Genomic DNA, 115,343 nt, shown 5'->3' with positions numbered 1-115,343 from the left:
TTGATAGTGAACTTAAAACATAAGAGAAAGGTTTAAGTGTAAAAGTAAAAATGATGAATATATATTCAAATTGAGTACCTAATGAAATTCCAGGGACTAATGGTATTTTAAGATTTTATCCGCTTTTTATTCTTTTAGGAATAATTGTTTCGATTTTAGCTTCTTGGATTAAATTAAAACGCCGCGAGATTCCAACTGAACCATTTGAATGAAGTATTTTTTTAACTGTTCCGAGTGCAATTTTTGGTTCTTCAATTATTGGGAAAATTAATAGTCCTATTATTGATCAGTATGGGTTTTGAGGTTATTTTATGATTTGAGAACCGGGATTAGCAGTTCATGGTGGTGTTATTGCTGGTGTTATTGTTGGTTATTTTTGATTTCGGCATTATTCTAAAAAATATGAAATATCGTTATGAATATTTGCTGATGCCATTATTCCAAATATTTTATTAGGGCAAGTTATTGGTCGTTGAGGTAATTTTTTTAATCATGAACTTTTAGGACAGATAACGACTTCATTAGATTGATTACCTGATTGATTATTAGAAAATTTAAGAAAAGCTAATGCGGATGGTAGTCCAGCTGAAGGAATTGGAATTGTTCGTCACCCTTTGTTTTTGTATGAATCATTAATTAATTTATTTTCTTGGGTACTAATTACTTTTGTTATTCCTAAAATTGGTATGTGAAATAGTGTTAAACCTTGAAAGAAATATCCTAAAAAATTTATTCCGCTTTGAGAAAAAGATGTGGAATTATTGGAAAGTGAAAAAAATTGGGCAACACCGTTTAAAAAAATTTATTATCGTCGTCTTTGAAAGTTAAATTGTTGAAATCAAGCTTATTTTGAACAAACTCCGAGTAAAACAAAAAAGTTAACGGTAGTAAGAAAATATCCAGAACCGCATTTAAAAGCTAATAATCCATTTTTTAGACTTATGGAACGATGATTTAAAAATCAATGAATAAGAATTAAACAATTATGAACTCAAGATGCTAAACCTTTAGAAAAAAATGCTAATCCGGATAAATATTGAATGACGCGAGTTGGTGTTCAAACTGGAAGTTATGTAGTTATGTATAGTATGGTGCGAATTATTTTGGAAATGTTTCGTGATGAAAGTGATATTTTATTTCCTTATGATTATGTGGGTACTTATATATTTTTAGGGCTAGGTGTTATTACTGGAATTATTTTGATAATTTTTGCACAAGTTATTAGCGTTCGTAAATGAAGACAAATTAGGTGATTATATGAAAAACAATATTAATACTGATTATGATTTAATTATTATTGGTGCGGGTCCGGGTGGATTTACTAGTGCGATTTATGCGTGTCGGGCGGAGTTGAAAGTACTTCTTATTAACGAAGGTCCTCCCGGAGGGAAAATGGTAAAAACTTATGATATTGAAAATTATCCGGGTTTTGATAAAATATTAGGACCTGACTTGTCATTAGCAATGGATGGGCAAGTTAGAAAATTAGGCGCTGAATATGAAGCTACTAAGGTAATGAATATTGAAATTGCAACCGACGGTAATAATAAGATTATTACTGGTGAAAATGGTAAAATATGGCTTACTAAAGCGGTTATTATTGCTACGGGAACGGTTGAAAATGAGTTATTGGTGGATGGTGCTAAGAGATTATATGGTCACGGAGTTTCTTACTGTGCGGTTTGTGATGGGGCATTTTTTCGTAATAAGGATATTGTTGTTGTTGGTGGGGGTGATTCTGCTATTGAAGAAGCGGTATATTTAACTAAGTTTGCTAGAAAGTTATATTTAGTGCATCGTCGAAATGAATTTCGGGCTTCGAAAGGAGCATTAACAATTGCTCAAAATAATAATAAAATTGAATGATTGTTAAATTATGTTGTTAAGGAAGTTATTGGTAAAAATTCTCTTGAACAAGTTGTTATTGAACATACTGCGACAAAAGAGCAACAAGTAATTGATGCTAGTGCAATTTTTCCTTATATTGGTTCAACACCAATTTCTAATTTTGTTAAAGACTTGAAAATTTGTGATGAAAATGGTTATATTATTACTAATGAAATAATGCATACTAGTGTTTTGGGAATATTTGCGATTGGGGATGTTCGTCAGACAGTTTTAAGACAAATTGCTACTGCTGTTGGTGATGGTGCGATTGCTGCTCAAGAAGCAATAAAATATTTAGATCAATTGAAATTGTAATTGATGCTTAATTAATAGCAGTTTTATGAATGGAGTGATTAATAGTGATGTCTTTTTCTAAAATTGTTAAGCAAGAAATTATGAAAAAGGAATTTAGTCATCCAGCAAAGCAAGCTATTTTATTGGGAATAATAAAATCGTTAGCAATATTTAATAGTAAGCAATTAATTTTTGAATGTTCTAATAAAACTGTTGCTATTTTTGTTAAAAAATTAATTGCTGAAATTTATAATTATTATCCAGAAATTTTGACAATGGGAATTAAAACTATTGTATATAAGTTAGATCTTTCACATATTGTTTCTTTAATCATTAATGATAAAGATATTAGTTATGATATTAAACGAAATGAATTAGTTGTTAATTTTGAAAGATTAACGAGTGAAATATCAAAAAGAGCATTTATTGCGGGAGCATTTATTGCTACTGGTAGTGTTAATTCGCCAAGGATTAGTAATTATCATTTAGAAATTCAAGGAATTGATATTTTATTTATTCGGAAGTTACAATTACTAATAAATAGTTTTGGTTTTAAATTTAAACGCATTTATCGTCGTAAAAAACCTTTAATTTATTTAAAAAAATCAACTGAAATTGCTGATTTTTTGAAATTAATTGATGCAAGTCTTTCACTATTATCGTTTGAAAATGAACGGATTTCACGCGATATGTATAATAGTATTAATCGTTTAACAAATATTGAGATTTCTAATCAGCAAAAAACTAATAAAGCGGCTATTGAACAAATTAAGATGATTAATTTTTTAAAAGCGAATGATTATTTTTTAAAGTTATCATTAAAAACTCAACAAATTGCTAATTTACGGTTAGATAATCCTGAAGCTTCGTTGAGTGAGCTTTGCAATTTATATGAAAATATTTATCATGGTATGATTTCTAAATCAGGAATAAATCATATGATGCGCGAAATTAAAAATAGTTATTTATTGTTTAAAAGTATTTCTTCTGATGACAATTAAATATTTTATAAAATGTTTTGTATTAATATATATAAATTTGTGATATAAAGAAATTGTTATTAATTTAGTAGTAAAATTTGTTTTGCTATTAATTTTTTATATTTTAAGTGTTAATTAAGAAAATATTGTAATTGGGTGGAACTAATGAAATTAAAAATTAATTGAAAACAATATTGAGATTGAGAATTTAATAAAAAAGTTTTACGGATGATGTTACCTTTGATTTTGCAAAGTTTGATTGTTGCTTTTATTAATGTTTTAGATACAATTTTTATTTCAATTTTTAATCCTGAACAATTAACTGGTTTAGGTTTAACGAATGATATGTTTATTTTATTAATTTATAGTTTTTGAGCGATTTCGGGTGCTGGGGGTATTTATACAACACAATATTTAGGGAAAAAGAATTATGCTAAAGTTGCGGAAACCACAAGAATAAAATTAATTTTAGCACTTATTTTGGCAGTAGTTTATTTTACCTTAATATCGACATTAAGAACATCATTAATTAATATTATTGTGAATTTAGATAATCATTTGCCGGAAGATAAGAAAAATTTGATTTCTCAATCTGCAAATGATTATTTGCAGATTATTAATTATACAACTTGGTTTTTAGGTATTTCGTTAATTTTTTATAATACAATGTATGAGTGTGGCGATGCTTGAACACCGTTGTATATTAACTTTTTGCCTTTAACAATTAATGCGATTTTAAATCCAATTTTTATTAAACTTTGTGGTTGAGGTGTTGTTGGTGCTGCGTGGTCAACATTTATTGCTCGGGTTTGTGAATTTATTGTTGTCATTGCTTTTATAGTTTGAAAGAAGCCAGTTAATTGTTCAGGATGAAAAATTTGAAAAACAACATTAGATTTGTGAAAAAAAATTATGAAAAACTTTGTGTTTATTTTTATGGCGAATGCCTTGTTTGCGCTTTCATCGTTTGTGCAAAAGATGATTTTTTTAAAAGAAGGATTTTTAGATAATTCTTATCAAGCGGCAATTTTAACATTTAGCATTATTGGCGTGTTTTATTCATTTTTTAATGGTTATTATGTGGCTGTTCCATATTTTGTTGGTCGGGAGTTAGGAGCTAATCATATTGTTAAAGCAAAAGTTAATTTTTATAAAATTTTAGGTTTTGGTTTAATTTTAAATGCGACAATTGCTTTATTAATCATATTTAGTTCGCCATTTATTCTTAATTTCTTTACGGGAAGTCCAGCAGTTATTTATGTTGCTAAGTGGTACTTAGCTTTTCAAGGGATAGCGTTCTTTTTCTTATCAACATCAATTATTTTCTTTAATATTTTAAGGATCGGTGGTAAAAATTTGTTATCAAGTTTAATTGATATTCTTTGCACTTGGGTTTTTATTGTGGGGTTAACTTGATTTGCATTTACAATTTTTAAATCCAATGATTATGAAGTGTTTTCTGAGAATTGAGTAATGGTGACAATAATTGTATTTTTAATTGTTTCTTTAGCTGAAATTATTCAATTTTCAATATTAATTATTACTGTGCGAAAAGTTAGTTGAGCTAATAATTTAGTAAAACAATAAAATAAAGGGATGTTTAAAAATGATTAAGGATGTTATGAATGTTAAAATTAAGTTTGGTCAACAAATTAGACGATTACGAATAAATTTGCATTTGTCACAAGAAGAATTAGCATATGAATGTGATTTAAATAAAAATTATGTTTCTGATATTGAACGCGGTGAAAGAAACATTTCTTTACAAAGTATTGCTAAACTTGCTAAGGGTTTGCAAGTATCGTTATCGGAATTATTTGATTTTGACTATCAAATTTAAATACTATGATACTTTTAAATAGGGGGTGGAATTATTTCACAGTGATTATTTGGTTGAACAAAACCGGAATATTTATGGGTATTTTTTGTTATTTTTGCGAGTATTAATTTTTTTGCTTCTAGACGGATGATTAAATATTTGTCAGCATTAAAAATGCGAACAAAAATCTCAACGGCGGTTGCGGGAGTATTATTATTATCAATTATAACTTCATTGCCAGAACTTGTATCAGCGATAACAGCCGGTGCTTTGGGGAGTCCTGAAGTTAGTATGGGTGATGTTATGGGGGCAAATTTATTTTCAGGAGCGATGTTAGCTGTTGCTGATATTATTTTTATTCGTTATTTATTTTTTAAAAAAATAAATAACTCTAATCGCTTTATTATTTATTTAATGATCGGAATTAATATAATTTTAGTATTAGCTTTAATGCCAATTAAAGCATTTGATTTTATGCGGTTAACGATTCCTTATATCAATGTTTCTTGACCATTTTTAGTTTTATTATTAGTTTATGGGGGATTTTTAATAATGATGTTTAAAGGATTTCATGATGAGGAAAAAGAACCTAAAACTAATAAAGATGTTGGTTTAAAAAAATTATCATTAAAGATGATTATAATTTTTTTCGTTATTTCGGCTATTGGTTTAGTTCTTTCTTCAATAATATTAGTTGCGGTTATTGATAACTTTGATAATGTTTATGGGATTAAAAAAGAATCGGCAGGAGCAATTTTTTTAGGAATGACAACGGCCTTACCAGAAGTAGTATCACTATTTTCTTTAGCAAGGATTGGTTATGGTAATGTTGCCATTGCTGGAATTGTTGGTAGCCATCTTTTTAATTCAATTATTTACTTTGTTGCTGATATTATTAATCATCCTGTTGGAAGTTTAGAATATTTAGCAAATGGTAATATGATGAATTTAATGCCATTATTTGTTATTGCGATTTTGCTATTGTTAACAATTATTATTTTTACTGTTAAAACAATTTCGCGTTGAAGTAGTAGTAAAATTTTTACAGTAATAACTTCTGGAGTAATTATAATATTTTATGGTTTTAATATTATTTTTCAAATTTTACAAAGTCAATATCATTTTTTCTAATTTAAGTTGTAAAATAATTGTCATAAAACATATATGATAGATTATGATATAATTTACAAGGTAATTATTAAAATTTATAAAAGTAGAGGTTTAATATATGAGTAAACAAAATATTTTATTAATCTTTGAGATTATTCTTTTAATTGTTGGTTTTGCAATGATTGTTATTGGACTATTACAGCCAAAGAAAACGCAAGCAGGGTTAGGAGCATTAAGTGGTGGTAATCAAGAGCTTTTTGCACAAACTAAAGAGCGAGGACTTTCACGAACTTTATCATTTATGATGTTAGGTTGTGGATCTTGTTTATTTGTTCTTTCAATGATTATTAGAATTTTAGAAAATTCTTTATAATTTTTATTTAAACTATTAGTTCTTGAAAGTTCTAATAGTTTAATGACTGATGGAGAGTATATGAAGCAAAAAATTTTAAATATTTTAAAAAATGAAAAGCGAACCCTTTCAAAGTTAGAAATTAGTAATTATCTTGAAATTACTAATAAAAAACAATATGAATTAATGGTGTTGGAACTTAAGGAATTAGTAATTAATGATGTTTTAAAAGTTAATAGTAATAATGAATATTCCTTAAATTTACAAAATCAATTACTTACTGGTATTATTCAACTGCATTCTAAGGGTTTTGGTTTTATTAAAACTAAAGATAATCAAGAGTATTTTGTTAAATCACAAGACTTAAATGGTTGTTTAGATATGGATGAGGTTTTATTTGCTACTAAAAATATTAAGCAAAATGATGCCCGACATTTTGAGGCTCGAGTAATTGAAGTATTAAAAAGGCCTTTAACGACGATTGTCGCTACTGTTTGTTTTAATGAAGTAAATAAAACAAAATTTTTAAAAATTAATAATATTAAATTGCAACATTTAGTCCTTGTAGTTACTAATTTAAATATGGCAATTATTGATACAATTGTTATTGCTAAAATAGTGTCTGTTAGTAAAAATCAATTGGTCTCATTAGAAATTCAGGATATTATTGGTAATATTAATACTCCGGGAATTGATGTCATCGCTGTTGTTCACGAGTTTTTTGTTAAGACAAAATTTGTTGATGCGACATTAAATGAAGTAAAAAAAATCTCGCCATTGGTAATGGCTGAAGAATTAATTGGTCGGAGAGATTTACAAAATAATTTATTTATTACTATTGATGGTAGTGATGCTAAAGATTTAGATGATGCTATTAGTGTTGTTAAGTTGGATAATGGAAATTATAAATTATTTGTTGCGATTGCTGATGTGGCACATTATGTTGCTGAGAATAGTGCTTTAGATAAAGAAGCTTTTATTCGTGGGACTTCTGTTTATTTAGTTGATCGTGTTATTGCGATGTTACCACCACAATTATCAAATGGTATTTGTTCTTTAAATGAAAATGAGATGCGGTTAGCGATAGTTTGTGAAATGGAAATTAATGCTGTTGGTGAAACTATTAGTAATGAAATATATCCAGCAGTTATTAAAACTAAGCGAAGAATGTCGTATGATGAAGTAAATTTAGCTTTTAGTAATCAAAATCCAGATTTTATTAAAACTCATCCTGAAATTTATCAAATGCTTTTAATTGCTCGTGATTTACATCATATTTTAAGAAAATATAAAGAGCAAGCGGGGGTTATTGATTTTAATTTAAATGAAGCTAAATTAATTATTAATCAAAATGGTAAAATTAGTGATATTACTTTGAGAAATCGGGCAACAGCAGAAATGTTAATTGAAGATTTTATGATTCGTGCTAATGAAACTGTTGCTAGCACTATTTATTGAATGAATTTGCCATTTATTTATCGCATTCATGATAAACCAAAAATTAAAAAATTAAGAGAAGTGTATAATGTATTAAAAATAATGGGTTATTACATTAAGGGTAAAGTTGAGAATGTTTATGTTAAAGATTTACAATTAACTTTGGAAAATATTAAAGATAAACCTTGATTTCAAGTTGTTGCTACTTTGTTTTTACGAAGTATGGAAAAAGCGCGTTATGATATTAATAATATTGGGCATTTTGGTTTAGCAAGTGACTGTTATACTCATTTTACATCACCAATTCGTCGCTATCCAGATTTAATTGTTCATCGGATGTTAAGAAAATATCTTTTTGAAAAACAAATTAATAATGTTATTGTTGATAAGTATACAGCGATTTTACAAAATCAAGCCGAACAGTCTAGTATTTCTGAGATGAAAGCATTAGAGTGTGAAAGAGCAGTAGAACAAATGAAAAAAGCTGAGTATATGGAAACACAAATTGGAAAAAGATTTTCGGGAATTGTTAGTTCAGTTACTAATTTTGGGATTTTTGTAGAATTAGAAAATACTATTGAAGGATTGGTTCGTGTTAGTGATATGCGAAATGATTATTATAACTATAATGAAAAAACAATGCGCTTAGTTGGTGAAAGAACAAGAAAAGAATATTATCTTGGACAAATTGTTAATATTGAGGTTAAGCACGCTAGTAAGTTAGAAAGAAAAATTGATTTTATCCTTAAAGATCCTAAAAATGGTAATGGTAGGGTTAAACAATGAAAATAATTGCTTCAAATCGTAAAGCACGATTTAATTATGAATTAATAGATAGTTATGAAGCTGGAATTGCATTGCAAGGTTCTGAGGTTAAATCTTTAAGGGAATCTAATGTATCATTACAAGAAAGTTATGTTTTGATTAGAAATCAAGAAGCACTAATTTTAAATTTACATATTAGTACTTATGCTTATGCATCAAGTGCTAAACTGGATCCTAATCGTTCAAGAAAGTTATTATTACACAAAAAAGAGATTTTAAAGTTGGAAGCGAAAATAAAATTGCAAAATTTACAATTAGTTCCTACTAAAATATATTTTAATAGTAAGGGTTTAGTTAAAATTGAAATTGCGTTAGTAAAAGCTAAGAAACTTTATGATAAAAGAGAGACTATTAAAAAACGCGATATGGAACGAAAAATTCAAAAGATTTCATAAATTTGATATAATATACTTATGGGGGTGCACTGGATTCGACAGAAATAACAAACAATTAACTGCAGTGGTGTGGTAAACCTTATCTACTTCGAGGTGTTATAACCGGAAATAAAAAAGAACATCAAGCTATTCCAACATATATGTTAAATCATAACTTTGTTGGGGCAACATTAGTTGCTTAATTCAACCTTTTAAAGGATATAAATAGCACATTATTTTAGCGTAAGTTTATCTAGGCTAGTTTAATGTTGATACTTGATAAACTAGATATTGTGATGTTAATAAGCAATGTTGAAATTCTATTAACTAGTTAGAGATATTACTTGTTTATTCATATTTTTCTTTAATGAACTTTTCTTGAATAAAATAAACTGTAGATGTTAATTGGGACTTATTTTTGGACGTGGGTTCAATTCCCACCATCTCCACCATAAATGTAAATATAAAATAAAAAGTAAACAATAAGTTTACTTTTTATTTTATTGTTAAATAACAAAAGACTTTTATTGTTAAGCTGAATTATACTTGTAAGTGCAAGTAAATAAAATTGCAAAAGATTTCATATAAAAATTTCATGATGCTAAGTTTATTTTAGAAAAAGTAAATTTAAGGAGTTTTTATATGGGATACAAACATCTTGGCATAGATGAAAGAATTTATATTGAGAATCAATTGAAATTTAAAGTAAAAATTAGTGAAATAGCTAAAAATCTTAATCGAAGTATTAGTACTATTAATCGAGAAGTTAATAGAAATAAAGATAATAATCATTATTTTTCATTAATTGCACAAAATAAAGCAGAAAATAGAAAACAATTACATGTTTATTTTCATAAATTTAAAAATAGAGAATTAGTAAAATATGTACAACAAAAATTATTATTAGGTTGATCGCCTGAACAAATTTATGGCAGAATTAAAAATTTTCATTAAGAATGAATTATTAGTTTTAAAACAATTTACAATTGAATTTATTCTGGATTACTTGAAAAGGTTACTAGTAAAAATTTAAGAAGAAAAGGTAAGAAACGAAAATCTCAAGAAAATCGGGGTAAATTTAATGGTAAATCCATTAAAGAACGAAATGTTAATAATCGCATAACTCTTGGCCATTGAGAAGGTGATACTGTAGTATCATCACGAGGTAAAAGTAAATCATGTTTAATAACTTTAGTTGAAAGAACATCAAGATTTACTTTAGCAATATTAGTTGAAAATAGAACTACTAAAGTTATTAACAAGCCAAATTGTAAAGTTAAGTGCAACTAAATTATTTTTCTAACCAAATATTCGATTGGCGAAAGATAATTTAGTATTTTTCTTGGTCTTTGGTTTAAAGACAATATAAATTTATGAACTGCATTTTTAGTAGTGTTTGAAAAATTAAATTTTTTAGGAAATTTTTCTCTAATTAAACCATTAGTATTTTCATTAGTACCTCTTTGTCAAGGTGAATATGCATCAGCAAAATAAATTTTCACATTTAAATTTTTTTCAAGTTGTTGTCAATTAGCAAATTCTTTACCCCTATCAAATGTTATAGTCTTAACAAGATTATTTGGAAGAATTGATAAATAATGACTAATATTTTTGTTAATAACTTTAGTAGTTCTATTTTCAACTAATATTGCTAAAGTAAATCTTGATGTTCTTTCAACTAAAGTTATTAAACATGATTTACTTTTACCTCGTGATGATACTACAGTATCACCTTCTCAATGGCCAAGAGTTATGCGATTATTAACATTTCGTTCTTTAATGGATTTACCATTAAATTTACCCCGATTTTCTTGAGATTTTCGTTTCTTACCTTTTCTTCTTAAATTTTTACTAGTAACCTTTTCAAGTAATCCAGAATAAATTCAATTGTAAATTGTTTTAAAACTAATAATTCATTCTTGATGAAAATTTTTAATTCTGCCATAAATTTGTTCAGGCGATCAACCTAATAATAATTTTTGTTGTACATATTTTACTAATTCTCTATTTTTAAATTTATGAAAATAAACATGTAATTGTTTTCTATTTTCTGCTTTATTTTGTGCAATTAATGAAAAATAATGATTATTATCTTTATTTCTATTAACTTCGCGATTAATAGTACTAATACTTCGATTAAGATTTTTAGCTATTTCACTAATTTTTACTTTAAATTTCAATTGATTCTCAATATAAATTCTTTCATCTATGCCAAGATGTTTGTATCCCATATAAAAACTCCTTAAATTTACTTTTTCTAAAATAAACTTAGCATCATGAAATTTTTATATGAAATCTTTTGCAATTTTATTTACTTGCACTTACAAGTATAATTCAGCACAAAAATATTAGTCATTATTTATCAATTCTTCCAAATAATCTTGTTAAGACTATAACATTTGATAGGGGTAAAGAATTTGCTAATTGACAACAACTTGAAAAAAATTTAAATGTGAAAATTTATTTTGCTGATGCATATTCACCTTGACAAAGAGGTACTAATGAAAATACTAATGGTTTAATTAGAGAAAAATTGCCTAAAAAATTTAATTTTTCAAACACTACTAAAAATGCAGTTCATAAATTTATATTGTCTTTAAACCAAAGACCAAGAAAAATACTAAATTATTTTTCGCCAATCGAATATTTGGTTAGAAAAATAATTTAGTTGCATACGAGTAAAATTATACTATAGTTTAATTAAAATAATTATTATTGGGCGCATAAAGTTTTGTTAGGTGGGTAAAGATTTGAATAATTTTGAAAGAAAAGCAACTAAAAATTTATTACCTTTTTACTTGAAAAATAATTAATAAAACAAAATATTTAATATTAACAAACATATTCTTAATAAAAGGTTATAAAAACTAAGTAAAATGCTTATAAAAACAACATTAAAATAATTTTTTACAACAAAAATCATACATAAGAAATATATACTTAATTTGCATATTGAAATAATTTATAGTAAATGACTATTTTTTCTTTTTTTAAAAAATACCTAAGAAAACTAAACGCGACCTTTAGTTGCACTTAACTTTACAATTTGGCTTAAACAAGATATAATTAATATTACATAAATAGTAAAATAACATTGTTGTGAGGTAAAATGCTAGTGTCTATTAATAATAAGTCGTTATTGCAAATAAATATTAGCAATTTGCAAAAATTAGTTAATATTAATGATAAGAAAAGCTTAGAAAAAATTTTAAAAAATTTGCATAGTGCTGATTTAGCTGATGTAATTAATAAAATGGAAAATCTTAGTGAAGTTTTATATTTAGTACGGTTGTTAGATTCAAAAATAGCTAGTGAAGTTTTTATTAATCTTGATACGGAAATAAAAATAATGTTATTAAATGAGTTAAATAATACGGAAATAACGCAAATTGTTAATCAATTATATGCTGATGATATTGTTGAATTATTGGAACAAATACCTGAAGAAGTTGTGAAAAAGCTTATTATCAATGCATCGCGTGATAAAAGAAAAGAAATTAATATTTTATTAAATTATGAAGAAAATAGTGCTGGTTCAATTATGTCAGTTGATTTTGTGCAGTTGCTTCAACATGAGAAAGTTGGTCAAGCATTGGAAAAAGTGAAACAACTGGATGAAAGAGCAGAAAATAGTGATAAGTATTATGTTACTGATAGTAAGAATAAGTTATTAGGAGTTATTAGTTTAAGAAATTTAGTTTTTGCTAATAGCAAAGAAGAAGTTAATAGTGTAATGGAAACTAATGTTGTTAGTGTTGATGCTCATAGTGATCAAGAATTAGTTGCTAATATTGTTCAAAAATATGATTTAAATGAAGTTGCTGTTGTTAATAAGCAAAATGTGTTAATTGGAATTATTACTGTTGATGATATTTTAGATGTTATGGAAGAAGAAGCAACAGAAGATATTGAAAAGTTAGCTGCGATTAAACCAACTGAGATGTTATATTTAAAAACTCCAGTTTGAAGAATTGTTCGTTCGCGAATATTTTGATTGTTATTTTTATTAGTATCAGCTACTTTTTCAGAATTAGTTATTGATGCTTTTTTACCTTTATTTGGTGCTAATAAAAATAGTAGTGATTTATCTAATAAGTTTTTAACTTTATTAGTACCGTTATTACCAATTATTGCTGATACGGGAGGAAATTCTGGAAGTCAAGCATCAACGACTATTGTGCGTGCATTATCATTAGGTGATGTTACAGTTAAAGATTATGGGCAAGTTGTTTGGAAAGAATTAAGAATATCTTTTTTTGTTGGTTTAATTTTAATTTGCTTTAACTTTATTAGAATGATTATTATTAATCTTATTAAATATGATGGTGTTTTACATTGAGATCAGTGAGCTTCAATGATTACAATTTCATTATCTTTATGAATCGTTATTATTATTTCTAAAGTAGCGGGAGGAATTTTACCAATTGTTGCAAAATTATTAAGAATGGATCCAGCTGTTATGGCTGCTCCTTTGGTAACAACAATTATTGACTGTGTATCAACAACAATCTTTTTTTCTATCGCTTTACTATTTTTTGTTACTTAATAGATAGGAGAATAATATGAGATTACGAAATAATCCGCAAGCAAAAATATTTTTAAAAAATAATTATCAAATTGTTATTCAAGAGCCCCAAACTTATCAAGGTAATTGAGCATCAAAAATTTTTAATAATACTCAACCTTGTCATTTAGAAATTGGATGTGGTAAAGGAGACTTTATTATTGCTATGGCACATAAATATCCAATGATAAATTTTATTGCCATTGAAAAATCGGAAGTAGTATTAATGGTAGCAGTAAAGAAAGTGGTAGCATTAGAAAAAATTCCTAATAACTTAAAATTTGTTCAAATTGATGCTAATAATATTTTAAATATATTTGCTATTAATGAAATTACCGAAATATATCTTAATTTTTCTGATCCATGACCAAAGAAAAAACATTATAAAAGAAGGTTAACGCAGCCTAAATTTTTATTAGCATATAAAAATATCCTTGTTGATGCTGGTAAAATTTTAATTCGTACTGATAATGCGATATTATTTGACTTTACTATTAATAGTTTGAGGAGTGATTCTCATTGAAAATTATTAGTTCAAGAGCAAGATAGTTTATCTAGTATGTTTTTAACAGAGTATGAGAAGAAATTTATTAAACAAAATAAAGTAATATATTATTTAAAAGTAGTAAAAAATTCGTTTTAATAAAATTATTTGATATGCTGAATTATACTTGTAAGTGCAAGTAAATAAAATTGCAAAAGATTTCATATAAAAATTTCATGATGCTAAGTTTATTTTAGAAAAAGTAAATTTAAGGAGTTTTTATATGGGATACAAACATCTTGGCATAGATGAAAGAATTTATATTGAGAATCAATTGAAATTTAAAGTAAAAATTAGTGAAATAGCTAAAAATCTTAATCGAAGTATTAGTACTATTAATCGAGAAGTTAATAGAAATAAAGATAATAATCATTATTTTTCATTAATTGCACAAAATAAAGCAGAAAATAGAAAACAATTACATGTTTATTTTCATAAATTTAAAAATAGAGAATTAGTAAAATATGTACAACAAAAATTATTATTAGGTTGATCGCCTGAACAAATTTATGGCAGAATTAAAAATTTTCATCAAGAATGAATTATTAGTTTTAAAACAATTTACAATTGAATTTATTCTGGATTACTTGAAAAGGTTACTAGTAAAAATTTAAGAAGAAAAGGTAAGAAACGAAAATCTCAAGAAAATCGGGGTAAATTTAATGGTAAATCCATTAAAGAACGAAATGTTAATAATCGCATAACTCTTGGCCATTGAGAAGGTGATACTGTAGTATCATCACGAGGTAAAAGTAAATCATGTTTAATAACTTTAGTTGAAAGAACATCAAGATTTACTTTAGCAATATTAGTTGAAAATAGAACTACTAAAGTTATTAACAAAAATATTAGTCATTATTTATCAATTCTTCCAAATAATCTTGTTAAGACTATAACATTTGATAGGGGTAAAGAATTTGCTAATTGACAACAACTTGAAAAAAATTTAAATGTGAAAATTTATTTTGCTGATGCATATTCACCTTGACAAAGAGGTACTAATGAAAATACTAATGGTTTAATTAGAGAAAAATTTCCTAAAAAATTTAATTTTTCAAATACTACTAAAAATGCAGTTCATAAATTTATATTGTCTTTAAACCAAAGACCAAGAAAAATACTAAATTATCTTTCGCCAATCGAATATTTGGTTAGAAAAATAATTTAGTTGCACTTAACTTTACAATTTGGCATATAATAAATAATAATAAATGTTAAAATAAGATAAAAGTTAAGAGGTGGCTTTAATGATTAAAATTAAGTTAAATGATTTACCAAGTAAATATGGTACTATTAAGCAAATTTTAGTTGAACAAGGGAGTCATGTTAAAGCCTTTCAAAATATTTTGCTTGTTGACTGTGAGGGTCAAGAGATTCCCGTTAGTACTTTATTTGATGGTGATATTGAAAAATTATTTGTTGCTGAGGGTGATAGTGTTAAACGCGGTGATGTTGTTGTTAAAATGAAGATTATGTTGAAAGAAATTGTCTCTGAAAAATCAGTAAAACCAATAAAATCGTCATCAAAAAAGCTGTTTTCTAATTGAGAAGAACTAGAAGAACGAGAGCAAGAATTAAAATTTAATTTATCAGAAAATCAATCACATTTAGAAAATGGTTTTACAGCAGAATTTGAAAAAAAAGTTATTAATGAAAAATTATCGCCAACGCCAAAACCTAAATCGTTAAATCAAGTAATTGAAAAAAAACAAAGTATTATTAATTCTAATAGTGTTATTAGTGATATGCAAGAAAAAAATGAATCTGGTATTTCTAAATTTCGTCAAAGAATTTTAAATAAATTAAGTGATATTCAAGAAAAAACTCCATTGCCTGAAAATAATTTAAGTTCAAAAACAACTTCAGAAGAGTTAATAAAGAAAAATGAAAAACCGTTATCATTTCGGGAAATAATTATGAAGCGAATGAATAATTTGCAAGAACAAGTTGCTACAGTTAAAGAAAGTAAAACGCAATCAAGTGATGCAAATGCTTCTTTTGTTGATAATGCTCGGAATACTATTTATAAAAAAATTGATTTAATTCAAAAAGGTAAAATTAATAACGATAGTAATATTGAAGAAATTAATAAAATAATTTCTGAAGAAGTAGATGATAAACTAGAAACTAATGAAATTAAAGAAACTATTAAAAGTCAATATCAACCATTAGGGTATCAAGAAAAGAATACTGAGCAAGACAAAGTTGCTGTTTCTCAGTCAGAAGTAAATTTAAAAGAATTAATTGATGAAGTAACTGATGAAAATATAAATACTCAACAAAGTAATCAAGGAATAAATAATATGTTGGAAAATTCAGGTCATCAATATGTACCTAGTTATTTTCAGCAACCAGTATTTATTCCACCAAAATATGTTCCAATTGTTAATCCACAATTAATGGCTTTTTATCATACTGATATGCAACAATCTTTTAATTCATTATCTCAAGAACAGTTAGAAAAGATTGCTAAACAAAATTTAATTACCCCATTAGAAAATAATTTAAGGAATGAAAATTTAACTAATGATAATGGTGTTAATATTGAAATTAATCATTCTGCTGAACAAAAGAGTGGTCATTTAGAAACTAGAAAAATGCTTTCAAAAGCAAGAAATAGTGCTGTGGAAGCATTGATATTAAGTAATAAATATGTTCCACATTTAACATTAAATTGTGAAGTTGATATGAATAATGTTATTGCTCTTTGTGAAAGGATGTCTTTGCATAGTAATAATAGTAAGACACGGTTGAATTCAATGGTATTTATAATTAAAGCAATATCTTTAAGTTTAGAAGAATATCCAAAACTTAATGCTAGCTATGATGCTGATACTAATGAATTAGTTATTAAGAGATATCATAATATTGCTATTGCTCGACAATATGCTGATGGTTTACAAACTCCAGTTATTAGATTAGTTGATAAGTTATCAATAGCACAGTTAGCAACTGATATGGAGCAATCTGATCAAAGGATTCGGGCAAGGAAAACAAATGACCTTGAATTTGTTGGTAGTACCATTACTATTACTAATTTTGGAATGGTTGGTGCAAATTCAGGTATTTCACCAATTTTTTATCCTAATGTTGCGGTTATGGGGATTGGTAAGATTTTAAGAAAACCTGTTGTTTATGGTCAAAGTGTGACTATTAGGCATATGATGAATATAACATTAACAGTTGATCAACGAGCTATTGATATTTATGATGCGGGACAATTTTTAGAAACTTTAAAAAATAATTTAGAAAAACCATATATTTTATCACTAAGTTAATCTTAGTTTTAGGGCGCATAAAGTTTTGTTAGGTGGGTAAAGATTTGAATAATTTTGAAAGAAAAGCAACTAAAAATTTATTACCTTTTTACTTGAAAAATAATTAATAAAACAAAATATTTAATATTAACAAACATATTCTTAATAAAAGGTTATAAAAACTAAGTAAAATGCTTATAAAAACAACATTAAAATAATTTTTTACAACAAAAATCATACATAAGAAATATATACTTAATTTGCATATTGAAATAATTTATAGTAAATGACTATTTTTTCTTTTTTAAAAAATACCTAAGAAAACTAAACGCGACCTTTTTTTACGAATAAGTTTACATTCTTTTAAAATAGTTATATAATTTTATCGGTTAATAAAAACCATTATATATGGCGACTGTGGCGTAATGGTTATCGCATTGGTTTGTGGAACCAACATTCGTGGGTTCAATTCCCATCAGTCGCCCCATTTTTATTTAAATTAAAATATTCTCATAAATGTACTTTCCTTTATAGGTCGTATAAAGTTTTCAGGGGTCTAGATATAATCTAGATCTCTTTTTTCTTTAACTAAAAATATGTTTCTAAAAGTATCTTTCATTAGAAATTCTTAATGAAATTTGCTGAATTATACTTGTAAGTGCAAGTAAATAAAATTGCAAAAGATTTCATATAAAAATTTCATGATACTAAGTTTATTTTAGAAAAAGTAAATTTAAGGAGTTTTTATATGGGATACAAACATCTTGGCATAGATGAAAGAATTTATATTGAGAATCAATTGAAATTTAAAGTAAAAATTAGTGAAATAGCTAAAAATCTTAATCGAAGTATTAGTACTATTAATCGAGAAGTTAATAGAAATAAAGATAATAATCATTATTTTTCATTAATTGCACAAAATAAAGCAGAAAATAGAAAACAATTACATGTTTATTTTCATAAATTTAAAAATAGAGAATTAGTAAAATATGTACAACAAAAATTATTATTAGGTTGATCGCCTGAACAAATTTATGGCAGAATTAAAAATTTTCATCAAGAATGAATTATTAGTTTTAAAACAATTTACAATTGAATTTATTCTGGATTACTTGAAAAGGTTACTAGTAAAAATTTAAGAAGAAAAGGTAAGAAACGAAAATCTCAAGAAAATCGGGGTAAATTTAATGGTAAATCCATTAAAGAACGAAATGTTAATAATCGCATAACTCTTGGCCATTGAGAAGGGGATACTGTAGTATCATCACGAGGTAAAAGTAAATCATGTTTAATAACTTTAGTTGAAAGAACATCAAGATTTACTTTAGCAATATTAGTTGAAAATAGAACTACTAAAGTTATTAACAAAAATATTAGTCATTATTTATCAATTCTTCCAAATAATCTTGTTAAGACTATAACATTTGATAGGGGTAAAGAATTTGCTAATTGACAACAATTTGAAAAAAATTTAAATGTGAAAATTTATTTTGCTGATGCATATTCACCTTGACAAAGAGGTACTAATGAAAATACTAATGGTTTAATTAGAGAAAAATTTCCTAAAAAATTTAATTTTTCAAACACTACTAAAAATGCAGTTCATAAATTTATATTGTCTTTAAACCAAAGACCAAGAAAAATACTAAATTATCTTTCGCCAATCGAATATTTGGTTAGAAAAATAATTTAGTTGCACTTAACTTTACAATTTGGCAATTAAAAAGAGCAATTGCTCTTTTTATTAATTTTCTTTTTGATTTTTAATCATAATTTTTTTAGTTTTTGTTTCTTCTTGTTTTGAAATTTTGATATTTAAAATTCCATTGTCAAATGAAGCACAAATTTTGTTTTCATTAATATTATTTGGTAATCCTATTGAACGGTAGAATGAACCAAAATATCTTTCTTGAATATGATAATTGTTTTTTGTTTCTTCTTTCTTTTCTTCAGTTTTAGTTTGAATTGTTAAAATGTTATTATTGATTTTTAAATCAATATTTTCCTGCAATATACCTGGTAATTCAGCATTTAAACAATACTCGGTATCGGTTTCATAAAAATCTATTTTTGGCGAAACTGATTTATTTTCATAAATTGGATGTGTTAATTTATTAAAATCTTCAAAGAAATTAGAAAAAACATCATCAATACTATTTAATCTACGATTAACATTTTTATCATAATTTGTTAAATTGCTTTTTATTTTCATATATAGTCACTCCTTATAATAATTTTATAAAATAAATTATTTAAAAAAATTAAATTAATGTTTTAATTTTACAATTTGTAATTGCATTTAGGTATTCCACCGGCCTTGGTAGTAATTATTTCTTTAATTAAATTTGACATTTTTCTATAACCCTCCTTATAACAAAAATATAATAAAATTAATTATAGGTTGTTTGTATCAACCTATTTAAATTATAAAACTATAATAAAATTTTGTCAATGAACACCTTAGAGTGCTAAAATATTTTTAGTAATTTATAGGAGTTGATATTATAGTGTATGATTTATTAAGAATAAATTAAATGAATTAATTATATTTATGTATTTTTTTATATTTATGTATTTATTTAAATATTTTTTTATGTATTTGCTGAATTATACTTGTAAGTGCAAGTAAATAAAATTGCAAAAGATTTCATATAAAAATTTCATGATGCTAAGTTTATTTTAGAAAAAGTAAATTTAAGGAGTTTTTATATGGGATACAAACATCTTGGCATAGATGAAAGAATTTATATTGAGAATCAATTGAAATTTAAAGTAAAAATTAGTGAAATAGCTAAAAATCTTAATCGAAGTATTAGTACTATTAATCGAGAAGTTAATAGAAATAAAGATAATAATCATTATTTTTCATTAATTGCACAAAATAAAGCAGAAAATAGAAAACAATTACATGTTTATTTTCATAAATTTAAAAATAGAGAATTAGTAAAATATGTACAACAAAAATTATTATTAGGTTGATCGCCTGAACAAATTTATGGCAGAATTAAAAATTTTCATCAAGAATGAATTATTAGTTTTAAAACAATTTACAATTGAATTTATTCTGGATTACTTGAAAAGGTTACTAGTAAAAATTTAAGAAGAAAAGGTAAGAAACGAAAATCTCAAGAAAATCGGGGTAAATTTAATGGTAAATCCATTAAAGAACGAAATGTTAATAATCGCATAACTCTTGGCCATTGAGAAGGGGATACTGTAGTATCATCACGAGGTAAAAGTAAATCATGTTTAATAACTTTAGTTGAAAGAACATCAAGATTTACTTTAGCAATATTAGTTGAAAATAGAACTACTAAAGTTATTAACAAAAATATTAGTCATTATTTATCAATTCTTCCAAATAATCTTGTTAAGACTATAACATTTGATAGGGGTAAAGAATTTACTAATTGACAACAACTTGAAAAAAATTTAAATGTGAAAATTTATTTTGCTGATGCATATTCACCTTGACAAAGAGGTACTAATGAAAATACTAATGGTTTAATTAGAGAAAAATTTCCTAAAAAATTTAATTTTTCAAACACTACTAAAAATGCAGTTCATAAATTTATATTGTCTTTAAACCAAAGACCAAGAAAAATACTAAATTATCTTTCGCCAATCGAATATTTGGTTAGAAAAATAATTTAGTTGCACTTAACTTTACAATTTGGCAGAAAAGATAATAATCATTATTTTTCATTAATTGCACAAAATAAAGCAGAAAATAGAAAACAATTACATGTTTATTTTCATAAATTTAAAAATAGAGAATTAGTAAAATATGTACAACAAAAATTATTATTAGGTTGATCGCCTGAACAAATTTATGGCAGAATTAAAAATTTTCATCAAGAATGAATTATTAGTTTTAAAACAATTTACAATTGAATTTATTCTGGATTACTTGAAAAGGTTACTAGTAAAAATTTAAGAAGAAAAGGTAAGAAACGAAAATCTCAAGAAAATCGGGATAAATTTAATGGTAAATCCATTAAAGAACGAAATGTTAATAATCGCATAACTCTTGGCCATTGAGAAGGTGATACTGTAGTATCATCACGAGGTAAAAGTAAATCATGTTTAATAACTTTAGTTGAAAGAACATCAAGATTTACTTTAGCAATATTAGTTGAAAATAGAACTACTAAAGTTATTAACAAAAATATTAGTCATTATTTATCAATTCTTCCAAATAATCTTGTTAAGACTATAACATTTGATAGGGGTAAAGAATTTGCTAATTGACAACAACTTGAAAAAAATTTAAATGTGAAAATTTATTTTGCTGATGCATATTCACCTTGACAAAGAGGTACTAATGAAAATACTAATGGTTTAATTAGAGAAAAATTTCCTAAAAAATTTAATTTTTCAAACACTACTAAAAATGCAGTTCATAAATTTATATTGTCTTTAAACCAAAGACCAAGAAAAATACTAAATTATCTTTCGCCAATCGAATATTTGGTTAGAAAAATAATTTAGTTGCACTTAACTTTACAATTTGGCATTTATAAAAATAATGTAAAATTAATTTTATAGAGGTGATAAAGTGAAAATAATAACTATTTGTAATTTTAAAGGTGGGGTTGGCAAAACAACATTGTTAACTGGTTTTGCCAGAACCCTTGCTCAAAATAATTTTAGTATTTTGTTGATTGATCTTGACCCGCAAGCTAATTTAACAAGTGTTTTTAAAAAAGATAATAATGAAAATATAGGTTCAGAGCAGTGATTTAAATCGCCAAACAAAATAAAAACAGAGGATTTAATTAACACTATTGAAATTTCAAAAGAAACAAATATTAGTTTAATTCCAACAAATTCTAAATTTGATGATATTAATAGATATTTATCTTCCACTAGTGGAAGAGAATTTATATTTCAAAAGAATATAAATAAAGTCAGAGATTTTTTACAAAATAAATATGATTATGTGTTGATTGACACAAACCCAAGCTTAAATGACACTAATATTTGTGCCTTAGTTGTTGCTGATGAAATTTTATTAGTAACAGAGCCTCATAGGTTTTCAAACAGTGGAGCAATTAAGGTAAAGGAAATTTGAGAAGAAATATGTGATAATTTAGAAATTAAAAATAATTTAAAAACCATTATTTTAAATAAGGTAAATAAGTCAGTGGCAAGAGAACAAGTAAAAGATATTTTATATAAAAAATACGAAAACTTACTATGTAAAAATTTTATTCCTTTTACGGCTAATGTAGATAAATCTACAATGTTAAATAATATTAATATTACTCAAAAAAATCCTTTTGTGAGTTTAACAAATGAGTTAATAAAAAGAAATATATTTAATATAAAACCAAAAGAAGGGGTTTTATATCATGAAGAATAAAAATTTATTAAATTTTGGTTTTGATGATGAAAATTTAACAAAAGGCGTTAAACCAAACGAACCTAATATTGCTGTAAAAATAATTGAAAAAAAAAAGAAAATATCAAAGTAATTTTATTTCTTTACCTAAAAATGAAAAAAATGATTAGACTTAATATTATTTCTTCTAAACAAACAGAAAATATGTTAAATGAATTAAAACAATTCAATTATAAAATTAATCGTAGTAAAATATACAGAGATGCTGTTCAGAAAATATACGAAGAAGTAATCAAGGAAATCAAATAACACAGTTAATTTGATAATATACTAATTAGAATAGAAAAACAACATTTTTTAAATAAAAAGTATATAATAATTTTGTAATTAAATAAATAAAAAAATGGAAACACAAATCATTTTGATGCGACGGACGCATAAAGTTTTGTTAGGTAGGTAAAGATTTGAATAAGTATTAAGACAGTCAGCAATGATTGTCTTTTTATTTTATAAGGTGTTAAAAATTTGTTCTTTGAAAATTAAATACAAGTGAATTAATGATGTTGGTATGTATTAAGACACGATAAATTGTGGGTGGTCGCCATAACCAAAAGAAGTTTACCAGTTAATAGATAGCACCCTATTAGCTATAGCAATTTGTTTCGTTTTGCAATAAAAAAATGAATGGGTGGATTTCCTAAAAATATACACGCTATTAAATTAGTTCCAAGGGTAGGATGCGGATATTAAAGTGTAGAAATTTCTATATAGGGGTATGCTAAGTTTAAAATTATTAAAATCTTTATCTAATTAAAAAACAAAATTTACTAACAAAGCTTGTTAAACACTTAAATCTGCGATATATAAGTGTTTAAAAAACTAAGTTAACTAACAACTTAGTTAATATAACTTAGTTTATTTATAAGAAAGGTAATTTATTATGAAAAACATTGAAAACATTTTCTTAAATACTAAAAAATATCTCTTAAAAGAAACACAAAATGCAATGTTTATTAAAGCACCTAAAATTCCCTGATTTAATGAACAAATCGGCATTTGGTTTCCAAAAAGATTTGTTTATAAAGGAAAATACGAAAATTCAATTTGTATTGGAATAATAAAAGATAGTAAATATCAAATAATTTCAATTAATCAAAAAGAAAATGAAACCAAATTAATTAAGGGACAAGAATTATTAAGCTTCTTCATTGCCGAAAAAGAAAACAACAAAAAAGATATAAATTATAACTATTTTAAAGGAGTTTAAAAATGAATATTGCGATTGGAATAATATTTATTATCATTTGCATAATGCTATTGGCATATTTTGCTTATAAAATTTATGCCAAAATAAAAATTAGAATTAAATATAAAAATGCCATTAAAAATAATACTGGTAATTTTACAAAAGACGAAAAAGTATTTATTGCTCGCTTTGAAGAATGAGTTAAAGCTCCTAATTCAAAAGAAATTAATGAGAATAAAAAATAATGTTTTGAGAAATTATTATGGAATTCTTAAAACTGTTTGTTCCGATAGAAAAAATGCCTGCACAAGTTGCATTTATTGCCGGATTAATTATTATCATTACTTTTCTTTTCGCATTAATTTCAATTATGTATTTACCAATAAAAATAATTTTTGGGAGATAAAAAATGACAGTAAATTTAAAAGAATTTAATTGAGAACAAATTAAACAAACTTTCTGAGATTTATTTATTCAAATTACAACTATTCCGGCTCATATTACTAGTGGCGAAGAAATTAATTTAACGGAAAAACCACTTTGACTTTTAATAACAAACATTGCCTTTTGGTTACTAACGGCGATTATGATGTGATTTATTCTAATGCTACTTTGAAAAACTATATCAGTATTTAGATAGAAGCAAAATTAATGTCAAGAATTTACATTGTGATGCATTCCCAAAGAAATTCAAAATTAATTAGGAAAAAATACAATCGTGTTAAGGTTAACCGTGGTTTTAACAAATTTAAGAAAAACTTTGAATATAAATGATGAATGTTTTAAAAAGAAAGGGGGTGATTATATGTTTGGAACTTTCTTAGCCGACGCACCAGCAACAGTAGAAAAAATAACAGCTAGTGATGCGATGACTAAATTGTGAAATGCAATTATAACAGCGTTTACTAAAATGTGAGAAATTATTGCTGTTAATATGCCACAAGTCGGTAACTTCTTTGCTGACTACTGAATATTCATTTTTCCATTTATTTTGGCAATATTCTTTATTTGCTTTAAAATGTTTGAAAAATTACTTGGAGCAGTACGCTAATAAAAAAATAAAGTGAGGTGCAAGATGAAATTTTGCAAATGAATAATAGAAAAAAATAACCATTTTATTGAATTAAATCGCACCTCATTTTTAATTTTATGACATTGAGGAGCAATTTGATACATTTACAACGGTTATTTTAAAAACATTGTAAGCTATTTATTTTTAGCAGGTTGTATTTTAATTTTCATTTTTAAAATCAGTAATTTAACACAAATTAACAAAGTTATTAATTTCTTAAAAAATTCACCATTAAATATTGTGATTGGTTCATTAGGAACTGGCAAAACGGCTTTTCTAGTGTACGCATCAAAATTATTAAAAAAGAAGAAATATCACATCGCCTCAACCTTTCCATTACTAGAAACCCAAAAATTAAGTTTAGGGCATATGGGATTATTAGACTTTGATTATCCAGTATTGCCAGACAAAACCTTACTTTTGTGAGATGAAACCAACTTATTTTTAGAAGGAACTGATGAGGCCAAATTGTAAAGTTAAGTGCAACTAAATTATTTTTCTAACCAAATATTCGATTGGTGAAAGATAATTTAGTATTTTTCTTGGTCTTTGGTTTAAAGACAATATAAATTTATGAACTGCATTTTTAGTAGTATTTGAAAAATTAAATTTTTTAGGAAATTTTTCTCTAATTAAACCATTAGTATTTTCATTAGTACCTCTTTGTCAAGGCGAATATGCATTAGCAAAATAAATTTTCACATTTAAATTTTTTTCAAGTTGTTGTCAATTAGAAAATTCTTTACCCCTATCAAATGTTATAGTCTTAACAAGATTATTTGGAAGAATTGATAAATAATGGCTAATGTTTTCGTTAATAACTTTAGTAGTTCTATTTTCAACTAACATTGCTAAAGTAAATCTTGATGTTCTTTCAACTAAAGTTATTAAACATGATTTACTTTTACCTCGTGATGATACTACAGTATCACCTTCTCAATGGCCAACAGTTATACGATTATTAACATTAACATTTCGTTGTTTAATTGATTTACCATTAAATTTACTGCGATTTTCTTGAGATTTTCGTTTCTTACCTTTTCTTCTTAAATTTTTATTAGTAATTTTTTCAAGTAATCCAGAATAAATTCAATTGTAAATTGTTTTAAAACTAATAATTCATTCTTTATGAAAATTTTTAATTCTGCCATAAATTTGTTCAGGCGATCAACCTAATAGTAATTTTTGTTGTACATATTTTACTAATTCTCTATTTTTAAACTTATGAAAATAAACATGTGATTGTTTTCTATTTTCTGCTTTATTTTGTGCAATTAATGAAAAATAATGATTATTATCTTTATTTCTATTAACTTCTCGAATAATAGTACTAATACTTCGATTAAGATTTTTAGCTATTTCACTAATTTTTACTTTAAACTTCAATTGATTCTCAATATAAATTCTTTCATATATGCCAAGATGTTTATATCCCATATAAAAACTCCTTGCTTTGCTTTTTCTAAAATAAACTTAGCATCATGAAATTTTTATATGAGATTTTTTGCAATTTTATTTACTTGCACTTACAAGTATAATTCAGCGTTATCTTTCTTTGCTTTTTGCGTGCTTGCTTGTTCTAAAATACTATCTTTAACTTTATTGTTTTTTCATTGTTCTTTGAATGTTTGATAATCACTTATATTTGTCATAACTTTATCTTTTGTTTTCATTGTTTGATCCGCAAATGCACCCGCAATTCCCCCTGTATTGGGATTAAAGCCACCAAATAAAGTTCCTGCTGTTGCCTCTTTAAATGGTGCCCCACTTTTCATTGCACTAGTTATTACCTCGTGTTACACCGATTGGTTTACCAACAGCATTGCGAGCAGCAAATTTACCTGATTTTCATGCGAATTTACCACCAATTTTGGCGAGATTAGTTGCCATGCTAAATGACATTAAATTACCGATACTGTCACTCATTGCTGTATTACCACCAATTAAACTCGTGATAATTTGTGGTGATTTTGCAACCGCAAAACCAAAGGCAAAGATACCAAGTAAAATAAAGATTGGTTGTGATAAAGCGTTCGGCATAAATGTTGCCACTTGCCCTAACACCGCAATACCCATAATAAAAATATTGTAAGTGATAAACATAAAGGCATAACTAATAAACCGCCCTAAAACCATATCTTTTCAATTACGAAACTGTTGGCCTTGGTCGGCAACACTCATAACCACCACTACGGGTGAGTAACACAATAAGATAAATAACTCAATTACCCGTCAAAATAAGAACATGCAAACAGTAAACATAATATAAACCAGAAACCCCTCCGATATCAAGCAAATAATATAACTAAAATTGTCACTATCTGCAAATGTTCACGCCACTGGAATATAATCTAAATTATGAACCCCATTCATAAAACTACTATTAAAAATTGCTAAGGCAATATTATTAGTATCAATGGGGGCGTTTTGCAAAAATAATTTAACACTCATTGTCATAATTGTATTTACCATAATAAATAATGTTGGGATTAATGAAATGGCAATAATGATAATCAACATATTTGTAATTGCTTGTTTCATTTCGTGGCGGCGATTATTATACATCCACGCAATCGCTTTGGTGCCAATAATGACAATCAACATAGCCATGGCGATCCCGAACAGCAATCAATATATTGTGCTAATATTATCAATACTAAATAATCGCTCGCTTAATGCTCCCCCGCCAATAAAATACACAACATCTTGCATCCCACCTAACAACCAAACAATGGGGGTTATAAAAACAAGATACAAAATAGCACAAAAACTATTTATCGCTCACCCGATAATATCACCCATTATGTTTGAACCACCAGTTGGTTGCACTGTCTCAACATTCAAAGTATTAGAAAAAAATGTTTGAATGTTATTTGATGCTCCAGTATTAGGTAAAAACCACAAAATCGCCGATAATATCGCAATGATAATACAAAAAATAATTAGCAGTGGTACCATCGCTATCACCATTATTGTAAATATTTTTTAAAATAAATTGCCATAAATCGCTCTAAACTTTGTTTTAATATTGGTTTTTTAGATTTTACAACCGCTAAATTATCTTGTTTTCGTTTTCGCAACAACATAATTTCACCCCCTAACTTGTAATTGGGGCAATAGTATCTTTAAATGCCAAGACAATCGCACTAGCAAGGATAACAATCAATAAACAGATTAAAAACCCACATCACTTTTTTAATTGTTTCCTTACGGTTATTACTATCAGCATTAAACTTACCACCAATGGCATAAACCCCAATCATAATAATTGCCGCAACCACCGCGCCGGCAATTAACACAGGCATTGTTATATCTAAAATTTTGTTAAGTAAATCATTGATGCCACTTGCTGCAAACAAATTAACCATTATTCATCTCCTTCTTGATTGTTATCATTTTGTTTGTTTTGTTTCTTTTGGCGTTCGGTTTGTTTGTGTGCTAGTTCTTCGGCTTCTTCGCGGTCGTCACGTTTTCACTGTTCAACTACTTTTTGCTGACGACGCGCATAAATTTTTGGCAAGATATATTTATTAAACACAAATCTTTTGAATAACAAATATGCTGTTCAAAACCCCGCCAAGACACCAACGACAACGCCAATAATTCACAGTTTACTATCGCCATCGTTATTATCAGATGCCGGGGTTTGTCCTGTGTTTGGTCCTGGTTGTCCTATGTGGTCTTTTGCTTGTATCGGAATTGTTGCGACAATAAAACTCAACAGTTTGGTGCTACCTTTAACCGCTTGAACTATGACATTTTTGCTAGTAGTTCAATCACCAGCAACAAGGTTATCAGCAAGAATTTTATAGTCGGTATTTTCTGCAACATCAGGGACATATTTTTCAACTTGTGTTTTTATCCTAGCTAGTAGTTTGGTTTTATAGGTATTAATTTCATCTTGAGTAACATTTTTAATATCAACAACAACAAAGTTATCTAATTGCAGTTTTAAATGTTTTAAACTTTGTTTTCAGGTCTTAGATAACAAAAACAAATTATTTAGTTGACCAGCACTAGAACCACGGATATTTTTATATCCGTTATCTTCTGCTCACTGTTCAAAATGTTTGCCATTATCAGTATTTCAATACTGTTTTATCTCTTTATCTGCTGCAATTTGTAAATAAATGTTGTTAGTGTGTCCTAATTCGTTTTTTAACTCAATTAAATATTTCCCCTGAGCCGCACCAAGTTGACTCCCGTCAAGTTTAATGCCATTGGTTATATCAATGTTGTCTTGTTGCCCGTTTTTTTCTCACTTGTCATCGCAGCCATATACCACCCCACTTATCACACTGCTTAGAATTGGTTTTATCATTGTGATGGTACTTTCACTACTTGCATAGTAGAATGTATTAACTGGGCTTGTGATGTTACTTTTATCAAGTTGCGCTAAATAATCGCTATCAACATTTGCGTCGCTTGTCGTTGATTGTAAATCAATCTTTGAATCAACGACTGTTGACGGGACAACATTGTAATTAACTACGATCGAACCCTGGTAACTTTTACTATCTTCTTTCGCGATTAAAGTTGCTTCAGTATCTATTTTTTTCGCTATTTTCAGTTGCGTAAAATCATCAATAATATTATTATTTGTTTTGTTTGCTGCCAAGAAAATAGTGTCGTCGTTGTTATCAATGATATTTCCTAAATCAGGCCTTTTAATTAAAGCGCTTAACTGTTTTTTTATTGGCGTTGTCGTTGGTTCTATTTTTGCCAACATTGAAACAGTAATTTCACTCGTATATTGTTTACCATTCAAAGTAAAAAACACTTGTAAGTGGTGGTCTTTTTCACTAGTTTCAGGTTTAACATTAATTTTTCATTGTTTATTTGTTTGGCCTTGTAGGACATTATCAAAAACAACCTTATCAATGTTCGGATTAGTAATGACAATATTTAACTCCCCGTCAACAACAACCAAGTCAGGACGAGTTCAAATTTTTGTCTTGCTAGTATCAACTAGATTAAACTGACTTTGTTGTTTTGTTCAATCTAACGATGGAAAGGGAGGCATTTCCGCCGAGAAGGAAGTTATATAATGCTTAGAATCATGTAATTTATCCACTAATCCAATTGTAATTTTTACATTAACAATTTCTAATATAGTATAAATATCTGCTTTAAATCCCCTACCAGGAGTATTAAAAGAGTGTAATGTTCCGTTGTCTTTATAAAAATTAAATGCAGAAGTTCAGTTTTTATAACCAAACAAAAGAAATCTATTAGGATATTCAAGTTTAATATCACTAGGTCAGGTAAAACCACTTTCGCTTATATCTAATCAATAATCACCATGATGAATTAATTTAGTGTTTTTTAAACTAGAAAATACTAAATTACAACTTTCACCACATTGACTGGGGTTTTTTGTAGCTCGTTTAACTCTTTCTAGTGTTGTGTTGGCAAGCAATGGAACCGGAATACTTGTGGTTAAGATTGATATTGATAATAAACTGAGTATTTTTTTCATCTCTTTATGTTTCCCTTCTGATAAATAAAAAGAGAATATCACAATGCTGATATTCCCATAGGTAATTATGTTAAAAAACCAGATAAATATAATAAATCATTATTTTTAAGTTAGGTTTTTTGGTATAATTTTTTATGGAAACACAGTCGCATCAGGTCGCGTTTAGTTTTCTTAGGTATTGCTTTGAAGAAGTAAAACAATCAGCTAATTATATTATTTAATTACTAAACTAACCCTGCCTTCCCTTATTATTGTCATTTTTATTCATTACCATTTTATCATATTATTGAATTTTTACACAATAAAAATTATTAATATTAGCTGAATTATACTTGTAAGTGCAAGTAAATAAAATTGCAAAAGATTTCATATAAAAATTTCATGATGCTAAGTTTATTTTAGAAAAAGTAAATTTAAGGAGTTTTTATATGGGATACAAACATCTTGGCATAGATGAAAGAATTTATATTGAGAATCAATTGAAATTTAAAGTAAAAATTAGTGAAATAGCTAAAAATCTTAATCGAAGTATTAGTACTATTAATCGAGAAGTTAATAGAAATAAAGATAATAATCATTATTTTTCATTAATTGCACAAAATAAAGCAGAAAATAGAAAACAATTACATGTTTATTTTCATAAATTTAAAAATAGAGAATTAGTAAAATATGTACAACAAAAATTATTATTAGGTTGATCGCCTGAACAAATTTATGGCAGAATTAAAAATTTTCATCAAGAATGAATTATTAGTTTTAAAACAATTTACAATTGAATTTATTCTGGATTACTTGAAAAGGTTACTAGTAAAAATTTAAGAAGAAAAGGTAAGAAACGAAAATCTCAAGAAAATCGGGGTAAATTTAATGGTAAATCCATTAAAGAACGAAATGTTAATAATCGTATAACTCTTGGCCATTGAGAAGGTGATACTGTAGTATCATCACGAGGTAAAAGTAAATTATGTTTAATAACTTTAGTTGAAAGAACATCAAGATTTACTTTAGCAATATTAGTTGAAAATAGAACTACTAAAGTTATTAACAAAAATATTAGTCATTATTTATCAATTCTTCCAAATAATCTTGTTAAGACTATAACATTTGATAGGGGTAAAGAATTTGCTAATTGACAACAACTTGAAAAAAATTTAAATGTGAAAATTTATTTTGCTGATGCATATTCACCTTGACAAAGAGGTACTAATGAAAATACTAATGGTTTAATTAGAGAAAAATTTCCTAAAAAATTTAATTTTTCAAACACTAATAAAAATGCAGTTCATAAATTTATATTGTCTTTAAACCAAAGACCAAGAAAAATACTAAATTATCTTTCGCCAATCGAATATTTGGTTAGAAAAATAATTTAGTTGCACTTAACTTTACAATTTGGCAAGTATTATTAAAATTTAATTATTAAAGGAGGAAATGAGTAATGTTTTTAGTAACAGGTGATTTACAAAATGGACAAACTACTTGGGTAATGTTAGGTTTAATTATTATTATTGTAGTTGTAATGATAGTTTCTTCAATTCGTAAACGAAAACAAGATAAAATTGAAAAAGAAAAGCGTCAAAAAGAAGTTAGAGATAAAATTAAGCAGTATTTAAAGATTAATGATAATATTGCTCATAAAAGAATTGAATATGATAAAGTAATTGCTAGAGCAGGTAAAGATTATAAATATCGTGATGTTTTTGATGTTGTTATCAAATTATATGACTCAAAATCAAATGCGTTATATGCTACTAAAGCTTTTGAAGTTGAAGGTTTAACAAAACAATTAAGTAAAAAAGAATATGAAACAACTTGAAAAGTTAATCATGAATTAGAATTAGAAGCTACTTTAATTCGTTTGCAAAAAGAACAAAAGAAAAGTTATTGAAAAATGACTAAGGCTGAGCGAGCACAAGTTAGATTAGAACGCAAGGAAGCAAAAATAATAGAAAAAGCAGAAATTAAAAAAATTAAGCAAGAGAAAAAAATCAAAGCAACTAAAAAAGTTGTTCAAAATAAAAATGAGGTTCTTATTAAGCGACAACCTAATGAGAAGTTTGGTGCTAAAAAATAAATAGTTTAATTAATTCATAATCTGAGGAAATGATAAAATGCTTCATAAAATATATAAAGAAGATTATAAAAATTATCGGGAATGTGCTAAATTATCATTTCTTTTACGAAAAGAAAATCATCAAAAGACAATTCAATGGCACGATAGGGAGTTAACTTATTTTTTTAGTTTGCCTGAATTTGGTGATGAAAAGCAAAAAGATGACTTGACGAATATTTCTGCGCCTAGTTTAGAATTATTAGCGAATGATGATTATAGTTTTAGCGATTTAGAGGTAATTGATAGTGAAACTATTCTTGATGGTTTAGAAGTAGGTTATCATGCTAAGCAATATTTTTTACGAAATTATCGTTGTTTTGATTTAGATACTTATGAAAAACATCTTGTGGCAAATAAAACGGTAGAAAAAATTCTTGATGCTAATCTTGAAGTGTTGTTTGAACCACGATTTGAATATAATGGTTGTGTTACAAAGGTTGATGTTTTAAAACGAAATGGTACAGGTTGAGACTTAATTGAAGTTAAGGCAACAACTAAGGTTCATCGCGAACATTTATATGATGTTCTTTATCAATATTATATTTTGACTAATTGCAATATTGAGATTAAAAATATTTATTTAATGCATTTAAATGGTTTTTATTTTCATCAAGGTGATTTAGAATATGATAATTTGTTTATTTTAGCAAGTAAATATAATTTAACAACTACTGGTTCAAAGCAAGAAAATATTATGGTTGGTGTAAAAAAAGATTTAGCAAAGCGAGATTTTAATCAAGATATTCAGCGCATTAAAGATATTTTTCAAATGCCAGTTGCTGAAGCATTAGCGTGGTTAAAGACTAGACAATGTCATAATCGGGGTAAATATGATTATTGTATTCATGTTTATGCTAAATTACCCAAAGAGCATACAATATTTAATCTTTATCGGTTAGTAAAAACTAAAAAAGCAAGATTATATTATGAAAATAATTTTTTGTCGCTTTATACATCTAATTTTTTTGATCTTAATTTAACAGCTAATCAATATCGCCAAATTAAAGTTGTTCAAAATTTAGAAGGTGTTGTTGCATTGTCAGAACGAAGATATTTACAAAGTATATATAAGGAATATATGTATCCGATTTATATGTATGATTTTGAAACTGTTAAAAGTGCCATTCCGAAATATGAAAATAGTACACCATATGAGCAAATTCCGTTTCAGTATTCAATTCATGTTTTATTGGATAATAAGTTTAATGAAGAGAAACATAATATTAAACATTATCGTTATTTAAGTGATGGTGTTGGTGATCATCGTTTAGTTTTAATTGAAAATTTAATTAAGGATTTAACACGATATGGGATAGGTACTTATGTTGCATATAATAAAAGTTTTGAGAAGCAAGTTTTAAAAAAAATGGCATTATTATATCCGATTTATGAAGAAATATTAATGCAAATTTCTGATCGGACTGTTGATTTAATGGATTTCTTTAAAAATTTTGCAATTTATAAAGCAGAATTTAATGGTAGTCTTTCAATTAAGAAAACATTGCCGGCTTTTAATTCGGAATTTTCTTATGATGATTTGGAAGTGCAAAAGGGAACCGATGCTTCCAGTTTATTTCGTAAACGGTTGTATAATGAATTACAAAAAGATAATAATCATTTGTTTTTCTTGAAATTAAATAATGCTTGAAAAACTATTAGTTGGCAACAATGACAAGACAATTATGTTAAAAATTTGTTATTATATTGTGAACGCGATACTTATGGAATGGTAGTTTTATTTACTAAAATTTCTGAATTATTGCGAGAACAGGGGTGAATTGAATGGTAACGAAAATTATTTTTATGGGGACACCGATTTTTGCTAAAGAAGTATTATTAAAATTATTAACAATGGATTTTATTGAAGTTGTAGCTGTTGTTTGTCAACCTGATCGTAAAGTTGGGAGAAAGCAAGAAATGAGGATTGGTGGTGTTAAACAAGTAGCATTAGCATCAAAATTAAAGATTTTTCAACCAGATAATATTAACGATATTGTTTTAGAACTAGATAATTTAAATGCTGATTTAATAATTACTTGTGCTTATGGTCAATTTTTGGGAACAAGGATTTTACAATTGGTGCCGAAAGGTTGCTTAAATATTCATGCTTCGTTATTACCTAAATTACGAGGTGGAGCACCAATTCATTGAGCGGTAATTAATGATGAAAAGGAAACTGGTATTAGTTTAATGAAAATGACATCTCAAATGGATGCGGGGCCAGTATTTGTTCAAGAGAAAATTAGGTTGGTAGCAAATGAAACGGCAAGTAGTTTGCATCACCGTTTAATTTTGTTAGCAAATATGATGTTAGAAAAATATTTATTCTTAATAATTAGTGGTAAAATTACTCCAGAAATCCAAAATGAACGACTTGTATCGTTTGGTTTAAATATTAAACGAAATAATGAAAAGATTATTTGAAATGTTGATGCGAGAAAAGTAACTTGTCAAATTCGTGGTCTTTTTGAAATCCCTTTAGCTTATACGACTTATGAAAATAAGATTTATAAAATTCATCAGGCGATCGTTTATGATATTAATAAACAGGAAAAGGCAGCGGGAACAATTTTATCATTTCAACAAGATGGTATTGAAGTTCAAACGAGTAAAGGAAGTGTTTTAATTCAAAGATTACAACCTGAGGGTAAAAAAGCAATCTTGGTTAAAAATTTTTATCAAGGACAACATCCTTTGCGGGTTGGAACAAAATTTATTTAAGGAAAGGATTTGAAAGAAAAATGTATCGTTTTCGTTCATTGAAATATTTAGCAACAACAGGTGTAATCACAGGTCTTTTAATGGTTTGTGGTTATGCTTCTAGTTTTATTAAAATTGGCGTTGGTTATTTGCAATTAGCTGATATTATTGCTTTACCTTTAATTACCTTTATTTCTGGGCCAATGATTTTATTTGCTAATCCGATTGCGATGGCATTTGCTGATATTATGGGGGGATATTTTGTTTTTGTTCCCATTACGATTGTTGTTAGGATTTTAATGTTTGTTATTATTCGGATATTAGAACCATATTTTCATTTTATTATCAGTCATTTTTTTGCGGTTTTACCAGTTTTAATTATTTATCCACCATATACTTACTTTATTTCTAATTTTGATTATAGTTATGCGATTACAGCATTAATTAATGATGCTGTGCAAGCGATATCAACATATATTTTTTCCTTGTTTATTACTTGGTTTTTAATTAGAATTAATAGTGTCAGTTATGGTCATCTTTGAAGTGATAATGATTTTGATTATTTACGAGCGACAGCGTTAGAAAATAGTAATTTAGAACAAAGTAAGGAAATTAAAAATAATGGCAACAAATAAAAATTTAATTCGTAATTTTAGTATTATTGCTCATATTGATCATGGTAAGTCTACTTTGGCGGATCGGCTTTTAGAATTAACGGGTACGGTTAGTAAAAGAGAATTAAAAGATCAATTATTAGATTCAATGGATTTAGAGCGAGAAAGAGGAATTACTATTAAGTTAAATGCTGTGCAGTTGCAGTATGTTGCTAAGGATCATCAACAATATTGTTTTAATTTAATTGATACGCCGGGACATGTAGATTTTACTTATGAAGTTTCGCGTAGTTTAGCGGCTTGTGAGGGAGCATTATTAGTAGTTGATGCTACGCAAGGGATTCAAGCGCAGACATTAGCTAATGTTTATTTAGCGATTGATAATGATTTAACAATTATTCCTGTTATTAATAAAGTTGATTTGCCTAATGCGGACCCCGAAAGAATTAAACAACAAATTAGAGAATTGACAGGAATTGCGTATTCGCATATTCCGTTAATTTCTGCCAAGACTGGTTTAAATGTTGATGAAGTGTTAGAAACTATTGTTAGAGATATTCCTGCTCCAATAAAATCCCAATATGATGCTCCTTTGCAGGCATTGATTTTTGATTCTTATTATGATCAATATCGTGGTGTAATGATTTTTATTCGTGTTTTTCAAGGAACTGTTAAGATTAATGATAAGATTCGTTTTATGGCAACAGGGGGTGAATATGAAGTTATTAGTGTTGGTATTAAGACACCGTTGGAAGTTCAGCAGGATGCAATCTATGCTGGTCAGGTTGGTTGAGTAGCGGCGGCTATTAAGAATATTAAAGATGTTCAAGTAGGAGATACAATGACACATGCTGATTTTCCAACATTAGTGCCATTATCAGGTTATCGAAAAATTAATTCAATGGTTTATTGTGGATTATATTCTGTTGATAGTTCGCGTTATGAAGATTTAAAAGATGCATTATCAAAATTGCAATTATCAGATGCTGCTTTGGTATATGAACCAGAAAATTCACAAGCATTAGGATTTGGGTTTCGTTGTGGGTTTTTAGGTTTATTACATATGGATGTTATCCAAGAACGACTTGAGAGAGAATATAATTTAGATTTAATTGCTACGGCGCCAAGTGTTATTTATGAAGTGCATTTAACTGATCAACAAATTATTACTGTGGATAATCCGAGTAAATTACCGGAAGTGCAAAAAATTCGTAGTATTAATGAGCCTTTTGTTAAAGTAACGATGATGACTCCTGAAACTTATTTAGGTGGTTTAATGGAGTTATGTCAGCAAAAACGCGGTATTTATCAAAATCTTGTTTATGTTGATGATACAAGAAGGATTTTGACTTATGAAATGCCGTTAAATGAGATTATTTTTGATTTTTTTGATCGTTTAAAATCTGTGTCTAAGGGCTATGCTTCATTAGATTACGAATTATTAGGTTATCGACCAAGTAAATTAGTAAAGATGGATATTTTAATAAATGGTGCGGTTGTTGATGCTTTATCAATGATTGTGCATAAAGATTTTGCGTATGCTCGTGGAAGAAATTTATGTGCTAAATTAAAAGATATTATTCCGCAACAAAACTTTGAAATTCCTGTACAAGCTTCCATTGGTAATAAAATCATTGCGCGAGAAACTATTAAGGCGTTAAGGAAAAATGTTACTGCTAAGTGTTATGGTGGCGATATTAATCGTAAGAAAAAGTTATTAGAAAAACAAAAGAAGGGTAAAAAGCGGATGAAGGCTTTTGGAAATGTTGAATTACCACAAGAAGCTTTTATGGCAGTTTTATCTATTGATGATAAATAAGCATATTATATTGAAATTTTAATTAATCGGTTATTTTATTGTTAATAATAAAATTATGAAACGAAAAAGGAGAAATATTAATGTCGTTAATTTTAAATCAAATTCAAAAAATAATTAAAGAGGCAGTAAATAATATTACTCCTTTTGTTGATGATATTGTTATTGAGAAAACTCGTAATATTGCATATGGTGATTATGCTACTAATATTGCGATGGTGTTAGCACCAATTTTAAAGCAAAAACCGGAAGTCATTGCTAAAAAGATTATTGCTATTATTAAGTCAAATGATTTTTTTACTAAAATAGATTTTGTTTTTCCTGGGTTCATTAATTTAACAGTTAATCAAAATGGACTTAGTGCTGTTATTACGGAAATTTTAAAATTAAAAACTAAGTTTGGTAGTGGAGAAGCGACTAATATTAAATATAATTTAGAAATTGTTTCTGCTAATCCAACAGGAATTTTACATATTGGGCATGCTCGTAATGGTGCTATTGGTGATGCGGTTGCAAGAATTTTAAAATTTGCAGGAAATATTGTTGAAACAGAATATTATCTTAATGATGCTGGTAATCAGATTAATGTGTTAGCAAATACAATTTTTTCGTATTATTTACAAAAATTAGGGGTTAATGTTGAAATACCAGAACAATCATATCAGGGTGTTTATCAAGAAATATTAGCAACTAATTTTGTGAATAAATATCAAGATAAATTTATTGCCATACGAATTGTTAATGGTGTCATTGATGATGAACAAGTATTAGCAATATTTAAACAAGAGTCAGTTGCTTTCTTTTTACAATTAATTAAAACGCAATTAAAGGATTTTCGGATTAATATTGATTATTGGTCGAGTGAGTTAGAAATGTATACAACAAAAGAAATTGATAAGTTAGTAAAGGAATTGCAAGCAACTAATAAAGTTTTTGAAAAAGATGGTGCTTTGTGGTTAAAAACAACAGATTATGGTGATGATAAGGACCGAGTTCTTGTTAAACAAGATAAATCGTATGCTTATATTTTACCGGATTTAGCTTGTCATAATTTACGAATTAAACGAGCAAAAGCTAATTATTTAGTTAATTTTTGAGGTGCAGATCATCATAGTTATTTAACACGAATGCAGGCGGGTTTACAAATTTTAGGTTATGATGCTAATATTTTAAAAATTGTTATTATTCAAATGGTGCGATTAATTAAAGATGGTCAAGAATATAAAATGTCAAAAAGAAAAGGGACAGCCGTATGATTAATTGATTTAGTTATGGAATTAGGTATTGATGTTGTTCGTTATATGTTATGTTCAAAAGCATCTTCTAGTCATATGGATTTAGATTTGAGTCTTTTAACATCTCAAAGTAATAATAATCCGGTTTATTACTTTCAATATGCTACAGCGCGTTGTGCGAGTATTTTACGAAATGTGCCTCATAATATTGATTTAACAAAGACAATTGCTAGTTATCATTTATTAACACATCCCAAGGAGCGAGAGCTAATTAAAGTATTAGATTATTTTAGTAAAGTAGTACAAAGTGCTGCTAAATTTTGTCAATCGAATATTATTTGTGATTATATTCAGGAATTAGCACGGGGATTTCATTCATATTATTCAGAATGTAAAATTTTGGATGAAACTAATATTACTTTATCAGAACAAAGATTGCATTTAATTATTAGCACACAGTATGTCTTTAAAAATGCTTTAAACTTAATTGCTGTTGATTTTAAGGATCAAATGTAATTTGCTTATTCAGTTAGTGTTGCTTTTAAGAAATTAATTACTATTGTCATATTTAACTTATAAGGTTTCATTTTCCCACGATTATTTTTTCGCATAAATTTTTTTTCGTATCATTGTTTTATTTCATTATAAGTTGTTAAATTTCATTTAGTGAGAGAAATGTTTTGTTTAGTCAGAAATTTATTAATAACAGCAAATCATGAAAGGTTTTCTTCATAACAATTAAATTGTTTTAAATCTCATTGTAAACAACATTCAATAATGAGAAAAATATTGGTGTCTATTATTAAACTTGGAGGATTGTTTTTAGCATAATATTGGGCCAATGTTCCCACATATAAATTTCTTTTGTTCATTTCAGTTATTCAAGTATAAATTACAAGATTAAAATAAGGTCGTTTTAATTTTAAAAAAGGATTCATTGCGATATTGGTTTTATTTTTATTAAGACAATAATCATACATTGAAATTTCTTTTCTTAAAGCTGATAGACTCATATTGTTAGCATAGCAAATAAGTTCATAGGGAATAATACGCATAGTTTCTCCTTTAAAATTAATAATAAATAAATTATACTCTTTAATTTATAAATTATAATTTATAAATTTTTCTATTGAAATAATAAAAGGAGTGTGAATTAATGATTAAACAAATAATTTTATAAATTAATGTAAGATGATAGCAATTAAAATAAGTAGTTTAGAACTAGAATTAATCTTTCTAGTTTTTATTTTTAAGATAATTAAGATATTGAATGAAATTTTTAATCATTATTTGAAAATTTTATTTATTCTGTGGTAATAATTGAATAATAGTCAAAAATTGGTGTATAATTACTGTGTAAATTGAGTTTTTTCTTATTTTAATAATTATCATGAAAAATAACTAGAAACTTAGAAACAAATAAAATTATAGAAGGAGTCAAAAGACGATGAAAGTTATTGCTATTGGTATTAACCATTCAGGGACTACCTTAGTTAGAACCTTAAGTCATTTAAGTAAACAAGATAAAAAGGATATTAAAATTGTAGCATACGATCGTAATGACAATATTTCTTTTTTAGGGTGTGGAATTGCTTTATGAGTTGGTGGTGAAATTAGTAAACCTGATGGCCTATTTTATGCAACGCCAGAATTGTTACAATCAGAAGGTATTGAAGTTCATATGAAACATGAACTTTTGGCTGTTAATAATAAAGAAAAGAAAGTTTTAATCAAAAACTTAGAAACAAATGAAGAGTTTTTTGACACTTATGATAAGTTAGTTATTGGTGTTGGTACTTGACCAATTATTCCTTCAATTCCGGGACTTAAAAATGATGATGGTACAGTTAGTGCGGGTGTTAATATTGTTAAATTATTTCAACATGCAAAACAAATTAAAGCAATAATTGATAATTCAGCAATTAAAAATGTTGTTGTTGTTGGTGCTGGATATATTGGGATTGAATTAGTTGAAGCTTTTAGTCATAATAATAAAAAGGTAACTTTAATTGATATTGAAGATCGGATTATGCCACGATATTATGATGAAGAGTTTACAACACCTGTTCAACAAAGTATGGAAAAAGCAGGTGTTATTATTCGTACAGATGAAGTTGTTAAAGAGTTTATTAAAGAAAATGGTATTGTTACTAAAGTAATTACTGATAAAAATGAATATGCTGTTGATATGGTACTTTGAGCCGTAGGTTTTAATACCGAAACAAAGATTTTAAAAGATGTTGTTGAATTAGGAGCAAGGGGAGCGATTAAAACTAATAGTTATTTTCAAACTAGTGACCCTGATATTTATGCCATTGGTGATTGCGTTGCGGTTCATAATAATGCTACAAAAGAAAATGCTAATATTGCATTAGCAACAACTGCGGTACGAACGGGTTTAGTGACTGCTTTTAATATCGTTAGGGATAATTCATTAACAAGTCCGGGATTTCAAGCTGCGAATGCGATTTCAGTATTTGGCTGAAAAATGGCGGGTGTTGGTGTTAGCGAAACAGTAGCAAAAATGAGTCAGATGGATGTTGATACAGTATTTTTTGAAGATAATGATCGTCCTGAGTTTTTAGAACCGCATGTTAAGGTAAAAATTAAAATTGTTTGAGAAAAAGCATCTAGAAAAATTATTGGGGCACAAATTGCTTCAAAAGCAAATCATACGGAAGTTATTTATATGTTTTCTTTGGCAATTATGAAAGGTTTAACGATTGATGAGTTACCGTTAGTAGATATTTTCTTTTTACCGCATTTTAATAAACCATATAATTTTGTAACTTTAGCAGGTTTAAAAGCATTAGGGATGGATTATTTTCATCAATCAGTTGATGAAAATAATAATAATTAAGAATAAATTTTAGTTATGATTTATATTGAAAATAATAGTAAAAATCCTTATTTTAATTTAGCTCTTGAAGAATATTTAATGAAAAATTATCCGAATGATGATGATATTTTATTACTTTGACAAAATGATAATACAATTGTTATTGGTCGTAATCAAAATGCGTATGAAGAAATTAATGTTAAGCAAGTAAAAGCGGATAATGTCAAAGTAGTTCGCCGATTATCTGGTGGTGGTACTGTGTATCATGATGAAGGGAATTTAAATTTTTCTTTTATAAAAAAACGAAGTTCAAATGTTGTTAATAACTATTATCATTTTTTGCAACCAATAATTAGTGTTTTGCAAAAATTAGGAATATATGCTGAATTTTCTGGTAAAAATGATATTTTAATTGCTGGTAAAAAGATTTCTGGTAATGCTCAGTATGCAAATAGTAATAAAATATTACATCATGGAACAGTTCTTTTTAATCTGGATTTGTTAAAGTTAGGGGCATACCTTAATGTTGATCCATTAAAGATGCAGTCTAAGGCGATTAAGTCTGTGCAAGCACGGGTTACTAATATTTTACCGCTATTAAAAGATAAAATTACGATTATGGAATTTAAAGCTTTGATTATTACTGAGTTATTAAAAGGAGAAAATAAAAAGGTTATTTTATCTTCTGAACAATTGGAGGAAATTAATAAATTAGCAATAGCGAAGTATGCATCGTGAGAATGGAATTATGGTATTGCTCCTAAATTTCAAATTCAAAATAAGAAACTTTATGAGCATAAAGGAACTGTTATTGTTGGTTTAAATGTTAATGCTGGTATTATTACTGATATTAAAATTTCTGGTGATTTTATGGGTTATTATGGTACTGAGATTATTGAACAACAGTTAGTTGGTTGTAAGTATGATTATGAGCATATTGCTGGGCAATTGCAAAATATAAATATTGAAGAAATTTTTGGAGTTAATTTTATTGCTTCGGAAATTATTGATTTAATAATTTAAGAAAGGAATTATTTAAATGTTTAATGATTATAGTGATTTGAAGTTTGAAGTATTTCAAATTATGAATGAAAAAAGTGAAATTGTTAAGCCTGATTTGATGCCAAAAATTAGTGATGAATTATTACTAAAAGCGTATCGTTTTATGTGTTTATCAAGAAAACAAGAAGAAATTCAAACTGAAATTAGTGAGGGTGGTAAAAATCTTAATTTTTTAGCATCAGCAGGACAAGAAGCAACCGAAGTGGGGTATGCGATTCATTTACGAAAAGGAATTGATTGATTAGTTCCGGCATATCGTAATAATGCTGCTTGAATTACAGCTGGTTTTCCGATTGAAAATATTTACTTGTATTGATTAGGAAATGAAGCAGGAAGTAAAGTTCCCGAAGATATTAATGTCTTACCAGTTAATATTCCGATTGGGACTCAATATTCCCATGCAACCGGAATTGCGTTTGCTGAAAAGTTTAAACAAAGTGATGGTATTGTTATTACTACGATTGGTGATGGGGGAACGAGTGAAGGTGAAGTTTATGAAGCAATGAACTTTGCTGCGATTCATAAATTACCCGTAATTTTTATGGTGGAAAATAATCAGTGGTCATTAACCACGCCGCGAAAAAAAGCATCAGCAACGGCATCTTTAGCAATTAGAGGTGTGGGTGTTGGGATTGCTAGTACGCAAGTTGATGGCAATGATTTTTTTGCAGTTTATGCAATGGTTGAAAAAGCAATTGCTTGTGCAAAAGCTGGTGAAGGGCCAACCTTTATTGAAGCAATTACTTATCGGCGTTTTGCTCATTCAGCATCGGATATTAAAAAAGATTATTATGATCCGCAATTAGAAGCTGAATGATTAAAAAAAGATCCGCTTGACCGGTTAAGAAATTATTTAATTGCTAATAAAAAATGAGATGAAACCAAACAAAAACAATTAGATGTTGAAAATGAAGTATTAATTCGTAATGAAATTAATAGTGCAATGAATAAAAAAGATACAAAATTGGCAGATATTTTTCAATATACATATGCAAAAATGACGCCGCAATTAGAAGAACAATTAGCAGAAGCACAAGCATATTTTGCAAAGGAAGGTAATAACTAATGGCACTATATAGTAATATTCAAGCATTAACTAATGCATTAGACATTGCAATGGAACGCGATAAGACAATAGTTACTTATGGTGAAGATGTTGGTTTTGTTGGTGGCGTTTTTCGGGCAACGAGAGGTTTACAAAAGAAACATGGTGAAAATCGTTGTTTTGATGCGCCAATTGCTGAAGCTAGTTTAGTAGGAATTGCTGCTGGAATGGCTTTTAATGGACTTCGTCCGATTGTAGAATTACAGTTTCAAGGGTTTGCTTATCCGGCGTTTCAACAATTATTTTGCCATATAGCTCGGTTTCGTAATCGTACAAGAGGAAGATTTACTTGTCCAATGGTTATCCGAATGCCAGTTAATTTGTGAGGTTTAAAAGGTTTGGAACATCATTCTGAAGCGATTGAAGCAATGTTTGCACATGTGCCTGGTTTTAAAGTTGTTATTCCGGCTAAACCTAGTGATGTTAAAGGATTAATGTTAGCTGCAGTGGAATGTGATGATCCCGTAATATTTTTAGAACCGTTAAGAAATTATTATACGCCCAAAGAAGAAGTTGCTGATGGGCATTATACAATTGAAATTGGTAAGGCAAAACAAATTACTAAATGAGAAGCGAGTGATAATCCTGATTTAACAATTGTTACTTATGGACCGTTAGTTTATGATTGTGAAGCTGCTGTTGCTAAATTGCAACAAGAAGGAATGAAAATTGAATTAATTGATTTAATGACAATTCATCCGTGAGATGAGGCAACAGTTGTTGCTTCTGTTAAAAAGACAGGAAGAATATTAGTAGTGCATGAAGCAGTTAAATCTTTTTCAGTATCTTCAGAAATTATTACGACAATTAATGAAAAATGTTTTGAATATTTACAATGTCCGCCAGCGAGATTAACAGGTTATGATGTGACTGTTCCTTTATATCAAGGTGAACATTGATTTAAAATTACTGAAAAAAGAATTATTGATAAAGTAAAAACAATGATGACATATTTAGCTTAAGTGAGAAAGGAGTAGAGATATGATAGAATTTAAATTTTTAGGTCTTGATGGTGATATTAATGAAGGTCAAATAACACAAATTTATGTTAAGGTTGGCGATGATATTAAAAAAGGTCAAGATTTATTTGAGTTAGAAGCAGATAAACTTTCTCAACCAATAGTTGCTGAATTTGATGGTAAAATTGGTCAAATTAATTTTGCAATTGGCGATATTATTAAGGCCGGTGATGGCTTTGCTAGTAGTAATCCTAGTAATAATGTTCCTTCATCTAATAAGTCAGAAGAAATTATTAATAAACAAGTTTTATCAAATGTGATGGAAACTAATCCTGAAAAATCAAATAAGAAAGTATTAGCAACACCATTAGCACGAAGAATGGCTCGTGAATTAGGGATTGATATTACAACTATTAAGGGGACAGGTCCTAACGGCAGAGTATTAAAACAAGATTTAGTCGGTGGGCATTCTTTATCTAGTGAAGCTAAATCATCAAAATTAGTAACAGAAAAACCGTTAGCGGTTGTTCCACCAATGCAATCTCGTGGTGATGATTTTTCTTCAAAGCCAGCATCACAAGCAGAACAGCGGGTAAAAATGACACCAACCAGAAAAGCAATTTCTAAAGCAATGAAAAATTCAGTATTTACAATTCCGCATACTAGTTTAATGACACAAGTAAATGTTACTGCTTTAGTGCAATTACGAGCACAATTAAAAACGACAGTTATTAAACCTGATTTTAAATTAACTTATATGCCATTTTTTATTAAGGCAGTTACGATGGCTTTAAAAGAATTTCCAATAATTAATGCCCGATTAGATGAAGTAACAGAAGAAATTGTTTATCATAATTATTATAATATTGGCATTGCTGCTGATACTGATGCGGGATTAATTGTTCCTGTTATTAAAGATGCTGATCAACAAGATATTTTTAATTTAGCTGTTGTTTACAATGACTTAGTTGCCAGAGTTAGAAATAAGAAATTAATTCCTTCGGAAATGAAAGATGGAACTTTTACGATTACTAATTATGGTTCTGTTGGTTTAGATTTTGGAACGCCAGTTATTAATTATCCCGAAGCAGCGATTTTGGGTATTGGGGCAATTAAAAAAACACCGGTTGTTGATGACAGTGGCAATATTGTTGTTAATGATTTATTACCGTTATCAATATCAATTGACCATCGTATAATTGATGGTGCTGATGCTGGAAGATTTATGTTGCATTTAAAGAAATTATTAGAAGCACCAACTTCATTGCTAATTTCATATTAAGGAGAAAATAAATGGATAAATTTGATATAATTATTATTGGCGGTGGTCCTGGTGGCTATGTGGCTGCCATTAAAGCAGCCCAAGTTGGTTTAAAAACCCTTATTATTGAAAAACAATGATGAGGTGGTGTTTGTTTAAATATTGGTTGTATTCCAACAAAAGCATTATTAAAAAGTGCTAAAGTTTTAAATTATTTTAAGCATGCTAAAAGTTATGGTGTTGATGTTAATGCGACAACAATTAAACCTAATTGAGATGAAATGCAAATTAGAAAATCTGGGGTTGTTAAAAAATTAACCCAAGGTGTTGAACATTTATTGAAAAAAAACCAAGTTGAAAAAGTATTTGGTGAAGCTAAGATTATTGATAAAAATACTGTGGAAGTTAATGGTAAAAGATATGCTGGTAATAATTTAATTATTGCTACTGGTTCGGTATCACGAGTTTTAGATTTACCTGGTTTTAAAGAAGCGAAAGAAAATAATTTTTTAATTACTAGTCGGCAAATTTTATCATTAAAAGAAATTCCTAAAAAATTAACAATTATTGGTGGCGGTGTTATTGGCATTGAGTTTGCTTGTTTATTTAGTACTTTAGGAACAGAAGTTACCATTGTTCAAGGAGTGGATAAGATTTTAGAATTATTAGATAATGATATTAGTTTAGAAATGACAAAAGTATTAAAATCAATGGGCGTTAAGCTTGAACTTAATGCTAAAATAACAGCGATTAAAGATAAAACATTAGTGTTTATGCAATCGGGACAAGAAAAGCAACTTACTAGTGATTTTATATTAATTTCTGTTGGTAGAGTTCCTGTAATTAAGGGGTTAGAAGCATTAAATCTTGAATTAGGACCTAGAAAAAATATTAAAATTAATGACCGTTGTCAAACTAATGTGGAAAATATTTATGCTATTGGTGATGTCGCTGCTGATAAGATGTTAGCTCATGTGGCATCAGCACAAGGAATTGTTGCGGTGGAAAATATTTTAGGTAAGAATAGTAAAATGGATATGGATTATATTGCGAGTTGTATTTATTCGTTTCCAGAAATTGCTAGTGTTGGTTTAACAGAGCAACAATGTCAAGATAAACAATTATCGTTTAGTAGTTTTAAGTTTCCTTTATCGGGTAATGGTAAAGCATTAGCTGATGGTGAAATAACGGGATTTGCTAAAATTTTAGCCAATAAACAAACTGGTGAGATTTATGGGGCTCATATTATTTCGGGAACAGCAACGGATATGATTACGGAAGTGACAACAACAATGGTTAGTGAAGGAACAATTTATGAGTTGGCAAAAACAATTCATCCTCATCCAACTTTATCAGAAGTTGTGATGGAAGCGGCGCACGGAATTATTGATAAACCAATTCATGGTTAATTAAATTAAAAAAAGATAACAGTGTTATCTTTTTTTAATTTGCTGAATTATACTTGTAAGTGCAAGTAAATAAAATTGCAAAAGATTTCATATAAAAATTTCATGATGCTAAGTTTATTTTAGAAAAAGTAAATTTAAGGAGTTTTTATATGGGATACAAACATCTTGGCATAGATGAAAGAATTTATATTGAGAATCAATTGAAATTTAAAGTAAAAATTAGTGAAATAGCTAAAAATCTTAATCGAAGTATTAGTACTATTAATCGAGAAGTTAATAGAAATAAAGATAATAATCATTATTTTTCATTAATTGCACAAAATAAAGCAGAAAATAGAAAACAATTACATGGTTATTTTCATAAATTTAAAAATAGAGAATTAGTAAAATATGTACAACAAAAATTATTATTAGGTTGATCGCCTGAACAAATTTATGGCAGAATTAAAAATTTTCATCAAGAATGAATTATTAGTTTTAAAACAATTTACAATTGAATTTATTCTGGATTACTTGAAAAGGTTACTAGTAAAAATTTAAGAAGAAAAGGTAAGAAACGAAAATCTCAAGAAAATCGGGGTAAATTTAATGGTAAATCCATTAAAGAACGAAATGTTAATAATCGCATAACTCTTGGCCATTGAGAAGGTGATACTGTAGTATCATCATGAGGTAAAAGTAAATCATGTTTAATAACTTTAGTTGAAAGAACATCAAGATTTACTTTAGCAATATTAGTTGAAAATAGAACTACTAAAGTTATTAACAAAAATATTAGTCATTATTTATCAATTCTTCCAAATAATCTTGTTAAGACTATAACATTTGATAGGGGTAAAGAATGTGTACTATAGCACAGACATATGTTAGTTTCAAGAGGTTTTTAAAAGTTTGTTTAGAAAATTGAATGGGGTGTCTTTTATTGTTCAATGATTCCTTTGAAAGTTATAAAAGTAGCTGAATTATACTTGTAAGTGCAAGTAAATAAAATTGCAAAAGATTTCATATAAAAATTTCATGATGCTAAGTTTATTTTAGAAAAAGTAAATTTAAGGAGTTTTTATATGGGATACAAACATCTTGGCATAGATGAAAGAATTTATATTGAGAATCAATTGAAATTTAAAGTAAAAATTAGTGAAATAGCTAAAAATCTTAATCGAAGTATTAGTACTATTAATCGAGAAGTTAATAGAAATAAAGATAATAATCATTATTTTTCATTAATTGCACAAAATAAAGCAGAAAATAGAAAACAATTACATGTTTATTTTCATAAATTTAAAAATAGAGAATTAGTAAAATATGTACAACAAAAATTATTATTAGGTTGATCGCCTGAACAAATTTATGGCAGAGCTGAATTATACTTGTAAGTGCAAGTAAATAAAATTGCAAAAGATTTCATATAAAAATTTCATGATGCTAAGTTTATTTTAGAAAAAGTAAATTTAAGGAGTTTTTATATGGGATACAAACATCTTGGCATAGATGAAAGAATTTATATTGAGAATCAATTGAAATTTAAAGTAAAAATTAGTGAAATAGCTAAAAATCTTAATCGAAGTATTAGTACTATTAATCGAGAAGTTAATAGAAATAAAGATAATAATCATTATTTTTCATTAATTGCACAAAATAAAGCAGAAAATAGAAAACAATTACATGGTTATTTTCATAAATTTAAAAATAGAGAATTAGTAAAATATGTACAACAAAAATTATTATTAGGTTGATCGCCTGAACAAATTTATGGCAGAATTAAAAATTTTCATCAAGAATGAATTATTAGTTTTAAAACAATTTACAATTGAATTTATTCTGGATTACTTGAAAAGGTTACTAGTAAAAATTTAAGAAGAAAAGGTAAGAAACGAAAATCTCAAGAAAATCGGGGTAAATTTAATGGTAAATCCATTAAAGAACGAAATGTTAATAATCGCATAACTCTTGGCCGTTGAGAAGGTGATACTGTAGTATCATCACGAGGTAAAAGTAAATCATGTTTAATAACTTTAGTTGAAAGAACATCAAGATTTACTTTAGCAATATTAGTTGAAAATAGAACTACTAAAGTTATTAACAAAAATATTAGTCATTATTTATCAATTCTTCCAAATAATCTTGTTAAGACTATAACATTTGATAGGGGTAAAGAATTTGCTAATTGACAACAACTTGAAAAAAATTTAAATGTGAAAATTTATTTTGCTGATGCATATTCGCCTTGACAAAGAGGTACTAATGAAAATACTAATGGTTTAATTAGAGAAAAATTTCCTAAAAAATTTAATTTTTCAAACACTACTAAAAATGCAGTTCATAAATTTATATTGTCTTTAAACCAAAGACCAAGAAAAATACTAAATTATCTTTCGCCAATCGAATATTTGGTTAGAAAAATAATTTAGTTGCACTTAACTTTACAATTTGGCATTAAATAAATCACATACTTTTTTGCGACTCTCAATGTTAAATTGATAATGGGGGTTTAACGGTTTTGTTGATTTAATTATTAAATTATCAAAATCATTTGCATAATAACCACTAATAATTTTTTTAGCTCAACGATAAAAAGTTATATCAATATTGTGAAAGTATTTTTTAATTAATGATTTTAAAGTATTTTTTTCGGTATAAAATTGCTTGCATAGGTTTAAATAACTGTTAATTCGCTTTTTAGTTTTATGATAGTTTTTATCTCGGTAAAAACTCTTTAATCAGCATTGTAAGCGCGCTTCTAAATCTGATAATTGGTTTTCAGAGATGATATATTTCATTGTTTATAAACCCGCTTTCTGTTTAATTGTTTTTGTTGATTTAATTTCATTATAATTATCGTTACTTGTAAATTTATTAAATAACTATAAACAGTTTTTATAACATCAATACACACTAACATCATTTAAAACAACTGTCAAATATTTAAATAATAAAGGTCGCGTTTAGTTTTCTTAGGTATTTTTTAAAAAAGAAAAAATAGTCATTTACTATAAATTATTTCAATATGCAAATTAAGTATATATTTCTTATGTATGATTTTTGTTGTAAAAAATTATTTTAATGTTGTTTTTATAAGCATTTTACTTAGTTTTTATAACCTTTTATTAAGAATATGTTTGTTAATATTAAATATTTTGTTTTATTAATTATTTTTCAAGTAAAAAGGTAATAAATTTTTAGTTGCTTTTCTTTCAAAATTATTCAAATCTTTACCCACCTAACAAAACTTTATGCGCCCTAACTAATATAAAAAAATCAAATAAAAATAGTAGTAACAGTGCAAATGTATATAGTAATAAACAAACAAATAAATTAGAAATATATAATATTGATAATGATATATTAGATTTAAATTTACTACAATTAAAAAATAACGAATATCATTTTGTAGATAAAAAAACAGAAGAAAAAAGTTTAAAAAATATTGAAAATTTATCTAATTAATAATAACCATAAAATAGTAAATAAATACAACGCTATGCCAAAAATAATAAAACAAAAGAAATTAAACGAAATAAATAATCATTATCAAACATTATCTGAAAATGATAAAAAAACTTTTAAAGAAAAATTAAAAACAATTGGTACAGAGGTTATTACATCTGAAATAATTTCTGGTGGTGGTATTATAGGAATTTCAAAAATGACAGGTATATCACCAATAAAAGGCTTATCAACCACTGCTAATTTTATTAAAAATAGTTTATCCTCTGCTCGTGCTAGTGTTTTGTCAGAAACAGGAGAAGTAATGGAAATGACTCCTCTTTTAGCAGAAAGTTCAGCAGAAGGATTAGAAATTGCAGAAACAATTACTGCTGCTGAAACAACAGCAGCAGTTGAAGGTGGAATTATAGTCGGGGAAACTAGTACTGCTGCCGCTTTAGCTCCGGAAACTCTAGGATTATCTTTAGTAATTGGAGGATTAGCAATTGCAGGAACATGAATGTATTTTGCTTTTCATCATCATGCAACATCTGATATTGCGTTGCCGGCTTCAATTCATCATAATATTTATGACAACATTGAAAAATGATATAAATTTCTCGCCCATGATAAATTAAAAATTAAAATTAACAAAAACACATGAAATGAAATCAAACAAAATAAAAATTCACAAGCAAACATTACTAAAATTATTAAAAATAAATTTGTTATAAATGACCATTCTGGCTGAGGCGGAAGTGTCACAAATGAAGATTTCAATACTCTCGTAAAAGTAATGCTGCTTCATTTTGAACAAATAAATGGTTATTTTGAAATATTAGATAATGAAAATGATGGTTTTGTCATTATAACCAACACTGAAGGCGATTGACTAGGAATAGAATAAAATTTAACATTATTAATTAAAAAATTAAAATATTTCTTATATGTGTTATGCATAAATAACCCGACTTCAAATTTTAATTTTAATATATTTGTTAATTATCTAATTTAAATTAAGATTAAAAATATTTTTAACTAAAGCAGTATTTAAGTTTAAATACTGCTTTTTTATTTTGTCAAAATAGAAAAAATGAAAAAGTTGTTTAAGAAGAGTATTGTCATAATTAAAAACCATCTTTCTCTAGGCAGTAATTTTAACATTTTATATATTTTTATTAATTAAATAATGAATTAATTGTTGTCTTTTTTTGTATGAAATTTTTTAATATGAAATTTGTTTGAACCGGGGTAACTATATTCTTGTATTGTTATTTTTACATCTTTAATTTTTTTAGCAATATAAAAATATTCAATATTTGTTTTTTGAAAATCTTTATCAAAAAATTCTCTTTCTTCTGGGGTGCTGTTTTCTTTTTTATAATTATAAATTTCTTTAATTTCTTTAAATACTGGTTCATTGGTAAAGACAGCAAACCCTCTAGTATTTTCTCCATAATTTTTTATTTCTAAAGGTAATTGCTCTTTTACTGAGTCAATATTAATATATACTGGGTCGCTGCCTTTTTTATACAATGATTGTAAATAACTGTTATTTATTTCTGAAAATTTTAAGTCATATGTTTTATATTGAGTTTTTCTTTTATTTCTAACTAATTGCACTGCCGTTTTCTCATTGTTAATATTTGGTGGAATAGTAAAAATGTTATTGAAACTAATAGTTAGCACGGTAAATATTTTCATAAACATTTTTATCACTCCTTTTTAAAATATTTTATTTTTCATTATTCTTTTAGCTTTAATTTTTTAATAAGTCACTCAATGATACAGTTCATAATTACCGCTATTGTAATGCATATATCTAAATATCCTAGTATCATAAGTGAAATTAATGCTTCAAATTTTTCATATAATAATTTCAAATCATTAATTCCCAATTTTAAAAATGGAATGAAAAAGATAATAATCATAAAAATGTAAGGCAAAATTCTCCATCATTATTTTTTAAAAGAATTAATTAGTTTGTTTGATTTCATTTTTCAAGGCTTTTTTTCTTTAATTTTTTGAATAGTAAAGCGGATTAATTTTTCAAATTTAATTGCAAAATATATTGCTCCGCCTCATCAAAAAACAAATATTCCGGCGAGCATAATAACACTATTGAACTTACCAAAAAAATCAACCATTTCTTTATTCATAAAATCATTAAATTCGTCACTTGTTCCAGTTATTCATTTAGTATCTATTACTGTTAATGCACAAATTAATAAACTTATAAAGATGAAAATGATACTTAATACTATTTTTAACCACTGCTTTTTAAAAGAATTTTTAATTCTTAATTTTAATGGCATTTTTTCTTTTGAATTATCTTTTTTAAATAATTTTCCTAAAAGTTTCTTCATTTTAATTTTCCTTTCATATTTTTATTGTCCTTTAATCACAATAAATAAAGCAATAAGTACACAAGTGACACCAAGAATGGTAAAAATTGGGTGTTGCGAAAATGTCCGAGCCATTGGTTTAAATAGTTCTAAAATTGTTAAATTGCTAGTAATAAACTTTTGGAAATTGGCAAGTCCCTCGCTAATATAGTTCGTTAAAGTTTCAAAATGACTACCAGCCAACAATCCAAGAACAGTTATTAAGATAAAAATAATAATTAGTTTAAACATTTTTAGTTACCTTGTTTTGTTTTTATTGGTTTTATTTGTTTTTTAGTTTTTCCTCATGCACTTAAACGCCCCTTATTTTTAACAGCATATTGGCGTTGTTTTTCTAAATTAATTTGTTGACTGCCAAATCCAAGAATGATTGCCATAAGAAACTCTACAGCCAGTGTTAAGAATAAAGGAAATATCAGTTGAATATTCGTTCCCGGCACTTCTAAACTTCAAATTAAGTCAAAAACTTTATAAAGCATTTGAGCGAGAAAGTCGGCCATTTTTGCGAGATTTTTCATTTTTTATTATTCCTTTTCTTTCATTTTTCTTAAAAATTTGCTGAATTTATCCATTTTTAAGTATTCTAAGTCTTCTAAATCAATTGCTGTGTCATTATAGTATTTATCTTCATAGTCAGGATTCACTTTTGAATTTAAGTAATCTCTTAAAAACGCTAGGTAAAAAGAATTGTAAGTGTTAAGTATTGGTAAAGGAATTTTTAGTTTAAAAAAATAAATATCTAATTCCGGAATATCACGATATTTAATGCGACGACCCTTTTTACTATTTTTAGCATCAATTAAAGTGTTTCGTCAGCGTTCATATTCTTCAATACTAGTAAAGGTGCCATAGATGACTTTTAAGTAGGGGCGAAAAATATTAACGGGTTTTTTACGAATGCCCACAATCACATTATTGGCAATATCACGAACTTTAACTCAAATATGTTTATCTCTTTGACCGCTAGCTAGCACAATATGACCGAAATGGCGTGCCAGAGCGAAATATTCTTGAATACCGGTTTCTTCGTTTTTGGTATTATTTTTTTCTCAATCAGTTCCTTCTAAAAATAAGTTGGTTTCATCTCATAAAAGTAAGGTTTTGTCTGGCAATACCGGATAATCAAAATCTAATAATCCCATATGTCCTAAACTTAATTTTTGGGTTTCTAGTAATGGAAAGGTTGCGGCGATGTGATATTTTTTCTTTTTTAGTAATTTTGCTGCGTATACTAGAAAGGCGGTTTTTCCAGTTCCTAACGAACCAATCACAATATTTAATGGTGAGTTTTTTAAGAAGTTAATAACTTTGTTAATTTGTGTTAAATTGCTGATTTTAAAAACGAAAATCAAAATACAACCTGCTAAAAATAAATAGCTTACAATGTTTTTAAAATAACCGTTGTAAATGTATCAAATTGCTCCTCAATGTCATAAAATTAAAAATGAGGTGCGATTTAATTCAATAAAATGGTTATTTTTTTCTATTATTCATTTGCAAAATTTCATCTTGCACCTCATTTTATTTTTTTGTTAGCGTACTGCGCCAAGTAGTTTTTCAAACATTTTAAAGCAAATAAAGAATATTGCCAAAATAAATGGAAAAATGAAGATTCAGTAGTCAGCAAAGAAGTTACCAACTTGTGGCATATTAACGGCAATAATTTCTCACATTTTAGTAAATGCTGTTATAATTGCATTTCACAATTTAGTCATCGCATCGCTAGCTGTTATTTTTGTTACCGCTGGTGCATCGGCCAAGAAAGTTCCAATCATATAATCACCCCCTTTCTTTTTTAAAACATTCATCATTTATATTCAAAGTTTTTCTTAAATTTGTTAAAACTACAATTAACCTTAACGCGATTGTATTTTTTTCTAACTAATTTTGAATTTCTTTGGTACTGCATCACAATGTAACTTCTTGACATTAATTTTGTCTCTATCTAAATATTGATATGGTTTTTCAAAGTATCATTAGAATAAATCACACCATAATCGCTGTTAAGAATCAAAAAGCAATGTTTGCTATTAAAAGTCAAAGTGGTGCTTCGGTTAAATCAATTTCTTTGCCACCAGTAATATGAGCTGGGATAGTTGTGATTTGAATAAATAAATCTCAGAAAGTTTGTTTAATTTGTTCTCAATTAAATTCTTTTAAGTTTATTGTCATTTTTTATTTCCCAAAAATCATTTTTATTGGTAAATACATAATTGAAATTAAGGCGAAAAGAAAAGTGATGATAATAATTAATCCGGCAATAAAGGCAACTTGTGCAGGCATTTTTTCTATCGGAACAAACAGTTTTAAGAACCCCATAATAATTTCTCAAAACATTATTTTTTATCCTCGTTATTTTCTTTTGAATTAGGTGCTTTAACTCATTCTTCAAAGCGAGCAATAAACACTTTTTCGTCTTTTGTGAAATTACCAGTATTATTTTTAATGGTATTTTTGTATTTAATTCTAATTTTTATTTTGGCATAAATTTTATAAGCAAAATATGCCAGTAACATTATGCAAATGATTATAAATATTAGTCCAATTGTAATATTCATTTTTAAACTCCTTTAAAATAGTTATAATTTGTATTTTTTTTGTTGTTTTCTTTTTCGGCAATGAAGAAACCTAATAATTCTTGGCCTTTAATTAACTTAGTTTCTTGCTCTTGTTGATTAACTGAAATTACTTGATATTCACTATTCTTGATTATTCCGATACAAATGGAATTTTCATATTTTCCTTTATAAACAAATCGTTTTGGAAACCAAATACTGATTTGTTTATTAAATCAGGGAATTTTTGGTGCTTTGATTAAAATTGCGTTTTGCGTTTCTTTTAAGAGATATTTTTTAGTATTTAAGAAAATGTTTTCAATGTTTTTCATAGTAAATTACCTTTCTTATTTGTTATAAACTAAGTTATTTAACTAAGTTTTTTAAACATTTATATATCGCAGATTTGAATGTTTAACAAGTTTTGTTAGTAAACTTCGTTTACTAATTAACTTAGTTTGATTTCATTGGTGCAAAAAATATAAAGCATAATTAAAAATAATAAGTGTTAATTTAACCTTATATTTCTTGCAATAAATAAATGAGCTCATATTTATTTATTGATTTTGTGCAAAACTAACATAAGTGTGTGCTTTACACAATCGTAATCGTACAGCGACTAATTTTAATAAAGCTAAAGGAACATTAGGCGTTACTGGCAGTGTTCGTTATCTTTTTACTCGGGTGGGACTATTAGTTCTTACTAATAAGATGGTTAGTGTGGATGAAGTTTTTGAATGAGCTTTAGAAATTGCGGCTATTGATGTTAATAATGATGAAGGAACATTTATTATTACGACAACTGTTGATAGGTTTTGAATAACCAAAACCTTTTTAGAATCTAAGGGTGTTACTGCCTTTGATGTTAGTGAAATTGTTTTTCAACCGAATAAAACAGTATCCTTAGAAAATGAAATTGCGATTGAACAGTTTTGACAGTTAATTAATTCCTTAGAAGCTGATGATGATGTGCAAAATATTTATTATAAAACGCCAAATTGTAAAGTTAAGTGCAACTAAATTATTTTTCTAACCAAATATTCGATTGGCGAAAGATAATTTAGTATTTTTCTTGGTCTTTGGTTTAAAGACAATATAAATTTATGAACTGCATTTTTAGTAGTGTTTGAAAAATTAAATTTTTTAGGAAATTTTTCTCTAATTAAACCATTAGTATTTTCATTAGTACCTCTTTGTCAAGGTGAATATGCATCAGCAAAATAAATTTTCACATTTAAATTTTTTTCAAGTTGTTGTCAATTAGCAAATTCTTTACCCCTATCAAATGTTATAGTCTTAACAAGATTATTTGGAAGAATTGATAAATAATGACTAATATTTTTGTTAATAACTTTAGTAGTTCTATTTTCAACTAATATTGCTAAAGTAAATCTTGATGTTCTTTCAACTAAAGTTATTAAACATGATTTACTTTTACCTCGTGATGATACTACAGTATCACCTTCTCAATGGCCAAGAGTTATGCGATTATTAATATTTCGTTCTTTAATGGATTTACCATTAAATTTACCCCGATTTTCTTGAGATTTTCGTTTCTTACCTTTTCTTCTTAAATTTTTACTAGTAACCTTTTCAAGTAATCCAGAATAAATTCAATTGTAAATTGTTTTAAAACTAATAATTCATTCTTGATGAAAATTTTTAATTCTGCCATAAATTTGTTCAGGCGATCAACCTAATAATAATTTTTGTTGTACATATTTTACTAATTCTCTATTTTTAAATTTATGAAAATAAACATGTAATTGTTTTCTATTTTCTGCTTTATTTTGTGCAATTAATGAAAAATAATGATTATTATCTTTATTTCTATTAACTTCTCGATTAATAGTACTAATACTTCGATTAATATTTTTAGCTATTTCACTAATTTTTACTTTAAATTTCAATTGATTCTCAATATAAATTCTTTCATCTATGCCAAGATGTTTGTATCCCATATAAAAACTCCTTAAATTTACTTTTTCTAAAATAAACTTAGCATCATGAAATTTTTATATGAAATCTTTTGCAATTTTATTTACTTGCACTTACAAGTATAATTCAGCTAAACTTTGTGGAAGATGATAATTAAAAAGGAAATTATATTACTAATATGGAAGAACATTGCCGATAGTTGTTAGCGACAATTATTTTTTCACTTTTAAAAATTATATTGTATAATTATAAATGATTTGACAATAAGGTTGGAAAAAATAATGGAAAAGTCTTATTTGTATAGTTATGTTCTTAAATTATTAGAATTAAAAACTATGGAATTGAAATTAGAAATTTCTTCGTTGTCAATTGTTGATGTGGCAACTTATTATTTGGAAGTGATTTTGCATAAACGGCAAGCTACTAGTTTGCAACAAGCAACATATGATATATTTAATATTAAACCAAATATTGTTATTGAATATATTAATAATAAATTAATTACTGATAAAACAATATCATTAGATGATTTTAAAGAAATGTTTGAAAAGAAATAATGAGGTATAGATATGAAAAATAATATTAAAGGAACGCAACGAAACCTTTGAATTCAATTCGGTTTATTTATTATTTTAATTTTAAGTACTATTGCTGGTTTAATTATGGGTAGTTTTTTTGTTGATAATAATTTTCGTTCAGGAATGTTAGTTGGTGGGGCATATCAAACAATTGTTAGTTATGAAAATGCGAAAAATCGTCATGAGGCTGTTAATACTTTGCAAGATAAAATTGATCCTTTAAGAAAAAAACGAATGGATATTAGTCGTTTTGCTAGTAATATTGGGGGAAGTCGTTTAAATATTATCGTTCCGCAAGCTAATTATGGTAATATTGCTGATTTTTTACGAGATGTTGAACGCAGCGGATCAATTTTCTTTTTAGATGATAAAGGTGATGATTTACTTGTTGGTACAGGGACAGGTGAAACTTACAAACCAGCAAAGAAGGATGGTAAAAGAATTGTTTTAAAAGATTTTATTGATAGTAGTTCAATCAAAAATTCTTTAATTTCGGGAATAAATAAGCCATCAATTGAATTCAAAATTAAAAATTTAGAGTTATATAATGCGATTTTAAAATATCAAGATAAAAAGTCAGTTTATGTTTGACAAGATTTTGGGCAAATGTTAGATGAGATGCGGAGCAATTATAACGATTTGATAAAACTTAGAAAATTTATTAATGCTAAAGCGGTAGCTTTGCAAGGTGGTGAAGCGCAAGAATTAAGAAATGCTCTGCGAAGTCTCTTAGCGGCTAGTGTTCGTAATCGTGAAAATGCTGATGTTAAAGAAGTAAATTTAGCTGATCAAAGTGTTAATACGGATTCTGATATTTATAACTATTTTCAAAACGCTGATGTTACTTTTAATGAGGTTCTTAGCTATAATAAGAATTCGCCAAATAGTGATTTAACAATTGATATTAATAATGAAGATGATACTTATGATAAGCAAAAATATTTAAATCCGTTTCGTCCTTTTTTAGTAGAACTTGTTAATACTGAATTTAAAGATGTTATGAATAACAAATATAAAAATAAGTATTTAATTACATCTTCATCATTACAGCTTAAACCTAATAATAGTGATAAAGTAAGTGATATTGCTTTTATTGAAATTAGTGGTGAAGAGGCAGCCGCTGGTTTAGCTAAAATTTTTAGTGCCGGCATTAAAGGAATTGCCTACCAAGTTGAGTCATATTCAGTATCCGATACCGTAATTAGTAATGCCACAAAGGTGATGATGATTATTACTGTTAGTGTTATTTTGTTAATAACATTAGTTATTTTGGCAGTATTTTATCGTGTTTTGGGTCTTATTTTCGGTCTTATTTTAGCAACAATGGTCGTTGTTACAATGGTTGTGTTTAATGTTTTATTAGGGATTTATGGCTGAGAAGTGTTTATTGCTATGCTGATAGGTATGATGGTTGCTTTAAGTAGTAGTATTATTTTATTAGAACGAATGAAAACTGAGTTTAATGGGGGTAAATCTTTAATTCAATCTTTTTTAGATGCTAATCGAAAATCAATATCAACAGTTTTTGATATGAGTGTTTTGCCATTGATAATTAGTTTCTTTATTTATTGATTTGGAACCGGTATTATTAAATCGTTTGCGATTATGCTAATTATTAGTATTTTAGGAGCTTTTATTTTTGGTATTGTTTTAATCCGAGGAATTTATTATTCGTTATTATCATTAAACTGGATTAATAACCGTCAAGATTTAGTAATGACTAATTCTGTAATTATAAAACAAAAAATTCATTATCTTATTAAAAAGCTTGGTTTTAATCGGATAACACAGTTTTCTAAGAAATTTAGTTATCAAAAAAGTTTTAAATGATTAGTTTTACTTTCTACGATTATTATTTCGTGTGGTGTTATTGTTGTTACAACTGCGGGACCGGGTACTAGTTTAGAATTTACGCGGGGAACAATTTTTCAAGTGCAAACTTCTGGACATAGTATTACGAGTGATGATGAGGCGTTTCTAAAAGCAATTGAGGAAACTAAAAATGAAATTATTAGTAAATTTAAAACCGATTATTCAGCAGATAGTTATTCGCTAGCAGTATTTAGGCGGATGGAAGATCGTGGATATAATATTTTTATTAAAACTTCCTTAATTGATAATAAATATGTTAACTCCTTACAAACTTGGTTATCAGAAAATAATTTCCAATCTGAAATTAGAATTAATGATGTTAGTTATGGTTCTTTATGAAATGAAACTAGTGGTAGCGTTGTCATTAATGGGGTTATTGTGTTAGCAGTTATTATGGTGATTATTCTAATTTATTTAATTATTCGTTTTGATTGAAGTTTTATTCTACCATTAATATTGACAATTATTCATGATGTTTTATTAACTTGTTCTTTGATAATTATTTGTCGTTTTGAAGTAACGATTGAAGTTGTTACAGCTATTTTAGCAGTAGTTATCTTTGCTATTATTTATAAAATAATTATCTTTGACCGTGTTCGGGAAAATAAAATTGGTTTGGATAGTACGAAAATGAATAAGAGTAATTTATCGGATTTGGTAAATACGGGATTTACAATGACTTTAAAAAGTAGTTTAATTGTTTTATCGTTAGTCTTGTTATTGTCAATGGTGTTATTTGTTATTGGTCAAAATATTGGGGCAGCATTTGGTCTTTTATTAGGTAGTGTTATTGGTATTTATTCTTCAACAATTTTATTGCGATGATTATGAGTATATTTTGCTAACATTAAAGGAAAACTTTTACGAAATAAAAAGCAAAAAATTTATAAATCATTAACTGGACCTGATGAGCAAATTGTTATCGGTGTTAATGATTAATAATGTTGGAAGGATGAGTTAGTTAATGGATTTAAAAGAATTAATAATTGATGTCCCTAATTTTCCAAAACCAGGAATTCAATTTAAGGATATAACACCATTATTGGCTAATGGTGTAGCATTTAAACAAGTTGTTAAGCAATTAGAAGAAATTGTTAAATCATTTAAACCGGATGTTATTGTAGCACCCGAAGCCCGAGGATTTATTTTTGCAACTCCGGTTGCTAGTGAATTGGGATTGGGATTTGTTCCCATTCGTAAGTCAGATAAATTACCGCGAGCAGTTATTCATAAAAGTTATGAATTAGAATATAACAAAAGTACTTTAGCAATTCATAAGGATGCGATTGTTCCCGGAATGAAAGTTGTTATTGTTGATGATTTGCTAGCCAACGGTGGTACGATTGATGCCATTATTAATTTAATTGAAGAATTACAAGGCGAGGTTATTGCCGCAGTATTTGTTATTGAATTGACTAGTTTTAAAGCCCGCGAACAATTTCCTAATTTAAAAATTGAAAGCTTAATTCAGTATTAAAATAAGTGAGTTTGATATTATGAAATCGATAACATTTAAACAAGTTTTAGATAAAGTTAAAACCTATATTAGTAATGAAAAAGATATTGAGGAAATAAAACGCGCATATGCCTATGCTTATAATAAGCATGATCAGCAGTTAAGAAAAAGTGGTGAACCTTATATTAATCATCCTTTATGAACAACTTATTATTTGGCAACATGGCATATGGATTTAGCAACATTAATTTCTGGTTTATTACATGATGTGTTAGAAGACACACCGACAACTTTTGAAGACTTGAATAAAGAGTTTGGTATTGAGATATCAACTTTAGTTGAAGCGGTCACGAAAGTATCTTATTTTGCTAAAATGAATCGTAGTGAAATTAAATCTAATTATTTGCGAAAGTTATATTTAAGTATGGCGCACGATATTCGTGTTATTGTTATTAAGTTAGCAGACCGTTTACATAATATCCAAACAATTGAATATTTGGAACCAGAAAAACAAAAAGTTATTGCGAAAGAAACTTTAGAAGTTTATTCTTCAATTGCGCACCGGTTAGGGATGCGACAAGTAAAAAGTCTTTTAGAAGACTTGTCTTTTGCAATTTTAAATCCTGTTGAATATAAAAGAATTTCTCGCAATGTTGATTTGGAAAAACAACATTTAGAATCATTAATGGCCATAATGATTAACAATATTAAGTCATTATTAGATAGTAAGAATATTAAAGCAACAATTTCTGGTCGTAGCAAAAGTATTTATTCAATTTATCGTAAGATGTATTATTTTGGGCGTAAATTTGAAGATATTCATGATTTATTAGCGATAAGAATTATTACTAATACGATAGATGAATGTTATACGATTTTAGGTTATTTGCATCAGCAATTTCCACCTTTACCAGGAAGATTTAAGGACTATATTGCAACGCCTAAATATAATTTATATCAGTCATTACATACAACAGTTATTCAAGATGCAACAATTTATGAGATTCAAATTCGAACTGTTGATATGGATGAAAAGGCAACTTATGGAGCAGCATCGCATTGAAAATACAAAGAGGGCGAAATCTATAATACTAAAAAACGCCAAGCTGATATTGATGAGCGCTTAGATATTTTTAATCGGATTTTAGATTTAGAAAATATTAACAATGAAGAGTTAGAAAATAATGAAAAACCAAATATGGAGTTAGCCGTTAAGAGTGATATTTTTACTTCTTTAATTTATGTTTTAACTCCTAATGGTAAAGTTATTACTTTGCCTTTTGGGTCAACAATTTTAGATTTTGCATATAAAGTTCATACTGATATTGGTGAGAAAACTACGGGTGGTAAGATTAATGGTAACTATGTTTCTGTTAGTACTGTTTTAAAATCTGGTGATGTTGTGGAAATTAAAACTAGTAAAAATATGCGACCATCCCGTGACTGACTAGTTATTGCTAAAACTAGTTATGCATTGCATAAAATTAAAAGATTTTTAAAAAAACAAGAACAAGAATTTGATGAAACTCATAAAGATAATGAATCTAAAAATCTTAAAAAAATTAAAAATGTTAAAAAAACGATTGATGATGTTTTAACGCAACGGAAATTAAAATGAAAATTAGTTTCCCAAAAAGATCTAATGCATCGCTTAAAGCAATTAAAATATCATACTTTAGAAGATTTTTATTTAGATGTTGCTAATAAGAAATATCAACTTGATGATGCGATTAATCTTTTATTAGCAAGTAATGAAACTAGCCCTAATACTTATTTAAATCATCTTCAAGAAAAAAAAGTTGAAAAAATTAACTTAAAAGATGACATTTTTGTTAAAGTTGCTGATAATATTAAAGCAACTTTAGCTCATTGTTGTATGCCAATGCCGTTAGAACCAATTACGGGATATGTTAGTAAACTTGGTGGGATTCGCGTGCATCGTGTTAATTGCCATAATATTCTTCCAGAAGAACGCCAAGGACGACTTTTGGAAGTGTGGTGGAATGAAAATGTCGTTAAGCGCCATCAATATTATAGTAATATTAAAGTAATTTGTTACGACCGTGATGGTTTAATGGCTAATATTACCAATATTCTTGCTAATTTAAATGCTTCGATTCAACAAATTCATATTGAAACAAGTTCGGATAATAAATACAGTATTAATCTTGTTATTAAAATTGCCAACAAAGTTCTGCTTCAACAATTGTTGTCATCATTACGACAAATACCCCATGTGTACGATGTGGTTGTAATGGAAAACTAGATATATAGTTAGATATATAGTAAAATAAGTCTCTAACTAAATTCCTTTTGTTAGAGACTTATTTTTTTATTTTATTGTCTTAATTTGTTAGCAACTATGTTTACTAGTACTATCTTTCTTACAGTCTTTGCAATTATGTCCCTCAGAACAAGAACATTTGCAGTCTTTACACTTGTTCATTTTATTGCCTCCTTTCTCCTTATGTAGAATAGTTAGATGAAAAATAACTTATATCAATGATAAAATTATTGCTCGCCTTTTGTGGTTATATTTTTCAGTCTAAGATATTCATAAAGGTCGCGTTTAGTTTTCTTAGGTATTTTTTAAAAAAGAAAAAATAGTCATTTACTATAAATTATTTCAATATGCAAATTAAGTATATATTTCTTATGTATGATTTTTGTTGTAAAAAATTATTTTAATGTTGTTTTTTAAGCCAAATTGTAAAGTTAAGTGCAACTAAATTATTTTTCTAACCAAATATTCGATTGGCGAAAGATAATTTAGTATTTTTCTTGGTCTTTGGTTTAAAGACAATATAAATTTATGAACTGCATTTTTAGTAGTGTTTGAAAAATTAAATTTTTTTAGGAAATTTTTCTCTAATTAAACCATTAGTATTTTCATTAGTACCTCTTTGTCAAGGTGAATATGCATCAGCAAAATAAATTTTCACATTTAAATTTTTTTCAAGTTGTTGTCAATTAGCAAATTCTTTACCCCTATCAAATGTTATAGTCTTAACAAGATTATTTGGAAGAATTGATAAATAATGACTAATATTTTTGTTAATAACTTTAGTAGTTCTATTTTCAACTAATATTGCTAAAGTAAATCTTGATGTTCTTTCAACTAAAGTTATTAAACATGATTTACTTCTTTAATGGATTTACCATTAAATTTACGCCGATTTTCTTGAGATTTTCGTTTCTTACCTTTTCTTCTTAAATTTTTACTAGTAACCTTTTCAAGTAATCCAGAATAAATTCAATTGTAAATTGTTTTAAAACTAATAATTCATTCTTGATGAAAATTTTTAATTCTGCCATAAATTTGTTCAGGCGATCAACCTAATAATAATTTTTGTTGTACATATTTCACTAATTTTTACTTTAAATTTCAATTGATTCTCAATATAAATTCTTTCATCTATGCCAAGATGTTTGTATCCCATATAAAAACTCTTTAAATTTACTTTTTCTAAAATAAACTTAGCATTATGAAATTTTTATATGAAATCTTTTGCAATTTTATTTACTTGCACTTACAAGTATAATTCAGCATTAAAAAAACTAAGAGTTTTTATAACATCTTAGTTAACATCTAATATATATTTATGAATTGCTTTACTAACGCCACCATTATTATAAGTATCAGTAATATCATTAGCAATTGCTAATAATGGTTTTTCACTATCTTTCATTGCAATTCCATAACCAGCTCATTCAATCATTTTATAGTCGTTCATCCCATCACCAATGGCCATAACTTCTTCACGATTAATATTTCACATCTTAGCTAAATGCTTAATACCACTTGCTTTACTAATATTTAATTCATTAACCTCAATCATCCGAGATTTTCCCTTGTCAGAAACCGCAATTTCAGCAATTTGTAACTTTTCTAATTCTAATGCTAAACTATTAATTCTTTTACTCTTATCTAATAATAAAATTTTATACATTCTAACATCAGAATTTTCATTAACTTTAACAATTTTACGACGATTTAACTTTTGAATTAACCAAATTTTAAAAGTTTTCTTTAAAATATAACCAATATTACCATCAACACTATAACCTCAAAAAGCAACTTTATAATTTTTAGCTAAATTAATAACTTGTTTAATAGTACTTGACGCTATTTCTTTATCAACTAATAACTCACCAGTTCTTAAATTAATAACATAGGCGCCATTAAAACATACCATATGTTCACTAGTTTCATATAAACCTAATTCACGAGCAAATTTATAACTAGATTGCGGTGATCGTCCTGTAGCAATAATTACTTTAACACCAAGTTCTTGAGCTTGCTTCACAGCAACAATATTTTCTGGATGTAACTCAAAATGATTTTTCAATAATGTTTTATCTAAATCTAAAGCAACTAACTTAATTTTCATCATAACACCATTTATCTTTTCTAATTTATATTTTTCACAAATAATTATAACATATATTACAATTTTTATATTTTAACAATAAAATGGGTCGCGTTTAGTTTTCTTAGGTATTTTTTAAAAAAGAAAAAATAGTCATTTACTATAAATTATTTCAATATGCAAATTAAGTATATATTTCTTATGTATGATTTTTGTTGTAAAAAATTATTTTAATGTTGTTTTTATAAGCATTTTACTTAGTTTTTATAACCTTTTATTAAGAATATGTTTGTTAATATTAAATATTTTGTTTTAGTAATTATTTTTCAAGTAAAAAGGTAATAAATTTTTAGTTGCTTTTCTTTCAAAATTATTCAAATCTTTACCCACCTAACAAAACTTTATGCGCCCTAAAAATGTATCGTTTAAATAAACGATACATCATTAATAACATTAACTATTTATCTTGAATAACTTCAATAGCGGGTAACGGTTTACCTTCTAATAATTCCAAACTAGCACCACCACCAGTTGAAATATAACTAAACTTATCTTTAAAACCTAACTGAATGGCTGCTGCTGTTGAATCACCACCACCAACAATACTAAAAACATTATTTAAATGAGCAATTGTTTCACAAATTGCTAGCGTTCCTTTACTAAAATTTTTCATCTCAAAAACGCCAACTGGACCATTTCAAATAATAGTTTTAGCTTCTTTAATATAGTTATTAAATAATGTTATTGTTTTTTCACCAATATCCATTCCCATATAATCATCAGCAATATTAGCATCAGTACTATTAATTCCAGACTGATCAACAAACTCTTTACTCATCAAATGATCAATCGGTAAAATAATTTTACCATTTGCTTTTTGTAAATACTGTTTAGCTAATTGTATTTTATCTTCTTCAATTAAAGACTTGCCAATATTAAATTGTTGCGCTTTTAAAAAAGTATAACTCATTGCTCCACCAATAATTATTTTATCAGCTACCTTTAAAAGATGATCAATAACACCAATCTTATCAGATACTTTTGCCCCTCCTAAAATCACAACAACAGGTCGCTCAGGATTAATAATCGCTTTATTTAACATTGCTAACTCTTTTTCCACTAACAAGCCAATACACGATTCATTAATATTAGTTGCGATACCAACATTAGAAGCATGCTCACGATGGGCTGTGCCAAAAGCATCATTAACAAAAACATCACCTAAACTTGCTCAATATTTACCTAAACTAGCATCATTATTAGATTCCCTTTTATTTTCTAAATCAGCAAAACGCGTATTTTCCATTAATAAAATTTGTTTATTTTCTAAACTATTAATTGCTGTTTGCAATGTTACCCCACTAATTTCATCAACAAAGTTTACTTCAATACCTAATAACTCTGCTAACCGCTTTGCTACTGGTTTTAATGAATATTTTTTTAAATCTTCTGACCGTTTTATTCTTCCCAAATGTGATAATAAAATAACTTTAGCATCGTGGTCTAATAAATATTGAATTGTTGGGATGGCACTAATAATACGATTATCATCACTAATAACACCATCAACTAATGGCACATTAAAATCTACTCGGACTAATACTTTTTTATCTTTAAAATTAATATCTGCCAATTTTTTTTTCATATGAATTTAATTTTCCTTTCCAATAATAAAAACTAAGGTATCCACCTTAGCCATTATTTATTCCATTAAGTTTGCAATATGATTAACTGTTCGGCATAGTTGATTAACATATGACATTTCATTATCATATCAAGCAAAAACTTGGATTAATTGATCGTCTCTTAAAGTCATTACTTTAGTTTGCGTAGCATCAAATAATGAACCATAACTAATACCAATAACATCACTAGAAACAATCGGATCTTCAGTATAACCAAAAGATTCATTAGCAGCATTTTTCATTGCTTCATTAATATCAGCAACTGTTACCTTTTTATTTAAAAGGACAGTTAACTCAGTAATTGAACCAGTAACTACTGGTACTCTTTGAGCTGCACCATCTAATTTTCCTTTTAAATTTGGTAATACTAACCCAATCGCTTTAGCAGCTCCCGTAGTATTTGGAATAATATTAACTGCCGCTGCTCTTGCTCTTCTAAAATCACCTTTACGATGTGGCCCATCCAAAATATTTTGATCATTAGTATAAGCATGAATTGTTGTCATCACCCCAGTTTTAATACCAAATTTTTCATCTAATACTTGTGCCATTGGTGCTAAACAATTAGTTGTACAAGATGCCGCGGAGATAATAGTATCACTAGCAATAATTTCATGATGATTAACATTAAACACAACGGTTTTTAAATCAGCTCCCGCAGGTGCTGAAATGATAACTTTTTTAGCTCCCGCAGCTATATGAGCTGCTGCACTTTCCTTAGTAACAAATAACCCTGTTGATTCAACAACAGCATCAATATTTAACTCTTTTCACGGTAAATTTTTAGGATCCTTTTCAGATACAATTTTAATTTCATGACCATCAATAACTAAACTTGATTCCTTAGTAGTAACTTCCTTATCAAATCGCTTTTGTGCTGAATCATATTTTAATAAATGACCTAACATCTTAACATCACCTAAATCATTAATTGCTACAACCTCAATATTTTCATAATTCATTAATATTCTTAAAGTTAAACGACCAATGCGTCCAAACCCATTAATTGCAATTCTTTTCTTTGTCATTCTGTTTTCCTCCTATATGCACTGCAATAATTATACAAATAACTCCTTTATTTTACAATTAAATTAGTAATTTTCTTCTAAAACACTATCTAGAAATTACCAAAGACATTGCAAATCATTGCCAATTTATTGGGCATATTTCCGAAGCACATCGCCCCCTAATAATGCTGGTTTTGCCAAGTATCTAATTCTTTCTACTAACCGAATTGATTTCACAATATCAATATTTTTATATTTAGCATTACGACTATAATATTCTTGTAAGTTACCCATATCATAATTAGAAGTAAAAAATGTTGATAAATTATGTTGCATCCGATAATTTAAAATACTAAATAAAATCTCATCACGAGTTCACTCCGATACGGGTTCACCAGCTAAATCATCTAAAAATAACACATCACAAGTTTGGAGCTTATAAATATCACTAGCTAATGAATTAGTTGCTTTTGAAATCGCTTGTTTTAATTGACTCATTAATTGGGGAACAAAAACAAAACATACTTTATAATCATTCCGAACTAAACTATTAGCTAATAAAATAGAAATATAAGTTTTACCAATACCAGGAGCACCATAAATATATAATCCTGTTGTTTGCTCTTTTTTAAGGAAATTAATAAAATATTCTTTTAATTTTATGCGAATAAAATCATTTTCTGGTAAATGAAAATCACTTTCTAATGATAAATTAATCATTGATAAAGGAAAATGACAAATTAAATAATTATTACGAATTTTATCATTAGCTCGTAAATATTGACGATGTAAACAATCTTGCATTTCTAAATAAATCCGTTGATTTTCATAAACTAATTCTAACCGATATCCAGGAATTAATTGTTGACATTCATTTCAATTCAAACCATCCAAACATTCAACAAAATTATTTAAATATTTTTCTAAAATATCACTATTTCGTAATAAATCTTTTTTTAATAATTGATGTTCAGCAATAAATTTTTGCAAAGCAATAATCTTAGTTTTTTGAATCCGATGATAAATATCCATAACAATCACTTCCTTCCATAATTATGTTTGATAAAGGGGGTCTTCTTGTAACCATTTTGGAATAATACCTGTATTTCATTTAATTTCATAATCAAATTTTGATTTTTTTACAATTTTATTAAATTTTACTTTTCCCTTATTAAAACTTTGAACATAAGCAGTTCTTAAATATATCATTGCTTGTTCAACAGTAGTAATCTGCTTTTGTTGTAATGTGCTCGCAATTTTTTCTAAATAACCCATAACCAAAAGTTTATTATTTTTATATCACACATATTCAATTAAGCAATTAGTAACTTCTGGTGACAAAGTATAAGTAACTAATAACTTAGCCAATAACTGTAAATCTTTCGCTTGTAAAGGAAAATTTTGTAATAATGTTAAATATTTATATGGTGATATTGTTTGCATCTCATAAATTTTTTTTTGTAAAGGATTTTTCATATCTTCATTAGCAACTTCTAATGATTGGTTATTAGTTTCTGGCAAATGATTGGTTTGGAAAATAAAATCAGCACTAGAAGCATCTGCTTTTACTATTGATAAAGAAAATATTTCATTAAAGCATTTCGTAATTTTTTTATAACTTGACAGATTTTCTTGATATTGCATAAATAAAAACTTTGTTCGTTCATAATCATTAAGAGAAAGATTATTAATTAGCAATTGATTAAATTGCTGATGATTAAAAAAGTCTTGTGGTGCCATCGGAGCAAATAATTCATAGTAATAAGTAACACCAATATTAGTATTATTACGATAAACATCAAGTAAATTTATTGCTTCTAACCGATTTCTCGCAACTTCAATTTCCAGTAATGATAATTGTAATAAATTTTGCAAGCGTAAATGCGAATTATCTAAATTTAAAACTTTCATTGATAATTGTTCATTTAATAAAGCAAAATATAGCGAAACAGCATTAACACCAATAATTGGTTGATATAAATGTTGAACTATCTTTTGCGTTTCACTACAAATATGAGAATTAATAATTATTTGAAATTTTTCTTCTGATTGTAACATTTTTATCTCCACCTTATTGTCTTATTTATTCTATGACAGAATAATAACGATGTAAATAATAAACAATAAAAAAATAATTACCCACTAAGTTATCCACAACTTAGTCCTAAAAATATCTTATAAATAAGATGCTTTAATTTACTTATCCACATAATTCACAACTTATAATTTATTCTGACATTGACAGCAAAAATATGTACCACGACCATTAAGCTTAATTTTTTCAATTATTGAAGAACAAACATAACACGCTAATGCTTCTCTTGTATGCACTTTCAATAACTGCTGATATGTCCCTTTAACACCAACATTAGAAGTATAACTAGCAATTGTTGTTCCTTTTAAGTTAATCGCTTGTGTTAAAATTTGTTTCGCATTATTTAAAATTGCTTTTAAATGCTCGGTTTCTAATTTATTACACCTAGTAACCGGATGAATTTTACTAGCAAATAATACCTCATCAACATAAATATTTCCTAAACCACTAATAATACTTTGATCTAACAGCATTGTTTTAATAGCTCGGTTCTTATTTTTAAATTTCTTTTGTAAATAATCAACAGTAGCCCTTGATTCAAAAGGTTCTGGTCCCACTTTGATTAATGGTGCTAATTGTTCATATTCATCCTTTTTTTGCAAATGAAAAGTACCAAATCTTCTTGTATCATGATATCTTAATTCACAACCATTACTTAATTCTAAAACTAATAAAACATGTTTTCATTCAATATTATCATTAAGATTTTGATAATAATATTTGCCTTCCATTCGTAAATGACTAATTAACACAAAATCTTCTAATTCAAAAATTAAATGTTTTGCTTTTCTTTTTAAATCAAGAATTTTTTGACCAACAATCAATTTTCGAAATGATACTAAGTCGGGTTGTTTAATTACCGAACTTCAATAAATTCTAATTCCTGTAATAACTTGATTGCAAACGAAAGGTTGTAAACTAGCACGAACAGTTTCTACTTCTGGTAATTCTGGCATTAACTTAATTTCCTTTATACTTCATATCAATTATTTCCTATATTAATATCAACCGTTAAGGGCACCTGCAATTTTGTTGCTAAATTCATTGCTGAATTAACAATTTTTTTAACAATTTCTAATTCATTTTCATATACTTCAACAATCAACTCATCATGAACTTGAGCAACAAGATACGATTTTAAATTATTTTGTTCTAATTGCTGATCAATTTTAATTAGAGCTAATTTAATTATATCAGCTGCTGTTCCTTGAATCGGAGCATTAATTGCAACGCGTTCTGCTGCTTGTTTAGCTACTCAATTCCGATCATTAATTGTTGGAATGTATCGAATCCGATTGAATAAAGTTTTAACAAATTTATGTTCTTGACAAAATTTAATTGTATTATCCATATAATGACGAATTTCAGGAAAAACAGCAAAATATCGTTCAATAATTTTTTTTGCTTCGCTAATAGAAATCATTAATTGTTTACTTAAACCAAAATCAGAAATACCATACACAATCCCAAAATTAACAGTTTTTGCAACTCTTCGTTGCTGTTCACTAACTTCAGTTTGATTAATAGAAAATATTTTACTAGCAGTCAATGAATGAATATCTTCATTATTTTTAAATGCTTTAATTAATTCTTTAACATTAGCCATATGTGCTAAAACTTTTAATTCAATTTGCGAGTAATCACTAGATAATACTACTTGTGTGCCAGAATCATTAGGAACAAACACTTTACGAACTAATTTTTGATGAACATCATGAATACTAATATTTTGCATATTAGGTTCTTGTGAAGATAACCTTCCTGTTGTTGTATTAGTTTGATTATAAATCGTATGCACCTTACCATCTGCGAAAATATATTTTTCCAAACCTTTTAAATAAGTTGAATAAGTTTTTTGATATTTACGATATTCCAAAATTTTATCAATAATTGGATGCAATTGTTGCATTTGTAATTGCATTAATACTTCTTGTGCCGTACTACCTTTTTGTAAATCAGGTAATTTTAACACATCAAATAATAATTCTTTTAATTGTTTAGGAGAATTAGGATTAACATCTTGTTGTGCTAAACTATTAATTTCTTCATTTAATTGGGTGACAATTTTTAATACTTCTTTTGTTAACTGTTCTAATTGTTCCATATCAACACGAATACCGTGAAACTCCATTTTTGCCAATACAAAAGCACAAGGAAACTCAATATTTTTATACAACTCTAATTGTTGTTGTTGTTCTAATTTCTTACTAAGAAGCGGTTTTAAATGTAAAATTCATCAAGCTTTTCTAGTAATAAAACCAGCAACTTCTTGTAATTCTCGTACAACTTTTTTTTGATTTTTACCATAAAACATTTCATCATTCATAAAAGTTTGTTCAGCAAAATAATTAATAACATTATTAATCGTTACTTTCATATTCGCATTTAAAATATAACTTGCTAATTGTAAATCAAAAGCAATACCTTTAACTTCAATATGATGTCATTTACAACCATTAATAACTTTCTTCAAATCAAAAACATCTTTTAAACATTTTTCATCTTTTAAAAATGCTAAAAATAATTCATCAGTACTAGCAACAAGATAATCTAAATAAAATGCTCCTTTATCGTTAACAACGCCAAACCCAATAATGTCTGAAGTATAATAATTATCACCATTCATTTCAACAAATAACGCATTTTCAACACAATTATAATTAGCATCTCACTTATTTAAAATTTTACCTTGATCTTTATTATTATTATCTTGTGAAGGATTATTTGTCTCTAAACGATTAACTAATGATTTCAAATTATATTTTAAATAAAATTCTTCTAAGCGATTTAAATCTGTATTAATTGTTAACGAAGATAAATCCTTAGGAAAAGGAACATCATATCTTAAAGACGCCATTTCTTTACATAATAAACCAATATTAGCATTATTCACAATTTTTTCTTTAACCGCTGTTTTTAATTCCTCTTGATGCGTAATAATATTTTCTAATGTTCCAAATTGATGTAACAATGATAAAGCAGTTTTTTCACCAATGCCTTTAATACCTGGAAGATTATCACTAGCATCACCTTTTAATCCTTTTAAATCAGGTATTTGGTTTGGGGATATATCTCATCTTGCTTTTAATGAATCAACATTAATAATTTCTACTTGTGATAATCCCTGCTTCGGTTTAACAATTACCGTATTAGCAGATAATAACTGTTCTAAATCACCATCCGATGACAAAATTTCAATTTCTCAATTTAAATCAATTGCCTTTTTATTAATCGTAGCAATAATATCATCAGCTTCAAAATCAGGATGTTCATATCATTGAATTCCATAGGCATCTAAAAACTCACGAACTAATGGTAATTGCTGTAATAATTCTTGTGGGGTTTTAACGCGTTTTTCTTTATAACTAGGTAATATTCCATAACGAAAATTTTTAGGTCCAGCATCAAAAGCAACCAAAACTAAATCATAATTTTGTTTTAAAATCTTTTCTAACATTGTAATAAAACCTAACAAAGCATTAGTTGGTGTCCCATCATTTGCTCGTAAAGTTATGGAATTACTATATGCAGTTGCGTAATATGCTCGAAAAACTAAACCATTACCATCAACTAATAATATTTTCTTCATTAAAAAATTTTCACCTAATTCTATTTCATTTCTTAAATTATTATAACAAATAAACTTGTCAAAAATAAAAACAGCAAGGATTTTGCTGTTTTTATTTTTAACTATGCAGGACTGGCAGACTTATTTTTCTCTCAAAATTTTCAATTATTAGCAACAATCTCTTTATTTTTCATTCGATAGGCAACTAGTAATAAAAATCCCGCCCCAATCATTAATAGTAAAGAAATAACTAATCCAATTGCCATTCTCTCGCCATTATCAGTATTATCAATAATTGTAAAGATAAATGTTAAAAAACCAATAATTATATAAATACTACCAATTATTCAAAAGAAAATCCTTCTTTTTAAACCTCAAATATTTGTAATAACAAATGTAAAAAAACCAATAATAATTAATATATTCCATAATGTTTGAGCAAAATTACTAGTTCAAAAATTTAGTTTTAAAACAACAGTATCATAAATAACAAATTTAGACTTAACTAGCTCCACAAAACCATAAACAATCATTAAAAAAAATGCTAACGAAATTACTATTCGTCCAATTAATGCCCATTTTGTATTTTTCATTTTATTTAATCTCCTTATTCCTAAATGCTACAATTTTAAAATTATTGCTAGCAAGACTATTGTAATAGTTTTTTGTTTTTCATTTAATTGAATAAATATTATTCATCTTACCTTGGGAAAAACTAATATCATATGATACTTCTAATGAATTATCAATAGCATTATACTGCATTTTCGTATTAGTAATTCTTCAATAATTACTATCTTGATAAAATCTCCGATATTTCATATTAATAGTGCCATTATTATCATTAACAATGCGATCTAAAATTCCGTTTTCGCTTGTTAACATTGTTAACAATTTAGCAACCTCGGTTATACAATTGGAATCATCTTCTTCTTTACAAGAGCTAATAGTCGTAATAAGAGTATCCAATACTCCATTCGGTATTAATTCACCTTTCTGACCATTATATCCAAGGATTTCTAATAATGCCACTTTTGCATGCTCGTTGTCAATTTCAATGGCAGCAAGAATCTTGTTAATCTTTGCTTCTGTTAACACCTCATTTTGAATTACACCGACTAACTTATTAATTGCGGTTAAAACATCATTTAAATTAATATTTGTATCATTAGGAAGAAAATTTAAATATTTTTTAACAGTTCCAAAAATGGAATCTAATATATCTTTAATTTTAGGAAATGCTAATGGGAAAAAATCAGTATTTTTACAAAAAAAACTATTAAATCCCACACAACCACCACCAGCTGAAACCACATCAATTAATGGATAATCAAAAGACTTTAAGAAAGTTATGTTAATTTTCTTAACTAATTCATTTAATTGTGCGGTTAATCTCATAATTAATAATAACTTTCGTAAACTTAATCCGCCATCATTTAAAGAAAATACTTTTGTTAACTTATTTTTTAAATTACTAATTACTGATTGATCGAAACCAACATATGTCGTACTCAATTGCTCATTAATAGCTTGTTGAATTTCTTTAGGAATTTTACTAACTTTGTACCAAATCTTATTGGGATCATCAAAAGGAATACTAACATACATTTTCATTACATAAGAAATAACTGGTAAAATTGGTACTAACAATGAAATAATATTTTTTAGATCTTTAAATCCATTTTGAAAATTTTCTAATATATATTTATTAGTTATTATTGAAACATGATTATCATCTACTTCAATACCAAATGTTGCCATCATTGTATCATAAGCAGCTTCTACTTCGGTATCATCTTTACTATCATATCCTTTACAAGAACTTTCAGCTTTTTCTTTTTCTATCTTTTCTTTCTCTTCATAATTTTCTTTTTTTTCATAATTTTCTTTCTTACAACCAATTTGAACAATTATTTTTTTAATTCTTTTTTGTGACCACTGTAGTGCTTGAGCATATGTTGCTTTGCCAACAAAATTATCATTATGTTCAGTAAGATTATTTCGTAATTCAGTAATAATATCAGCATAACCACCAGCATTATAATCATTTCAAAAACTTTCAATATTACTTTTAGTTAAAAAATTCATAATGGGATCTAAAACAGACCCACTATTAAAAATTTCTTTTAATGTATCAACAGTTAAAGTGTTAAAAATTGAACCATATGTTCGAATTTTACCTAAAATATTATTTTGACTAATTAAATCAGCATAGGGTTTTACATATTTATCATTAGAGTTAATAACTTTATTAGCTAAATCTTGCGAAGCAAAAAACTCTTGATGACGAGGGAATCAATTATTATCATTGGTTTGTCCAAAATACGAATAAGAAATATTTTTAAAAATTAAATTATCAACTTTATTTTCTAAAATATCATTAATAACTTGCGAAGCATCTCATTTTTTTTCTCTACTTAATATTATTGCTTTAGTAATTTCGCCAGTAATTGCCGAAAAATCATTTAATTTAGCAGCGATGCCTTCATCAATCTTAGTTTGATAACGAAAAGTACAAGCAGCTAAGGTTAAAATTTGAGAAACTGATAATAATAACACTACTCAATATTTCATTATTTTTCTTTTCATAAATTAAACCTCAACTTTTATAAAACAATGCAAGACAATTTTAAACTTTTTAGAAAAATAAAGCAAATTCAAATTATGAAAAGGTCGCGTTTAGTTTTCTTAGGTATTGCTTTGAAGAAGTAAAACAATCAGCTAATTATATTATTTAATTATTAAACTAACCCTGCCTTTCTTGTTATTGTCATTTTTATTCATTACCATTTTATCATATTATTGAATTTTTACACAATAAAAATTATTAATATTATTAAATTTTCACTAATATATATTAATTTTATATTTTTACTTACTTAAATCTATTATATTTATTTGTTACAGCATTACCTTTATAATTAATTCAACTATCATCATTTTTATTATTATATTTATTTCATAATGAATTTTTATATATTTCTTTTCTGATTTCTATTTCTGAATTAATATTTTCATTAATATAATGTAATACATTTAATTTGTTTAAATTTGCCATTCTTAAATGTAATAAGTTATTTAAATTCTTATGATTATATATTTTTGCCCCATACCCTAATTGTTGTTTTACTAAATGCGATACATCACTCTCGATGCTACAACCGATATTTCATTCTAAATTTTGATTATGAATGCCGTGCTTATTATTACTGAAATAATTACTCGCCCTCCTTAAATTTGTTTTAATATCTTTATTTAATTCATTTTTAGCGGCATTACGAATGTTTTTTATCAATTCTTGATGATTTCCATTTTTATATAATTCAATTCAACTATTTAGTGTTACTTTGCGATTTTCAAAAATAATATTAAATGCCGTTTGTTTTAATTTTTTAATAGCGTGATACCCATCTAAAATATATCTAACATTACCAAAACTATTGGCAATTTCTCTAATTCAAGTAGCACCGTCACCACAAACAATTATTTTGTCATAATTAATATTCACATAATGTTTTTGTAATTCTCTAATTAATAAGTCACGATAATCCATCGTATTTATTCGTTTACCAACTTTTAACATTAGAAAATGACCTCGTTTGTTTTCTAATTCTCTACGAGCATTTTTGTAATTTTTTTCTTTATGCCCGGTATGAAAAGTAACTAAACGAATTCTTTGGTCTTGTTTAACTTTCTGATCTAATGTCGCTAAAAATGTCTCATCTAGGTGAATATATAAATCCTTATTTTTAACATCAATTCTAGTTTTAGTTTCTTTTTCTGCGAGTTGAAAATATTCGGCAATATCGTATTTATTTAAAATATTTGAAATACTACCTTTTGAAATATAACAATGATTTAGAGCATCTAAAACATCGCGATAGCGTTTGCCATCACCCAAAAGACTTAAAACTTTAAATTGGACATCAAAATAAATGCGTTGTTTGGGCAATAAACCAATTTCTTTATCTAGTAAACATACATATTCAAATTTACCTGATTTTTGATTTCAATATTTATATCGGCGTCGTTTAAAAATAACTTCACCAAAAATTGTAATAATTGTTCTTGAGACAAAATGAACTACTTTATAACCTTGTTTTAACCGATAATGATATTTATATAAGTATTCATCTAATTTTTCGTATTCATTAGCTAGTTGTTCGCATTTGTTGGTGTACATATTTTTATGGGTTATAAATAAACTGAATCAATGTTTATTTTCTGGGTTTTTTACATTATTATTAATTTTTAACATAATAAATTACCTTTCTTGATAGTAACTTTAATAAAGTTTAGTTAGCTTATTTTTTTGCTTTAATGATAAATGTTTTTTAGAACTAGTATTCAATATCCTGAAAAAATTATAGAAATTATTATTTAATGTTATATAATTAAATTCCAAGGCAAAGAGGCTCTAGATTAATTTTTTGGAGAAAGGGAAAAAGTACTATAAATTTTATTAATTAGCAAAAATTCACGAAAAGGATTTGATTAATATGAAAAAATTACTCGTTATGCTAACAACAATTACGAGTTTATCGAGCATAACACCAATAATCTTAGCGAACGCCTCATCAGAAATACCAGAAAATAAAGTAATAAATAAAGAAATTAATTATTCACAAACAAATGATTTAGAAAAATTAATTAGAAGTAAAAGAGAAAATATTCAAAAATTAGAAAAACAAAAAATTGTTATTAGAACAAACGGCGAGGTTATTTCTTCAGGAATAGTGTTCAACAACAAACTGTATTTTGGTTCAAATGATGGTAAAGTTTATGAATATGATCCAGTAACACAACAACAAAAAGTTGTCATTACAACAAACGACTGGGTTACTTCTTCAGGAATAGTGTTCAACAACAAACTGTATTTTGGTTCAAATGATCATAGTGTTTATGAATATCATCTTACTAAAATATTAAGTAATATTATTACTATTAATAATTTAAAAACAATTAACAACAACAGTGATGAAGTAATTTTAAATGAATTAAATTATTTAAATCCAGAATTGGATACTTCAAAATTAGAAGTAACTAATAAAACAAATATATCAGCTATAATTAGAGCGAAAGCAGATAGTGACAAATATTTTGGTGAAAAGAAAATATACTATGTTATAAATAATCAGCAAAATAAAATTATTAATTTAAACGAACTAATTAAAAAAGGGATATTTTTAAGTTATCGAGATAAAAATCAAGGAATTACTATAAAAGAAATTAAAAATATTAATTCAGATAATTTAATATATTCAAATGTAACAGCAACAAAAAATATTGAACCAACATACACTAAAAATAGTAAAAACATCTGTTTTGGGACAACCACATTATTTCATAATTTACCTCAAAAACAGAATATGCAAACACCAAATTGTAAATATACAAAAGAAACAACTATAAGTACTCAAATTACAACAGGTTTAAGCAAAACTGAAAGTGAAGAGAAAAGTTCAGAACAAAGTTCAAGTTCAGATATGAAACATAATTGAAATTTTGAACTTGGTGTAAGTATGACGGCTGAAGCTAATTTTTGACCTCTTGCTACTGCATTAACAACTATTGATACAAAATTGGGTGTTGGAGGAGAATATGGTTCTTCCAAAACAAATACATCTTCAGAAACAAAGACTTTAAGTAATACATTTGATTTATCAAACAGTAAAACAGAAGAAGAAAAAACATCTTTAGAAGTGGAATTGCCTTCACAAGAAATTGAAGTTAACCCAAATCAAAAAATTAAGGTTACTGCTTCGTTAGATGAAGTTTTAGCACAAGTAACATTAAAATTAACACAAAATATTTATGGTGAAATTACTTCACAAATAACAAATACAAGCAATGAAGAAAAATCATTTGAAATTTCAATTAAAGAAATTATGCAAAAATTAAAAGAATATAATCTTTTGCCACAAGAAATTGCTATAAATAATAATGATAGTATAACTTTTAATGGGGCTGCAAATAGGTCATTAAAACAAGGATTTGATGCTAACATTGAGTTTCATAAAGTAAAATAATACGAAAAAAATATTGGAAATATTATATAATCAATCACTTTAATTGTAACAAATACAATAAGTTTAATCTCTTGTAAAAATAAAAAATATTCAAACCAGTAATTAATTAAAATTACTGGTTTTTATTTAATGGTTTTGTCATTATAACCAACACCGAAGCCGATTGACTAGGAATAGAATAAATTTTTTAACATTATTAATTAAAAGAGAAAAATATTTCTTATATGTGTTATGTACAACAACCTAACTTCAAATTTAATATATTTGTTAATTATTTAAATTAAGATTAAAAATATTTTTACTAAAGCAGTATTTAAGTTTAAATACTGCTTTTTTATTTTGTTAAAATAGAAAAAAATAAAAGTTGCTTAGTTATTAAGAATAAAAAGATTTTTCCTAATCACTCATCAGTTTTTAAAATATTTTATTTATTATTTCAAAATATGGTTAAAAAATGAACGATGCCAATTCAAAATCGGGGTAGTGCGATTTCACATTTAATGATAAAAGTTGAAAACAGAATGAATTTAAGTTAATTACTTAGAGATGCAGTTAATTATACAATCCCCATTTTACAGTTTAATTATTTTTTAATTCTGCTTTAAAAGATAGTATTTTTATTGGAGTAGTAATTGTTTCATTAGCAATTTTAACATGAATATTTGAGGCAATAAATTCTGTTTTATCAAAAATCTTGTCATTTTTTATTTTAATTTTTAATCTTTTAAGCTCGTTTCATACTATATCATTTTTCTCAAAATGTAAACTTTTTAAACCACAATTAGGTCTTCAATTTTCTTCACAACTACTAGTTCCATCATATTTTAATCACTTTGGAATATTAATAACTTCTTCTTCTTTAGTACTATAAAAATTTATTGTATATTTATCGTTATATTTATATGTAATTTGAATTTTAACATTTGATAAATTTAATTCGTTAATTATTAGCGATTCATCCGGTGACAATTGTTTTTTTTGTTTGAACAAGCAGTTACGGGTAATATTGTTAATCCTAAAATAGCCATTATACTTAAAATTTTCATTTTTTAACTCCTTTATTTTATTTTTTCAATATATATATATATATATATATAATTATACAAAAATTCTTAATATCATTAGAAAAATGGCAAAACCGATTAAAAACTGAAATGTGTAATAAAAAGCTGGCACTGTTTTAAAAACTGGAAAAATAGCAGTTGAAAAGTTAACTGTTGCTTTCGCAATAATTGCTAGCGGTCGTAAAATGGTAATGACTTGTGAAGCGGTCAGAATTCAGTTTAGCATTTTGATACTAGCATTTTGAATCGCACAGCCAATATCGTTAAATGTGGGTATTCATCGCCCAGAATATTTACAATTTGCCGGCGGAATTAAGTCGTCTCATTCACTGTTATTTGAACCATCGGGAATAAACGCTGTGGAATTTAAAACATTAAAGTCATAAATTTTAAAATTATAGTTATAGGTATTACTTTTGTGATAAAGCGGAAAAGTTAAGGTAAAAATGTTAATACCATAGCGAATATCAATATCGGTATTTAGATAATTAATACTGTTGGCGGTTTTGTTGGTTGGTAAAGTGATGAGTTTATTATCATAAGATTTAAGGACATTAAATTCAATTTGATAGATACTGTTATTATTTTTAATAGCATTAAAATTATCTTGGTGCGTTTTTTTATCAAAAGTAAAGAAATAACTTCGTAGTAATAATTCCGAATTACCAGCAACATTGATTAAATATTTTTTGGGATAAAAGGTAATTAACGAGCGATAAAAGAAACCGATTTGAATAAAGTAATCCTTATTGTAATTATCTACTCCCTTAAAATCAATTTCAGTATGAGTTTTTTCGTCCATGTCAAAAGTAGCATAAAATAAGTTGGCAAAAAAGTTACCAAGAATTTCGTAAATTTCATCAAAAGTATTTTTATAATTATTACTGTTAATACTAGGAATATTGTTTTTAAAATAAAGGTAAATGTCATTTCGTAAATCGGGGTCATAGCGTAGAAAACTAAATTTAACATTAAGATAATTTAATGTTCCGAAAAGGTACTTAATTAGGTAATAATCGTTAGTGCTTTTGGTGTCATATTTTCATATTTCACTTTCACCGTGTAATAATTGTAAATAGTCATTACCTGCGATTAAGGTTTTATTAAAAGCTTTAATTTTTAAAATATTTTTATTAATTTCATCTTCACTGCTGGAAGTTTTATGATAAAAATAGCTTTCATTTTTAAAACCGTGGTTTTTAATGGTAAATTCTTTGTAATAACCTTTTTCTAAGGTGCCAATAAAATTAAATACTGGTGTTCAATAAAGATAAGAATAATTAAATTTGTCAAAATCACCACGATGAATCATTAAATAGTCAAGATTATCAATGATATTTGTATAATTATGGTTTCCATCAAATTTGGTGGTTGTTTCTGGCAAATTAATATCAGTTGTCGGTTTGGTTTGTGTTTCTGCTTTAAAAGATAGTATTTTTATTGGAGTAGTAATTGTTTTGTTAGCAACTTTAACATGAGTATTTGAGGCAATAAATTCTGTTTTATCAAACGTTTTGTCATTTTTTATTGTAATTTTTAATCTTTTAAGCTCGTTTCATACTATATCATTTTTCTCAAAATTTAAACTTTTTAAACCACAATTAGGTCTTCAATTTTCTACACAGCTACTAGTTCCATCATATTTTAATCACTTTGGAATATTAATAATTTCTTCTTTTTTGGTGTTATAAAAATCTATTTCATATTTATCGTTATAGTTATATGTAATTTTAATTTTAACATTTGATAAATTTAACACATAAGTTTCTTCACTTTCTCTTTTATTTCTAATTAGTTGTGTTTTTGTTTCGTCATTGTTAATATTTTGGGGAATCGTAAAAATGTTATTAAAACTAATAATTATCACAGTAAATATTTTCATAAACATTTTTATCACTCCTTTTTAAAATATTTTATTTTTCATTGTTCTTTTGGTTTTAATCTTTTTTAATACAAAACGAATTAAACAGTTCACTATTTGTGTTATGGTTACTCATACTAATGAATAACCTATAATCATTAACTTACCAATTGTTCCAAAATTTTTAATAAATTGTTGCAAATTTTCAATATCTGTATGTAATAATAAAACTATACTTAAAGATATGAATATAATGTAATTAAGTATTATTCATCAATATTTTTTTAAAGAATTAATGAGTTTGTTTGATTTCATTTTTCAAGGCTCTTTTTGCTTTAATTTTTTGAATAATCAAGTGGATTAATTTTTCAAATTTAAGTGCAAAATATATTGCTCCGCCTCATCAAAAAACAAATATTCCTGCTAGCATAATACCATTATTGAATTTACCAAAGAATTTAACCATTTCTTTGTTCATAAAATCATTAAATTCGTTACTTGTTCCGGTTATTCATTTAGTATCGCTTACTGTTAATGCACAAATTAATAAGCTTATAAAGATGAAAATGGTACTTAATGCTATTTTTAACCATTGCTTTTTAAAAGAATTTTTAATTCTTAATTTTAATGGCGTTTTTTCTTTTAAATTATCTTTTTTAAATAATTTTCCTAAAAGTTTTTTCATTTTAACTCTCCTTTCATATTTTTTATCGTCCTTTAATCACAATAAATAAAGCAATCAGTACACAAGTAACACCAAGAATGGTAAAAATTGGGTGTTGCGAAAATGTTCGTGCCATTGGTTTAAATAGTTCTAAAATTGTTAAATTGCTAGTAATAAACTTTTGGAAATTGGCAAGGCCTTCGCTAATGTAGTTTGTTAAAGTTTCAAAATGACTACCAGCCAATAATCCAAGAACAGTTATTAAGATAAAAATAATAATTAGTTTAAACATCGTTAGTTACCTTGGTTTGTTTTTATTGGTTTTATTTGTTTTTTAGCTTTTCCTCACGCGCACTTAACCGCCCTTTATTTTTAACCGCGTATTGGCGTTGTTTTTCCAAATTAACTTGTTGACTACCAAATCCAAGAATAATTGCCATAAGAAATTCTACAGCCAGCGTTAAGAATAGAGGAAATATTAATTGAATATTCGTTCCAGGCACTTCTAAACCTCAAATTAAGTCAAAAACTTTATAAAGCATTTGAGCGAGAAAGTCGGCCATTTTTGCGAGATTTTCCATTTTTTATTATTCCTTTTCTTTCATTTTTCTTAAAAATTTGCTAAATTTATCCATTTTTAAGTATTCTAAGTCTTCTAAATCAATTGCGGTGTCATTATAGTATTTATCTTCATAGTCAGGATTTACTTTTGCATTTAAGTAATCTCTTAAAAACTCTAGGTAAAAAGAATTGTAAGTGTTTAATATTGGTAGCGGAATTTTTAGTTTAAAAAAATAAATATCAAGTTCAGGAATATCACGATATTTAATGCAACGCCCCCTTTTGCTATTTTTAGCATCAATTAAAGTGTTTCGTCAGCGTTCATATTCTTCAATGCTTGTAAAGGTACCATAGATGACTTTTAAGTAGGGGCGAAAAATATTAACTGGTTTTTTGCGAATGCCCACAATCACATTGTTGGCAATATCACGAACTTTAACTCATATATGTTTATCTCTTTGACCACTAGCCAGCACAATATGACCGAAATGGCGTGCCAGAGCAAAATACTCTTGAATACCGCTTTCTTCATTTTTGGTATTATTTTTTTCTCAATCAGTTCCTTCTAAAAATAAATTAGTTTCATCTCATAGCAGTAAGGTCTTATCTGGCAATACCGGATAATCAAAGTCTAACAAACCCATATGCCCTAAACTTAATTTTTGGGTTTCTAGTAATGGAAAGGTTGCGGCGATATGATACTTCTTCTTTTTTAGTAATTTTGATGCGTATACTAGAAAAGCGGTTTTTCCAGTTCCTAATGAACCAATCACAATGTTTAATGGTGAGTTTTTTAAGAAATTAATAACTTTGTTAATTTGTTTTAAATTACCGATTTTAAAAAGGAAAATCAAAATACAACCTGCTAAAAATAAATAACTCACAATGTTTTTAAAATAACCGTTGTAAATGTATCAAATTGCTCCGCAATGTCATAAAATTAAAAATGAGGTGCGATTTAATTCAATAAAATGGTTATTTTTTTCTATTATTCATTTGCAAAATTTCATCTTGCACCTCACTTTATTTTTTTGTTAGCGGACTGCGCCAAGTAATTTTTCAAACATTTTAAAGCAAATAAAGAATATTGCTAAAATAAATGGAAAAATGAAGATTCAGTAGTCAGCAAAGAAGTTACCGACTTGCGGCATATTAACAGAAATAATTTCTCACATTTTAGTAAATGCTGTTATAATTGCATTTCACAATTTAGTCATCGCATCACTAGCTGTTATTTTTGCTGGTGCCTCGGCTAAGAAAGTTCCAATCATATAATCACCCCCTTTCTTCTTAAGGCATTCGTCATTTGTCTTTATCTAAATACTGATATGGTTTTTCAAAGTAACATTAGAATAAATCAGGCCATAATCGCTGTTAATAATCAAAAAGCAATGTTTGCCATTAAAAGTCAAAGTGTTTCTTGGGTTAAATCAATTTCTTTACCACCAGTAATATGAGCCGGAATGGTTGTAATTTGAATAAATAAATCTCAGAAAGTTTGTTTAATTTGTTCTCAATTAAATTCTTTTAAGTTTATTGTCATTTTTTATCTCCCAAAAATCATTTTTATTGGTAAATACATAATTGAAATTAAGGCGAAAAGAAAAGTGATGATAATAATTAATCCGGCAATAAATGCAACTTGTGCAGGCATTTTTTCTATCGGAACAAACAGTTTTAAGAACTCCATAATAATTTCTCAAAACATTATTTTTTATGCTCGTTATTTTCTTTTGAATTAGGAGCTTTAACTCATTCTTCAAAGCGGGCAATAAATACTTTTTCGTCTTTTGTAAAATTACCAGTATTATTTTTAATGGCATTTTTATATTTAATTCGCATTTTTATTTTGGCATAAATTTTATAAGAAAAATATGCCGATAGCATTATGCTGATAATAATAAACATTAGTCCAATTGCAATATTCATTTTTAAACTCCTTTAAAATAGTTATAATTCATATCTTTTTTGTTGTTTTCTTTTTCGACAATGAAGAAACTTAATAATTCTTGTCCTTTAATTAACTTGGTTTCTTGCTCTTGTTGATTAATTGAAATTACTTGATATTTACTATCTTTTATTATTCCAATACAAATAGAATTTTCGTATTTTCCTTTATAAACAAATCGCTTTGGAAACCAAATGCCGATTTGTTCATTAAATCAGGGAATTTTTGGTGCTTTAATAAGCATTGCGTTTTTTGTTTCTTTTAAGAGATATTTTTTAGTATTTAAGAAAATGTTTTCAATGTTTTTCATAGTAAATTACCTTTCTTATGAATAAACTAAGTTATATTAACTAAGTTGTTAATTAACTTAGTTTTTTAAACACTTATATATCGCAGATTTAAGTGTTTAACAAGCTTTGTTATTAAATTCTATTTTTTAATTAGATAAAGATTTTAATAATTTTAAACTTAGTATATCCCCTATATAGAAATTTCTACACTTTAATATCCGCATCCTACCCTTGGAACTAATTTAATAGCGTGTATATTTTTAGGAAATCCACCCATTCATTTTTTTATTGCAAAATGAAACAAATTGCTATAGCTAATAGGATGTTATCTATCAACTGGTAAAAACTTCTTTTGGTTATGGCGACCACCCACAATTTATCGTGCTTTAATACATACCAACATTATTAATTCACTTGTATTTAATTTTCAAAGAACAAAATTTTAACACCTCATAAAATAAAAAGACAATCATTGCTGACTGTCTTAATACTTATTCAAATCTTTACCCACCTAACAAAACTTTATGCGCCCTTATGAAAAAAAGAACAATAAACGGCAATTTTTTTTAAATTTTATTTTCATAGTCTTACTTCTATTAAGAATACTATTTAGATTTAACTTTGTCTATCTAAATCAATATCCAAATATTTATTTAAAAAATAAAACCAATCTTGCTACTAATATTCGGGCGCATAAAGTTTTGTTAGGTGGGTAAAGATTTGAATAATTTTGAAAGAAAAGCAACTAAAAATTTATTACCTTTTTACTTGAAAAATAATTAATAAAACAAAATATTTAATATTAACAAACATATTCTTAATAAAAGGTTATAAAAACTAAGTAAAATGCTTATAAAAACAACATTAAAATAATTTTTTACAACAAAAATCATACATAAGAAATATATACTTAATTTGCATATTGAAATAATTTATAGTAAATGACTATTTTTTCTTTTTTAAAAAATACCTAAGAAAACTAAACGCGACCCTAATTCTTACAAGGTTGCCGTTCATAAATAAGTTGATATAATTATTTATGTTAAAAAATATTTCTTTTTTATAATAATTTATTAAGTTGAGGTTAGATACATTTATGAAACATTGAAAATGAAACAAATTATTTAAGCAAGCCTTTTGAGGAGCATTTAAACATAAAATCCAAATTATTTCATTAATTTTATTAACTATTATCTTATCAACGACAATTACCTTAACTTGAATTACGACAAGATGACTCTTAGATGGTGAAACAGCAATGAATAGTGCTACAACACCATTTAATTATAGTTATCGCTTTAACAGTAAAAATAGTCCTAGTATTCAAAGCATATCACCAACATTTAATATTTGTACTGCTTTTAGTAAAAGTTCATTAGCAGAATCTAATACTAGTAAAAGTATAAAAGATAACAGTACACCAATACTTACCATTGCGAAAGATAAAAATGACCCTACGGGGTGTTTATTACCATTAATATCAGAAAGTTTAGATATTACGGAAAAAATAGCAAGTGATAATAATATCACAATTGAAAATATTTCCTTTAAAAATTTACTAAAATGAGAAAAAATTAATACAAATAGTTTAGCCTTTAAAAATTCACTCTTTGGTCAAATTTTACATAAAAAATATCATGACATTCCTAATAACGAATTTAAAATATTATATGAACAATATACAACTTTGGTTGAACAATACATTAACCCAATTTTTGCCTTTTATTTATTTAATCTTTATAAAGCTAATAGTGATAAACTTAAATATCCAAAAAAAACAACTGATGCTGATTATTTTGACAAAGTTAAAGCATTTAAAGAAATATTTTTAAGAGACTTTGTTAATGCTCGTAATGGCGACAGTTGAATAAGAGATATAAATAATGAAACTAATTTATCTAGTGATAATGTTCCAATTTTTGGTGGCGGAATTAATATTTTTCAACAATTAACAAAAGAAGATTATGAAAAAAGGTTTCCTCAGGCAACAAATTTTAATAACAAAGCTTTTTTTAAACAAGGTTTTAAAGGCGATTTAGGAAATATTTTAATGAATATTAACAAAGATAATAATGAAATTATTTTTCAACTAACAAACGACCACATAAATGATAATAAGGATAGTAGTTATTTCGATGTTGCCAAATATCTAACACTTCCGATTGGTGGAACATCTTTAAGAAATAATTGAGATATTTCGCAAGCAATATGAAATCACCATAATAAATTAGTTGGCTTATTAAGTAACTTTAATGTCAATTTACGCCAAGAGTATTTATTTTCTGATTTTGCTACTAATATCCGTTATCGTGTAATTAGTATTAATCCTAATAATGATGCTAAAAAAAATAATATTAAAATCATTAGTGGCACCTATCCTACTGGTGCTAATCAAATTGAAATTAATCCTCAGTTTGCTGAAAAATATAATTATAAAATTGGTGATACTCTTAAAATTGGTAGCTATAAATTAATAATTACTGGCATTGGTGGCGATAACTTTACATCGTTACCTGTTGTTCATCCAATAAATTTTCTTCCTAATCCAGCAAAAGAAGCCGTCTTATTCGTTAACCACCAATTATTTATTCGTGATGAATTCATTCGTTATAGTGATATTGAAGATATATCTAATGTCTATTTAACATACACAGGAAATCATATTGCCAATGATTTCGAATTATTTCGACTTTTTCTTAATGATAATTTTAAAAAAAATAATAACAGCATTGAAACTGTTTATCAAAAAATGTTAGCTTACAATAACAACCCCCAAGACATTCAAAAAATTACTGAAGATTTAAAAATAACTTCAACGATTGAAAATAGTGACAGCAACAATTATATTAATCGTGGCTTTAATTCGTTACCAACAATTACTAGAACATATACTTGATTTAGTATTATTATTGTTATTTTTATGACAATGTTAACAATTTTTACAACAGTATTAATTATTAGAAAAACCGTTGAACGCAACGCAACACAAATTGGTGTTTTGAAAGCATTAGGCTATGAAAATAAAACAATTATTGGTTCATATTGATCTTATGCCTTAATAACAACAATTCTTGCTGTACCCATTGGTTGAATTGTTGGTAGTATTTTACAAATAGCCGTAATGAAAATTTTTGAAAATTTCTTTACAATCCCAAATAATATTTTTTATTTTGATATTATTCCTTTTCTAATTGCTTTGGCAATTAATATCATTGTAATTTTAATTACCGTAACAATTACTGCTTATAAACAAGTAGCAAAAAATACAATTACCCTATTACGACCTAACAGTGATAATAAACCTTCAAAAGCAATTTCTGGCATCCACAAAAGATGATTTGCATTTGGAAGCTTTAAAACTCGGTTTCGTTTGGCATTGGCATCAGTTTCATATAAGAAAATTATTATTATGTTTGTAACAATTCTTATTGCTTCATTCACTATCGCTATTGCCTTAATGATCCCTGCTGCTGTTCGCAGTCTTGATGATTCTTATTATGGACTTTTAAAATATCAAACTAATGCTGAATTTCAACAACCGATTAGTAATATCCCAACAACTCGTTATAATTTATACCCTTGAAAAGGGATTGATGCTCAAAATCAAAGTCTTGATTACCCAATTACTGAAATTCGTCCAGTAGTTGATTACTATAAAGATGCTTCTGCTAATTCTTGAAAAAAACTTAGTGATAATACCCAAAACATTAATTTAGATAATATTTTAAAACAAATTGCTTATAACTATTATTGAACAGGTGGCAGAGGAATTTCTTTAGGTTGATTAGAACAAATTTCTAAGGATTTTAATAATAATCCCAAACTTTCAGGATTATTATCCACAATTATTTGTCCAATGGTAAACACTATTTTAACAACTAATGCCGAAATAAATACTAGTGATAACTGAAGAACCTGTACAATGAATGCAATTGAAACAGCTGTTCCTTCTTATATTAAAGACTTTCTTAATATTTCTGGAAGAAAACAACGCTTAACAATTACTCATAATACTTTACCTTATAATGCTAAAGAAGATGAATTATATACATATTATGATGCTAACTTAAATAATGTCGCTTTTAAAACCCTAGGAGTAAAACCAAATAGTGATATGATTGCATTAAAAGAAAGTTCAAAATATATCCAAGAAAAAAAATGACTTGATAAGATTCCAGCAGTTATTAATCGGGTAATGCAAATAAAACATAATTTAAAAGTTGATAGTATTTTTGAAAGTGAAGTTCAACAAAAACAATTACAATATATGAGTGCTAATAATAAATGATATCCTGCTCACACTTCATTTTGAATTTATCGTGATGAAAATAACTCTGAAAATATCTATAATATGCCTCTAGATAAATGAAGTATTAATGATAATAACTCGCCGTATGGTTGAACTAACCATTATGGTTATAAAGAAAACGATATTGGTGATGATGACATTGCTAAAAGTTATCGTAACTTAAATGAAATAATTTTACGATTACCCAAAGAAGAAATCACAATTGATAATATCAAATACCCAGCAATTAAAGATGAATTTTTAAAAGAAATTATTAATGCAAAAATACCAACAAATAATAATAAATTTGTTATTGAACAATCATCCGACAATAAATGATGACATATTAGAGCCTTTGTGCCATTTGCTACTAAAAATAAATTTGTTGATGAAAACTTTATGACATCAGCACTAAATCTCTTAAATCAATCATATGACAATCCATTATGAAATATTTTTATTGCCATACTAGACGGTAAAACTATTGGTAATAAAGAAATACCTAAAATTCTAAAAATTGATAATACCCCGATACCGCAAAAAGTTAAATATCAAGTTAAAGCAATTCATGAATCTTATGGTGAATTAAAAGTTTATATTAATCAACGAGTTGCTAATCAAATTCTTGGTTTTAATGCCACAACAAGTAGTGAAATTTATAAAAAAGATCCTTTTAATAATGAACCATTATGATTTAATGGTCGGTTATCATCTAATCCTGAATTAACTGATGTTACTAGTAGATATTCAACAACTTCAACTCTTGGTGATTATTCAATTGCTAGTTTAAATGATAATGTTGCTAATACTGTTACTAACAGTGAACTATTAACAGTAAAACGAGAATTAATTAAAAACTTAACAACAGTGGCTTCTAGTATTGCTGCCATCTTTATTTTAGGTTCAATTAGTCTATCCGTAATTATTGTTATAATGATTTCTAATCTTCTTGTCCATCAGTTTGCTAAACTAATGGCGATTATGAAAATTCAAGGGTATAAATATCGTGAAATTAATAGTTTAACTTTATCAATGTTTATTCCGGCCGCTATTATGGGATTTATCGTTGGATTTATCAGTGCTTGATTTATTTGTCAAGGTATCTTATGAACTATTGGAATTTTTACTGGATTCATTATTCCCCTATATTTCCAATGATGACTTTTACCAATAACATTAGCAACAATTACAATTATTTACACACTGACTTATATAATTTCAACTGAAACATTAAAACGAATGAATGTACTTGAATTAGTAAAAAGTAGTGACGAATAAGTTATTTAAAGCAGAAAGGCTACAAAAACTAATGAAAAAAATATTTCCAACTTATAAACAAGCATTTTTTTCAATGTTTAAAGTAAAAGTTCAAATGATTTTACTAATTTTGCTAACAATAATTCTCACTGCTAGTATTAGTCTCGCCATGTTAACAATTAATAATTTAAAGCAAAGTAATAATTTTATGGGGCAAGAAGTAAAATATGATTATTATTATAAATTTAATTTTTCTAACACTGATTTTACAGAAAGCAATAAATTAACAGTTAGTGACTTTAGTATTAGTAATAATCCTAATGATGATAGTCTAATAACATTAAAAACTAAAAATGTGCAACTAATAACTAAAAAAGTTAACGAGCAATATACTATTGATAATATTAAACTAGTTAATTATTTAAAATGAGAACAAATTAATCATCAAAGTTCTTATTTTCAAAAATCAATTATTGGAAAAATTCTTAAAGAAAAATATCATTATGTCATTAACAACATTGAATTTAAACAACTTTTTAATAAATTTATTAATGTAATTGATATATATTTTTCTTCTTTACTTAATAAAATGTTATGAAATTATTATATTAACATTTGCTGAATTATACTTGTAAGTGCAAGTAAATAAAATTGCAAAAGATTTCATATAAAAATTTCATGATGCTAAGTTTATTTTAGAAAAAGTAAATTTAAGGAGTTTTTATATGGGATACAAACATCTTGGCATAGATGAAAGAATTTATATTGAGAATCAATTGAAATTTAAAGTAAAAATTAGTGAAATAGCTAAAAATCTTAATCGAAGTATTAGTACTATTAATCGAGAAGTTAATAGAAATAAAGATAATAATCATTATTTTTCATTAATTGCACAAAATAAAGCAGAAAATAGAAAACAATTACATGTTTATTTTCATAAATTTAAAAATAGAGAATTAGTAAAATATGTACAACAAAAATTATTATTAGGTTGATCGCCTGAACAAATTTATGGCAGAATTAAAAATTTTCATCAAGAATGAATTATTAGTTTTAAAACAATTTACAATTGAATTTATTCTGGATTACTTGAAAAGGTTACTAGTAAAAATTTAAGAAGAAAAGGTAAGAAACAAAAATCTCAAGAAAATCGGGGTAAATTTAATGGTAAATCCATTAAAGAACGAAATGTTAATAATCGCATAACTCTTGGCCATTGAGAAGGTGATACTGTAGTATCATCACGAGGTAAAAGTAAATCATGTTTAATAACTTTAGTTGAAAGAACATCAAGATTTACTTTAGCAATATTAGTTGAAAATAGAACTACTAAAGTTATTAACAAAAATATTAGTCATTATTTATCAATTCTTCCAAATAATCTTGTTAAGACTATAACATTTGATAGGGGTAAAGAATTTGCTAATTGACAACAACTTGAAAAAATTGCCAAATTGTAAAGTTAAGTGCAACTAAATTATTTTTCTAACCAAATATTCGATTGGCGAAAGATAATTTAGTATTTTTCTTGGTCTTTGGTTTAAAGACAATATAAATTTATGAACTGCATTTTTAGTAGTGTTTGAAAAATGCCTAATGATAAATTTACTAGTGCTAGCGACAAAGTAACTTATGGTTGAACAAATCGTTATGGTTATCAAGGTACTAACGAGAATGATAAGGACATTGCCCAACAATATTCTAATGCTAAAACTTATCGTAATCTTAATGATGTCATCTTACGATTACCTAAAAATGACATTAAAGATAACAATGGTAATATTATCTATCAAGGCATTAGTGCAACAACTAATAATTACTTTGAAACTTTAGAAGCTAAACAATTACCTACGGGGCACCAAGATAAATTTATTATTGCTACTGATGAAACTAATAATAAGTGATGAGTAATTCGTCCTTATAGCATTTTTTGAATGCCAAATTGTAAAGTTAAGTGCAACTAAATTATTTTTCTAACCAAATATTCGATTGGCGAAAGATAATTTAGTATTTTTCTTGGTCTTTGGTTTAAAGACAATATAAATTTATGAACTGCATTTTTAGTAGTGTTTGAAAAATTAAATTTTTTAGGAAATTTTTCTCTAATTAAACCATTAGTATTTTCATTAGTACCTCTTTGTCAAGGTGAATATGCATCAGCAAAATAAATTTTCACATTTAAATTTTTTTCAAGTTGTTGTCAATTAGTAAATTCTTTACCCCTATCAAATGTTATAGTCTTAACAAGATTATTTGGAAGAATTGATAAATAATGACTAATATTTTTGTTAATAACTTTAGTAGTTCTATTTTCAACTAATATTGCTAAAGTAAATCTTGATGTTCTTTCAACTAAAGTTATTAAACATGATTTACTTTTACCTCGTGATGATACTACAGTATCACCTTCTCAATGGCCAAGAGTTATGCGATTATTAACATTTCGTTCTTTAATGGATTTACCATTAAATTTACCCCGATTTTCTTGAGATTTTCGTTTCTTACCTTTTCTTCTTAAATTTTTACTAGTAACCTTTTCAAGTAATCCAGAATAAATTCAATTGTAAATTGTTTTAAAACTAATAATTCATTCTTGATGAAAATTTTTAATTCTGCCATAAATTTGTTCAGGCGATCAACCTAATAATAATTTTTGTTGTACATATTTTACTAATTCTCTATTTTTAAATTTATGAAAATAAACATGTAATTGTTTTCTATTTTCTGCTTTATTTTGTGCAATTAATGAAAAATAATGATTATTATCTTTATTTCTATTAACTTCTCGATTAATAGTACTAATATTTCGATTAAGATTTTTAGCTATTTCACTAATTTTTACTTTAAATTTCAATTGATTCTCAATATAAATTCTTTCATCTATGCCAAGATGTTTGTATCCCATATAAAAACTCCTTAAATTTACTTTTTCTAAAATAAACTTAGCATCATGAAATTTTTATATGAAATCTTTTGCAATTTTATTTACTTGCACTTACAAGTATAATTCAGCAAATAATAAAACTAAGCAATACATTAACAACTCTGACTTTTCAAGTGCTCTTAACTTAATAACTAATGGTAAAAATTTATTTACCTTACTTTCATCAGCATATTGACAAAGTAAACCAGAAGAAATGAAAATTGGTATTGACCATTTTGCTAATGAAAGTAATGTTGATGGTCCATATCAATATGAAGTTGTTGGTATCCATAATTCTTATAATGATTCAATAATATTTATGGCCCAAGATTATGCTAATGATATTATTGGTGTTCCTAATACTAAATCAAGTGATATTTATCAAAAAGACCCTTTTAATAACATTGCTTTATGATCCAATGGTCGTTATTCAAGCAATCGCGAACTTATTGATATTACAACAAGATATTCAACATTTTCTACAAATGGTTTATATAATAGCGCTGACGGATGAGCATATACAAATGCTGTTGACAACTATGATTTATTATCAACTAAACAAGAGTTAATTTAAAAAAATCGCTACTGTTGCTGCTAGTATGATTGCCATATTTATTACTAATGCCATTATTATTGCAGTTATTATCATTACCATGATTACTAGTTTATGATTAGATCAATTTTCAAAAATGATGGCAATATTACAAATTCAAGGTTACAAATATCGAACAATTAATAACTTAATTCTGACAATGTTTCTTCCTTCCGTATTGATTGGTTTTATTGGTGCTGTACTATTAGCTTGAACAACAGCAAGTATCTTTATTTATATCTTACAAAATTTCTTTCTTTTAATAATTCCCTTCTCTTTAGTTTGATGAGTAATTTTAATTAGTTTTGTTATTATTATAGTTATTTATTCATCAACATATATTATGACTACTTATCATTTAAAAAAACTTAATGTTCTGGAATTAGTAAAAAACAGTGATGAATAAAAAAATCTTATCTAAATTAGATAAGATTTTTTTAAATACTTATTACTTTTAAAGTTCGTAAAACTAAATGAATTTTATCATTATACTTTTCAACAGTAGCATTAATTAAGACAATAGTATTTTCTTTAAGTTGTTCTTGATATTGCATATATATATTACTAAAAACTGTCACATCACTTGTCCCATAATCATCACTTACTGTTAAAAAACACATATACTGACCATCTTTAGTTTTAATTTGTTTAATCCGATTAATAAAAACCAATACTTTAACTTTTCAATTAATCAATTTATCTAGATTTTGTAATTTAATAATTTCTTTTTCTAATTGCAATTGCTTTTTAATTAATAATAAAGGATGAGTTTGTAAATAGAAACCAAAATATTTTAACTCATCTTGAGCTTTTTCTAATAAATTATCTGGTTCTTGTTTTAAACTAGGTATTGCTACCAAATCATAATTTAGGGTGATATTTTCATCCCTTGATACCTGAATTAATTGTGCATAACGAAAAGCTAGTGTCATATTTAATTTCATCGTTTTTCGTGAGATTTTAAATTCATCTAAAGCTCCCGCAGCAATTAATGCTTCTAATATGCTTATATTTAAACCTTTAAGCACCATTCTGGCCACAAACGAAAAATAATCAGTATATTGTCCATTTGCTTCTCTTTCAGCATATATTGCTTCATACATCACCATTCCCACTTGCTTAATTATCGTGAGCGGTACCCTAATCATATGATTCTCAATAATAAAATTTTCTGTTGAAAAATTAACTGACGGTGGCAATATTTTTAGATGATATCTTTGACATTCTTTAAGATACTGTTCAATTTTATTAGCACTAGCAATCACACTAGTTAATAACGCACACATAAATTGTAATGCATAATTAACCTTCAAATAAGCCATTCAATAACCTAATAATGAATATGACACCGCATGACTGCGATTAAACCCATAACTAGCAAACTGATTAATATCATCATAAATTTGCTTAACAGTTTTTTCATCATAACCATTAGCAACACCTGAAGCAATAAATTCTTTACTTAATAAGGTCATCTCGTTCTGATTTTTTTTACTAATTGCTCTTCTTAAAATATCAGCTTTTGCTAATGAAAAATTAGCAATTTTTTGGGCAATTAAAATAATTTGTTCTTGATAAACAATAATTCCATAAGTTGTTTTTAATATTGGTTGTAAATCAGGATGTAAATACCAAACCGCTTCTTGCTTTAATCTTCTTTTAATATATGTCTTAATATGTTCTTGCGGACCAGGGCGAAATAATGAACTTGTAACAACAATATCTTCTAAATTTTTGGGTTGCATGGTTATTAAAATTTGTTGCATTCCTTTAGACTCTAACTGAAAAATCCCCGCCGTATATCCTTCACTTAATAATTGATATGTTTTACTATCATTTAACGGTATTTTATCTAAACTAATCATCATTGATAAATCTTTATTAATCATATCAAGAATTTGCTTTAAATTTGTTAAATTTCTTAAACCTAAAAGATCCATTTTTAGTAATCCTAATGATTCTAAATGATTCATTGAATATTGCGTTAAATAGATATTGTTATAACCTTTTTGAATTGGAACAATTTGCATTATTGGTAATTGTGATAAAACAACACCAGCAGCATGCGTTCCAAATTGTCGAGGTAAACCAATAATTTTTTTTGCTAATAAAAATAACTGCGGATATTGTGTCATATACACTTGTAAAATTTCAATTTTACTAACAGCTAATGATAAATCTAAATTTAAATCTAATGGCACCGCTTTACTGATTTTATCAATAATATCTAAAGGAATATTTAATACTCTTCCCGTATCTTTAAGAGCAATTTTACAAGTAATGGTTTGAAAAGTAATAATTTGGGCGACATTATTTTTACCATATTTTTCAACTAAATATTTTATTACTTCTTCGCGACGATCATCTTGAAAATCAATATCAATATCTGGCATTGATATTCGTTGCGGATTTAAAAATCTTTCAAAAATTAAATCATATTTTATTGGGTCAACAGTAGAAATTTGTAATAAAAATGCTACCAAACTACCAGCAACAGAGCCTCTTCCCGGACCAACCATAATATTTTGCTCACGAGCATATTTAACATAATCATAAACAATAAGAAAATAATTAGCAAAACCCATTTCACAAATAATTGATAATTCATAAGATAATCGTTGTTGATAACGATAATCATTATTAATTTCTTTATTATTTTGTAATCGTTGTAAACATAAGTTTTGCAAATATTCATTGCTATTCACACCAATTGGTGGCACATACTGTAACATATTTTCCTTAATATTAAATTGTAATTGTAAATTAACATTATTAATTAACTGTTCCAAATTAGTTATTAATATTTGTTCATATTCACAATAAATATCAAATGATAATAAATAATGATAATTACTAAAATCATTAACACTAGTTTCTGCTAACAATTTTTGTTCCTTAATAGCTTCAATTAACTGTAATGTTTGATTATCATCCGATTGTAAATATTTTACTAAATTACAAGGAACAACTAATTGTTGCCTATCAATTCAATATTGAATATTACTAAAATTATCCTGATTAATTCCCATATATGTGTGGGCCTTTTTTTGAATTCTTGTTAAATATTCCGCTTGCATTGTTAAAGACATTGTTAAAGTATTTTGTGGTTTAAAAATAACAATAATCTCATTTAAATGTTCTAATAATTGTTCACAACTAATTGTTGAATTATTAGAAATAGCAATTATTGAAGAAATAAGACAAAGTTGTTCATAACCTTGCTGATTTTTAGCAATAACAATTAATTCTAATTTCAAATTACGAGCAATATCTAACACATCAATATCAATGCCAATAATTGGTTTAATATTATATTTTTGACATTGTTCATAAAATTGTATTGTCCCAAACATTGTATTCTTATCAGTCAATGCTAAAACCGAAAGATTATTTTTAATTGCAAACTTAAAATAATCTTTTAACTTTAACGGTGAACTTAATAGTGAATACTCACTATGAACATTTAAATTAATAATTATTTTCACCTACTTTTTTTCAAGAAAATTAATTTCTTGTTTTATAATATTATTTTCAACTGTTAATGCTAAAATCTCTTCTCATAAAATGCTTTGTTCTTGTTTCTTAGCAATAGCAATTATTGGTTTAATTACTGGATTTTGAGGAACAAATAATGAACAACAATCTATAAAAGGAATAATTGATGTTTTATAAGTATTAATATTTTTAGCAATATTAATAATTTCATTTTTATCATAAGTAATTAATGGTCGCAAAATTACCATATCACTAACATCAGCAATAACTGATAAACTTTCAATTGTTTGTGATGCTACTTGTCCTAAAGAATCACCAGTTGCTAAAATTTTAATACGCAATTTTCTTGCTAAATAATTAGCAATACGCATAAACATTCGGCGCATAATTGTAATCTGATACGATGATAAAGGAATATGGTTTAACTCTTGTTGTAAACTACTAAAATTGCATATATATAATTTTGAAGCAACATTACCGCCATAAACTCCTAAGGTTTTAACTAAATTAATAACTTTTTGTAATGATTCATTTTTAGTATATGGTGGAGTTATAAAATGTAAATAATGAACTTCCAATCCGCGTTTCATTAATAAATAAGCACTAACTGGTGAATCAATCCCACCACTCATAAGTAATAATACTTTTCCAGCAATACCAACAGGATAACCTTTTAATCCAGTAATTTTATCAAACATAATAAAAACATTATCAATTTGAATTTCTAAATATATCGTTAATTGCGGATTTGTTAAATTAACTTGACAACCTTTTTTATAATCTAAGATTAATTCAGCAATAACATTAATTATTTCTAACGAAGTACAATGAAATTTTTTATCAATCCGATTAACATCTAATTTAAATGATTTAAATTCTAAATTGCTAATCAATGTCAAAATTTCCTTCTGAATAACATTTAAATCGTTAATAACTTGTTTAGCAAAAGAAAACGAAGTAATTCCAAAAGTATTTCTAATAATATTAGTAATTTGTTCAATTTCAATAGGATTAGTTTGATGTTCATTTAAATAAATCAACATCCGACTATGTGTTGCAACAATATTTAAATATTTAAATGCGATTAACTTAGCTTTTAAATTTTTTTCTAACTGATTAATAAATAAATACCGATTCTTACCTTTAGTTGATAATTCACCATAACGAATTAAAATAGTATCATTCATTTTTAATTATTCCTACTCTCTATTACCTTTTTTGCAATCTTTTATGTAACCGTTGTTCATACGAATATTCTAATGCTTGTAATACTAATTGTAATGCATCTTCATAATTAGCATTGTTATAAATTAGCTGTGCACTTTTAATTTTATTGTTAACACTATCATCAATAGCACAAAATTTATAACCATAGACAATTGCTCGTTGAATTAGTTGATCAATGATGGCAATATTTTTGATTTTACTATGCAATTTATAAATATTATCTTTTAATAAATATAACTTGCGTAATAATCGCTTTTGTTCTTGTAAATCATCACTAATACTAATTAATTCTTTAAGTTCCGAAAATGAGTTATAAACATCACTAATCCGGTCTTTGAAAGTATAAGCAATTTTTTGATAAGTAATTTTATTTAACTTAGCATTTAATTGCATTAATAGGATTCCTAAATGTGAAAGTAACTGTTTTAATTGCTTTTCTTCTTCAGTTTTTTGCGTTATTAATTTGTACACTTGTTCTAAATGAACTTGAGTTTTTAAAGCATTTTCTAAAATTTTTACCTGTAATTTAACCAATTGATGATAAGCATTAGTTTTTGTTTGATTCATAATCACAATTAATTCATTCATTTGTGAACTTAAATTCTTAACTAATTTTTGACTATTATTAATTATTTCTTTTTCCATTGGCAAAAATAAATAAATAGTTTCAATTTGTACTAATTCTTTTTTTAAATTTTCAAAACTATTTTCAATTAATTCAACTACTTTAATAATTGACTCATAGTAAGTTGAAAAAATTGTTTTTAAATCTTTTTCTTTTTGTGCTTGATAATTAAAATTAGCTAGCAAAACCAGAATTTTTTCAACTCTGACTTGTCCCTTTTTATACTGTAAATTATCTAACAATTTTTTAACTTGTTGAACTTGAAGATTAACATCATCAAATAAATTCACAAACTGCTCTTGTAAAATAATATCATTACCTTTATTCATATATAAAGTAGTCATTTGTTTTAATTGTTTGGGAATAACTTTATGTACAATCGTTAATAACTGCGGAATCTTATCTAAAATTTCTGTAAAGGAAATTAAACCAACAGCAATCTTATCAAGAATTTGATATGACTTCAAAAATACTCCTTTAGTTAATTCAATTTCAAAGTTATATAACATATTTTGTAAAACATTAACTAAATAATCTAATTTTTCAGGATTTATTGCCACATGAATTTGTAATTTAGTAGCATTATTAACTAACTGATTAAAAAAACTTTTATATAATGATGCTTGCTCGCGTTGGGTTAATTCAATTTTAAGAGCATTTTCATAATCTAATAATAAAGCGCGTGATGTTTTATTTAACTTATTAATTTTTGCTAATAATTGTTTTAACTTATATAAACTAAATTTCTTAATATCTTGCTGATCTTGTTTTAAAATTATTAATGATTCATTTATTAATGCTAATAGTTCTTGACTATGCTTTTCATAAAGAAAAATTCAATATGGTAAAATTGTTTCAAATTCATGATGATAACTAGCAATTTCTGATAACCGATATAATCTTTGACGCAGTGGCAATAATTTAATTATTTCTAAAAAATTAATGATTTTACCTTCTAAAAATTTTCTTTGATGCAAAATAAATAATAATATTTGTCATATGATAAGAGTAAATATTAACAGAAAAATTAAACCGGTTATTAATCAATGATATCAATTTCATTCTTTTAAACTAATAAATAATCTCATTATTTACAATCCTCACATCTGCATTTCAGTTTTAATTATAACATAAATTTTATTACATAAAATGAAGCAACCCTATTGAAAACCTAAACAATATCTCGGCGTTTAATAACTAAAACTGAACCGATATTTAATAGCATTGCAAATATCCCATAACCAATAGCTACTCCTGTTGAATTTAAAATGTGATTAATCTTTTGAACCTCAATCTGTCCTTTATTATTTGTTATAATTTCAAAATCACGATATGAATTTAAATAATTTTTTTGTTTATCAAAATCAATATATGAATTACCTGTGGGGCTAAAAAAGAAATCATTAAATCCTAAAAATGTTGTTCACATTTGATTTCAATGTTCAAAAAGATTAAGAAAACTAATAATCCGATATGTCTTCATTAATGATTGATAATCAGCCCAATTTTTATTTATTGATAATGATTGATTAGTTAATAATTTCAAATGACGAACTTTAACTAAAATATTATTATCTAATTCTTGAATTGCAAAATATACCTTATTACTAAACAAATCATTATATTTTTCAGATAATTTTTCATCAAATTCATAATTATAATTCTCTCTAAAAACAGTAAATGGATTTCAATTAGACATTTTTTTGTTCTTAACTTCAATATATGTTTCACTAGTAGTTGAATTACTTTTGTCAATATCTATTTCCATTAACGAAACATTTTTATCTTTAGTAAGTTCAACAACTTGTGGTGATAAATTATTATTAATAAGTTGTATTAGTTCATATTGATATTCATTACTAGTATCTAATTGTTCTAATGTTTTAAAATATGTTTTAAATTGAATATGCAATTTAACATTTTTATCCTTTAACTCGTTTGTAAGATCTCCTGTTCATCGTGTAACACTACCCTCAGCAGTAAATGTCTTAATTTCATCAGTATATAAATCAAATTTTTTATACATTGCTCTTCTTTTATTATCAATTTCTGTTAACCTTGCTGTAAGTTGTTCATATTCATATTTATTATAAAAATTAAAAATCTTGGTTACTAATTTAGAGTAGCGAATTTTAATATTAGTTTGGTTATTTTCAGGTTTTTTGACAGCATCATTAAATAAGATTATTTCTTTAATATTATTAATATCAAAAGTGTCCGCACCAATATTAACTGTTTGTTTATTACTAATTTCTTTAATTAAAGAATATGGTAATCCGCCTAATAAAAACATACTGCTAAAAACAACTAATATTAAAAAAACAATATTTGATGAAAATATTAAAGCTGTTAATACTGAACCTGCTAACACAACAAAACTAAGAAATAATGAGAAAAGCATTAATTTTGTCATCATATTTAAAAGTAAAACAAACTGGGCATGCTTATTACTAATAGTACTAATAATATAACCTAATAAAATAGCTATTCCTAAATTAATTGCAATAAATAAAAAAACTACAAATAATAAGCTTAGATATTTAGAAAATAATATTTTAAATCGTGAATAAGGTTTAGAAATTAATAACAAAAATGTTCCATCAGTTATTTCTTCACTAATAATTCGAACTACATTTAAAACAATAAAAAGAAATAATAATAGATTTAAAAATACTAAAATAATATATTGAAAATTTACTAAAAAACTATCATTATCATTTTCTAATTGAATAAAAAGAACTAGTGTTGTTATTATAAGACTTAATAAAGTAATAATTTCAATTATTAATGTTAACAAGGAAACTAATATTTTTCTTAAAGCAAAATTAAAAATCGGTAAAAAATTATTACTTGATAAAATTTTCATATTTTATTCCTTTCTTACAAATTAAATTTTTCACTGGTTAAAGTATTATAAAAGAAATCTAAATCAATCGTATATGGCTCAATCCGATAAATAATTAGATTATATTCAATGGCATAAAGAAATATCTTATTAATTTCTAACGAATTTTTTAATTTAAAGAAAAGATCATTACTTTCTTCTCTAAAAAAATAGTCAATATCATTATCTTTAAAAAATATCACCATCGCTTCATTATCCTCACATTCAATAACAAATGAATTTGTTAATTGAAAACCACTAATTGGTCCACTATATAATAAATTACCCCGATAAATAATTGAACATTCATCAATAACATCCTTAACTTCATTTAATAAATGAGTTGAAAAAAAGACTGTTTTACCTTGATTAACTAGTGTTCTTAAATAACCTAAAATTTGTTTTCTTGTTGTTGTATCTAAATTTGCTTCCGGTTCATCTAAAATTAAAATGTCCGGATTATGAATAATTCCCTGAATTACCATTACTTTCTTTTTCATACCACTAGAAAAAGCATTCATATTTTTATCACAAAATTCTCAAATATTAAACTCTTCCATTAATGATTGTAATCTTTGTTTAATCTGATTATTTTTTAAACCATTCATTTTAGCTAGTGATTTTAAAAACTGATAAGTTGTAATATTACGAGGAAATTTAGTAAACTCGGGAACATACCCAATAGTTTGTTTTGCTAACGGTTTCTTAGCATCTTGACCATTAATATAAATTTTACCGCCATCATAATTAATACCGCCAATTAATGATTTAATCGTAACTGTTTTCCCACTACCACTAGCGCCAATAATCGCATGCATCTTGCCACTACTAACTTTAAGTGAAATATCATTAAGTTTAAAATTATGATATTTTTTTATTAATCGTTCAATAATAATTGAAAATTTCATCTGTTTCTCCTTATTTATAAAAAGTATTTAACTTTGCTAATAATTTTAATGAATTTTGATAATTTTTGCAAATTTGATATTTAATTTTAGTTTATTGAATAGTAAAAAACATCATTAGTTAAAATGATGTTCTTCTGTAATAACCTTAAATTCAGTATTAAGTATTGTAAGGATTAATCTTAATGTTTAAAGTTTGTTCTAATCTTTTAATATCAATTAATTCTTTTTTATTATTTACTAATGTAATTGCAATTCCGGTTTCACCAGCGCGTCCTGTTCTTCCAATACGATGCACATAACTTTCTTGTTCACGAGGTAAATCATAATTAAAAATATAATCAATCCCATCAACATCAATTCCCCGTGCTGCTACATCAGTAGCAATTAGCACTTGAACTTTATTAGTTCTAAAAGCATTCATTGCTTTATTTCTTTCACTTTGTCGCTTATCACCATTAATAACAGCTGACTTAATGCCATTTTCTCATAATATTTTAGAAATTCTTTCAGTATATGCTTTGGTATTAGAAAAAACAATACTTAAATTTGGTTGAATTTTCAAAAATAAATCCACTAACGCGCGATCTTTACTTGTATTTATTGTATTAATAAAATATTGCTTAATATTATTTAATTCCGCAGCATTTCTTTTAATACTTATTTGAACCGGACTATTTTGATAGTTATTAGCAACTTCTAAAACAGCACGATTCATTGTTGCTGAAAACAATAATGTTTGATACTTTGATGTAATGCTAGTAAATATTTTATCAATATCTTGTTTGAATCCCATTTTTAACATTTCATCAGCTTCATCTAAAACTACAGTTTGAATATCATTCAATCTTAAAGTTCTGCGTTGAATATGATCAACAATTCTTCCTGGTGTCCCAACAACAATATTACTATTTTTTAAACTATAAATTTGTCTTCGTAAATCCGAACCACCAAATAATGCTGTCGCATTAACTCCTTCTAAATAAAAAGCATATTTTCTTACTTGATCTAAAACTTGTAATGCTAACTCTCTTGTTGGACAAACAATCATTGCTTGTACTCTTCGTAGTTTTGGATTTAAATTATTTAAGATTGGTAATACGAAAGCAGCAGTTTTTCCTGTTCCTGTATGACTTTTTCCAATAATGTCCTTATTTTCTAATGCTAACGGAATTGTTTTCTTTTGAATTTCAGTAGGGTTAACATAACCTGCCTTTAAAATTGCACGCTTTAAGTTATTATTTAAATTTAAGTCATCAAAACTTATATTATCTTCCTTTAAATTTAATTCATTAAAACTCATATTTTTTCCTCCTTAAATATAGTTGCATAAATAAATGGTGTTATGACATTTTTTATTGTCAATTCATCACATATCAGCACCTATAAAGCAAGGGAATTGTAATGTACAGTATTTTATTTAACAACTTAATTATTATAAACTATTTTATCTAATACTACAACTAATATTATACATTAGTTCGCGTTTAGTTTTCTTAGGTATTGTTTAAAAAAGAAAAAATAGTCATTTACTATAAATTATTTCAATATGCAAATTAAGTATATATTTCTTATGTATGATTTTTGTTGTAAAAAATTATTTTAATGTTGTTTTTATAAGCATTTTACTTAGTTTTTATAACCTTTTATTAAGAATATGTTTGTTAATATTAAATATTTTGTTTTATTAATTATTTTTCAAGTAAAAAGGTAATAAATTTTTAGTTGCTTTTCTTTCAAAATTATTCAAATCTTTACCCACCTAACAAAACTTTATGTGCCCAATAATTTTTTAAAATTATTTTAATTAAACTATAGTATAATTTTACTCGTATTAAAAATAATTTAGTTGCACTTAACTTTACAATTTGGCAAAAATACTTAAGAAAACTAAACGCGACCTAAGGTTATTTTTTCTTTGATGATATTCTGATTTTCTTTATGATAATAATTGATAAAAAATTAATTACATTGTATATAAAATAAAATATTTGTCTAAAATAATAAAATCATATATAATAAGTTATATTAAGAATACTAATTAGTAAGGAGAATAAAATGAAATATTTTACAAAAATTATTACCATCGGTTGCTTTTCTTTGTTATCAGTTTTATCAGTAGTTGGATGTAACTATTTTGATAAGAATGATAAAATTGATAATAAGATTAAAAATAAAATCTTGGAAGAAGATATGGCAACGATGCGAGATATTCGCTGAAATTTTAGCAGTAATTTAAGAAAATTTGCCAGAAGTGATTATGATACTAAAAGCGAAAAAGACCTTAGTGATGTTTTAGACTTTGGAATGAACCAACCACTGCCAAGGCAAGTTCTTAAACATACTGACGCAAAAAAATCTCTTGATTTTATTAAAAATTCGTTTGAAAATAATTTCAATAAAGCCAATAGTGAGGTACAAATAAAATACAGTAATTATTATAAGTTATTGCCACCTTTTAAACTTTCTATTAATGATACGAAGTTTACAGTATTTAAAATTGCTTTAGATAAAGTCGCTGATTTAGCGGGACTAGATGTAACTAAAGATAGCGCGATTAGACTAGATATAGTTTATGAATATAGTTTTAGTTTTAAAGAATATAGTCCTACAAATCAAAACTTTATTGCAAGTCATATTATTACTAATAATCTTGAATTAACAAAGAAAATTATTACTAATTTGGAAGTTAAAATTGGTGAAGCTACATATGATCAGCTGAAAGCAGAATATGAACGCATTGAAATTAACGAAGATAATAATCAATATCCGAAAATTACTAATGATTTTTCAACATATAATATTTGGTCTCATTATAATAATAAAATTTTTGGTCGTTTTAAAGAACTTATTGCTTCTTCTAATCGCTTTAAAAAAGCTAGTGATGATAATGATATTAAGTATAATTCTTATTCTGATTTCTTAGACTCAATAAGTATAAAAATCGAACCATTAACTAATCGTTTTAATAATGATGAATATAATAAATTTTATGATGAGCAAGGGAGTTTATCAACTCACAAGGAACTTTTTAACTATCTTGTAAATAAATATCTAAGTGATTATGATTTTTCTAACAATGAATGATTTACTTTTAGTACTAATAATTTAAGATTGGTACCAATGACGATTTATGGTTTACCAATGACTGGTGAGGTACAAAAAAATCAGCAAAAATTAACAGTGACAATGGTTTTGCCAACAAAAATTTTAAATGCTCATTTAGAACAAATAACTAAAATGGTATTTGGTTTCTTTAAAGAATATGAAATTAAATGAGCAAAGGATCAGATTACACTTTTTGTAAATAATGATATTTTTGCAAAACTACTAGATAATGAAACAAGTAAAGATGGTAAACCTAATAATCTTGATGGAATTTACAAGATTTTAGAAAACCATTTTAAGAAATCAGATTTTATGATTAAAGATGATATTTTAAAACATAAAGATTTTACTGTTGGTGCTGGTAATATTTCTAATATATATAATGAAGATATCGTTTATGATAAAAATAATAATATTATTTCCTTAGCAAGTAATCAAGAAATTAATTGAAATTTAGTTTTTCGTCATAACGGGCAATATTTTAAAGTTAATAATGTATATAAAACAAAATCTTTAAAGATTATTAATAAGGATCAGCAAAAATAAAAGTATGAAATTAGGAAGTAAAAACAATTCATATTTATCAGTTTGTTTATTTGCAATTTTTAAAATTAGAAAAATGATGGCAGTTTGATTTTTATTATTTATTTCTTTAGTTATATTTGCCACCTTAACGCTTTTTATTTTTTTTAAATCTGATAATCTTAACAGTGTTATTAGCAATTTTCAATATGCTGTTTTAATTTTTACAAATATTATTTTATTATTATTTATTTTATTAATAATAATAAAAATTTTTGGTCGTGAATTTACTGATGGTACATACTTATTGTTAATTTCGCGTCCATATTCACGATTACAAATATTTATTTTAAAATTAATAACAATTTGATTTTTAATTTTAATTTTTATTGTTATTAATCTAGGATTTACTTTAATATTAGTTCATATTATGGGCATAATTAGTAATAAAAATGATTTTGTATCAGCTTTTCAGGAATTAATATTAAAACTCTTTGTATTTTCAGTTTTTGTTTCTTATTTAGCATCCAGTGGTATTATTTTTATTTCAACATTTTTTAGTGTGCAAACGGTATTATTAATTGGTTTTATTTTTTGTAGTTTATTTTTATTAGGGGGAATGCCTTATTCTTTAATAACAACAATTGCTAATAATCTTGAAATTAAATTTAAAAATGAAACGCAAAAATATACAATTTCTCAAATTAAGGAAACCTTCTTATTTAAAGAAAAATTAGACAAAAAAGAAGTTAAATATTATAATTTAACAAAAAAAATCTATGATTTTTATAATCAAGAAAGTCTCCAAGGGTTACAAAATATTATTTTTGATCGTTATGAAGATAATGGTAAAGAAAAATGATTGAAATTTTATGAACAAGAATTAGGTTTAACCAAACCCATAGATTTTGAAATTACTGGTAATAATGTTGAACAGTGAAGAGGACAATATCAAACAAATGAAGTTAATGAATTGATTACAAAAAATAAAGAAAAAGGTCAAAATACAAAAATTTTTCTGCAATTAAAAATGCCATATTTTTTTAAAACTAGTGCAGAACTTGAAAATAGTCGGATTGAACATCAAGAATTAGCAAATATGGTAAAAGATTATCTTGATAGTGCTTCAATAAAAGATTTGATGTTTTTTAATTTAAGTCGAATTTCTTCTTTAATATTATTTGATAAAGCAAATACTTATTTTAAAATTGATAATGATTCTTATATGGAAAAAACCTTTGATCCGTTTCTAATATTTAAACAATTATATGATGATAAGATGAATAGCGATATGGGATATCCTAATGCTAATAGTAATTATAAAGTTAAAGATAGTAATTTTTATGAAAGTTATGAAAAAGTTTTTAATAATCCACTGTTATATGTTTTCAAAGATTTTGAATATAATATTATTAAAAAAGTTATTGATTTTAAAATAATTACTACTAATCAAGTTGATGATAATCACTTTTTCTTTAAATTTTATTTATCAGCAAGTCAACTATATGGGATTCTTTCTAAAATTAATATTATTGAACATATAAATCAAATATGAACAAGTAGTGTGCGATATAATCTTTATTCGTTTGAAAAGTTCCAACAAGGTTTTATTGATTTTAATAATCAGAGGAATTATTTAATGAGTTATGATGATTTTCCATTAGTTAAAGATGAAAACGGTATTTTTGTTCGGCAAGAAAATTTTATTAATACTAATAATTTATTTATTTTTTATCTTACTTTAAGTTCTTGCTTTTTATTAGTAGCTTACTTAATATTAAATCGCAAGACAATTATCTAGTAAGATTTAAGGAGAAAAGTTATGAAATATAAAATTGAAGCTAAAAACTTTATTAAAAGTTTTAAAAAAAATATTGTTGGTCCTTTTAATTTGCAAGTAAACCCCGGAAAAATTCATGCAATTATTGGACTTTCTGGTAGTGGTAAAACAGTATTTATTAAATCATTAATTCGCGGAATTAATTCTTTTAAGGGCACGATATCCATTAATGGTAAAAATAACAAAAATATTAAAGTAAAACATAGTATTGGTTATGTTCCTGAGTTTATTACTTTTCCTGAGAATATAACAGCATATCAATTTTTACGATATATGGGAAAATTAAGTGGTGTTAAAGGTAAGAAATTAAAAAATCGGATTGAAGACTTAATGACTAAATTAGGAATTTGAGAACATCGTAATAAGAATGTTAATGCTTTTTCTTCGGGAATGAAAAAACGGGTAATGATTATTCAAGGGTTATTGCATGATCCAGATATTGTTATTTTAGATGAACCAGAAGCAGGATTGGATATTACCAATCGTCGGATAATTATGGAATATTTAAAATTTTTAGCATCGCAAAAGAAAACAATTTTTTTGTCTTCCCATTTATTAAATGAAGTTAAATATTATCTTGATGAGTTTACATTAGTACTTAATGGTAAACAGTTTTATTCTGGTTCAATTGCACCATTTGGTGTTGATTCTTCTTATTTTTTAATGTCAGATAATGATTGAAAAATCATTGATTTTTTTATTAAATATAATATTCCTTACTGATATGAAGAGGCTAGTCAAGAATTAAATTTTGTTTTAAATAATCCGTTATCATTTTTAGATGTTATGCAATATGGTGAACAAATGGAAGTTACAATTTATAAGATTAGTGAATCTAATTTTTCCATTGATTTTTTACTGCAAAAGTTAAATAAGGGCGCATAAAGTTTTGTTAGGTGGGTAAAGATTTGAATAATTTTGAAAGAAAAGCAACTAAAAATTTATTACCTTTTTACTTGAAAAATAATTAATAAAACAAAATATTTAATTTTAACAAACATATTCTTAATAAAAGGTTATAAAAACTAAGTAAAATGCTTATAAAAACAACATTAAAATAATTTTTTACAACAAAAATCATACATAAGAAATATATACTTAATTTGCATATTGAAATAATTTATAGTAAATGACTATTTTTTCTTTTTTAAAAAATACCTAAGAAAACTAAACGCGACCGTTAAATAAAACTGGTGTAATTGATTTAATGTAAATGTGTTATAATTTATTTGCTAATATTTTAAAAGCAACACATATGTGGATTCATTAGTCTAGTGCTTATTAATTAAGTGATTAATGTTAGAAGGATATGGAAGAAAAACGAAAGGAAATAAATATGGCAAGTGTTACTAAGGAACAGTTATTAGAAGCGGGGACTCATTTTGGTCATCAAGCTAAAAGATGAAATCCCAAGATGAAAAAGTATATTTTCACTGAAAAAAGTGGAGTTTATATTATTGATTTACATAAAACAATAATTATGTTGGAAGAAGCTTTAGAGTTTATTAAATCAATAACTAAAACTGGTGGAAAAATTATTTTTGTTGGTACTAAGAAACAAGCTCAAAATATTGTTAAAGAACAAGCAGTAAGAAGTAATTCTTTTTATGTTAATAAGCGATGACTTGGAGGAACTTTAACTAATTTAAGAACAATTCAAAAAAGTGTTAAAAAATTATGAAATATTGAACGACGGGAAAAAACTGGTGAATTATCTGTTTTACCAAAAAAAGAGCAAATTTTAATTCAAAAAGATAAAGAGAAATTAGATAAGTTTTTAAGTGGAATTCGCCATATGCGTTCGTTACCACAAGCAATATTTGTTATTGATACTAATGTTGAACACAATGCAATTAAAGAAGCATTGAAGTTAAATATTCCTATTATTGCTATTTGTGATACTAATAGTGATCCTGATGGTATTAGTTATCCCATTCCTGGAAATGATGATGCCGCTAAAACAATTGCTTTAATTTCAACATTAGTTGCAGATGCTATCATTGAAGCTACTGATTTAACTATTGTTAAAGAAGAAAAACTACAAACTAATGTTAGTGCTGATTCAGCGCCAGCAGTTATTTCTCCAAGTAAAAAGGAAGCAGAAATTATTGAAAAAAATGACGATGCGAAAGGAACTAAAGAATAATGCCAATAACAATGGAAATGATTAAAAATTTGCGTGACCGTACTAGTGTTGGCCTTATGGATTGCAAAAAAGCATTAGAGGCAAGTAATGGTAATATTGAAGCAGCGATTCAATGATTAAGAACCAATGGTATTGCAAAGGCACAAGCTAAACAAGCGCGGATTAATACTGAGGGATTATCAAAAGTTTTAGTTGTTGATGATATAGCAATTATTTTAGAATTAAATTGTGAAACTGATTTTGTTGCTAAAAATAAATTATTTCTTGAATTATTAGACAATATTTTAACTTTATTTTTGAAACATCAACCGCTTACTTTAGAAGCAGGATTATTGTTAAAAAATGAAGAAAATATTGTTGTTAATGATTTATTAAATGAAGCAACATATAAATTAGGTGAAAAGATTAGTATTCGTCGTTTTATGATTATTACTAAAAGTGATCAAGACACATTAGTGGGATATAATTATGGTAATTATCGTATTGCTAGTTTAGTTAAGTTGCAAGGTCAAGTTGATAGTGATATTGCTAAAAAACTTGCGATGCATGTTGTGGCTTCAAAACCTGCTTTTATTAGTCGTGAAGATATTCCTCAAGATTTTATTAATAAGGAAATGGATATTATTAATAGTCAAATGGCAACAGAAAATAAACCACCAGAAATTTTGGAAAAAATTAAGCAAGGTCGTTTAGATAAGCAGTTAGCGGAATATTCTTTATTAGATCAACCTTTTATGTTTGATGAAAAGAAAAAAGTTCAAGAAATTCTTACAATGTATAATACAAAAGTTTTAGTAATGTATCGTTATGAAGTTGGTGAAGGAATTACTAAAACTGATTAATTTTTATTAATTAGCGTTACATTAGCATTGAAATAAAGATAAAATAAAGGAGGCATAATTAAGTGTATTTATCAGTAATAGTTTATTTCTTATTTGCATTTTATTTTGGTTTGATAGCAATAATTATTGGTAGTTTTACAATGTTTAACAAAGTTGCATCAAAAGTAGGATTTTGAAATAAGAAACAATCATTGATTTTATTAACAATTATTGTAATGAATTTACCGTTACAGTTAACAACATTAATATTAGCAATTACTAGTAAAACATATAATTTTTCCATTAGTGATACTTTATCCTCTGATGATAAATTTGCTATTAGTTTATTAACAATAAATTTTGCTTTACTTATTTTTACTGTTGTTTATTGTATTTTAGTTTCTGATTATTTAGCTGTTAAGTTTACAAAACAATTTGTTTTTCTTTTTGGACGAAAGATTCGGATTGAAAAAATTTATGAAATAAATGAAAATGAAAATGATTATTTAACAGTTCGGTTTATTGAAGGTTCTAGAGCAAAAAGAAAAATTAGTTGAAATAAAAAAAGTTTAACAACAAAATTTATTTTGGAAAATTATCAAGATTATATTCATAAGCTAATGAATTTAGAAGCAAATAATTTGACTAGCAAAAAGCCACTTAAAACGGTGCGTTCAAAAAAAGAAAAGTAGTAATATTTTAAAAGAAAAACTTTAAAATTTTAATTAAAGTTTTTCTTTTTATTTGCTGAATTATACTTGTAAGTGCAAGTAAATAAAATTGCAAAAGATTTCATATAAAAATTTCATGATGCTAAGTTTGTTTTAGAAAAAGTAAATTTAAGGAGTTTTTATATGGGATACAAACATCTTGGCATAGATGAAAGAATTTATATTGAGAATCAATTGAAATTTAAAGTAAAAATTAGTGAAATAGCTAAAAATCTTAATCGAAGTATTAGTACTATTAATCGAGAAGTTAATAGAAATAAAGATAATAATCATTATTTTTCATTAATTGCACAAAATAAAGCAGAAAATAGAAAACAATTACATGTTTATTTTCATAAATTTAAAAATAGAGAATTAGTAAAATATGTACAACAAAAATTATTATTAGGTTGATCGCCTGAACAAATTTATGGCAGAATTAAAAATTTTCATCAAGAATGAATTATTAGTTTTAAAACAATTTACAATTGAATTTATTCTGGATTACTTGAAAAGGTTACTAGTAAAAATTTAAGAAGAAAAGGTAAGAAACGAAAATCTCAAGAAAATCGGGGTAAATTTAATGGTAAATCCATTAAAGAACGAAATGTTAATAATCGCATAACTCTTGGCCATTGAGAAGGTGATACTGTAGTATCATCACGAGGTAAAAGTAAATCATGTTTAATAACTTTAGTTGAAAGAACATCAAGATTTACTTTAGCAATATTAGTTGAAAATAGAACTACTAAAGTTATTAACAAAAATATTAGTCATTATTTATCAATTCTTCCAAATAATCTTGTTAAGACTATAACATTTGATAGGGGTAAAGAATTTGCTAATTGACAACAACTTGAAAAAAATTTAAATGTGAAAATTTATTTTGCTGATGCATATTCACCTTGACAAAGAGGTACTAATGAAAATA

The 115,343-nt window shown here is 26.2% G+C and carries 116 protein-coding genes, 1 tRNA gene, 1 other RNA gene and 1 pseudogene (2 of these 119 only partly in view); 66 read left to right on the top strand and 53 right to left on the bottom strand.

Features of this window, described 5'->3' with window-relative positions; translation table 4 throughout:
• The 12 genes from hprK to AAHN02_RS05010 form a co-directional block, all read left to right on the top strand.
• Positions 1-23 carry the end of an HPr(Ser) kinase/phosphatase gene (gene hprK / locus AAHN02_RS05065; protein ID WP_342277533.1) on the top strand. 910 nt of this gene lie to the left of the window's left edge, so 23 of the gene's 933 nt are visible here — the last part of the coding sequence; its start codon lies beyond the left edge, outside the window; it ends in the stop codon at positions 21-23.
• A gap of 30 nt (positions 24-53) precedes the next feature.
• Entirely contained in the window at positions 54-1,274 is a 1,221-nt protein-coding gene (locus tag AAHN02_RS05060; RefSeq protein ID WP_342277532.1) for a prolipoprotein diacylglyceryl transferase, read from the top strand.
• The gene (gene trxB, locus AAHN02_RS05055; protein ID WP_342277531.1) at positions 1,258-2,202 is read left to right on the top strand and encodes a thioredoxin-disulfide reductase; all 945 of its coding nucleotides are present in this window, start codon (positions 1,258-1,260) and stop codon (positions 2,200-2,202) included. Before AAHN02_RS05060 ends, trxB begins: the two co-directional genes overlap by 17 nt.
• A 29-nt stretch (positions 2,203-2,231) precedes the next feature.
• On the top strand, positions 2,232-3,182 hold the full coding sequence (gene whiA / locus AAHN02_RS05050; RefSeq protein WP_342277530.1) for a DNA-binding protein WhiA: 951 nt from the start codon (positions 2,232-2,234) through the stop codon (positions 3,180-3,182).
• Between the two features lie 144 nt (positions 3,183-3,326).
• The gene (locus AAHN02_RS05045; RefSeq protein ID WP_342277529.1) at positions 3,327-4,748 is read left to right on the top strand and encodes an MATE family efflux transporter; all 1,422 of its coding nucleotides are present in this window, start codon (positions 3,327-3,329) and stop codon (positions 4,746-4,748) included.
• 19 nt (positions 4,749-4,767) lie between these two features.
• On the top strand, positions 4,768-5,001 hold the full coding sequence (locus tag AAHN02_RS05040; protein WP_215825781.1) for a helix-turn-helix domain-containing protein: 234 nt from the start codon (positions 4,768-4,770) through the stop codon (positions 4,999-5,001).
• 126 nt (positions 5,002-5,127) lie between these two features.
• Positions 5,128-6,111 (top strand): hypothetical protein, encoded by a 984-nt coding sequence (locus tag AAHN02_RS05035; RefSeq protein WP_342277528.1) that lies wholly within the window; start codon positions 5,128-5,130, stop codon positions 6,109-6,111.
• 97 nt (positions 6,112-6,208) lie between these two features.
• Positions 6,209-6,463: a preprotein translocase subunit SecG gene (secG, locus tag AAHN02_RS05030; RefSeq protein WP_338966779.1), complete on the top strand. Its 255-nt coding sequence runs from the start codon at positions 6,209-6,211 to the stop codon at positions 6,461-6,463.
• Between the two features lie 60 nt (positions 6,464-6,523).
• A complete protein-coding gene (gene rnr, locus AAHN02_RS05025) occupies positions 6,524-8,671 on the top strand; it encodes a ribonuclease R (protein ID WP_342277527.1) in 2,148 nt (715 codons plus the stop codon).
• Positions 8,662-9,099, top strand: coding sequence for an SsrA-binding protein SmpB (smpB, locus tag AAHN02_RS05020; RefSeq protein WP_342277526.1), 438 nt, complete (start codon positions 8,662-8,664; stop codon positions 9,097-9,099). Before rnr ends, smpB begins: the two co-directional genes overlap by 10 nt.
• Positions 9,100-9,119: 20 nt before the next feature.
• Positions 9,120-9,530, top strand: a transfer-messenger RNA (tmRNA) gene (ssrA, locus tag AAHN02_RS05015).
• Between the two features lie 190 nt (positions 9,531-9,720).
• Positions 9,721-10,032, top strand: a complete 312-nt coding sequence (locus AAHN02_RS05010) for a helix-turn-helix domain-containing protein (RefSeq protein WP_342277525.1) — start codon at positions 9,721-9,723, stop codon at positions 10,030-10,032.
• A 38-nt stretch (positions 10,033-10,070) separates the two neighbouring features.
• On the opposite strand, the gene AAHN02_RS05005 is transcribed toward AAHN02_RS05010, so the two are convergent.
• Both AAHN02_RS05005 and AAHN02_RS05000 read right to left on the bottom strand, forming a co-directional pair.
• Positions 10,071-10,340 (bottom strand): hypothetical protein, encoded by a 270-nt coding sequence (locus AAHN02_RS05005; RefSeq protein ID WP_342277524.1) that lies wholly within the window; start codon positions 10,338-10,340, stop codon positions 10,071-10,073.
• A gap of 24 nt (positions 10,341-10,364) precedes the next feature.
• Positions 10,365-11,309 (bottom strand): IS30 family transposase, encoded by a 945-nt coding sequence (locus AAHN02_RS05000; RefSeq protein ID WP_338966716.1) that lies wholly within the window; start codon positions 11,307-11,309, stop codon positions 10,365-10,367.
• Positions 11,310-11,377: 68 nt separating this feature from the next.
• Between AAHN02_RS05000 and AAHN02_RS04995 the strand changes: the two genes are divergently transcribed.
• From AAHN02_RS04995 to AAHN02_RS04965, 7 genes are all read left to right on the top strand, one after another.
• Complete coding sequence (locus AAHN02_RS04995; protein ID WP_342277523.1) at positions 11,378-11,746, top strand: IS30 family transposase; 369 nt, start codon at positions 11,378-11,380, stop codon at positions 11,744-11,746.
• 447 nt (positions 11,747-12,193) lie between these two features.
• Complete coding sequence (mgtE, locus tag AAHN02_RS04990; protein ID WP_342277522.1) at positions 12,194-13,624, top strand: magnesium transporter; 1,431 nt, start codon at positions 12,194-12,196, stop codon at positions 13,622-13,624.
• Positions 13,625-13,640: 16 nt separating this feature from the next.
• A complete protein-coding gene (gene trmB / locus AAHN02_RS04985) occupies positions 13,641-14,285 on the top strand; it encodes a tRNA (guanosine(46)-N7)-methyltransferase TrmB (protein ID WP_342277521.1) in 645 nt (214 codons plus the stop codon).
• Positions 14,286-14,409: 124 nt separating this feature from the next.
• Positions 14,410-15,354, top strand: a complete 945-nt coding sequence (locus tag AAHN02_RS04980; RefSeq protein ID WP_338966716.1) for an IS30 family transposase — start codon at positions 14,410-14,412, stop codon at positions 15,352-15,354.
• Positions 15,355-15,433: 79 nt separating this feature from the next.
• Positions 15,434-17,464, top strand: coding sequence for a 2-oxo acid dehydrogenase subunit E2 (locus AAHN02_RS04975; protein ID WP_342277520.1), 2,031 nt, complete (start codon positions 15,434-15,436; stop codon positions 17,462-17,464).
• Positions 17,465-17,854: 390 nt separating this feature from the next.
• Positions 17,855-17,930: transfer RNA gene (locus AAHN02_RS04970), tRNA-His, on the top strand.
• A 261-nt stretch (positions 17,931-18,191) separates the two neighbouring features.
• Positions 18,192-19,136 carry an IS30 family transposase gene (locus tag AAHN02_RS04965; protein ID WP_342277519.1) on the top strand — a complete coding sequence of 315 codons (945 nt, stop codon included), beginning with the start codon at positions 18,192-18,194 and terminating at the stop codon, positions 19,134-19,136.
• A gap of 51 nt (positions 19,137-19,187) precedes the next feature.
• Here AAHN02_RS04965 and AAHN02_RS04960 read toward each other — a convergent pair whose 3' ends face one another.
• On the bottom strand, positions 19,188-19,655 hold the full coding sequence (locus tag AAHN02_RS04960; protein WP_342277518.1) for an Hsp20/alpha crystallin family protein: 468 nt from the start codon (positions 19,653-19,655) through the stop codon (positions 19,188-19,190).
• Positions 19,656-20,152: 497 nt separating this feature from the next.
• Between AAHN02_RS04960 and AAHN02_RS04955 the strand changes: the two genes are divergently transcribed.
• The 10 genes from AAHN02_RS04955 (at position 20,153) to AAHN02_RS04910 (ending at position 25,579) form a co-directional block, all read left to right on the top strand.
• Positions 20,153-21,097, top strand: coding sequence for an IS30 family transposase (locus tag AAHN02_RS04955; RefSeq protein WP_342277391.1), 945 nt, complete (start codon positions 20,153-20,155; stop codon positions 21,095-21,097).
• Positions 21,098-21,934 carry an IS30 family transposase gene (locus AAHN02_RS04950; protein ID WP_342277517.1) on the top strand — a complete coding sequence of 279 codons (837 nt, stop codon included), beginning with the start codon at positions 21,098-21,100 and terminating at the stop codon, positions 21,932-21,934.
• Positions 21,935-22,001: 67 nt separating this feature from the next.
• Positions 22,002-22,808, top strand: coding sequence for a ParA family protein (locus AAHN02_RS04945; RefSeq protein ID WP_342277516.1), 807 nt, complete (start codon positions 22,002-22,004; stop codon positions 22,806-22,808).
• A complete protein-coding gene (locus AAHN02_RS04940) occupies positions 22,798-22,920 on the top strand; it encodes a hypothetical protein (RefSeq protein ID WP_342277515.1) in 123 nt (40 codons plus the stop codon). The genes AAHN02_RS04945 and AAHN02_RS04940 overlap by 11 nt, the downstream gene beginning before the upstream one ends.
• 807 nt (positions 22,921-23,727) lie before the next feature.
• Positions 23,728-24,054, top strand: coding sequence for a hypothetical protein (locus AAHN02_RS04935; RefSeq protein ID WP_215826298.1), 327 nt, complete (start codon positions 23,728-23,730; stop codon positions 24,052-24,054).
• Positions 24,055-24,056: 2 nt separating this feature from the next.
• The gene (locus AAHN02_RS04930; RefSeq protein WP_342277514.1) at positions 24,057-24,278 is read left to right on the top strand and encodes a hypothetical protein; all 222 of its coding nucleotides are present in this window, start codon (positions 24,057-24,059) and stop codon (positions 24,276-24,278) included.
• Positions 24,278-24,439 carry a hypothetical protein gene (locus tag AAHN02_RS04925; protein ID WP_342277385.1) on the top strand — a complete coding sequence of 54 codons (162 nt, stop codon included), beginning with the start codon at positions 24,278-24,280 and terminating at the stop codon, positions 24,437-24,439. The genes AAHN02_RS04930 and AAHN02_RS04925 overlap by 1 nt, the downstream gene beginning before the upstream one ends.
• Positions 24,440-24,442: 3 nt before the next feature.
• Complete coding sequence (locus tag AAHN02_RS04920; protein WP_342277384.1) at positions 24,443-24,673, top strand: hypothetical protein; 231 nt, start codon at positions 24,443-24,445, stop codon at positions 24,671-24,673.
• A gap of 165 nt (positions 24,674-24,838) precedes the next feature.
• Positions 24,839-25,084 (top strand): hypothetical protein, encoded by a 246-nt coding sequence (locus tag AAHN02_RS04915; protein WP_342189776.1) that lies wholly within the window; start codon positions 24,839-24,841, stop codon positions 25,082-25,084.
• A 24-nt stretch (positions 25,085-25,108) separates the two neighbouring features.
• Positions 25,109-25,579, top strand: a complete 471-nt coding sequence (locus tag AAHN02_RS04910) for a hypothetical protein (RefSeq protein WP_342277513.1) — start codon at positions 25,109-25,111, stop codon at positions 25,577-25,579.
• Positions 25,580-25,591: 12 nt separating this feature from the next.
• Here the strand turns inward: AAHN02_RS04910 and AAHN02_RS04905 are convergent, their stop codons facing one another.
• The 5 genes from AAHN02_RS04905 to AAHN02_RS04885 form a co-directional block, all read right to left on the bottom strand.
• The gene (locus AAHN02_RS04905; RefSeq protein WP_342277512.1) at positions 25,592-26,542 is read right to left on the bottom strand and encodes an IS30 family transposase; all 951 of its coding nucleotides are present in this window, start codon (positions 26,540-26,542) and stop codon (positions 25,592-25,594) included.
• Between the two features lie 89 nt (positions 26,543-26,631).
• A complete protein-coding gene (locus tag AAHN02_RS04900; protein WP_342277511.1) occupies positions 26,632-26,880 on the bottom strand; it encodes a hypothetical protein in 249 nt (82 codons plus the stop codon).
• 4 nt (positions 26,881-26,884) lie between these two features.
• Positions 26,885-28,075, bottom strand: a complete 1,191-nt coding sequence (locus AAHN02_RS04895) for an Mbov_0396 family ICE element transmembrane protein (protein ID WP_342277510.1) — start codon at positions 28,073-28,075, stop codon at positions 26,885-26,887.
• Positions 28,076-28,251: 176 nt separating this feature from the next.
• The gene (locus AAHN02_RS04890) at positions 28,252-28,473 is read right to left on the bottom strand and encodes an Mbov_0395 family pilin-like conjugal transfer protein (protein WP_342277509.1); all 222 of its coding nucleotides are present in this window, start codon (positions 28,471-28,473) and stop codon (positions 28,252-28,254) included.
• Positions 28,473-30,584 carry an adhesin gene (locus AAHN02_RS04885; RefSeq protein ID WP_342277508.1) on the bottom strand — a complete coding sequence of 704 codons (2,112 nt, stop codon included), beginning with the start codon at positions 30,582-30,584 and terminating at the stop codon, positions 28,473-28,475. Before AAHN02_RS04885 ends, AAHN02_RS04890 begins: the two co-directional genes overlap by 1 nt.
• A 428-nt stretch (positions 30,585-31,012) precedes the next feature.
• On the opposite strand from AAHN02_RS04885, the gene AAHN02_RS04880 reads away from it, so the two are divergent.
• The 7 genes from AAHN02_RS04880 (at position 31,013) to argS (ending at position 39,578) form a co-directional block, all read left to right on the top strand.
• Positions 31,013-31,957 carry an IS30 family transposase gene (locus AAHN02_RS04880; protein ID WP_342277507.1) on the top strand — a complete coding sequence of 315 codons (945 nt, stop codon included), beginning with the start codon at positions 31,013-31,015 and terminating at the stop codon, positions 31,955-31,957.
• A gap of 65 nt (positions 31,958-32,022) precedes the next feature.
• Entirely contained in the window at positions 32,023-32,658 is a 636-nt protein-coding gene (locus AAHN02_RS04875) for a hypothetical protein (RefSeq protein ID WP_342190016.1), read from the top strand.
• Positions 32,659-32,695: 37 nt separating this feature from the next.
• A complete protein-coding gene (locus tag AAHN02_RS04870) occupies positions 32,696-34,486 on the top strand; it encodes a DUF2779 domain-containing protein (RefSeq protein WP_342277506.1) in 1,791 nt (596 codons plus the stop codon).
• Entirely contained in the window at positions 34,480-35,418 is a 939-nt protein-coding gene (gene fmt, locus AAHN02_RS04865) for a methionyl-tRNA formyltransferase (RefSeq protein ID WP_342277505.1), read from the top strand. The genes AAHN02_RS04870 and fmt overlap by 7 nt, the downstream gene beginning before the upstream one ends.
• Positions 35,419-35,438: 20 nt before the next feature.
• On the top strand, positions 35,439-36,032 hold the full coding sequence (locus AAHN02_RS04860) for a hypothetical protein (RefSeq protein WP_338968141.1): 594 nt from the start codon (positions 35,439-35,441) through the stop codon (positions 36,030-36,032).
• A complete protein-coding gene (gene lepA, locus AAHN02_RS04855) occupies positions 36,019-37,830 on the top strand; it encodes a translation elongation factor 4 (protein ID WP_342277504.1) in 1,812 nt (603 codons plus the stop codon). Before AAHN02_RS04860 ends, lepA begins: the two co-directional genes overlap by 14 nt.
• Before the next feature lie 80 nt (positions 37,831-37,910).
• Complete coding sequence (gene argS, locus AAHN02_RS04850; RefSeq protein ID WP_342277503.1) at positions 37,911-39,578, top strand: arginine--tRNA ligase; 1,668 nt, start codon at positions 37,911-37,913, stop codon at positions 39,576-39,578.
• A gap of 5 nt (positions 39,579-39,583) precedes the next feature.
• Here the strand turns inward: argS and AAHN02_RS04845 are convergent, their stop codons facing one another.
• Positions 39,584-40,117, bottom strand: coding sequence for a hypothetical protein (locus AAHN02_RS04845; RefSeq protein WP_342263244.1), 534 nt, complete (start codon positions 40,115-40,117; stop codon positions 39,584-39,586).
• 392 nt (positions 40,118-40,509) lie between these two features.
• On the opposite strand from AAHN02_RS04845, the gene AAHN02_RS04840 reads away from it, so the two are divergent.
• From AAHN02_RS04840 to AAHN02_RS04800, 9 genes are all read left to right on the top strand, one after another.
• Positions 40,510-41,922, top strand: a complete 1,413-nt coding sequence (locus AAHN02_RS04840; protein WP_342277502.1) for an FAD-dependent oxidoreductase — start codon at positions 40,510-40,512, stop codon at positions 41,920-41,922.
• A gap of 15 nt (positions 41,923-41,937) precedes the next feature.
• Positions 41,938-42,924: a lipoate--protein ligase gene (locus AAHN02_RS04835; protein ID WP_342277501.1), complete on the top strand. Its 987-nt coding sequence runs from the start codon at positions 41,938-41,940 to the stop codon at positions 42,922-42,924.
• A gap of 16 nt (positions 42,925-42,940) precedes the next feature.
• Entirely contained in the window at positions 42,941-44,029 is a 1,089-nt protein-coding gene (locus tag AAHN02_RS04830) for a thiamine pyrophosphate-dependent enzyme (RefSeq protein WP_342277500.1), read from the top strand.
• Positions 44,029-45,030, top strand: coding sequence for an alpha-ketoacid dehydrogenase subunit beta (locus tag AAHN02_RS04825; protein WP_342277499.1), 1,002 nt, complete (start codon positions 44,029-44,031; stop codon positions 45,028-45,030). The genes AAHN02_RS04830 and AAHN02_RS04825 overlap by 1 nt, the downstream gene beginning before the upstream one ends.
• 19 nt (positions 45,031-45,049) lie before the next feature.
• A complete protein-coding gene (locus AAHN02_RS04820) occupies positions 45,050-46,309 on the top strand; it encodes a dihydrolipoamide acetyltransferase family protein (RefSeq protein ID WP_342277498.1) in 1,260 nt (419 codons plus the stop codon).
• 11 nt (positions 46,310-46,320) lie between these two features.
• Positions 46,321-47,697 carry a dihydrolipoyl dehydrogenase gene (gene lpdA / locus AAHN02_RS04815; protein ID WP_342277497.1) on the top strand — a complete coding sequence of 459 codons (1,377 nt, stop codon included), beginning with the start codon at positions 46,321-46,323 and terminating at the stop codon, positions 47,695-47,697.
• A gap of 149 nt (positions 47,698-47,846) precedes the next feature.
• A complete protein-coding gene (locus AAHN02_RS04810; protein ID WP_342277496.1) occupies positions 47,847-48,551 on the top strand; it encodes an IS30 family transposase in 705 nt (234 codons plus the stop codon).
• A gap of 210 nt (positions 48,552-48,761) precedes the next feature.
• The gene (locus AAHN02_RS04805) at positions 48,762-49,073 is read left to right on the top strand and encodes a helix-turn-helix domain-containing protein (protein WP_342277495.1); all 312 of its coding nucleotides are present in this window, start codon (positions 48,762-48,764) and stop codon (positions 49,071-49,073) included.
• A gap of 90 nt (positions 49,074-49,163) precedes the next feature.
• Positions 49,164-50,108: an IS30 family transposase gene (locus AAHN02_RS04800; protein WP_342277494.1), complete on the top strand. Its 945-nt coding sequence runs from the start codon at positions 49,164-49,166 to the stop codon at positions 50,106-50,108.
• A gap of 12 nt (positions 50,109-50,120) precedes the next feature.
• Here AAHN02_RS04800 and AAHN02_RS04795 read toward each other — a convergent pair whose 3' ends face one another.
• The gene (locus tag AAHN02_RS04795) at positions 50,121-50,477 is read right to left on the bottom strand and encodes a hypothetical protein (protein WP_342277493.1); all 357 of its coding nucleotides are present in this window, start codon (positions 50,475-50,477) and stop codon (positions 50,121-50,123) included.
• A gap of 701 nt (positions 50,478-51,178) precedes the next feature.
• Between AAHN02_RS04795 and AAHN02_RS04790 the strand changes: the two genes are divergently transcribed.
• Positions 51,179-52,030, top strand: coding sequence for a hypothetical protein (locus tag AAHN02_RS04790; RefSeq protein WP_342277492.1), 852 nt, complete (start codon positions 51,179-51,181; stop codon positions 52,028-52,030).
• A gap of 287 nt (positions 52,031-52,317) precedes the next feature.
• On the opposite strand, the gene AAHN02_RS04785 is transcribed toward AAHN02_RS04790, so the two are convergent.
• From AAHN02_RS04785 to AAHN02_RS04740, 10 genes are all read right to left on the bottom strand, one after another.
• Positions 52,318-52,827, bottom strand: a complete 510-nt coding sequence (locus AAHN02_RS04785; RefSeq protein WP_342277491.1) for a hypothetical protein — start codon at positions 52,825-52,827, stop codon at positions 52,318-52,320.
• Positions 52,828-53,081: 254 nt separating this feature from the next.
• A complete protein-coding gene (locus tag AAHN02_RS04780; RefSeq protein WP_342277285.1) occupies positions 53,082-53,489 on the bottom strand; it encodes a hypothetical protein in 408 nt (135 codons plus the stop codon).
• Positions 53,490-53,510: 21 nt separating this feature from the next.
• On the bottom strand, positions 53,511-53,759 hold the full coding sequence (locus tag AAHN02_RS04775; protein ID WP_342224158.1) for a hypothetical protein: 249 nt from the start codon (positions 53,757-53,759) through the stop codon (positions 53,511-53,513).
• A gap of 2 nt (positions 53,760-53,761) precedes the next feature.
• Positions 53,762-54,046, bottom strand: a complete 285-nt coding sequence (locus AAHN02_RS04770; protein ID WP_342277490.1) for a hypothetical protein — start codon at positions 54,044-54,046, stop codon at positions 53,762-53,764.
• A 6-nt stretch (positions 54,047-54,052) separates the two neighbouring features.
• Positions 54,053-55,036, bottom strand: coding sequence for a hypothetical protein (locus tag AAHN02_RS04765; RefSeq protein WP_342277489.1), 984 nt, complete (start codon positions 55,034-55,036; stop codon positions 54,053-54,055).
• A 24-nt stretch (positions 55,037-55,060) separates the two neighbouring features.
• Positions 55,061-55,303: a hypothetical protein gene (locus AAHN02_RS04760; RefSeq protein ID WP_342263184.1), complete on the bottom strand. Its 243-nt coding sequence runs from the start codon at positions 55,301-55,303 to the stop codon at positions 55,061-55,063.
• Between the two features lie 166 nt (positions 55,304-55,469).
• Positions 55,470-55,700, bottom strand: a complete 231-nt coding sequence (locus AAHN02_RS04755) for a hypothetical protein (protein ID WP_342277287.1) — start codon at positions 55,698-55,700, stop codon at positions 55,470-55,472.
• A gap of 3 nt (positions 55,701-55,703) precedes the next feature.
• A complete protein-coding gene (locus tag AAHN02_RS04750; RefSeq protein ID WP_342277288.1) occupies positions 55,704-55,865 on the bottom strand; it encodes a hypothetical protein in 162 nt (53 codons plus the stop codon).
• On the bottom strand, positions 55,865-56,086 hold the full coding sequence (locus tag AAHN02_RS04745) for a hypothetical protein (protein WP_342277488.1): 222 nt from the start codon (positions 56,084-56,086) through the stop codon (positions 55,865-55,867). The genes AAHN02_RS04750 and AAHN02_RS04745 overlap by 1 nt, the downstream gene beginning before the upstream one ends.
• Positions 56,087-56,088: 2 nt before the next feature.
• The gene (locus AAHN02_RS04740; protein WP_342277487.1) at positions 56,089-56,415 is read right to left on the bottom strand and encodes a hypothetical protein; all 327 of its coding nucleotides are present in this window, start codon (positions 56,413-56,415) and stop codon (positions 56,089-56,091) included.
• Between the two features lie 253 nt (positions 56,416-56,668).
• On the opposite strand from AAHN02_RS04740, the gene AAHN02_RS04735 reads away from it, so the two are divergent.
• Complete coding sequence (locus AAHN02_RS04735) at positions 56,669-57,103, top strand: YebC/PmpR family DNA-binding transcriptional regulator (RefSeq protein ID WP_342277486.1); 435 nt, start codon at positions 56,669-56,671, stop codon at positions 57,101-57,103.
• On the opposite strand, the gene AAHN02_RS04730 is transcribed toward AAHN02_RS04735, so the two are convergent.
• Positions 57,100-58,044, bottom strand: coding sequence for an IS30 family transposase (locus AAHN02_RS04730; protein WP_342277485.1), 945 nt, complete (start codon positions 58,042-58,044; stop codon positions 57,100-57,102). The genes AAHN02_RS04735 and AAHN02_RS04730 overlap by 4 nt on opposite strands.
• 258 nt (positions 58,045-58,302) lie before the next feature.
• On the opposite strand from AAHN02_RS04730, the gene AAHN02_RS04725 reads away from it, so the two are divergent.
• Genes AAHN02_RS04725 through AAHN02_RS04710 form a run of 4 tightly spaced genes read left to right on the top strand, consistent with a single transcriptional unit; the run spans position 58,303 to position 64,193 of the window.
• Positions 58,303-58,578, top strand: coding sequence for a hypothetical protein (locus AAHN02_RS04725; RefSeq protein WP_338968116.1), 276 nt, complete (start codon positions 58,303-58,305; stop codon positions 58,576-58,578).
• A gap of 12 nt (positions 58,579-58,590) precedes the next feature.
• Entirely contained in the window at positions 58,591-61,410 is a 2,820-nt protein-coding gene (gene secDF / locus AAHN02_RS04720) for a protein translocase subunit SecDF (protein ID WP_342277484.1), read from the top strand.
• Between the two features lie 25 nt (positions 61,411-61,435).
• Positions 61,436-61,948, top strand: coding sequence for an adenine phosphoribosyltransferase (locus AAHN02_RS04715; protein ID WP_342277483.1), 513 nt, complete (start codon positions 61,436-61,438; stop codon positions 61,946-61,948).
• 19 nt (positions 61,949-61,967) lie between these two features.
• Positions 61,968-64,193 (top strand): RelA/SpoT family protein, encoded by a 2,226-nt coding sequence (locus AAHN02_RS04710; RefSeq protein ID WP_342277482.1) that lies wholly within the window; start codon positions 61,968-61,970, stop codon positions 64,191-64,193.
• Positions 64,194-64,770: 577 nt separating this feature from the next.
• Here the strand turns inward: AAHN02_RS04710 and AAHN02_RS04705 are convergent.
• The 13 genes from AAHN02_RS04705 to AAHN02_RS04645 all read right to left on the bottom strand — a co-directional run bounded on the left by AAHN02_RS04705 (position 64,771) and on the right by AAHN02_RS04645 (position 78,910).
• The gene (locus tag AAHN02_RS04705) at positions 64,771-65,013 is read right to left on the bottom strand and encodes an IS30 family transposase (RefSeq protein WP_342278189.1); all 243 of its coding nucleotides are present in this window, start codon (positions 65,011-65,013) and stop codon (positions 64,771-64,773) included.
• A 41-nt stretch (positions 65,014-65,054) separates the two neighbouring features.
• On the bottom strand, positions 65,055-65,294 hold the full coding sequence (locus AAHN02_RS04700; RefSeq protein WP_342277481.1) for a hypothetical protein: 240 nt from the start codon (positions 65,292-65,294) through the stop codon (positions 65,055-65,057).
• Positions 65,230-65,367 carry a hypothetical protein gene (locus AAHN02_RS04695; RefSeq protein ID WP_342277480.1) on the bottom strand — a complete coding sequence of 46 codons (138 nt, stop codon included), beginning with the start codon at positions 65,365-65,367 and terminating at the stop codon, positions 65,230-65,232. The genes AAHN02_RS04700 and AAHN02_RS04695 overlap by 65 nt, the downstream gene beginning before the upstream one ends.
• 138 nt (positions 65,368-65,505) lie before the next feature.
• Positions 65,506-66,318: an HAD family hydrolase gene (locus AAHN02_RS04690; RefSeq protein ID WP_342277479.1), complete on the bottom strand. Its 813-nt coding sequence runs from the start codon at positions 66,316-66,318 to the stop codon at positions 65,506-65,508.
• Positions 66,319-66,754: 436 nt separating this feature from the next.
• A complete protein-coding gene (locus tag AAHN02_RS04685; protein ID WP_342277478.1) occupies positions 66,755-67,942 on the bottom strand; it encodes a phosphoglycerate kinase in 1,188 nt (395 codons plus the stop codon).
• A gap of 57 nt (positions 67,943-67,999) precedes the next feature.
• Positions 68,000-69,010 carry a type I glyceraldehyde-3-phosphate dehydrogenase gene (gap, locus tag AAHN02_RS04680; protein WP_342277477.1) on the bottom strand — a complete coding sequence of 337 codons (1,011 nt, stop codon included), beginning with the start codon at positions 69,008-69,010 and terminating at the stop codon, positions 68,000-68,002.
• Positions 69,011-69,136: 126 nt separating this feature from the next.
• The gene (locus AAHN02_RS04675; RefSeq protein WP_342277476.1) at positions 69,137-70,021 is read right to left on the bottom strand and encodes an ATP-binding protein; all 885 of its coding nucleotides are present in this window, start codon (positions 70,019-70,021) and stop codon (positions 69,137-69,139) included.
• Positions 70,022-70,042: 21 nt separating this feature from the next.
• Entirely contained in the window at positions 70,043-71,047 is a 1,005-nt protein-coding gene (locus AAHN02_RS04670; RefSeq protein WP_342277475.1) for a DnaD domain protein, read from the bottom strand.
• A 162-nt stretch (positions 71,048-71,209) separates the two neighbouring features.
• Complete coding sequence (mutM, locus tag AAHN02_RS04665) at positions 71,210-72,040, bottom strand: DNA-formamidopyrimidine glycosylase (RefSeq protein ID WP_342277474.1); 831 nt, start codon at positions 72,038-72,040, stop codon at positions 71,210-71,212.
• Between the two features lie 14 nt (positions 72,041-72,054).
• Entirely contained in the window at positions 72,055-74,673 is a 2,619-nt protein-coding gene (gene polA / locus AAHN02_RS04660; protein WP_342277473.1) for a DNA polymerase I, read from the bottom strand.
• 101 nt (positions 74,674-74,774) lie between these two features.
• Positions 74,775-75,245: a hypothetical protein gene (locus AAHN02_RS04655; protein WP_342277472.1), complete on the bottom strand. Its 471-nt coding sequence runs from the start codon at positions 75,243-75,245 to the stop codon at positions 74,775-74,777.
• A gap of 1 nt (position 75,246) precedes the next feature.
• Entirely contained in the window at positions 75,247-77,241 is a 1,995-nt protein-coding gene (locus AAHN02_RS04650; protein WP_342277471.1) for a hypothetical protein, read from the bottom strand.
• Positions 77,242-77,527: 286 nt separating this feature from the next.
• Positions 77,528-78,910: an Mbov_0401 family ICE element transposase-like protein gene (locus AAHN02_RS04645; RefSeq protein ID WP_342277470.1), complete on the bottom strand. Its 1,383-nt coding sequence runs from the start codon at positions 78,908-78,910 to the stop codon at positions 77,528-77,530.
• Positions 78,911-79,151: 241 nt separating this feature from the next.
• Between AAHN02_RS04645 and AAHN02_RS04640 the strand changes: the two genes are divergently transcribed.
• Both AAHN02_RS04640 and AAHN02_RS06435 read left to right on the top strand, forming a co-directional pair.
• Positions 79,152-80,681, top strand: a complete 1,530-nt coding sequence (locus tag AAHN02_RS04640) for an ETX/MTX2 family pore-forming toxin (protein WP_342277469.1) — start codon at positions 79,152-79,154, stop codon at positions 80,679-80,681.
• A 371-nt stretch (positions 80,682-81,052) separates the two neighbouring features.
• A pseudogene (locus tag AAHN02_RS06435) lies at positions 81,053-81,217 on the top strand (IS256 family transposase); the annotation flags it as partial.
• Between the two features lie 43 nt (positions 81,218-81,260).
• Here AAHN02_RS06435 and AAHN02_RS04635 read toward each other — a convergent pair.
• The 11 genes from AAHN02_RS04635 to AAHN02_RS04585 all read right to left on the bottom strand — a co-directional run bounded on the left by AAHN02_RS04635 (position 81,261) and on the right by AAHN02_RS04585 (position 87,089).
• Positions 81,261-81,650, bottom strand: a complete 390-nt coding sequence (locus AAHN02_RS04635; RefSeq protein WP_342277339.1) for a hypothetical protein — start codon at positions 81,648-81,650, stop codon at positions 81,261-81,263.
• 129 nt (positions 81,651-81,779) lie between these two features.
• Positions 81,780-83,627: a hypothetical protein gene (locus AAHN02_RS04630; RefSeq protein ID WP_342277468.1), complete on the bottom strand. Its 1,848-nt coding sequence runs from the start codon at positions 83,625-83,627 to the stop codon at positions 81,780-81,782.
• Positions 83,628-83,898: 271 nt separating this feature from the next.
• Complete coding sequence (locus AAHN02_RS04625) at positions 83,899-84,291, bottom strand: hypothetical protein (RefSeq protein ID WP_342277336.1); 393 nt, start codon at positions 84,289-84,291, stop codon at positions 83,899-83,901.
• 22 nt (positions 84,292-84,313) lie between these two features.
• Positions 84,314-84,562 carry a hypothetical protein gene (locus AAHN02_RS04620; protein ID WP_215826579.1) on the bottom strand — a complete coding sequence of 83 codons (249 nt, stop codon included), beginning with the start codon at positions 84,560-84,562 and terminating at the stop codon, positions 84,314-84,316.
• Between the two features lie 31 nt (positions 84,563-84,593).
• The gene (locus tag AAHN02_RS04615) at positions 84,594-84,851 is read right to left on the bottom strand and encodes a hypothetical protein (protein ID WP_342277467.1); all 258 of its coding nucleotides are present in this window, start codon (positions 84,849-84,851) and stop codon (positions 84,594-84,596) included.
• Between the two features lie 6 nt (positions 84,852-84,857).
• Positions 84,858-85,841, bottom strand: coding sequence for a hypothetical protein (locus AAHN02_RS04610; RefSeq protein ID WP_342277466.1), 984 nt, complete (start codon positions 85,839-85,841; stop codon positions 84,858-84,860).
• A gap of 24 nt (positions 85,842-85,865) precedes the next feature.
• On the bottom strand, positions 85,866-86,102 hold the full coding sequence (locus AAHN02_RS04605; RefSeq protein ID WP_342277333.1) for a hypothetical protein: 237 nt from the start codon (positions 86,100-86,102) through the stop codon (positions 85,866-85,868).
• A gap of 41 nt (positions 86,103-86,143) precedes the next feature.
• On the bottom strand, positions 86,144-86,374 hold the full coding sequence (locus AAHN02_RS04600) for a hypothetical protein (protein ID WP_342277465.1): 231 nt from the start codon (positions 86,372-86,374) through the stop codon (positions 86,144-86,146).
• A gap of 3 nt (positions 86,375-86,377) precedes the next feature.
• Positions 86,378-86,539, bottom strand: coding sequence for a hypothetical protein (locus AAHN02_RS04595; RefSeq protein ID WP_338982040.1), 162 nt, complete (start codon positions 86,537-86,539; stop codon positions 86,378-86,380).
• Positions 86,539-86,760 carry a hypothetical protein gene (locus AAHN02_RS04590; RefSeq protein WP_342277464.1) on the bottom strand — a complete coding sequence of 74 codons (222 nt, stop codon included), beginning with the start codon at positions 86,758-86,760 and terminating at the stop codon, positions 86,539-86,541. Before AAHN02_RS04590 ends, AAHN02_RS04595 begins: the two co-directional genes overlap by 1 nt.
• A 2-nt stretch (positions 86,761-86,762) precedes the next feature.
• Positions 86,763-87,089 carry a hypothetical protein gene (locus AAHN02_RS04585; RefSeq protein WP_342277463.1) on the bottom strand — a complete coding sequence of 109 codons (327 nt, stop codon included), beginning with the start codon at positions 87,087-87,089 and terminating at the stop codon, positions 86,763-86,765.
• 1,076 nt (positions 87,090-88,165) lie between these two features.
• Here AAHN02_RS04585 and AAHN02_RS04580 point away from each other — a divergent pair.
• From AAHN02_RS04580 to AAHN02_RS04570, 3 genes are all read left to right on the top strand, one after another.
• Positions 88,166-92,635: an ABC transporter permease gene (locus AAHN02_RS04580; RefSeq protein ID WP_342277462.1), complete on the top strand. Its 4,470-nt coding sequence runs from the start codon at positions 88,166-88,168 to the stop codon at positions 92,633-92,635.
• Positions 92,636-92,666: 31 nt separating this feature from the next.
• On the top strand, positions 92,667-93,263 hold the full coding sequence (locus AAHN02_RS04575) for a hypothetical protein (RefSeq protein WP_342277461.1): 597 nt from the start codon (positions 92,667-92,669) through the stop codon (positions 93,261-93,263).
• A 76-nt stretch (positions 93,264-93,339) separates the two neighbouring features.
• Positions 93,340-94,074, top strand: a complete 735-nt coding sequence (locus tag AAHN02_RS04570; RefSeq protein WP_342277460.1) for an IS30 family transposase — start codon at positions 93,340-93,342, stop codon at positions 94,072-94,074.
• Positions 94,075-94,086: 12 nt separating this feature from the next.
• Here AAHN02_RS04570 and AAHN02_RS04565 read toward each other — a convergent pair whose 3' ends face one another.
• Positions 94,087-94,275, bottom strand: coding sequence for a hypothetical protein (locus AAHN02_RS04565; protein ID WP_342277459.1), 189 nt, complete (start codon positions 94,273-94,275; stop codon positions 94,087-94,089).
• On the opposite strand from AAHN02_RS04565, the gene AAHN02_RS04560 reads away from it, so the two are divergent.
• Complete coding sequence (locus tag AAHN02_RS04560; protein ID WP_342277458.1) at positions 94,204-94,578, top strand: hypothetical protein; 375 nt, start codon at positions 94,204-94,206, stop codon at positions 94,576-94,578. The genes AAHN02_RS04565 and AAHN02_RS04560 overlap by 72 nt on opposite strands.
• Here the strand turns inward: AAHN02_RS04560 and AAHN02_RS04555 are convergent.
• Positions 94,575-95,519 carry an IS30 family transposase gene (locus tag AAHN02_RS04555; protein WP_342277457.1) on the bottom strand — a complete coding sequence of 315 codons (945 nt, stop codon included), beginning with the start codon at positions 95,517-95,519 and terminating at the stop codon, positions 94,575-94,577. The two genes, AAHN02_RS04560 and AAHN02_RS04555, sit on opposite strands and share 4 nt — an antisense overlap.
• Before the next feature lie 58 nt (positions 95,520-95,577).
• Between AAHN02_RS04555 and AAHN02_RS04550 the strand changes: the two genes are divergently transcribed.
• On the top strand, positions 95,578-96,111 hold the full coding sequence (locus tag AAHN02_RS04550; protein ID WP_342277456.1) for a hypothetical protein: 534 nt from the start codon (positions 95,578-95,580) through the stop codon (positions 96,109-96,111).
• Positions 96,112-96,136: 25 nt separating this feature from the next.
• Positions 96,137-96,535, top strand: coding sequence for an FtsX-like permease family protein (locus AAHN02_RS04545; protein ID WP_342277455.1), 399 nt, complete (start codon positions 96,137-96,139; stop codon positions 96,533-96,535).
• Between the two features lie 31 nt (positions 96,536-96,566).
• Here the strand turns inward: AAHN02_RS04545 and AAHN02_RS04540 are convergent, their stop codons facing one another.
• From AAHN02_RS04540 to AAHN02_RS04515, 6 genes are all read right to left on the bottom strand, one after another.
• Entirely contained in the window at positions 96,567-99,614 is a 3,048-nt protein-coding gene (locus AAHN02_RS04540; RefSeq protein ID WP_342277454.1) for a DNA polymerase III subunit alpha, read from the bottom strand.
• Positions 99,615-100,811, bottom strand: a complete 1,197-nt coding sequence (gene thiI / locus AAHN02_RS04535; RefSeq protein ID WP_342277453.1) for a tRNA uracil 4-sulfurtransferase ThiI — start codon at positions 100,809-100,811, stop codon at positions 99,615-99,617.
• A gap of 22 nt (positions 100,812-100,833) precedes the next feature.
• Positions 100,834-102,564 carry a septation ring formation regulator EzrA gene (locus AAHN02_RS04530; protein WP_342277452.1) on the bottom strand — a complete coding sequence of 577 codons (1,731 nt, stop codon included), beginning with the start codon at positions 102,562-102,564 and terminating at the stop codon, positions 100,834-100,836.
• Positions 102,565-102,647: 83 nt separating this feature from the next.
• Entirely contained in the window at positions 102,648-104,342 is a 1,695-nt protein-coding gene (locus tag AAHN02_RS04525; protein WP_342277451.1) for an ABC transporter permease, read from the bottom strand.
• Positions 104,343-104,356: 14 nt separating this feature from the next.
• A complete protein-coding gene (locus AAHN02_RS04520) occupies positions 104,357-105,268 on the bottom strand; it encodes an ABC transporter ATP-binding protein (RefSeq protein WP_342277450.1) in 912 nt (303 codons plus the stop codon).
• A gap of 157 nt (positions 105,269-105,425) precedes the next feature.
• A complete protein-coding gene (locus AAHN02_RS04515; RefSeq protein ID WP_342277449.1) occupies positions 105,426-106,568 on the bottom strand; it encodes a DEAD/DEAH box helicase in 1,143 nt (380 codons plus the stop codon).
• A 755-nt stretch (positions 106,569-107,323) separates the two neighbouring features.
• Between AAHN02_RS04515 and AAHN02_RS04510 the strand changes: the two genes are divergently transcribed.
• From AAHN02_RS04510 to AAHN02_RS04480, 7 genes are all read left to right on the top strand, one after another.
• Positions 107,324-108,919: a hypothetical protein gene (locus AAHN02_RS04510; RefSeq protein ID WP_342277448.1), complete on the top strand. Its 1,596-nt coding sequence runs from the start codon at positions 107,324-107,326 to the stop codon at positions 108,917-108,919.
• A 4-nt stretch (positions 108,920-108,923) separates the two neighbouring features.
• Positions 108,924-110,696 carry an ABC transporter permease gene (locus AAHN02_RS04505; RefSeq protein ID WP_342277447.1) on the top strand — a complete coding sequence of 591 codons (1,773 nt, stop codon included), beginning with the start codon at positions 108,924-108,926 and terminating at the stop codon, positions 110,694-110,696.
• Positions 110,697-110,717: 21 nt separating this feature from the next.
• A complete protein-coding gene (locus AAHN02_RS04500; protein ID WP_342277446.1) occupies positions 110,718-111,620 on the top strand; it encodes an ABC transporter ATP-binding protein in 903 nt (300 codons plus the stop codon).
• A 451-nt stretch (positions 111,621-112,071) separates the two neighbouring features.
• Positions 112,072-112,881 carry a 30S ribosomal protein S2 gene (gene rpsB, locus AAHN02_RS04495; protein ID WP_375315752.1) on the top strand — a complete coding sequence of 270 codons (810 nt, stop codon included), beginning with the start codon at positions 112,072-112,074 and terminating at the stop codon, positions 112,879-112,881.
• On the top strand, positions 112,881-113,723 hold the full coding sequence (tsf, locus tag AAHN02_RS04490; RefSeq protein ID WP_342277445.1) for a translation elongation factor Ts: 843 nt from the start codon (positions 112,881-112,883) through the stop codon (positions 113,721-113,723). Before rpsB ends, tsf begins: the two co-directional genes overlap by 1 nt.
• A 140-nt stretch (positions 113,724-113,863) precedes the next feature.
• On the top strand, positions 113,864-114,394 hold the full coding sequence (locus tag AAHN02_RS04485) for a hypothetical protein (RefSeq protein ID WP_338967228.1): 531 nt from the start codon (positions 113,864-113,866) through the stop codon (positions 114,392-114,394).
• Between the two features lie 162 nt (positions 114,395-114,556).
• Positions 114,557-115,343, top strand: the 5' portion of a protein-coding gene (locus AAHN02_RS04480) for an IS30 family transposase (RefSeq protein ID WP_342277444.1). Its footprint extends 158 nt past the window's final position; the window shows 787 of its 945 coding nt (coding positions 1-787); it begins with the start codon at positions 114,557-114,559; its stop codon lies beyond the right edge, outside the window.

Source organism: Spiroplasma endosymbiont of Nephrotoma flavescens, from assembly GCF_964030835.1.
Classification (GTDB): Bacteria; Bacillota_I; Bacilli_A; order Mycoplasmatales; family Nriv7; genus Nriv7.
This window is presented reverse-complemented; position numbering and strand designations above follow the sequence as displayed.